We start from the raw sequence: 115,343 nt of genomic DNA, 5'->3' as shown, positions 1-115,343 counted from the left end.
CATATGGTGAAGTACCCGATAAGGGGCTCGGCATCGTTACCGAAAATGGTGAAATTACCCCAATGCAACAGTGAGCTATCACTTTTAAAAATTGCGGCAATGGCAGCAGAAACAAAAAAGCCGGTGTTATTTAAAACACCGGCTTTTTTTAATTTGTAGAACTTGTTTATAACCCTAGCCAGGCCGAAGCTTTAGCTAAGTTGAAGCTTATCCATTAACAACACCGCTTGCGTACGGGTGTTGATTTCAAGTTTACGTAGAATTGCGCTGATATGCGCCTTAATCGTCGCTTCTGTTACATTCATTTCGTGAGCAATTTGCTTGTTCATTAAGCCTGCACGTAGGAATGACAATACTTGAATTTGTTTAGGCGTAAGCTCTCTGAATCGTTGAAGCAACAACTTCAATTCATCGTCTACTTTCTCAAGCTCTTCTTCCATACCTTCAGGAAGCCATTTTTTACCCGCAATGATATCAACAATGGCTTGTGCCATTTCACGTGTTGCTGACACCTTAGGGATAAAGCCTTGAGCACCTAAGCTCATTACTTGTGCAACCACTTCCACCGTGTCACTACCAGACACTACGCCGATAGGAATATTAGGATATTGTTCACGCAAGGTAATGATGCCATTAAAGTATTCACCGCCTGGCATATTTAAATCAAGTAAGACCAACTCTATGCCATCGTATTCATTTAAAATGGCTAGCGCAGCATCAAGGCTTCCAGCTTCAAGAATCTGCGCGTTTTCAAAATAAGGGCCTAGCGCTCCGCTGAGTGCTTCACGAAACAATGGATGATCATCTGCTACAAGAATTCTTGTCATTAGCGTTGTTGCTTCCTTTAGTTCTTATATCTCTAGGTTAATACTTTCGATTTAATTCTAAAAGCCCTATTCGTTAAAAATCACCGCTTTATTTGATTTTTTTACTGTTTTCCATTGGCATTTCTGTTTGTGAGGGTAAAATTGCCGACCAAATTCCAGCTAGCTGAGTACATTTTGTGCAAAAACACGACAGACTTTATGCAAACCCTCTTAAAAAGGTAGCAGATTTTACCTTCGATGAGTCAGTAGTTGACGTTTTTCCCGATATGATCCAACGCTCGGTGCCAGGTTATGAAACTATTGTTCATACTATTGGCGAATTGGCCAAAACAAAAGTACAACCAAATACGAGGGTGTATGACCTTGGTTGTTCACTGGGTGCAGCAAGTTTTTCAATTGCACGGGCCACTCAAGATTTGCCGTGTGAAATAATTGGTATAGACAGTTCGGATGCCATGGTTGACCGTTGTAGAAGAATGGTTCAAGCCTTCAATCTACCAAACCCAATTACCATTGTTCAGCAAAATGCCCAAGATACCCAAATAGAAAACGCTTCTATGGTCGTCATGAATTTCACATTACAATTTATTCCGCCTGCCGATAGAGAAGCACTATTAAAACAAATTTACGATGGTTTGAACGAAGGTGGCGTGTTAATTCTTTCAGAAAAAATTAAACACCCCACCATGGCTGGCAATGAACTATTGATAGACCTGCACCACCAATTTAAGCGTGACAATGGTTATAGTGAATTAGAAGTAAGCCAAAAACGGGCCGCCATTGAGAACGTAATGCTGACCGATACCTTCAGCGAACACGAAACCCGATTAAAATCCGTTGGCTTTAAAGATGTAGTGATGTGGTTTAAGTGCTTTAACTTTACGTCGCTAGTTGCAATAAAGTAGTTGGCAGTGCGGTTAAGAGGGTATTAATACCCTACGAACACTTATAATTAGCATCCCGTGATTTAGCATTAAGAACAGTGTGAGTCACATTTTAAAACACTGTGACTCACAATGAAGAACACCGAGAAGAATATGACGAAACCAGAATCAGCGTGGTTTAACGACTGCTACAAATCTATTTTAGATACGCCATTAGCCCATTGGCTACAAACACTGCCCGCGCAAATGGATGAATGGCAAAAAAGTCAAAAACACGGTGAATTCGACAAATGGTGTCGCCTACTTGCAAAAATCCCAACGACGACACCGTCGTCCACGACGCTTGTTGATGAAGTTCGAGTGGGTACAGCGGATGATATAGACCAATATACCCAAAAGAAAATCTTAGGCTTACTGCATCAGTTTATGCCGTGGCGCAAAGGCCCTTTTCATATACACGATATTCACGTTAATACCGAATGGCGTTCAGATTGGAAATGGGACAGGGTTGCCCCGCATATATCGCCGCTTAAAAACAGAACTGTACTTGATGTGGGCTGTGGTAGCGGCTACCACATGTGGCGCATGCTAGGGAATGATGCGTCTCGCGTGGTAGGTATTGACCCCACCCAGCTTTTTCTCATTCAATTTCAGGCTATCAAACACTTTATACCTGACAATCGCATTCACTTCTTACCACTAGGTATTGAGCAGATGCAGCCGTTGAACGCGTTTGATACCGTTTTTTCTATGGGCGTCCTGTATCATCGCAAAGATCCTATTCAGTTTCTTACCCAGCTGAAACATCAACTGCGAAAAGGTGGAGAGCTAGTATTAGAAACCTTGGTGGTAGATGGCGATGCGCAAACCGTATTAATGGCGGGCGAACGCTATGCACAAATGCGCAACGTGTGGTTTTTGCCCAGCACAGATGCATTAACAGTATGGCTAGAGCGACTTGGGTTTGAAAACATTCGCGTCGTTGATAAAAACTTCACCACCTTAGATGAACAACGTGCTACTGAATGGATTGAGGGGCAGTCATTGAAAGATTTTCTCGACCCTGAAGATATTACTCGCACCATTGAGGGGTATCCTGCACCACAACGAGCCGTGATTGTCGCGAATCGTAAATAAGTTCAGCCCTATGTAATGCAACCGTGATGTTGGCATAAATGTTGTAACCTATATTCCCCATGATGTACGTATTCTGCATTTAATAGGGTTGCAACATGGACATACATGGGTTTTTAAAGACACATCAGCTACCAAGTACGTATGCGGACACTGCACAAAAATGGTTCATTCCATTATGCGAACGGTTAGTTAAGCACCAAGAGAGTGCGGAGAATTCAAGCAAAGCCCCATTGGTGGTCGGAATTAACGGCTGCCAAGGTTCGGGAAAATCTACGCTTACTGATTTTATTAGTGCGTATTTAACCAGCATTTACGCCAAAAAAGTGGTTTGCCTTTCTATTGACGACTTTTATTTAGATAAGTCGCAGCGAAATGCGCTGTCGATAAAAGTTCACCCGCTTCTTGCAACCAGAGGTGTCCCAGGTACACACAATATGCCTTTAGCGCTTGATACGTTTAAGCAGCTTAAAGGCAGTGGTCAAGTTGCCCTTCCCCGTTTCAATAAAGCCATAGACGATCCCTTCCCTGTTAATCAGTGGCCCGTTATTTCTGCGCCACCAGATATCATTATTTTGGAAGGATGGTGTGTTGGTGTGACGCCACAAAACGCTACCGATTTGAAGCAACCCATAAATAGTTTAGAAGAAAACCAAGATCCACTTGGTATTTGGCGTTCGTTTGTTAATACTGAATTATCAAATGACTACCAAAGCTTGTTTGATCAAATCGATTATCGGGTTATGTTAAAAGCCCCCTCGTTTGAATGTGTTTATCGCTGGCGGTTAGAGCAAGAACATAAACTTGCTGCAGCAACCCAGGGTGCTTCTACAGGGGTAATGTCCGATGAACAAGTCGCGCAGTTTATTCAGAATTACCAACGACTCACCGAGCATGCACTTAAAACATTGCCAACAAATTGTGACACTGTGTATTCGCTAGATGAAACAAGAACTATAACAGGCGAGGAAGTAAAATAATGACAAGAACGCTCGTTTTCACCGATATGGACGGCACGCTGTTAGACCACCATACTTACTCCTTTGAGGCGGCGAAACCTGCTTTAACAGCGTTAGAGTCACGAGATATACCCGTTATTCCAACCACCAGTAAAACCTTTGCCGAGCTACAGCCTTTACGAGAAAAAATTGGTCTTACTGGACCATTTATCATTGAAAACGGTGCAGCGATATTTATTCCACATGGCTTTTTCAAAAAGAAACCTAGTGGGACCGTATGGGTAGATGGCTATTGGTGTAAATCTTTTATATCTAATAAAAACTACTGGATTAAACTGCTGGATAAAATCAAAGCGGATTTTGAAGGTGAGTTCAAACAGTTTTCGCAAATGAGTTTAGAAGAAATTCAAAGCAGTACTGGCTTAGATGAAGCGTCTGCCGCACTAGCAGCTAAACGTCAATTTGGCGAACCTGTACTTTGGACAGGTTCTGATGAAAACAAACAAAAATTTATCGCGGCAGTGAAAGAGCGTGGCGCTTATCCTCTAGAAGGCGGGCGATTTATCCATGTATCTGGCAATTGCGACAAAGGCCAAGCGCTTAAATGGCTAGCGGCTGAATACCAAAGACAACATGAATGTCATGTTAAAACCATCGCCCTTGGTGATGGAAAAAACGATATTGCTATGCTTGAAGCAGCACATATCGCAATACGAATTTTATCTCCGGTAAATCCTCCGCCTTCCGTTAAAAAAGACGAGGTTTATACCAGCACGTTGCATGGCCCAGAAGGCTGGAACGAAATGCTAACTCAATTGCTATCCCTATAATCAGGAGGACACATGGCTGATTTTTATCAAAATGGTGTGGTTACAACTTTACATAATCTTTCTCGTAGACCAACAGAGGAACTAGAAGCCGAATTACTCCGCTTTTCACAGAAACGTCCCATGGCACTTATCTTGCCATCTCTTTTTTCAGAACTAGAAGGTGATGCCTTACCTCATATTGTTGATGAATTAACAGGCGTACCCTATTTATCTGAAATCGTCATTGGCTTGGATAGAGCCGATATGGCGCAGTACAAACATGCGCTTAAGTTCTTCGACAAACTGCCTCAGCATCATCGCGTACTGTGGAACGACGGCCCTCGCTTGAAAGCCCTTGATGAAGAACTACAATCAAAAGGTCTTGCCCCTAAAGAATTAGGTAAAGGCCGTAATGTTTGGTATTGCATGGGCTATGTATTGGCATCAAACCGTGCTGAGTCTGTTGCTCTGCATGATTGCGATATTGTGACTTACAACAAAGACTTGTTGGCGAAGCTTATTTACCCAGTCGCGAACCCTAACTTTAACTATGAGTTCTGTAAGGGTTATTACGCCCGTGTAGCGAACGGTAAAATTAATGGCCGAGTATCTCGCTTATTAGTAACGCCATTATTACGTGCACTTAAGCGCATTATGGGTGATAACGAGTACCTTGAGTTTATGGACAGCTTCCGCTATCCATTAGCCGGTGAGTTTTCGTTCCGCCGCGACGTGCTAAACGATATTCGCATTCCAAGTGACTGGGGCCTAGAAATTGGCGTGTTGTCTGAAATGCATCGCAACTATTCACACAATCGTCTTTGCCAAGCCGACATTTGTGATATTTATGATCACAAACACCAAGATTTGTCGCTTAATGATGAACATGGTGGCTTATCTAAAATGTCTATCGACATTACTAAAGCCATCTTTAGAAAACTTGCTACTCAAGGTTATACCTTTAGTAACGAGATGTTCCGCTCTATCAAAGCGACCTATTTTAGAATTGCGCTAGACTTCATTGAGACCTATCACAACGATGCAGTAATGAACGGTCTTACTCTTGATATTCACAGTGAAGAAAAAGCAGTTGAAATGTTTGCCAGTAACATTATGAAAGCGGGTCAGAACTTCTTAGAAAACCCAATGGAAACCCCTTTCATTCCAAGTTGGAACCGAGTAACCAGCGCTGTGCCAGATATTCTCGAGCGCTTGCTGGAGGCCGTTGAAGCTGACACCGCAGAATTTATGGAGTAATAGACAATGACATGGCAAGTACTCCATGACAAAGTGAAGCACCATCTAGAATATATCTATGCGGACGTGCCCCTTGAGCATTCATTAGAAAGCTTAACCATGTCTCTAATGGAGACTATGGGCATTAAGCCTGATGAAGATGTTACGCTTCCTCAATCCCATTCTAATTATTGGGACGAGGAAGACATCATCATGATCACCTATGGCGATAGCGTTATTGATGGCGACGAGCGACCGCTCGTTACCCTTAATCGCTTTTTAAATCGTTATAGTAAGAACACCATCAATAATGTGCATATTCTGCCTTTTTTTCCATACAGTTCAGACGATGGCTTTTCGGTTATCGACTATTCAAGTGTGAATGAGGCCTTAGGCAGTTGGGACGATATTGAAGCCATTGCGAAAGACTACGGGTTAATGACTGACTTGGTCATTAATCACTGTTCTGCACGCAGTGTATGGTTCGATAATTTCATCAAAGGTGAAGGTCCAGGTTCAGATTTCTTCTTTACTGGGGATCCAGCGGACGATTTATCTATCGTTACCCGCCCTAGGGTTTCGCCGCTATTGCGTGAAACAGAAACCAAAGATGGCATTAAACATGTCTGGTGTACTTTCAGTCACGATCAAGTCGATTTTGATTTCAGGAACCCTAAGGTACTTCTTACGTTCATTGATATCATTCGTTTGTATATCGACAAGGGCGCAAAAATATTCCGCTTAGATGCCGTGGCGTTTTTGTGGAAACTTGTGGGCACCAACTGTATTAATCTTCCTCAAACTCATGAGGTTATTAGGTTAATTCGTACCCTGATTGAACATGTCGACCCGTCGATTATTATCATTACCGAAACCAATATTCCCAATAGGGAAAATTTGACCTATTTCGGTAATGCCAATGAAGCCCATGCTATTTATAACTTTTCATTACCGCCATTATTGGTAAACACCTTAGTGACCGGTAATTGTAAGTACTTAAAGAGCTGGATGATGAGCATGCCACCTGCGCAAAATGGTACGGCATACTTTAACTTCATTGCATCGCACGATGGGATTGGCCTTCGCCCTGCCGAAGGGTTGTTAGATGATGAAGAAATTTCAGAACTTGTACATACCATGCAAAACTTTGGTGGCAAAATTTCCTGGCGCGCGTCTGATCATGGGCAACAAAAGCCTTATGAAATAAACATTACGTTATTTGATGCGTTACAGGGAACGACAAAAGGCCCTGATAAATGGCAAATAGACAGATTCATCTGTGCACATGCTATTATGCTGGGAATGGAAGGTATTCCAGGTATTTATATTCATAGTTTATTGGGTACGTCTAACGACTATGAAAAAGTCGCAAATACAGGCCAAAATCGTTCGATTAACCGCAGACGTTGGGATTTCAAAGAGCTTGAAGCTTTGCTTGATTCGCCCTACTCTCAGCATCATAAAGTGTTGACGCGATTGTCTCAATTAATTCGAATTCGTAAAGCGCAGCCTGCATTCCACCCGAATGCCACACAGTTTACATTGCAGCTTAATGAAAGTATTTTCGGTTACTGGCGCCAAAGCTTAGACAGAAAGCAAAGTATCTTCTGTATTAGTAATGTGTCAGATGAAGAGCAAACTATTTTACTGTCAGATATCAACTTAATTGGTACTGATAACTGGATAGATCTTGTGACTCGCCAACAAATTGCTTTGTCGGATGCCTTTTTGCAATTGAAACCCTATCAAACGCTTTGGATAAGCAACCAAGACTTTGAGTAACCGAGTCTTTGAGTAACATTAGTTTCTTGAGCTTTCCATTCACCTCTTCCAAACGGCGCTTATAGCGCCGTTTTTTTATAATGTCCTTATCGTCATTGCCTAATACATTGGTTTATTGACTGATTTAGGTGATAATCCCCACCCTCAAATTAGGGAGTGGTTTTCATGTCTTCAAAATGGTTATCGTTAGAACACGCATTAGAAAAAGCGATTGATGCAACTAGCACCTTAGGTGAATTTGAAACCATTGCCTTGAGCCGCGCCCTAGGAAGAATTACTGCCTCTGAAGTACACGCTACACTCTCTGTGCCCCCGTGGGATAACTCAGCAATGGATGGCTTCGCTATCAATGCAGCTAGTAGTCAACCAGACACGCTTATGCCTATTCAGGGCACGATTACCGCTGGTATGGCCGCAGACGAACCATTAAAACCTGGTCACGCAATTAAGATAATGACGGGCGCGCCAGTACCTCCAGGTGCGGATGCTGTAGTCATGGTTGAAAATACGTCTACTGAAGGCAATCAAGTAAGTATTAATAAGCAACATGCTTGTGGTGAAAATATTCGCAACAAAGAAGCGGATATTAAAATTGGACAGTCACTGGTAAATCAAGGCGTTCGATTACAGCCACAGCACCTTATGCTGTTGTCTTCACAAGGCCTAACCACGGTAGAAGTAGTGAAACAAGTTAAGGTGGGCGTGGTCGCCACAGGCTCTGAACTGGCTCAACCCGGCGAACCTTGTTTACCCACTCAAATCTATGAATCGAACCGAATTGGTGTTAGCGCCTTGCTCTCAGAGTTAGGGGTAGAAATCATTGATTTCGGCATTGTAAAAGATGACGAACAATCACTCACCAGCCTGTTTAAAGAAGCAAGCGAGCGAGTAGATGTGATGGTAAGTAGTGGCGGTGTGTCTGTTGGCGATGCCGATTATGTGAAAGATGTGATAGACGCTTTGGGCAGCATCGATTTTTGGAAAGTTGCAATTAAACCGGGCAAACCTTTCGCTCTAGGTCATATTGGTAACACCTTATTTTGTGGTTTGCCTGGCAATCCTGTTTCTGCCTTTGTAACCGCTAAACTTCTTGTTACGCCGTTAATTAGAAAAATGCAGGGTGAACGCCACGTTCGTAAGCCGCTAACTGTTAATGCCACAGTAACTTGTGACATTAAACGTCGTGCTGGCCGACGAGATTTTCAGCGCGCTACTATGACCTACGATGAAAACTTCAATCTTCTCGTCACGCCGTTTCGCAAACAAAGCTCTGGTGTAATGACATCTATCACCGCAGCAAATTGTTTAATGATAATTCACGAAGACATCAGTCATGTTGAAAAAGGCACCACTTTGCCTGTTATCCCTTTTGATTTACTTTCACCTGAATCGGATTTGTAACCTTGAAGAACAAACGTTATCTACTTGAAGGTAGAGATATAATAAAGCTGGCTTGGCCATTACTAATTGCGCAAATCACCCAAATGCTGATGGGCGTAAGCGATACGATTATGGCGGGGCGTTATAGTGCCACTGATATGGCTGCAGTGGCTCTGGGTTTTAGTATTACCGTTCCCTTATTATGCTTTATACAAGGTATTGCACTTGCCTTACCACCGATTATTTCAAGGCTTCAAGGTACAAAAGACATAACCGGCATTGCCAATGCCAGTCAACAAGCAGGCTACTTAGTGTGTTTCGTTGGTTTAGCGGTGGCCGCCCTTATTCCCTTTGCCAGCAACATCGTATCGCTATTCCCTATGGCAGATGAGCTTCATACTATTACCGTAGATTATGTGATTTATGTACTGTGTGCCATGCCAGGTTTTGCACTTTATCAGTGGCTACGAAACTACTGTGAAGGGTTAGGTAAAACTAAGCCCACCATGTTAATTACCGTTATTGGTTTAATGGCTAATATTATAGGTAACTACCTGTTTATTTACGGCGTGGGCCCTATTCCCGCTTTTGGTGGCGCAGGTTGTGGTGTCGCAACAGCCATTGTGATTTATACCATGCTAATTGCTACTTTCATTTACGTACGATTTAGCCCAGCACTCAAAAAATACCAACTGTTTGATACGTACTACAAGCCGTCTGTAGTGGCCATAAAGCGTACCTTTAAGCTTGGCCTTCCTATCGCCATGACATTGCTGTTTGAAGTGACCTTGTTTGCGGTAGTGGCATTGTTGCTAGCGCCTTTCGGTTCAACCACCGTTGCCGCACACCAAGTAGCCCTTAATTTCTCAGCACTCATGTTTATGATACCCATGAGCATTGGCATGGCAGCGTCGATTCGAATTGGTTATCGCATTGGTCAAAACAATAGACGGCAAGCTAAAATTGCCGCTCAGTGTTCAATTTTAATTGGGTTTGTTACCGCTGCCTGTACTGCAACCTTCACGCTTAGTGCCAAAGCTTTCATCATTGGACTTTATACCAGCGACGATGCAGTTTACCAAATGGCGAATGCCCTACTTATTTATGCGGCTATTTTCCAACTTTCAGACGCTATACAAGTGATATCAGCCAATGCGTTGCGTGGTTACAAAGACACTACCGCTATGTTTATTATTACATTTGTGTCTTACTGGTTAATTGGACTGCCCACCGGCGTAATATTGGGTCGAACTAATTGGATAACGGCAGAGCCTATGTCTGCTGGCGGCTTTTGGATTGGATTTATTGTGGGGTTAAGTGCAGCTGCAATTATGCTAGGCGCAAGACTTTATTATATTCAGCGACCAAGCTACCGCTACGCCACCTAATCTAATAGATGCTATGCCTATCGGTTACACGTTTGTGTTCCGATAGGCTTCCCAATCACTAGGCGCATCAATATCAAATGCAGACTCGGGATGATTCACCCCAATGGCCTGCCCTTTATTTTTCCAATCTTCTATCACTTTCTTTGCGCCTTTATCACCGCTTAACGCAAGCATGTTATCGAATGCCGCTTTTGGAAAAATAGCAGGCACTGTTGCTTTTATTTCACCTCGACGATTCTGCCACTGACTGTAAATGATGTGATTGGGGTTTGATGGTATTTCGCTGAGCAATGCGTGCAGTGTGGCGGTGGTGACACTGGCTAAGTCTGCTAAGTGCACCAACACGTGGGTGTACTGGTTGTCGTTTGCTTGCATAGCATTGCTAACTCCACTGCGAATACTAGAAGCGATACCTTCATGCCATAACGGGTTGTAACATACGTTAGGCCGATTGCTATTTTCGCTAGCATCTAATGAGATTACATCGACAATATCGCTATGCCAACGGCCAGTAACCACATAAGTAGCGTCAAGGTGAAGTGCTTGTAACTGCCCTAATGAGTATTGGATTAACGGCAATCCATGATAATGCGGGGAAAGTAACTTGTTACTGCCGTAACGCTTACTTTCCCCACCCGCCAACAGTATGCTTGCAATCTTAATCATGCTTACTCATGTTAAATTAGGGGTTTTACGGTATTTGCCGTATTTGCCACATTCACTGTGTTAACTGTATTCATCAGTACTCGTTATACATGCTTTCGAAACGAAACATACTCTAACGTGAACGGCTAAGCGCTTTAATGGCTTGGGTTAGCCCTTCAAGGGTGAGCCCGTACATTCTGTCTTCAACAATCTCTTTAATAATTGAAATAGACGAATAATAAGGCCAATAGTTCTCAGCTTGTGGGTTTAACCATACCGCTTTATTAAAGTGGTTCAGTATACGGCCTAGCCACGCACTACCTGGCTCTTCGTTCCAATGTTCTACACTTCCACCAGGATAGGTAATCTCATAAGGCCCCATGGTGGCATCGCCAACAAAGATGACTTTATAGTCTTTACCGTAACGGTGAATAATATCGTGAACCGATACCCGCTCTTTTTCACGGCGCAGGTTATCTTTCCATACTTCTTCATACACGCAGTTATGAAAATAGAAGTACTCAAGGTATTTAAACTCACTCTGCACTGCGGAGAAGAGCTCTTGGGTAGTTTTGACGTGAGGATCCATAGAGCCGCCCACATCAAAAAACATTAACACCTTTACCGCGTTATGACGCTCGGGTGACATGTGAATATCTAACATGCCCCCTTTTTTGGCCGTTTCACCAATAGTGGTGGCCACATCAAGTTCTTCACTGGCACCGGTTCTGGCGAACTTACGTAATTTACGCAAAGCCACTTTAATATTTCTTGTGCCTAGCTCAACATCGGCAGATAAGTTTTTAAACTCGCGCTTATCCCATACCTTTACCGCAGAGTTACGACGGTTGCCTTTTTGACCAATACGAATACCTTCAGGGTTGTCGCCATACGCGCCAAAGGGAGACGTTCCCCCCGTACCAACCCACTTGTTGCCACCTTGATGTCGCTTTTCTTGCTCTTCAAGGCGCTTTTTAAGGGTATCCATTAAGGCTTCTAGACCGCCAGACTGTCGCAGTGCTTCACGCTCTTCTGCACTTAAGGTTTTCTCGATTTGCTTACGTAACCATTCTTCGGGGATTTCTTTACCGAATAAATCGATAGATTCCACCCCTTCAAAATAATCGGCAAATGCCCGGTCGAATTTATCGTATTGAGATTCGTCCTTCACCATAATGGTTCGAGACAAACTATAGAAGCCTTCTAAATCTGCATAAACAATATGCTTTTCCAAGGCGTGGAGTAAATCAAGTAGCTCTCGCAAGCTTACCTTTACTTGATATTTTCGCAGCGTGAAAAAGAATTGAATAAGCATTAGCGGCGCGCCATAAATACCAATTTTTCGAACAAGTGAATATCTTGCTCGTTTTTAAGTAATGCACCATAAAGTGGTGGAATTGCGGCTTTACCGTCTTTAGATTGCAAAGCTTCAGGTGGAATGTCTTCAGCCACCAGCAGTTTCAACCAGTCGATAAGTTCTGATGTAGACGGTTTTTTCTTAAGCCCAGGTACGTCTCTAATCTCAAAGAAAGCTTTTAATGCTTCATCAAGCAGCTTTTTCTTTAAGTCAGGGAAATGCACATCTACGATTTGCTGCATTTCTTCAGGGGTAGGAAATTTAATATAATGGAAGAAACAACGACGTAGGAAGGCGTCTGGCAGCTCTTTTTCATTATTTGATGTGATAATTACAATGGGGCGTACTTTGGCCACTACGCGCTCTTGAGTCTCATAAACAAAGAATTCCATCTTATCGAGCTCAAGCAATAAGTCGTTTGGAAACTCAATATCCGCTTTATCTATTTCATCAATTAATAGAATAGGACGATTGCCCGCCTCAAATGCCTGCCACAATTTTCCTTTAACAATATAATTGCCAATGTCGTGGACACGATCGTCGCCTAGCTGTGAATCACGAAGACGAGATACGGCATCGTATTCGTACAAGCCTTGTTGTGCTTTTGTAGTAGATTTGATGTGCCACTGAATTAATTCGGTACCAAGACTCTCTGCTAATTCCTCTGCCAACATGGTTTTACCGGTGCCCGGCTCACCTTTGATAAGCAGTGGACGCTCTAGCGTAATGGCAGCATTCACGGCAAGTTGCAAATCTTTTGTAGCGATATAATTCGACGTTCCACTAAAAGCCATTCTGGTTTTACCTCTTTCGTTCTGATTCGTCATGTAAAATAACAATAACATATAGCGAAAAAGCACTTTGCATTTTCACGTTTGGGACCAATGATATAGGGGTATGACGAAATCCCCTAATTCAGGCTATGAATTATTAACTATTATAAAGGTCGTACAGATCACGACTGCTGGGATTTCCTAACTAGGTAAGGATTAATAATGCAAGTATTTGACGACAACTCTCTTTCTATTGGCCGCACGCCTCTAGTTAAATTAAACCGCGTTACTTCTGGTAATGTTTACGCAAAGGTAGAGTCTCGTAACCCTAGCTTTAGCGTTAAATGTCGTATTGGCGCCAATATGATTTGGGACGCGGAAAAACGTGGCGTGCTTACCCAAGGTAAAGAAATTGTAGAGCCTACCAGTGGTAACACAGGTATTGCCCTTGCGTTTGTTGCAGCATCACGTGGTTACAAACTAACGCTTACCATGCCTAGCAGCATGAGCTTAGAGCGCAGAAAGCTATTAAAAGCCCTTGGTGCAAGCTTAGTATTAACGGAAGCGCCAAAAGGCATGAAGGGTGCGGTTGCCGCAGCACAAGAAATTGTGGCATCTGATCCTGAAAAGTACGTGTTACTTCAGCAGTTCGATAACCCAGCTAACCCTGCTATTCACGAAAAGACCACAGGTCCTGAAATTTGGAATGACACCGACGGTAAAGTAGATGCATTCGTAGCAGGCGTAGGTACAGGCGGAACCATTACTGGTGTTAGCCGTTACCTTAAAAACACCCAAGGTAAAGCTATTACCTCTATTGCGGTAGAGCCTACTGACTCGCCGGTTATTACCCAAGCGATGAATGGTGAAGAACTAACACCTGGGCCACACAAAATTCAAGGTATTGGTGCAGGCTTCATTCCAGGTAACTTGGACTTAAGCTTGATTGACGAAGTTGAGCAAGTAACCAACGATGAATGTATGGAGATGGCTCACCGCTTGATGACCGAAGAAGGTATTCTTGCCGGTATTTCTTCTGGTGCAGCAGTAGTGGCAGCAAAACGCTTTGCTGAGCGTCCAGAGAATAAAGACAAGATTGTAGTTGTACTACTAGCCAGTGGTACCGAGCGTTACCTAAGTAGCCCATTATTTGCGGGCGCATTTGGCGACCAAGAAGAAACACAATAATTAGCTTTACCACCCCGTTACGCGGGTACGAGTAAAATAACAAAACGAGGCTTCGGCCTCGTTTTTTGTTTTAAGATACCCTATAAAGGCATAGCGTTAATCATCGTTATACTTTTGTTTTTAGCAAAAAAGAACTCAAAACCTTTCATCTCAACTATCTTTATCTAAAGACTGTAATTTAAGAGATTCGTTAAAGAAATTAGTGAATGTTATTCGAAAGATTAAGACTTATTGGCTTGCGTCTCATCGGATGAGTCACGATAATATGCGCGATCATTTTCCTTTATCTTATTTTGGGGTTGTCATTAATGCGTTCTTTTCGTTTTGGTTTGTATGCCGTTTTGCTTAGCGTGCTTTGTTTAGCAGGATGTGAAGAAAAAGAAGAAGGAATGGGTCGCTACGGTATGCTAGCCGACAGTACACCAGAGTATTCGGCAGTGACATTTCTAAAAAGCGTTTATGAAGATGATAATCTTGATGTTGCAATTAGCCTGTCGTCCGATCGTTTGGCTAGAATTCTGACCAATTACCACAGCAACAGAAACGTACAGCGTCATCTATTAAATTTAAAATACGACACTGTGATTATTACCCCGCAAAGCGGTAACAGTGTTGGGCGCTCTGAGTTCTCAGAGAAGGCAACGGTTACCGTGTTTTTAAGTGGAATGTACGATGACGATAAAATTGAAGACTTGCGCAGTTTAGATCTCATTAAAGAAGATGGTATGTGGAAAGTATCTCAAATTCACCCAGACCATTTTATGTAATAAAAAAGGCTGTTCGAATGTATGATTCGAACAGCCTTTTAGTATTTAGCTACAGTGCTAATATAGTGCTAACGCGTAGCATGAATTTAGCAGCTTGAATTTAGCAGCTTAGACTAACTACCTTAACGCCCTACCGCAACGCCTTCACGTCTTGGATCGGCACCGCCAATAATCTTACCCGACTTAATTTGAATACCGTGTAAACCACTGTTTAGGTCGACAACCTTTACATTATGCCCTAACGCTTTTAACGGCGCTTCAAGCTCAGCAATAGGCGTTCCCTTTTCAAGGGCGGTGTAATCATTTCGGTTGGTGATTTTAGGCAAATTAATAGCCTGTTGTATGTCTAATCCAAAATCCAACACACCTACTAACGTTTGAGCCACGTAACTTACAATACGAGAGCCACCAGGAGAGCCTACTACCACTTCTAAGTCACCTTCCTTGTCGAATACCATTGTTGGGCTCATCGCGCTTCGAGGGCGCTTACCTGGCTCAACACGGTTAGGTACAGGGAAACGATTCTGTGTAGGTGAGAACGAGAAGTCGGTCAATTGGTTATTTAGCAAGAAACCTCCAACCATCAAGCCCGAACCAAACATAAATTCGATGCTTGTGGTCATCGACACCGCATTGCCCTCTTTATCGACAATAGAGAAGTGCGATGTATTTGGCTGCTCCATGTTGCTGCCAAGACTAATATTGGCATCGCCGTATGGGTTACCCGCACGCACACGTCGCCACTTCTTATCTGGTGCAATACCTTCAGCGCGGCGGTGTAAATAAGCAGTGTTAATCATGGCGGCAAACGGTAGGTTGGTAAAATCACTATCCGCTATGTATTTTTCTCTGTCAGCGTAAGCCAATGCACTTGATTGCGTGAAAACGTTGGCGAACTCTACAGAATCAGGCGTGAAGGAAGAAAAATCCTGCCCTTCTAACATTTTCAGAATTTGGTAAACGTTAATACCACCCGAACTTGGCGGTGCCATGCCACAAATCTGCTTTTCACGATACAAGCCACAAACCGGTTCACGTCGAATAGGTTCGTAGGCGGCCAAGTCTTCTGTCGTCATTTGACCTGGGTTGATTGAAGCAGAATTCACCGTTTTAACGATTTTTTCTGCCAGTTCGCCTTTATAAAGGTAATCAGTGCCGTTTGCGGCAAGACCCTTCAACGTTTTAGCCAATTGCTTGTTCTTACGTATTGCGCCTTCTTTTAACGGAAGCCCTGCAGGAAAGAAATACGTAGAACTGGTGGGAAACGTTTTTAAACCCGGGTGGTAGTCAAGGGCAATAAGCTTAGCCAGTCGTGGAGATACACGAAACCCTTCGGTCGCTGTTTTAATAGAATCGTCAAACAGTGAGTTCCACGGCAAGTTGCCGAATTCACTTTGTGCGGTTTCTAGCGCTTTAATAGCGCCAGGTACACCTACCGATTTTCCGCCTACTACAGCATCAAGCCAACGCATCGGCTTGTTACCCTCCATAAACCAATGAGCGTTTACGGCCGCAGGCGCGGTTTCTCTGCCATCAAAGGTGTGTAGCACTTTGTTTTTATTGTCCCAATACAATATAAACGCACCACCACCGATACCAGAGGACTGTGGTTCAACAAGCGATAACATTGATTGGACTGCAACGGCAGCATCAATGGCGCTTCCACCTTTTGCCAAAATGTTTTTGCCTGCCCATGAAGCGTATGGGTTAGCCGCTACCACCATGTAATCTTCAGCAGCAAACGCTTTTTTATCCACGTATCCTGTGGCCGCCTCTGGCTCCCCGACTTCTCTTACTTGTTGTGCATTAGCAGACACCAACAGGCAGCTTGAAACTGCAATGGCTAAAAACGATGAACTAAACCATGAACCACGTTTCAAAATATGACTTCCTCTTTATTTAAATTTCTCCGGATTGATCGGACGTTTTGACAAAAACGCATCAAACGCTTCACGCGCTGCCTCTGAATCCATAGCTTGACCAAACACATCGAATTCAATATCCATATAGTGATGGGTAGATTCCACATCATTCTTTAACAGTGATTTGGTTTGCATCAATGCAAATGAGGGCTTTGCCACCAGCTTTTTACATACCGATGCCACTTTCTCGGTTAACTCCTCGGCAGAATAGCTACCAGTAATTAACCCAAACTGACAGGCATCTTCTGTGCCAAATGGTTCGCCTAACATCAGCCACTCACTGGCTTTTACATGCCCAGCCAGTTTCGGAAGAAGATAACTTGAAGCAAATTCAGGAACAAGACCTAAGTTGATGAATGGTAGAACAAATCGGGTGTTTGTCTCAGCATAGATAAAATCACAATGTAAAAGCATAGTCGTGCCTATACCCACAGCCATACCATGCACTTGTGCCACCACCGGCACTTTGCAGTTTATTAGCCCGCGCATAAATGCCGCCGACTCATTAACGTCATCCCCTTCTTTGCGCCCGGCAAAATCACTAATGTCGTTACCTGAAGTGAAACAGTCCCCTTCGCCACGAAACAGCACTGTCTTAATGCTATCGTCATTTTCAATACTGAATAATGCGTCAGCCATGGCCTGATACATTTCTCGGGTTAAGGCATTTTTCTTCTCTGGGCGATTAATGGTGATCGTCAAGATCCCATTTTTCTTTTCACTTAAAATTAGAGACATCTGTCACCTCTTTACTTTTTTATGATTGTTATATAGGCGGAAGCCGATGAAAAAAGCAATTTTACCGATAACGCTTTCCACCCTACTGGCAATTTTATGTATCATACCCAGCACACACGGATTACTAAAATAAATAACAATGATGATGTCACTACCGGTCTCACCTAAGTATAGCGTAGGCCCACTTATTTTAGCGCTTTGCGCTATCGTCGCTTTTTTCTTAGAACCCCTCTCTGGTGAGTGGTTAGCTTACGATCGTTTCGCCATTCAAGGGCTTGAAACCTGGCGCTTATTGTCTGGCAATATTGTGCATACCAATGGGTATCACCTGTTGCTGAATTTATCAGGCCTTACCTTACTGTGGGCACTACACGGTGAACATTACCGAATAGGTCGGTTCTTAAAAGTATTTGTATGGTGCAGCTTAGGCACAAGTGCAGGCCTTTACCTGTTTTCTGAAGATCTTATTTGGTATGCGGGGCTATCTGGTGCGCTGCACGGTATTTTTGTATGGGGCGCGCTAATGGATATTATGAATAAGATGCGCTCTGGTTGGATTTTACTAGGCGGCGTTGCGCTAAAAGTGGTTTATGAACAAATATCGGGCAGTAGTGCGCAGGTGGCTGCACTGATTGACGCCAAAGTCGCCATTGATTCGCACTTATTCGGTGCGGCAAGTGGATTGATCATCTTTACACTTATGTGGTTAACCGCTAAGAAACGATGAATATTCAGTTGCTCGTGTTTATTCCTGGTTAAAACAAAAACGCCCCTGTATAGGGGCGTTTTTTTATCTTAATAACCAGCCTTAACTAACTACAAGTTCTCTTCGAATAATTTATAGATTCGGCGGTATTCGTCTAACCAAGAACTTGGTTGCACAAAGCCATGTGGCTCTACTGGGTAAATAGCCGTTTCAAAGTTCTCTTTTTCTAGCTCAATTAAGCGCTGAACTAATCGAACCGTATCATGGAAGAACACATTGTCATCAACCATGGGGGCGTTAATTAACAGTGGCTTCTCTAGCCCTTCTGCAAAATAGATAGGTGAACTGCGCTCATAAGCAATAGGATCAACATCTGGGGTGTTCAGGATGTTAGACGTATACCCAATGTTATAATGCGCCCAATCCGTTACTGGGCGAAGCGCTGCACCAGCCGCAAAAAGATCCGGTGCGTTAAACATAGACATGAAAGTTAAGAAGCCACCATAAGAGCCCCCGTATGTGCCTATTCGGTTACGATCCACATTGGCGTTTTCTACTAACCAATTAACCCCATCGCGTAAATCTTGTACTTCAGGCGTCCCCATGTTGCGGTAGATAGCGGTACGCCAGTCTCGCCCGTAACCAGCCGAGGCACGGTAGTCCATATCAAGTACCACATACCCTTGTTGCACTAGCATGCTATTGAACATGTATTCTCTGAAATACAAAGACCACCCTAAGTGGGCATTCTGCAAATAACCTGCACCGTGATTAAAGACTACGGCTTTTAGCGGCTTGTCTGCTTGATAATCTTTCGGTAAGTAAACACGGGCATAAATAGGCGCATCGGTGTGACTAGATGGAATGGCCACCACGTTAGGCACTGCCCAAGGCATAGCGGTAAACGCGTCGCTAACCGTATCGGTAATTTTAGTTGCTGCTTGCGTGCTATCTACCGCTTTAACATAAAGCTCAGGCGGGCGAGATACTTTACCGTGGCTTAACACTAATGTGGTGTTATCTGGGCTAAGTTCATACTCTGTTAAACCGTTGAGATTGGTTAGCGCTTCAACTTCGCCGCCGGTAGCCTTCACGCGATAAACTTCGAATATACCAGGGTGTTTACTGTTCGCGGTAAAGTACATCCACATGTCATCATTAGACAACGTAGGGCTATCGGTAATGAACGTCCCCTGTGTTAACGCTTTAGGGGCTTGACCCAACGCTTGCGTATAAAGGTGCGCATAGCCTGAGTGTTCGGACTGATAGTACAGGGTTTCGCTGTTATTAAACCAACCAAAGCTGTTAAAGCGATAGTTTACCCATGCATCATCATGTAAGCGATGTTGGTTCACTAAACGTTGGTTATCGAGGTCTACCGTGGCAATCCAGCGATCCTTGTTGTCCCACGCTTCTACCATTACCGCAACTTGCTCACCGTCTTTGTGCCAGCTTATAGATGGCTTTTGCCAGTTCCAGCTAGACAGCAAAGTAATAGGTCTTGGTAAGCGGTTCACATCATAACGCTCACCTTTAGCTTCTGCATTTTCAGCCTTCACTTCGGCTAATACATCGTCGTTATAGCCGGGTAAGCTAAAGTAATTTAATAGAGACTTTTCACCGCTTGCTAAGTCTAAAAGCCAAAGCTGATGATTTATGGGTTCTGCGTCAGCTACCTTTCTACGTACAGGCTTACTGGCGATACGGCTATCTTCCTGAATATAGTGCGGCATAATGTCACTATCATCTCGGGAAGGCGTATCTGGCGTAGTCGCCACAATCGCGAAATTCCCTTTCGGAGAGACACTCACGCCCACCAGCTTATGGGTTTTATCAAAATAAAATGCATCAGGTGCAATGCTAGTGTTATTTGCCGCTAGGGTGTCTTGTGCTTTCGCCTTGGCTTCACGATTTTTACGCTTTTTAGCAATGTATTGAATTAATGATTGCTGCTGCTCGGCAATATAATCTTTTGGCGCAGCTACGGGTTCTGGTGCATCACTGAATGACCAACTCACCAATTCTTCCCTGCTACCGTTAGTCAGGTTTATGGCAATGGCGCTATTGCCACTTAACGCCATTAAACGCCCGTCAGTCATAAAAGATAGTGACGAGAGAAAACTGCCACCACGGGTAAGTTGTACCACTTCATCGTTGGCAAATTGCACATATACGCTGTCTTTAAATCGATAAGCAATGACACCGTCTTCACGCTCTACCCGCTCATCGTATTTATATTGATGTAATTGAGATAAAGGTGCTTTTACACTTTTATCTGCCGCATCAAGACTCGCGATATAAACATCTTTTAGCTGGCTGTTAGGTTGTTCTCTTTCGTAAACAATGTGGCTACCATCAATTGACCACCCCATATTAGTCGGCGCTCTGCCTAACCATTGTGGGTCGGCCATAATTTGTTTTAAGGTAATCTCACCGTTTTCTGAATACTGTACAGGGCCCTGCTCAATGTCGGGAGTGTAGGAAGCAATTGGCTCATTACGGATACTTTTAGGTGCCCTAGATGAAAGGGTGTCACTTTGGGCGGCGCTTCTTTTAGCGTTTAATTCAGTAGTTGAATCTGTATTGGCGCATCCGCTAAGCAGGAGCGTAATACTAGAAGCTAAAACAAGTGAGGAAAATTTCTGCATAATAACGACTTTATTTTTTAGTTATGCCCGCATTATACCCAGAGAATCGAGTGATTGACTATTAGGCTGTAAACCCTAGGTGAAAATTACTCAATTCGACAAATCTCTGATTTAAACACCACTAATAAAAATCTCTGAATAAAAACCGCGCATAAAAAAGCCCCGCATAATATGCGGGGCAATCAAGCACACTCAACTTGGAACACACTTTAGCTGAAACGCACTCATTGCGTTTTGCTAACTGCATAGATTTAGTCAGCGTTTTTTTGGGTTAGTTCAATTATTTTAGCCTTCGCATTAGCGATACTTTCATTAGCACTGTCTTCACCCATGCTAAGTCCTTCTGCATAAACAAATTTCACATCAGTAATACCGATGAAATTTAAAAAATGAGTTAAGTATGGTGTTTGTGTATCGTAGTCGCCGCCTTCGTAAACGCCGCCTCGACTAGCAAACACCTTCGCCTGCTTGCCTTCAAGCAAGCCTACCGGCCCAGTTTCCGTGTATTTAAAGGTAATACCCGCTCGTGCAATACGGTCGAAATAGGCTTTAAGTGATGAAGGAATACCAAAGTTGTACATAGGAACGGCCAGTACAATTTCGTCTGCCGCTTGAAGTTGTGCTACAAGATCATCGGAAATCGCGGCTAAACTCTTTTGTGATGAAGTGCGCTCGCTAGCGTCTGTCATCCACGCTTGCATTTCTTCACCCGTTAAATGTGCCAACGCAAGTTCTGCTACATCAACTTTTGTTACCGATGTTTCGTCGCCCTCAAGTGACTGAAGGTAATAGTCAGCAAGCTCGGTTGATTTACTGTTTTCGCCATTAAGGCTTGAATACACAACAAGAATAGACGTCATTACATTTCTCCTATTAATTTAGTGTGTAAATAATAAGAGACTTTAAATCGAATATATATTAGGAAAATACCCGCTTATCGTTCGAATTTGATTGATGAATGGCCCGTATTATAGAATTTACTAACGTAAAAGCTCAAACGTAAAAATCACTAGCAAGAATTCAAAACGGTAAATTAAACAGAGCACGACTGGCAGAATTTAAAGGGAAAGAAGGGGCAAGAAGCTGATCCTCTCACTGCTAACCCAGAATCAATCGAGTTTGCCACAACACAACTAAGAGAATTAATGCGATGAAAAGGACCAAGCTACTTCTTGCAAAATTGATAGTAACACCACTTTTTGTTCGTTACTGCTCCGATGACGAACAAAAAGTGAAATTAACGTTAAATCAATGAAACCGACAATTTATTCTGCTGCGTATTTGCGGTCAAAGGCATTCGTGAAATCATTAATAAGATCGTCGGTATCTTCAATACCTACCGATATTCTTATCATGGTATCTGAAACGCCCATGGCTTCACGCTCTTCTGCTGTATTTTCAAAGTAAATCGTTGGAGCAACAGGCAATGCCAGCGTACGGTTATCACCTAAGTGCGTAGCGCAAATTACCAACTCTAGGGCATTTAAGAATTGAACTGGGTCAATATCATCAATAAGGGTAAAGCTAAGAATAGCCCCATAGCCTCTTTTTAACTGCTCTCGCGCCATAAAGTGCTGCGGGTGACTTGCCAGCCCAGGGTAAAATACGTGTTTTACTTTGGGGTGGTTGTCTAAAAACATCGCAAGTTTTTGTGAATTCTCACACGCTCTACTAAGGCGCAAACTTAACGTTTCCATACCTAACGCGATAGCGGTTGCAGACTGAGGGGCCAGTGTGGCGCCTAAATCTCGTAACCCTTTTTTCTTAATTTGGGTTAAACCCCATTGGGCTTCATCGGCAACTTGGTAAGCGCTTTTAATGTTTCCAAAGCCTTTCCAATTGAACAGACCGGTATCAATAACAGCACCGCCCAACACATTACCGTGACCAGAAATGTATTTAGTCAGTGAGCAAAATATTAGCGAGGCTTTTAATTCTTTAGCATAAAAAAGCGGTGGCGGTGTCATGGTGTTATCTACCATAAACAAGATATTACGCTCTTCGCAATACTGACCGATAGCACGTAGGTCGGCAACTTGGGTGACCGGGTTGGCTACCGTTTCAGTATAGACCCCTTTCGTATTCGGCAAATACGCTTCTTTAACGTTTTGGATATCCGTTACATCAGCAAAGGTAATCTGTACGCCATAATCGGCAAGTGTATCGAAGAAGCTTCGCGTATTCCCAAACAGATATTGGCTAACGATAATATGATCGCCCGCTTTTAAAAGCGAAAACAAGGTACTGCTAATGGCAGACATACCTGTTGAGAAGCACAACGCCCCTAAGCCGCCCTCAAGGTCGTTAAGCATATTTTGCAATGCGGCAACCGACGGAGATGATGAGCGCGAATAGACGTGAGCTGCACGTTTGCCCTGAAAAGCATCAATGATACCTTGGGCATCAGAAAATTCGAAAAGTACAGAATTAGAAGTGCTGGTATGCACGCCGCCATGCTCTGGAGTATTGAGCAAACGATCTGCGTGAACCTGCCGGGTTGTAAATCCCTGTTTTGACACGGGTGAACGCTCCGTTACGTTAGCTGGTTATACAGTTTTTTGGATAATGGGCGCAAACGTTAGCATAAAACGCATAAATAGTTTGCATTTGTTCTTCAATATCGTCGATTTGGTCAATAATTGGGCCAAGTACAACGGTTTTCGTGGCGTAATCAAGCCCTAGCAGCTGAATGGGAATATTGGCCTCTTTAGCAATGTACATAAAACCGGTTTTCCAAGGGAATACGGCTTTTCGTGTTCCTTCGGGAGCCAAGGCCAATACCACTTCTTCGCTTTGTTGTATCTGACGTACGATATTATTCACTACCCCATGTGCTTTACTCCGCTCAATGGGTATGCCGCCAAGCTTCCTAACGATATAACCTAAAGGGGGCGTGAAAATAGTGTGCTTGCCAAAAAAGTTAATGTTAATGCGAAGTGCAAATACCACCAGTATGCCAATAAAAAAATCCCAGTTTGAGGTGTGTGGCGCTACCGCTAATATCACTTTTCTATCGTTAATAAGTTCGCCTTCTACTCGCCAGCCACGTTTAGTTAAAATAAAACTGCCGCAGGCGCTTAGCCAATGCGGCCATTTGCGTGGTAACTTATTGCCCACTAACTGATGATGAATCGTTTTTTTCATTCTTGTTATTCTCTTACTACTTACTACGTTTTAGCGGGTAAGCATAAAAAAGTTAGCGGCAATCCACCACCTTTACGTGAGATTGAATGCGGTTACAGTGTTCATTATTCACAACAGTCAGCGAGTAAATGTGTATATGTGCATATTGTTTATTGCAGTAGACCAAAGTCAGAAATTCCCTTTAGTTATTGCAGCAAATAGAGATGAATTTCACGCTAGACCCACTGCTGCGTCTGGGTTTTGGGAAAATTACTCACATGTGCTTGCAGGCCGTGATTTGCAAGCAAGTGGCACATGGATGGGCGTTACGCGTAACGGAAAAGTGGCCGCGTTAACCAATATAAGAGCCCCAGAAACGATTAAAACTGATGCTATTTCTCGCGGCGGGTTAGTAGCAGATTGGCTTGTCGATGAGGCAATGAACCAGCCCACCTACCTTAAAGCATTACGTGCAAATCGAGACCAATATAATGGCTACAATCTGGTTTATGGCGATGTAAAATCACTCGCGGTATACAACAACTTCGAAGACACCCACGCTAGGTTAACCCAGGGTGTTTATGGATTATCCAATGCGAACTTAACGACACCTTGGCCAAAAGTCACCAAGGGAATAGCGTCGTTAACCGATTACGTGAGCCAAAATAATCAGCTTGATACTGAGGCACTTTTCGCGATTTTAAAAGACGAAGATAAAGCATCTGATCATGCACTGCCCAATACAGGCATTGGGTATGAATGGGAAAAACGTTTGTCGTCTATTTTTATCCAATCACCAGAATATGGTACTCGTACTTCTACCCTGCTTCTTGTCGATAGCCAGCAGCAAATACATTGGTATGAACGTACCTTTAATGCGCGCGGTGACGTGGTAGGTAACCAACATTTTACCATTGGTTAGGTAGTATTCTGCCCGCCACTACACACTTGGGTGCAAGTGAAAGCGCGTATGAAGCGTATTAACTGACACGGATTTTTGTGATGTGTATTTCGTTTTACACCTCAAATACCGATTTAATGACATATTTTCTACTATAAAGGGTCGTTTTTTCTACCATCGGTGGCATAATGCGTGCCTGCTATTTTTTGCATTGCAACGAGGAAATATCGTGTTTGAAGTATTACCCCATCTCGCCCCAGACCCAATACTTGGTTTGTCAGCTGCTTATCGTGAAGATTTAAATTCTCATAAAATCGACCTAGGTGTCGGTGTTTATAAAGATGAGCAAGGTAATACCCCTATTCTTACTAGCGTAGCGAAAGCGCAACAACTGTTGTTAGAACGTGAAACCAGCAAAACCTATATTACGCCGCAAGGTAATCAGGGTTACATCGACAACATGCTTACTTTGCTTTTAGGCAAGAGCAGCCCTGTATTGCTTGCTGACCGCGTTGCCGCGGTTCAAGCGCCAGGTGGTTGCGGTGCACTTCGCATTCTTTCAGAATTACTGGTTCGTTGTAACGAGAACGCTAAAGTATGGGTAAGCGACCCAACATGGGCTAACCACATTCCATTAATTGGATCGGCTGGTCTTAAAATTGAAACCTACCCGTACTTCGATAAAGCGTCAGCTAGCATTCGCTTCGATGCCATGATGGATACCCTTCGCGGTGTTGAAAAAGGCGATATCGTGTTACTTCACGGTTGCTGCCACAACCCAACGGGTGCAGATTTAACGAATGCACAGTGGGACGAAGTACTCGCGGTTGCTAAAGAGCGTGAGTTCCTACCTTTCATTGACGTTGCTTACTTAGGTTTCGGTGAAGGCTTAGATGAAGATGCATATGGCCTTCGTCTATTGGTAGAAAACCTACCAGAAGTAATTGTTGCGGCATCGTGCTCTAAAAACTTCGGTTTATACCGTGAGCGTGTTGGTCTTGCTGCCATCATTACTGCTGATACTAACACTCGCAAGATTGCTCAAGGCCAAATTCAATCTATTGCTCGTGGTATTTATTCTATGCCACCTAGCTACGGCGGTGCCTTGGTTGATATTATCTTGTCTGACGAATCGCTTAACCAAGAATGGGTAAATGAAGTAGACGAAATGCGTAACCGCATGAAGTCTCTACGTGCCATGCTGGTTAAGAATCTACACGACAATGGTTCGCCCAAAGATTTCAGCTTCGTAAACGATCAGAAAGGCATGTTCTCGTTCTTATGTATTACTCCAGAGCAAGTACGTGAAGTGCGTGAAAAGCACAGTGTTTACTTCGTTGACTCTAGCCGCGTGAACATTGCGGGTATTAACTCAGAGAACGTTGAAACACTAGCGAAAGCCTTAGTTTCAGTATTATAAGAACTCGGTATTATAAGAGTCAGTACTGTAAGCTTTACCTCATAAATGCAAAAGGGCTGCGTGAAAACGCAGCCCTTTTTGTTTCAAAGTACTTATTAACGCTATGCCTAACTTATCGTTAGCGCGTGCCTGCGGTAATCATTCTATCTAACGCATTGGCGAAGTTCTGTTTATCACGCTGAGAGAACGCTTTAGGCCCCCCCGTATGCTCACCGCTTGAACGCATGGTATCCATAAAATCTCGCATGGTAAGCGCGGCGCGGATGGACGACTTGTCGTACTCATCGCCTCGGGTATTCATAGCTTTGGCATTCTTAGCCAAAATATCGGCCGCCAAAGGAATATCTCCAGTTATCACTAGATCACCGGCTTCTATCTTTTCAACAATATAATCATCTGCGGCATCAAAGCCAGACGGCACGATCGTAAGGGTAATGTGTTTATCTGGTGGAACAGACATAGAATGATTGGCAACTAAAGACAAAGGCAGGCCGGTACGTCGGGCTGCCTTAAATAGAATGTCTTTAATCACACTGGGACACGCATCTGCGTCAACCCATATATGCATGGTAAAATCTCGTTAGCGTTTTTACGCTAGCATACCACCATCAACCACCACTGTCGTGCCTGTGGTGTAGCTAGATGCGTCAGACACTAAGTACAATACCGTACCTGCCATTTCGTCAGGATCGGCAACACGGCCTAGTGGGATCACTTTAAGCGCATGTTTCAAAATTTGATCGTTTGAAGTCAGTGCAGAAGCAAACTTGGTATCAGTCAAGCCCGGTAGTAACGCGTTAACGCGAATATTCAAACTACCGCACTCTTTTGCGAACGATTTCGTCATGCTAATAACCGCGGCTTTCGTAATAGAGTAGATACCCTGCATGTCGCCAGGTGTTACTCCATTTACTGATGCCGTATTAAGAATGACACCGCCGCCCTGCTCTTTCATCATTTTGCCCGCTTCAATAGACATAAAGAAGTAACCACGAATGTTCACATCTACAGTCTTATCGTAAGCGCCTAAATCGGTATCTAGGATATGGCCAAAGTACGGGTTAGCTGCGGCATTGTTTACTAAAATATCTAGCTTACCGAAGTCGCTTTTAATCGCAGCAAATGCGTTCGTAATTTGCTCCATATCGCCAACATGGCATGCAAGTGCTGTTGCTTTACCACCTGCATCGCGAATTGACGAGGCAACCGCTTCACAGCCATCAATTTTACGACTAGAAACGATAACGTGTGCGCCATATTGCGCCAACAAGCGAGCGATTGATTCACCAATACCGCGGCTAGCACCTGTTACTAACGCAACCTTGCCAGTTAAATCGAATAAGTTTTTCATAATAGTTTTCCCTTTTTAAATCTGTCACGCTTTTTTTCAAACGCAATAATTTTATCCAACGAAAGAAATTGAGTGATTAGGCCAGCATGCCGCCATCAAGTACTACCGATTGCCCTGTCATGAATGAAGACTCGTCACTACACAACCATGCTATCGCATTCGCTATTTCTTCAGGTTTACCTAGACGCTTCATGGGGTTTGCACCCACCATAGCTTTTTGGCCGCGCTCGTCTAATTTAGACAACACGCCCTGCACCATCGGCGTATCAACAAAGCTTGGGCATACCGCATTAATGCGAATATTCGCACGGGCATATTCCACCGCTGCCGATTTAGTTAGGCCAATAACACCGTGTTTAGATGCACTATAAGCACTGATCATAGGCGCTGAGCGCAAGCCCGCCACCGACCCAATGTTGATGATATGACCACCACCATTGACCGTCATATGTTTAAGCGCATTTTTCATGCAATACCACACGCCCGCAAGATTCACCTGAATGTTCTTCATGAACATGGCATCGTCTACTTCAGTAAGGGGGGCTGGAAAATGGTCTATACCTGCGTTATTGATGATTACATCGAGCTTAGCTTGCTGTGAAAACGCCGCTTCAAACATGGCATTCACTTCTGCAGGCTCGGTCACATCCACCTTTACTGCATAGGCATTACCGCCCGTTTCTTTGAGCTCATGCACTAAAGCTTCAGCAGCATCTATATTCAAATCGGCAACACCGACCAATGCCCCGCGCTCACACAAGGTTTTGGCCGAAGCCGCGCCAATACCTGAACCGCCACCGGTAATAAGGATATGTTTCCCTTCTACGTTTGATGCCACCATTGCTATTGCCCTACCTTAATGTTTGATGCTATTTGCCGTTGTTGATTTGTCATTGTTATGTCCTTTAAGCCGTTATTAGAAATAACTGGCTTTCACATTTTCACAGGTTGGTTCTTGTGACGTAATGACTTCTATATCGCGTTTTACTAACGGTAATTCCCAATTAAGGAAGTATTCAGCGGCTGCCATTTTTCCTTCATAGAAATCGCTGTCTTGACCACTTGCGCCGTTAACCAATGCTTGCTCGGCAACATTCGCCTGGCGTAACCATATCCAACTCACTACGCAAGCAGAGAATATATTCAAAAAGCAGCTTGCGTTGGTCAGTAACACGGCTTGTTTGTCTGAGCGTAAGTCACCAGCCGCTTGCTGAATGAGCCCGCCAAGTTGGTCAAGATAAGGTTTAAGTTTCGCCGCTAACTGTTGAGCTCGCGGTGTGGTAGCCGCTTTCATGTCGTGAGAAACACGGGCCAGTAATACTTGAAGCCCTTTTCCTTCGCTTTGCCATAATTTACGGCCTAGCAAATCCAACGCTTGAATACCGTTTGTTCCTTCATGAATAGGGTTCAAACGGTTATCACGCCAGCACTGTTCTACGGGGTATTCACGGGTATAGCCTGCGCCACCTAGAATTTGAATGGCTAAGTCGTTAGCTTTAGGGCCAAATTCAGAAGGCCACGCTTTAAATACTGGGGTAAGTAGCTCGAGTAACTGGGAAATTTCGGTACGTTTCGCGGTGTCTTCTTCCGTTTCTAACGCATCAATTAAGGTACTGCCGTATAAACATAGTGCCATGCCGCCTTCACAGTACGACTTTTGCGCTAGCAACATGCGACGCACGTCACCATGGTTAATAATTGGCGTAGCCTCATCTTCTGGGGCTAATTTGGGCGCTGCACGGCCTTGGGTTCTGTCTTTTGCATACTCAAGAGAATAGCGATAGCCGCGATAACCAATCATAGCAGCACCGTAACCGACACCAATACGCGCCTCGTTCATCATCATAAACATATAACGCAAGCCTTGGTGCGGCTCACCCACTAGGTAACCATGACAATCACCGTTCTCACCAAACGTAAGCGCGGTAGAAGTGGTTCCGCGATAACCCATTTTATGTATTAGGCCAGCTAGCGTAACGTCGTTACGTGGGCCTGGGTTACCGTTTTCATCTAAACGGTATTTAGGAACAACAAATAACGAAATACCTTTTACGCCCGCAGGGCCGCCAGGTATTTTCGCTAATACCAAATGAACAATGTTGTCTGATAATTCATGTTCGCCGGCAGAAATATAAAGCTTACTGCCCTTCACGCGATACGTACCATCTTCATTAAGGGTCGCCGAAGTGCGAATATCTGCTAGTCCAGAACCGGCATGAGGCTCCGTTAATGCCATAGTGCCGGTAAAGTCACCTGTGAGCATTTTAGGCAAAAAGGCTTGCTTGGTTTCTTCGTTGGCAAAATGCTTCACCACATTTGCGGCGGCAGCAGTAAGAAAAGGATACGCAGTGGTGGAAGGGTTCGCGGCTAAGAAATAACCCGCACATGCATTCATAATGGTAACGGGTAACTGCATTCCGCCATCTTCGTAATCGAAGTGACCTGCAATAAAGCCCGACTCACGATAAGTATCAAAGGCTTTTTTAACCTCACCTATCATGGTGACTTTTTTGCCATCGAAAGTTGGCTCATCTTTATCGGCGATAGCGTTATGAGGTAGAAACAACTCTTCAGCCATTTTCTCTGCCATATCAATAACGGCATTAAACGTTTCAACGTTATGTTCCTCAAAACGGGCCTTTTCACACAAAGACTGTGTATATAATACTTCGTAAAGTTGGAATTGCATTTCCCGACGGGGAATAAGTTGATCAGCCATAATAAAGTCCATGAGCAAATTGTTAATGCATTGTGTCATATTCGTTATCATGCCATTATTGTCATTTATGACACAATCATGGTCATTTACGCCAACAATCACTGTTAGTTATCGTATCTAATAAACTGTATTATTTTTATGAATAAACCACCTTTTGTCGTTACCGTTTTAGGGTTTGATCAAGCGCTGGCTTCTGCCATCACGGGTGCACTTGATGTATTCGCGTTTGCAGGCATCAGTTGGCAGCGCATTCATAACCAGCCCACCACCCCTAAATTCAAAGTTCAGCTGGCGAGTTTTCATGGCAAACCTTTTCACTGTACTAACCAGTTACTACTCACCCCTAACATTGCCATTGAAGATGTCACCGAAACTCACATCTTACTGATCCCCACTATTGGCGGCGATATTGATACGGTTTTACAAGAAAACGCGAATCAACTTGTGCATATTAAGCGGCTGCAAAAACAGGGAGCAGACATTGCGGGTAACTGCACAGGGACTTTTTTATTAGCAGAGTCAGGATTACTCGATAACAAAGTTGCCACCACCCATTGGGGCTATGCCGATAAATTTCGATCGCGATACCCTAGTGTAAATTTGCAATCTGAAAAGATGGTAACTGAACAAGATGCTATTTTTTGTGCAGGTGGCGGCATGGCGTGGATAGATTTGGCCATTTTGCTCATAGAACGGTATTGCGGTCATCAAGTGGCGAGCGATACTGCTAAGTCACATGTGCTCGACTTTTCCAGGCCTAACCAAACGGTGTATGCAAGCAGTCGTCAGCATAAATTTCACCAAGATAAAGATGTGTTAGCCGTGCAAAATTACTTGGAAGTACATTTTACAAAACGTCTCACGCTGAAACTTGTTGCCCACGAACATAATATGACTGAGCGCACATTAATAAGGCGTTTCAAGCAAGCCTGTGCAATAACGCCTATCCAATATTTACAAGGTTTACGGTTAGAACAAGCACGAAAAATTTTAGAAACGTCTATGTCTCCTCTTGAATCAATTGTGAATAGTGTGGGTTACGAAGACCTCAGTTCTTTCACTCGGCTTTTCAAAAAAAATACGGGTTTATCACCTTCACAATACCGCGCCAAGTTCATAAGAAAATAATTATTTACAACAAAGATAAGTTTTTGTTACCTAGTTTGTGTAAAATGCCACGCCGCGTACAGACCGCTTTTTCTGTACCAAAAAACACTATAAAAGTATAATTTAAAACTCTTGGTGGACACATGAGAACACATAAACTTGCCTCACTGGCGCTTGCAGTTAGTGCAGCGTTCAGTACTTCTATCGTTGCTCAAGAAGCAGAAACAATACAAAAGAAAGAAACTGCGCTTGAACAAATTACCGTAACCGCTCAAAAACGCACCCAGTCAATACAGGAAGTGCCTATTTCTGTAGCGACCCTAAGTGGTGAGAAATTTGAAAGCTTGTTTTCAGGTGGTGAAGATATTCTAGCATTGGCCGTTCGCGTGCCTGGTCTTTATGCTGAATCGTCAAATGGTCGCGTAGCACCCCGTTTTTATATTCGTGGCCTAGGTAACACTGACTTTGACTTGGCTGCCTCACAACCTGTTTCTATTATCATGGATGAAGTGGTAATGGAAAATGTGGTACTGAAAAGCTTCCCACTTTTTGATGTTCAACAAGTTGAAGTATTACGTGGCCCACAAGGAACCTTGTTTGGACGTAACACGACAGCCGGTATCATTAAGTTCGATACAGTAAAACCTACACAAGATTTAGAAGGTTACGCTAAGGCCGGTTTTGGTTCTTACGGCACCATGAACTTTGAAGGTGCTATTAGTGGCGGTTTAACTGATGAGCTATCAGCCCGTTTATCATTGTTATCGCAAGAGCGTGATGATTACATCGACAATGCTTTTACCGGTGAAAACGATGCAATTGGCGGCTTTGATGAGAAAGCATACCGTTTACAGCTTCTTTGGGAGCCGTCAGATGATTTCTCAGCTTTATTAAATGTTCACGGCAGAGAATTAGATGGCACAGCTTCAATTTTCCGCGCTAACGTTTTTGATGTTGGTAGCAATAACTTAAACGCAAATTACGACCGCGATACCATTTATTATGATGGAGATATCGACGGTAACGGTGCAGACAATAACCCTCAAGAATATGACGGTTTCGGCGCTTCACTAAAACTTGAATACGACATGGATGATGTCACTTTCACATCAATCTCAGCAATGGAAACCGCTGACGGTTCAAGTCTTGGTGACATTGATGGTGGTTTCAACAATGCTGATGGCACATCAGGCCCTGGATTCATTCCATTCTCTGCCGTTACTCAAGACAATCTAGACGACCTTGAGCAATATACGCAGGAATTCCGTTTATCAAGCAACACCACTGACGCAATGAACTGGCAGTTAGGCACATTCTATTATGATGCGTCTTTCAACGTAACGAGTGTAGACGGTTTTTACGGTGCAACCACCGTTTTCCATGAAAACAGAACATGGGCAGTATTTGGCCAGACTTCTTACCAAGTTAACGAGAAGCTAAATATTACCGGTGGTCTTCGTTATACCCATGACGAAAAATCATTGATTGTTGGCGATCAAAACGTAGATGGCTTCGCCGTAGTTATTGGCGCAGCTAGCGTGCAAGACTACGAACCAATTAACGTTGACGATGGACAAACCAGTTTTGAACTTAGCGCTAATTACCGTATCACAGACGATATGTCTGCATACGCTCGCTACTCAAATGGTTTCCGTGCTCAAACTATTCAAGGTCGCGATGTAGCGTTTGAAAGCTCACCATCTGTGGCTGACGCTGAAACTATTAACTCTTATGAAGTTGGTTTTAAATCTGATTTGCTAGATGGAACACTTCGCCTTAACGGTGCAGCGTTCTACTACACAGTTGACGATATGCAATTGTCAGCCATTGGCGGTGGTAACAACTTTACTGCATTGGTTAATGCCGATGAAGGCGAAGCCTATGGTTTTGAAATTGACTCTCAATGGTTAGCAACAGATGAACTAACGTTCACAGCTGGCTACAGCTACAACCATACAGAAATTAAAGATGACACATTGACGATTGGCGGTTGTGGTTCGTGTACCATTACTGATCCCGTAGCAGATGATGGTAACTACATTGTTGACGGTAACCCGTTCCCACAAGCACCAGAGTCAATCTTTAACTTTACCGCACGCTACACTATGCCAATGGGCGATAACGGCGAGTTCTTCGTATTTACCGATTGGGCATTCCAAGGTGAAACTAACATCTTCTTATATGAGTCTGTAGAGTTCCAAACAGACGACAACTTTGAAGGTGGCTTGCGTATAGGTTACGAAAACTTTGAGCATAACTACACAGTAGCCTTGTTCGGCCGTAACATTACCGATGAAGATAACGTTAAAGGCGCTATCGACTTTAACAACCTAACCGGTATCGTTAACGAGCCACGTATTCTTGGTGTTGAAGTGAAGTACTCTTTCTACTAAGCACTACCTTGATTTAGGTTGAAAGTGCAGATCAGGTCTGCACTTTTATTTTTAGCCTTATCAAGTACTGCATTTAAGAATGATAAACATAAAAAGGCGAAGGTGTCGTTTTAACGACCCTTCGCTTTTTTGTTTTCTATTTTTAGCTTATGCCTTAGGCTTTTCTCTATTAACTTTTACCTTTAGTTTTGGCTTTCGCTTTATCTTTTATTTCGGCAGTTAGCACGTTTGGCGGTTACTAGTGACTTAGTGACACTTGCCTTAAGTCATTGATGCCTTAGCTCTACACTTTAGCTACACAAGTGATTAGGCCGCAAATTGCGCGCTCTGCGCCCATTCTCTGTCTTTTTGTTGCCTGTCCTGCTGTAGCATTCCTTGGGATGCCTTTTCATGCACGCCCTTTTCTTCCAAAAGAAGACGCTGCAACTTGCGGCAAACATTCACCATACGAGACATCTTGGTAAAATAAACCTGCTCTATTAATTCGCCTTTTTCATTAAACATGAAACTGGCTAATTTGCAGTTTTTGTAGGGCAGATAAAAGTGGTGAATTGTGAATCGACGAGATACAGGCGCGCCCATCACTTTTTGATACATACAAAAAGGCAACGAGTCAGCTCGTTTATCACCACCAAATAAATGCGTTAATCGCTGGAACTTATCTTGCCCTGGCGAAGATAATATTCCGAACTTTTCAATAAGTTGATCAACTGCTTTAACACCTGTAGTCATCGCGTTCACCTATATACTGTTTATTTATACAGTATATAGGTGATCGTACAAAATGCAAACAAAAACCCCGCATTGGCGAACCAATGCGGTGTTTTTATAATCCGTTTAACGAACTAGACGGGAGTTTTTCTATTTATTAGCCAGTGTTACTGCTGCTCTATCGATGCAGAACCCACTGATTCAGTATGCTTTCTACCTTTGAATACATTTTTAATGTCGTTCAATATTAGGTACAAGGCTGGTACTAGTAGCAAGGTAATAACCGTTGCAAACAAAATGCCGAAAGCCAATGAAATGGCCATAGGAATAACAATTTGGGCCTGTAGGCTTCGCTCGAATACTATTGGCATTAACCCCATAAAGGTAGTTAACGATGTTAATATAATCGCGCGGAAACGTTGCGTACCTGCACTAATGGCTGCGCGCATTAATGAATGCCCTTCTTGGCGGGCACGGTTAACAAAGTCCACCATAATCAAGCTGTCATTAACCACTACACCTGATAACGCAATAATGCCGCAAATCGACAGCACACTTACCGCCATGCCTAATACTAAGTGCCCGATAATGGCACCCACCACACCGAAAGGTATGACTGACATGATGATAAACGGTTGGCTGTAAGATTTAAGAGGGATCGCCAACAGCGCATAAATCGCAAATAAGGCAAACAATAAGCCTTGCGCCAAACTGATCATTGCATCAGCTTGTTCTTTTGCGTTGCCTTGTAACTGGAAATCAACTTTAGGGTAACGTGCTAACAAATCAGGCATGACAGAGTCGATAACCTCACCTGTAATTTCAGACGGATCCATTAATGCCTTGTCTACCACAGCAGTTACCGTAACAGAACGGCTGCCATCTACACGAATGATAGAATCAAAGCCTTCGCCCACGGTAAAGCTAGCCACTTGCTGGAAAGGTATCTCTTGGCCGTTTGGCGCACGAATACGCATATTTTCTAAATGCTCAACTGAACTACGCTCTGCTCTTGGGTAACGCACCATGACTTTGATTTCTTCATCGTCACGTTGAATACGCTGTACTTCCGCACCGTAAAAGCCAAAACGTACTTGCTGCCCAAGTTGTTGTAGCGTAATACCTAATGCATCGGCTTGAGGTTTCAATGCTAATTGAATCTCTTCACTACCACCTGAGAAGGTATCGTTAATGTCAGTTACGCCATCGTAACCGGACAAGATACTTTTTAGTTCATCGCTTACAGCTCTTAACGACCCAATATCACCAGAACTAAATTCGAAGCTAAGATCAGCACCACCACCTGGGCCACCAGGGGCGCCAATACTGAACGTCTTAACACCTGGTATTTCAGACATTTCGTCACGCCACAGCTGATGAATTTCATAATCGGCCATGGTACGAGTTTCACCTTTGGTCAGTTCGGCAAACACCTCCCCACCCAAGTCACCGTTATCAAACGCCATAGAGTGTTTGATTACACCTTCTCCGGTATCGTCACGCACCTTTTCATCCATTCGCATCATGCCTTCACGTAAAGCCGTAAGCACTTCGTCTCGTTGTTTTAACGAAGAGCCGGGCTCTAGCTCAAAACTTGCAAACATGAAGTCGCTAGGAATACTGGGGAAGAAAACAAATCGAACAATGCCGCCGCCAAATAAACCAATAGTAAGAATTAGCATGGCCAAGAAAACGGATACCGTGGTGTAGCGATTGCGTATTGTCTTTTCTAGAAATGGGGCGTAAACATTGTGTATAAAACGCTTAATACCTTCACTGAAAAAATCTCTGAACTTTTGCAGCTTGTTGGCCTTTGCAGGGTCGTAAGGCTTTAGTTTCATGTGCACTAAATGTGCAGGCAAAATAAGCTTCGACTCGATGAGTGAAAACACCAAACAAATGATCACCACTAGCCCAATGGTTTTCCAAATGACACCAAAGGGACCAGATACCATTAGCATAGGAGAGAATGCCGCTATGGTAGTAAGCACCCCAAAGGTGGCTGGCATAGCCACTTTCTTAACACCTGCAATGACATTTTCGGTGCTGTGCCCTTTTTGATCAATTTCGGAATAGGCCGATTCCCCCATTATGATGGCATCGTCCACCACTATTCCAAGTACCAGAATAAAGGCAAATAAGCTCAGCATGTTGATAGACACACCAAGCATATCGATAGGCATAACCAATAACGTACCCAAAAAGCAAACAGGCAAGCCAACAATAACCCAGAACGCCAGCTTTATTCTTAAAAACAACGACAGTACTAAGAACACCAATAAACCACCAAAGAACATATTTTCTAGCATCATGTTTAATCTATCCGCTAGATAAAACGAACTATCTCCCCATGTGTCGGCGGAAATATGGGCTGGAAAGTCATTCTTTTTCTCGTCAATGTAGCCGTTTACTTGTTCTGATATCTCTAATGCATTTTGATCACCCACCGCTTGCACACGAAGGCTAACCGCTGGCTTTCCATCGAATAATGCATATTGGTTGTTCTCAATAAAACCATCATTTATATAAGCAACATCGCCTAACGTTACCCGTGTACCATCAGCATTGGTAACCAACACTATTTGAGAGAAATCCCAACCCGTGTAAGCCTGCCCTTTGGTTCTAAGCAGAATATCGCCATTTTCTGTTCGAATAGAACCACCAGGTAAATCGATACTCGACTGACTTAAACGACTTACGGCGTCGGCAAAGGTCAGGTTGTATTTTTGTAAGTCGACCTCAGACAGTTCAACCGAAATTTCGTAATCCCTGGCACCAACAACTTGCACGCTCGAAATACCAGGAAGGTTTGCAACATCATCGCGAATGTCTTTTGCAAACTCTTTCAGTTCACGTTCACTGGCATCGCCAAACACAGATATCCAAATAACATCTTGCTGAATCTTTTGGCGATAGATAACTGGCTTTTCTGTATCGGCTGGAAAAAGAGGTATGGCATCAACTTGCACCTTCACTTCATCAAGTAAAGATTGGATATCGTAATCTTCTTCAACTTGAATGCTCACCGTACCCATCCCCTCTACCGCAGTAGAAGTGACTTGTTTAATGCCTTCTAAGTTCTTAATCGACTCTTCTATCTTGAGAATTACGCCCTCTTCTACTTCTTGAGGCGCAGCACCCAAGTACGGTACGCGAACGTTAATGATGTCTATTTCAAAACTAGGGAAAACTTGCTTTTGAATACTAAAGGCACCAAATAGCCCGCCAACAATTAACAACCACATCAACAGGTTTGCGGCAACATTGTTGCGCGCAAACCAAGCGATTAACCCTTTTTGCGTATCAATTTGACTCATTACTTACCCCCAGAAGAAGCAGGGCTGGTTTCAGTAGCATCGTCTTTAACGCCTACTGTTTCAGTGTCTGACTCTTTATCGTTCTCTGCTTCTGGTGGCATGGCAGGCTCATCACCTGGAAGTCTTACTTTCATGCCATTGTAAGGATTCGGAACCGCACTGGTTACTACTAACGCGCCACTGTTTAAGCCACTACCAATGAAGGCTTCTTCTGCCGTGGTACGCACTACGTCTACCGGTACAATTTCAATTTCACGATTGTCATTTACAGTGAGCACTGTGTTATCGAGGCGTAATATCGAGCGCGGCAATACGGTTAAGTCTTGCTTTTGATGAGAAACGATTTTGGCTTGAACAAATTGGCCAAAGCGAAGTGGCGCATTGTCGCCACCATTAAATTGATAAGGGTCTTTAACTTCAACCACGGCGTAAAGCACGCGGCTGCCTGAATCCAAAATGCCTTCAGAACGAACTAACTTACCAGTCCAAGTTCTATTTTTACCGCCTACCGTGGCGTTTAGTGTCACATCAGATTGATTGCTTGATTGGTTACCAATATCAACAAACATCAAGTCTTTATCGGTGATAGGTAAACGTACCTCAGCGGTGTCAGTTGAATAAACGGTGCTTACTGTGGCTCCTGCTGATACAAATTGACCTAAGTCGATGTTTCGCTCAACCACGATGCCATTGTACGGCGCTTTAATTTGGGTACGATCAAGATTACGTTTAGCACGCTCTAGTTTTGCCTCTGAGGCTTTAACATTGGCCTGCTCTTTTGCTAATTGAGGTTTACGCAAGCCAAGCTCTGGCGGCACTACACTGCTGACTGAACGCCATTCTTGCTCGGCTACTTTGCCTCTTGCTAGTTCTTCTTGAAGAGCAGCATGTGCTTGCGCTAGTTCGGCTTCGGCCAGCTTTACTTCAGTGCGGTAGTCATCTTGTTCAAGGGTGATTAACACATCCCCTTTTTGGAACATGCCCCCAACAATAAATTTATCGGACAAACTCACTACGCGGCCACTTACTTGTGCGCTAAGTGATGTTTTGTTGCGCGGCACTACATTGCCCTGCGAGTCAACCACAAAGCTAACAGGTTGGTATTCCATTGGTTTGGCATCAACAAGGAAGGCTTGCGTTTCAACGGGAATTTGCTCTGGCGGCTTACGTGAAGAAATCATAATTGCCGCAATAACAAACGCGACCAGAATGATGATAAGAGGTATACCGCTTTTGAGCCAAATGGAGTTTTTCATTATTTTCCCTGTAAAACGTAATACTAATACTTAACCATTGAATCGAGACTCACCTATTTGCATAAGTGAAATGTGTCTGGCGAACAATGGGTTAAAGCTATACGTGATTTATTATTTTTTTATTGTTTCTAGTGTAATGTGTTTCGACGTGAAGCGCTTGTCTTCGTTTGTTAAAAATTGTGAATTATTCAACTAATTATTGCGCTACTTAACGTAATATAAAAAAAACTGCATCGAATTAAAATGTAAGATTGCTAAATGAGTAATAATCGTTGATTATTTAAACACCTGCACACTCGCAGGAAAAGTTGCACTTATCGATGCAACAACGAATTTGTTACGCTAAAAGGGATGACCTGTCATGAGCCTAAAAAAGCAATACCTGAAATCTAAACCCGTTTGTAAAGTAACATTCCGCCTTTCCGCTGAAGAAGCAAAAAATGCCGATGAGGCTAGCTTAGTGGGTGACTTTACCGAATGGGACAAGCAACCTCTCTCGATGAAAAAACTAAAGAGTGGCGATTTTACGCTAACGATCAATTTAGAAACCGATCACGAGTACCAATTTCGCTATTTACTCGATGGTGATATGTGGGAAAACGATTGGGCCGCCGATGCTTATCTCCCCTCTACCATTGGAAGCGAAGATAATTCTGTGGTTCGTGTTTAACACTACCCTCGTCTGCGGTTTCTAACCGTTAATACGAGCATTAAAAAAGGCTGCGTTTAAAGGCAGCCTTTTTTGATATTTATAAAAGCATTGTATTTATAGTGTGTTTTCTAGTTCAGGCAACACATCAAATAAATCGCCAACAAGTCCGTAATCCGCTACCTGGAAAATAGGCGCTTCTTCGTCTTTGTTAATAGCAACAATGACTTTAGAGTCTTTCATACCGGCAAGATGCTGAATAGCACCCGAAATACCTACGGCAATATACAGCTGCGGCGCAACGATTTTACCCGTTTGGCCAACCTGCATGTCATTCGGTACGAAGCCCGCATCAACTGCGGCACGAGATGCACCAATAGCAGCACCAAGCTTGTCAGCAATACCTTCAAGTAACTTGAAGTTTTCGCCGTTTTGCATACCACGACCACCAGAGATAACCACTTCAGCGGCGGTCAACTCAGGGCGCTCAGACTCGGTAAGCTCTTCAGACACAAAGCTAGACTTTTCGCTTTCTTTAACCACATCGAGTGTCGTTACTTCAGCGCTTCCGCCTGTTGTAGCAGCATCAAAAGAAGCGGCACGTACAGTGATCACCTTTTTGCTATCAGACGATTGTACTGTCGCAATAGCGTTACCAGCGTAAATAGGTCTAATAAAGGTATCTTCGCTTTCAACACCAATGATGTCAGAAATTTGAGCAACATCTAAAAGTGCAGCAACACGAGGCATGAAGTTCTTGCCTGTTGTAGTAGCTGCGGCTAATAAATGGCTGTAATCATCAGCAAGTGATAACACAAGATCAGCGACGTTTTCGGCAAGCTGGTATTTGTAGACTGCGTTGTCGATAAGCAATACTTTGCTTACACCGTCAATTTGCGCAGCACTGTCAGCAACGGCCTGACAACCTTCACCTGCGACTAGCACGTGAATATCGCCATCCATTTTCGCTGCAGCATGAACCATTTTTGCAGTTTCTGACTTCAAGCTAGCATTGTCGTGCTCGGCATATACAAGAACTGTCATGAGATCACCTTTGCTTCATTCTTAAGTTTTTCGACCAACTCAGCAACATCCGCAACTTTCACTCCACCTTCACGTTGAGGTGGCGGCGTTACTTTGAGAACTTTAACGTTAGATTCAAGTGCCACACCGAAGTCGGCAGCTGATTTAACATCTAGCGGCTTACGTTTCGCTTTCATAATGTTTGGCAGCGAAGCATAGCGAGGTTCGTTCAGACGTAAATCGGTAGTCACAACAGCTGGCAACGTTAAGGCAACGGTTTGTAAACCGCCATCAACTTCACGGGTAACGTTAACGCTTGTTCCGTCTACCGCTACTTCTGATGCAAAGGTGCCTTGAGGCATACCGGTTAATGCAGCAAGCATTTGTCCGGTTTGGTTATTGTCTGAATCGATACTTTGTTTACCCAATACCACCAACTGAGGCTGTTCTTCTTCAACAACTTTAGCAAGCAACTTAGCCACTTGAAGAGAATCTAGGTTTTGGTCTGTATCAATTTGAATACCGCGGTCGGCGCCTAGTGCTAACGCAGTACGAATTTGTTCTTGGCAGCTTTTATCGCCAATAGAAACCACAACGATTTCTGTCGCTATCCCTTTCTCTTTTAGTCTTACTGCTTCTTCAACAGCAATTTCACAAAAAGGGTTAATGGCCATTTTAGCGTTAGTAAGGTCAACGCCAGAGTTATCGGCCTTCACTCTTACTTTAACGTTATAATCGATCGCGCGTTTGACCGGGACGAGTATTTTCATATTTACCTCAATTGTTGAGTTCGTCGGTGTATGTTGCTATTCCATGCTAATAAGCGGTTAAGGAAACAGCGTTACTTCACCACGCATTCTGAAACTTTAACAATGTGCTTTACGCTAACTTTGCGTTGCGGCGAAGACATTTTCAAAAGGCTAGACCCAAAATATCATTAACACCACGTTTACTTGCACAGTATTTGCGCTGCTAGTTAACGTTAACGTAAACTCCCTGCAATGTACTTACTGTTGACGTAAACGTCAACCTAGATTACCTTTCAGGGCGACAATTAATTTACATGTTTTTGACACATCGCATTATTTGTTTCATCAATAGTGCACTATAAAAAACCGAACATAAGGAGCCACCCGTGGAACGAGAATCGATGGAGTTTGACGTAGTCATCGTCGGTGCCGGCCCAGCTGGACTATCAACCGCCTGCAAGCTTATGCAGCTTGCCAATGAAAACAACCAAGAACTCATGGTTTGTGTTGTCGAAAAAGGCTCTGAAGTGGGTGCACATATTCTCTCAGGTGCGGTATTTGAGCCTAGAGCAATGAACGAACTTTTTCCAGATTGGAAGGAAAAAGGCGCACCTTTGAACACCCCAGTGACCGAAGATCATATTTATTTATTGAATAGTGAATCATCATCAAAACGCCTACCAAACGCAATTACCCCTAAAACCATGCATAACGATGGTAACTATATTGTGTCGATGGGTAATGTCTGTCGCTGGTTAGCTGAACAAGCAGAGCAACTAGGTGTGGAAGTCTTTCCAGGCTTTGCGGCTTCAGAGGTCATTTATAATGACGACGGCAGTGTTGGTGGCGTACTAACAGGCGACATGGGTGTTGGCGCAGATGGACAACCAAAAGATGGCTATATGCCGGGCATGGAACTTCGTGCGAAATACACGGTATTTGCAGAAGGTTGCCGTGGGCATTTAGGTAAAGACCTTATCGAGCACTTTTCGCTTGATAAAGACGCCTCGCCTCAACATTACGCCATCGGCTTTAAAGAAATTTGGGATATTGACCCTGCTAAGCATCAACCTGGATTAGTAGTACACAGTGCTGGTTGGCCGCTAAACGACGCGACTGGCGGTAGCTACCTGTACCACGCAGAAGATAATCAGGTATTTGTAGGTCTTATTGTTGATTTGAACTACAGCAACCCATACTTGAGCCCGTTTGATGAATTCCAACAATTAAAGCACCACCCTGTGTTTAAACAATATTTGGAAGGCGGGAAGCGTGTTTCTTACGGAGCCCGTGCTATTGCAAAAGGTGGCTTTAATTCTTTGCCCAAAATGACATTCCCGGGTGGCATATTAGTAGGTTGTGAAGCAGGGACACTTAACTTTGCTAAAATTAAAGGCAACCATACAGCCATGAAATCAGGCATGTTGGCTGCTGAATCTATTATTGAAGCATTAGCGAAAGATGCCGAGGCACCTGAAAGTGAATTAACTAGCTATACCGATAAATTTAAAAATTCGTGGGTATATGATGAATTATTCCGTTCACGTAATTTCGGACCGGCTATTCATAAATTAGGTAATTTCTGGGGTGGCGCATTTAATACCCTAGAGCAGAACTTCTTTAATGGTAATTTGTTTTTCACCATGAAAGACGAACATAAAGATTATGCTCAACTTGATTTGGCTGCTGATGCAAAAGAAATTGCCTATCCTAAACCGGATGGCGTTTTAAGTTTTGATAAACTTTCTTCGGTATTTTTATCAAATACCAATCATGAAGAAGAACAACCTTGTCATTTACAATTAAAAGATGCCTCTATTCCTTTAGAAGTGAACTTCCCTAAATACGCAGAACCTGCGCAGCGCTATTGCCCTGCCGGCGTTTACGAAATAATTGAAGAGGAAGGGTCTAAACGTTTTCAAATTAATGCGCAAAACTGCGTGCATTGTAAAACCTGCGATATTAAAGATCCTTCACAAAATATTCGTTGGGTTGTGCCTGAAGGAGCCGGTGGTCCAAATTACCCGAACATGTAATTTAAAGCCATTTATCTTAAAAAATTAAAAAGCGGACTCTCTCCGCTTTTTTTTTGTGCTAAATTTAATTATGATTCGCCCGAAAAATCCACTACGAAACGCTAAGGTTATTAAATGAACGAATTTTTAGATATTTTAACCCATGGAAGACGTTTACAAGGTGCTGTAAAGGAATTAAGCATTCAAGAGCTAGAAACTGTGCAAGAAAAACTTGCAAACATTATTGATAAAAGAAAAGAAAAAGCGCTTGAAGAAGAAAAAGTCGGTCAAGAAAAACGCGCGAAGCTTGAAGAAATTAAAAAACAAATGGAAGAAGCGGGTTTAAATTTTGAAGACTTACAATCATTAAATGAAGACACCCCTAAAAAGGTAGGTAAAAAGCGTCCAGTTAAATACAAATTAACGGATAGCGAAGGTGTTACCCACCCTTGGACAGGTATTGGTCGTATGCCTCGCGTATACAAAGAAGCACTTGAAAGCGGAAAGTCGTTGGAAGACTATTCAGTAAACGCGTAGTGCTAGTGCTATAAAGTGGGTTAGCAGTGAATTAGTTTACTGCTAACCACCCTATCTCTTGTCATTTTTAAATTTCCCCCCACTACTAGTCGTAATTACTATTTTTAATAGGGTATAAAGTGTCTTTGCATTTCAAATTATCTGAAGCCGAGAAAAATTCACCATGGCTAGTGTTAGTTCATGGTTTGTTTGGTAGTGCTGACAATTTAGCAGGTGTTAAACGCCATTTTGAAAGCACTTATAATATTATTAGTATAGATTTACCTGATCATGGGCAATCCCCTTGGACTGACGGGTTTTCGTTGGAAGCCGCAGTAACGGGAATTGTTGAAATACTCGATAACAACCAGGTTGATAAAGCTGCCTTTTTAGGGCATTCCTTAGGCGGTAAAGTGGTAATGCAATTTGCGTTATTAAACCCAGACCGTGTTAGCCATTTAATAGTGGCAGATATTGCCCCCGTCAAATATTCACATAGTCATCAAGCGGTGTTCGATGGCCTTAAAAATGTTCCTCTAGACGCAATAAGTGATAGAAAAGAGGCACAAACCGCCCTTTCTGAATACGTTAAAGAACCTGGTGTACAGCAGTTCTTGCTTAAAAGCCTATACCAAACTGATAACGATGAGTGGCAATGGCGTTTTAATGTTGATGGATTAATTGAAAGTTATTCACGAATACTTGATTGGCCTCAAAGTAATTTGACCTTTGAAGGGATAACCTTGTTTATTAAAGGAGCCGAGTCGGATTACATTAATAATTCTTATAGGAAGGAAATTGCAAAATACTTTCCTGGTGCCAAGGCACACATTATTGAGGGTACAGGGCACTGGCTACATGCTGAGAAACCAAGTGTTTTCAATGCAATTGTGGCTCGCACATTAGAAAAGACACCAAGTTAGCGCCATCTAAGATGCGAATGACTATTATTACTTTTTTTTGACCCTTTTTGACTCTGCTAGGCGTATATACTGTGATATAGTTGCGCCAGATTTTTTCCAATAAAGACACTATGCTTGCAGAAAACTTTGAGCTAATTGAAACCATCATGCTGTACGGCGGTTTATTTATACTATTTGTATTGATGAGCTTTGCGGTACACGATGTCCTATCAAAAAATAATGTGCCGTTAATTGGGCGTGTTGTGACCTATGGGGTATTAGGCTTAGGGGCCATTGGTTTCCTAGCAAAGGGAATCATTGAATGGTTCTGGCTAAGCACAGGTGTATAGTAACTAGTAACGAATAATAGAGGTTTGATATGGCAAGCGTTGGCCTGTTTTTCGGAAGTGACACCGGTAATACCGAACATGTTGCGAAAATGATCCAGAAGGAACTGGGTAAACAGCTAATTGATGTAAAAGACATTGCCAAGAGCAGCAAAGAAGATATAGCAGAGTTTGATTTGCTTATTTTCGGGATCCCTACTTGGTACTATGGTGAAGCGCAGTGTGACTGGGATGATTTCTTCCCAGAACTAGAAGACATTGATTTTACCGACAAGCTCGTGGCTATTTTTGGCTGTGGCGATCAGGAAGACTATGCAGAATACTTCCTTGATGCTATGGGTATGGTTCGCGATATCGTTGAAGGCCGTGGCGCCATCTTAGTAGGACAATGGCCTACCGAGAGTTACGATTTCGAAGCATCTAAAGGTATGGCAGACGACAACCACTTTGTGGGCTTAGGCATTGATGAAGACCGTCAGCCAGAGCTTACCGAGTCGCGTGTTAAGTCATGGTGTAAGCAAATTCACGACGAACTGTGTTTGTCTGAGTTAGCCTAGCTTTAATAGTTTTTTCAGCTTCATGCTGATGAGTAATAAAAACGCCGCTTATTTTAGCGGCGTTTTTGTTAGCGTTTTTAAATAACTCTTTAATACTTCGCAGGACTAAAGCTGAAAACGTTCTACCGCTCTTCTAAGGCTGTCAGTTTGAGCATCTAGCATCATAGTCGACTCATTGGCTTGACGAGTACTTTGGGCACTAGAATCAGCCAATGTAACAATGGTATTCAAGCTTGACGCAACATCTGCAAGCAATACATCTTGCTGCTGGGTATCTGAAACAATATGCTCATTTATTTGACTTAAACGAGCAATAATTTCTCGAATACTTTCAACCTGCTGCGACACCTGTTGGGTAATTTCTACCCCTTCCTGGGCTTGTTCTCTGCCCGCATTAATTGCTTTTACCGCTTTCTCGGCATCTTTTTGAAGATTGCCAATCATAGACTCAATTTCTTCTGTCGAGTTATGCGTACGGTTTGCCAAGGTGCGCACTTCATCGGCTACCACAGCGAAGCCTCTGCCTTGCTCTCCTGCCCTAGCAGCTTCAATTGCGGCGTTAAGTGCTAATAAGTTGGTTTGCTCTGCAATGGTTTTAATAACATCCAGAATGCTGCCTATGCTGCGTGAATGCCCATCTAAACGATTGATGATGTCAGCGGATGCTTCAGCCTGTCGGGCTTGACTGTCTACCTGACTGCGGTTTTGCGCCACTAACTCACTAATTTCTTCACTTTGCGCGGTGACCGTATGCAGCGCTTCCATGGCGTCATTGATTTGGCTTAAATTGCTACGGCTTGTATTCTGAACATCTTGGGTATTGGTGGAAATCACCGTTACCTGTTTACGTTGTTCATCCACACCTTGTAAGCTCTTTTCACCTAATGCGACACTTTCTTTAGTAATAGTAATTAAGCGCTTTTCTTGCTCTAAAATATTCCCGACTAACTCTCGCAAGCTATTAGTTAAGCTATTCACTTTGACAGAAAGCGCCGTAAACTCATCATTCCCTATTTCAGGCAGCGTGTGGCTTAAATCCCCTTTACTTAACTGGGTTAGGCCTTCATTGATTCTTCCGAGGGGCGTAGAGATACTGCGGGTTGCCAGCACACCTAACGTGATAGCTGCAATCAGGCCAATAACTGCCACAACAAAGTTTTTAACTAAGTTGGTTTGCACCGATTCAAGAATAGCATTTTGTCCTTGGATAGATTCAGACTGCACACTATCAAATAAGGTATTAATGCTGCTTAACGCTAATTGCAACGACGCTAACGCTTCGTCTTTTTTTGTTTGTGCTAAGGCTATTTCAGTTAACTTCTGTTGTTGCAATGCCACCAAACCGTTGGCGCCATTGACGTTATCAATAACTAAGGCAAATTGTTCATTAAAAGCAGCTACCGTGCCTCCATCATCAATATCAAGTGCAAGGCGATTTATGTAATCTTTATCTACCGTAATATTACTAATTTGATATTTTATATCGTCAATAATATTAGCGGTGTTTTGTGCGTCTACACTGGCGGCAAGTTCGTTAAAAGAATCAGTGGTGGTAAGCAGCTTATTATCAATATTGGTGCCCGCACCAATTAATGTATCTAAGCTTGGGCTGTCTGACTCTAAATAGGATAAATCTAACATTAAAGCACTTGCTTCATCTGCCGCGCTCAACACCTGATTTAATTTGTCGCCTAACGCGCTTTCCAACGCCATTCGCTTCGCTAACGCGGCATACATATCATGACTGTTTGCTACGTAAGCTAAGCTTGCCTCTACTGCTTCTACCGCAATGCTATTGCCCGGCAGAATAATGGTTAGGTTATCAAGATCATTAACAAACTCATTCGACAAAGATTCGAACTCTTGTTGATTTTCAGACAAAGCGCTAGGCGTATTTTCGTGAAAACCATTTGCGGTAACCACAGATAACGCCAGAATCTCGGTTTTCACTTTAAGCATGCTGGTTTGGGCTGGCATTTTGCGTTCAACCACGTCTTCTGCTGAACGCCTAATGTCGTTTAAACCGAAATAAGAAAGAATACTTGTGAGAAGTAACAAACAACCAAAAAGGCCAAAACCGATTTTTATTTTATTTATAACTGTTAATTGCATTGGCATAATTCAAAATACGCGATGGAATCTACGTACCAACCTCGTTTTACCATTATTGCAACAAGTTTAACAGAATGTTAAAAATATGCACTTGCAGTTTGGATAGATGCTATTAATCATTAGTAATAACTGAGACTTACAAACTGGTCTGTCCTCAGAAAATAGTTTAGTTACCGACAAGCCACTTTTATAAGAATTGCTAATTCGTTCGAATTTCCATCGTACCGAACAAGAAACAGCAGTTTTACTTTTAAATCCTGACGAGTTACCTATAATAGCTCCATTGATAAACATCTCGTTCTCAGTAGGTTGTAATGGATCAGAATAAAGAACTTAAAAAAGCAGGTTTAAAAGTAACCCTGCCACGTCTCAAGATTTTGCAAATTTTGCAAGAACCACAAAATCAACACATCAGTGCCGAGGACGTGTATAAGATTCTGATCGAACAAGAGGAAGAGATTGGTCTTGCAACAGTATATCGCGTGCTAAACCAATTCGATGATGCGGGCATATTGAATCGCCATCACTTTGAAGGTGGCAAATCAGTTTTTGAAATAAGCCACAAAGAACATCACGATCACTTGGTATGCCTTAAATGCGGCAAGGTAATAGAGTTTGAAGACGATATTATTGAGCAGCGCCAAGATATGATTGCCAAGAAGCATAATATTAAGCTTACTCACCATAGCCTGTATCTATATGGTGAATGTACAGATGGCAATTGCGAAGGTAACGACTAGTTACCGCAACGCATTACGAAATAAAGAAGGCCCTTCAATGTAAATTGAAGGGCCTTTTTGTTTTTCTTTCAAAACCACGAACAAGATATTTGGCATAACGCGCGAGCTCGCGTGGCCGAAATAATGGATACCGGTTTCCTAATTTCTCCTAACCTCTCAAGATCACCCTAAGTAAACATCAATAAAAAGTATCTGCATGTGTATGTGTATTTATCCTAGACAAACAAGGCTAAAAGGAGTGTTAGCATCAGTCCGACAACGCCAATGATAGTTGCCATGCAGGTCCAGGAAATTAAGGTGTTTTTTACTGAGATATCGAAATATCGGTTAATGATCCAAAATCCCGTATCGTTTACGTGAGACATAGCGGTTGCTCCAGCAGCGATAGAGATGGTCATTAGCGCTAATAAAGATGGTGATAACGACAGTGCATTTACCACAGGTGCCATCAGACCTGCAGCCGTTAACATGGCAACAGTTGCCGAGCCTTGAATGATCCTTACGGAAATGGCAATAAGAAACCCAGCCATAAGCGGTGGTAAGGGTGAAAGTGCCACCACATCAGCAAAAGCTTGTCCTGCCCCCGAATCGATTAATACTTGTTTGAACATACCACCCGCACCTGTCACTAATATCACGAGTGCAACTGGTTCTAACCCTTTCGATGCCACATTTCTCACTTGATCTGCACTTAAACCTTGGTTTTTACCCAGCCACTTAAAACATGCCAAGGTCGCGATGGTGAGTGCGATGAATGGATGTCCAACAAAAATAAATACCTGTTTTACTATGCCATCGGCTAGCACAAATTTCGCAATTGACCCGATGAGGATCACTACAAGAGGAAAGAATAACAAAGCGGCCACTAATGAAAATGAGGGCAATGCTTCTACTGGTCTAGCTTCGATATTTCTAATATGTTCCGGCACTGGCACATGGATTTTTTTGGCGATATACGATGCGTAAATTGGGCCAGCAATACAGGCACATGGCACACCAACAATAAAACCAAATAAAATCACTAGGCCTATATCAGCATTCAAAATAGACGCCACGGCAACTGGCCCAGGCGTGGGGGGAATAAAGGCATGGGTAACCGCAAGCCCTGCAGCTAAAGGAATGCCATAATAAATTAACGACTTACCGGTTTTTTGCGCCATTGAATAAATCAACGGCATTAATATAATAAGTCCTACCTCAAAAAACACAGGTATCGCCACAAGGAAACCGGTTATTACTAGTGCCCATTGGCTATTTTTTTCACCGAACTTCTGTTTGATGGTTAGCGCCAGTCTATCCACACCACCCGACTCTTCTAAGAATTGCCCGAACATTGCGCCTAGCCCCACTATAGTGGCAACAAATCCAAGGGTATTTCCCATTCCGCTTTGCATTGAATTGAGCACTTCTGTGGCGTCCATTCCCGTGCCTAATCCTACAAAAGCTGCTGCAATAATAATGGCAATAAATGCATGTACTTTTTTAGCAATAACCAAATAGGCCAGCAGCACAATGCTGATGATGGCGAAAAAAAGAAGTGAAAAAGTATCTGACATGTTTCTTCCCTATAACCTGCACTTAAGTCTGTACTTGAACCTGCAATTAGCGGCACGTAAAAATCTGAGGTACACGATGAAAATTTTTATTATTTAGTAGACAGAGAACACCTCAGGCAACCCGTTGTTACCCCATGCAACACAACGTTAACAAATTATGTATTCGCCGTAACACTATTATAAAGAAACCTTGAACGCAACCGGTTTCCGAATTATGCTTATTTTAAATTAATTAACGTAGTGTCGGGCTCATTGCTTAGCATTGAATCAAAAAGGTAGTTGAATGACTGCAAATACCGTTTTCTTTATTACTGGGGTTTCAGGCACAGGGAAATCTACCATCGGCGAGCGTGTGGCTTCTGAACTGGGATTCGTTTTTGAGGAAGGTGATAATTATCACCCTACCGCTAGCGTAGAAAAAATGTCTGCTGGTATTCCGTTAGAAGATGCCGATAGATGGGACTGGCTAACGCACTTGAATAAAATAGCCAAAGAGCATTTGGCAAATGATCAAAGCGCTATTATTTCTTGTTCAGCGCTTAAAGCATCCTATCGAGCAATATTATGTGAAGGGCTAACAGGTAGGCAAGCTGAAGAGCTAACTGAAGAGAAAACAAATCCATTAGCTAAAGGCGTTCAATCAAATGTAAGGTTCATCTACTTACATGGCTCTACCGATACCATTGGCCAGAGGCTTAAACAAAGACAGCATTTTTTTGTGGGCGATGATATGCTCAAAAGTCAGTTTTCTACCCTTGAAGTACCCACTAAAGATGAGGCTTTCTTTGTAGACGTGACACAAAGTGTCGATGAGGTAGTGGCTACCTGCAAAACGTTTATCAGCTCAGTGACAAGGGCGACATTACCCCTGGATTAAGGCCCTTTTAATACAGCCCTATAGCGCTCTCCTCGCGGCTTAATATGTAAACTGCGCACTAATAATAAAAATTGAATATACCCTATGAAAAATATAAAGAAACGTACCACCATTTCAGATATCGCAGCACATTTAGGTATTCACAAAACTACGGTTTCTCGCGCACTTAAAGATTCAAGTAGCATTTCTAAAGCGTTATCGCTGAAAATAAAGAACGCGGCTAAGGACTTAAATTACATCCCCAACCGCGCCGCACAAAGTTTATCTATTCAAAACAATAAAACGATTGCATTGCTACTGCCTTCATTTGGGAACAATGTCTTTAACGATGTAGTTTCAGGTGCAAAAACTATTGCTGATGAACTTGGCTATGCATTAATGATTGGTGACGCTACCTATTCAGAATTGGGAGAGGAACGAATTGTTGAATCTTATATTCAGCAAGCGGTTTCAGGTTTCATTCTCACGTCTAGCCGCCATACCGATGAAACCATAAGAATGTTAAAAAATACAAATGCGCCGGTTGCTGAAATAATGGATATGTCGGACTCTACTTTCGACGTTAATTATGGTGTAGATCATTTCAATGCGGGAAAAGAAATGACGGACTATTTAGTAAACGTGAAGGGCAGAAAGAAAATTGCTTTTTGTTCATTGCTGCTTGATTGGCGTGCTGTACTTAGAAAACGAGGCTGGGAGCAGGCCCTTCATAATGCACAGTTGCAAGATGATATGTGCCTTCAGTCACGTGCTGATGCCTCATTTCAAGCGGGCGCTGAATTGCTTGTGGAATCGCTTCACAAATGGCCAGACTTAGATGCCATATTTTTTGTTAGTGATGAACTTGCAGCCGGAGCTGTAATGGAATGTAATCGCCGGGGGATCAAGCCGGGAAAAGACATTGATATATGTGGTTTCAACGATTTGAGCTTTGCGAAAGCTATTTACCCTTCCCTTACCACGGTATCCACACCAAGAAGGGAGATGGCTGAATTAGCCACCCGCTCATTGATATCTATTATCGAAGGTAAAAGTGTAAGCGAAACAAGTAAAGTGTTCCCCTATCACATTAAATTAAGGGAAACCGCCTAGGCATTTTGCCTGCTTGCGCTTCCCTACCCTTCATTTTACAGCAGTATTAACAGACTTAGGTTCAGGCTTAAAACATCAAGCGTTTCGTTTTAAGCCCCAAGTTTGAGCTTTTAGCGTAAGTTTTTTAACTCTATGCCCTAAGCCTCAAACTTATAATTGTGATAAGCCTTTATGGCTTTCTCCCACATCGCCCCTACTTCACCAGTACCAATGGTTTTACCATCAACTTCAATTACAGGGGCAATTTCTTTGCTTGAAGATGTTAACCATACTTCGTCTGCGTTAAATAAATCTTCTGTGGTGAACCACTTTTCTTCTACTACCAAGCCCGCTCGTTTAAATGCTTCTAACGCTATTTGGCGGGTGATCCCAGGTAAAAGCTGGTTATCTAATGGTGGAGTGAAAATAGCGTTATCTTTTACCATGAAAACGTTGCATGAACTCGCCTCAGTAATAATGCCGTCACTATTGTGCAAAATAGTTTCTTGAACGCCACTCTCTACACCCGCCTGAAAGTGCATGACATTACCTAACAATGACGTTGATTTGATATGACATCGCTGCCATCGTTTATCTTCTTCAAGCGCTACTTTGAACGGTTTAACTTTATCCGCTTCTAGGGGTTGAGCGGGCGCAATTTCAAATGCAAAACCAAATACGGTGGGCGTAATATTTTGCGGGTAGGCATGATAACGCTTAGTGTCCGTGCCTCGACTAATATGAAAATACACGCCAATGTTTCCGCTTGGAAAATGGCTAGCATTGGCGTCAATAAGCCCATCTAGGTTTTGCTGCCATTGCTGTGCACTATAAGGGTTAGTGATAGAAATTGCGGCTAATCCATCACGCATTCTGCTTAAGTGGCCTTTCATACCCACTGCCTTCCCGTGATAAGTGGGTATAACTTCATAAATCCCATCACCGAACAAAAAGCCTCGGTCCATGGGGGATATTTTAGCTTCTGATAACGGCATAAATTCGCCGTTTAAAAATGCAATAGTCACTCTTATTCTCCTGTAAGGCGAAGTCGTTTTTGCCAATTCAATAAAAATGCGGCGCGAGCATCGTCGTAGTGCTGACTTATGAAAGTAACAGTCTCCCCCGGCACGGCTTGTGCTAAACGATTAACATCAAGCAAACTTACGCTGCCAAGCTTAGGGTAGCCTCCTAAGGTTTGTCTATCTCGCATCATCACAATAGGTTGCCCATCGGGCGGAATTTGCATCGCGCCAATGTGTATTGCTTCAGAGCGCATTTTACTAATGTGGCTATGAATGGGGGCACCAGACAATCGATAGCCCATACGATTAATATTCGTTGTTACCGAGTACGCGTTTAAAAACAACCGCCCTTTTTCAGAAGCATTAAATTTGTCTTCTTGGTAGCCAAGTATTAACGCTAAGGGTTGGTTCAAGTCGTATCGCGGCCAGTGCTTCTGTGCCAGCGCCCTGTGAGCACTGCGTAATGTTGGGGTTTCAATGTCGATGGAATCGCCAACCCCTAACGGTGCACCTTTGTTTTCAAGGCCGCCTATCCCCTCACGCAAAACCGTGCACGCACTGCCTAAAGGTGATGGCACTTGCCACCGCCCTTGTATAGCTAGATAGGCTTTGCTGCCCATGTGTTCACTGTCAATGGATACCCTATCACCCGCTTTAACAAAGATGGTTTCAAATGGGCAAGCCGATTGACCATTGACCAGGCAAACCACATTGCGACCGGTAGCCGCCACCTGCCCGTTGGTATCAAATACAAATTCTGCGCACCCTATAATTTCAATACACGGCGTATTTTCTTGGTTACCAGCGAGATAATTCGCCCACCAATATGCTTCTTCATCCATAGGGCCTGACTGACAAAAGCCTTGATGCTGTTTACCTTGCCGCCCACCGTCGATAATTAGGCTCAGCAAACCATTTTGTTCAACACTAACCTTCATGCAAGTCTCTGAATTCCTGTTCTGAAATAGGCGCGAACTTTACATTATCACCTACTTTTAAAAGCGCGTTATGGCTAGTATCCACTAAGTTTAGTGGGCATAAACCCAACAAATGCCAGCCACCAGGCGATGACGAAGGGTAAATAGCGGTTTGGGCATCGGCAATGGCAACCGCCCCTTTTGGTACCTGCTTTCGTGGCGTTTCTAATCTAGCGCAGTGCAAGGTGTCGGGCACGTTCCCCATATAAGCAAAACCTGGCGCGAATCCAACAGCGTAAACTTTGTAAGTCATGCTGATATGAGCATCAATAATATCCTGCTCGCTTAAGCCCGTTTTCTGGCTAACCAACGCTAAGTCGTTAGCTGGTTCTGCGCCGTACCACACGGGTATTTCATGAGTTTTCACGCTAATACCTTCAGTAGCATTTATCCTTATCTTTGGATCTTGCGCTGCCACTGAGCGAAGCATCTGATAAACATAATGGCTATCCACTTTGTGAGCATCAAAAACCAATAGCAATGAATCGTATGCCGGCACACATTCTTTTAGCCACGGAAACGCCAAGTTCGTAATGGCATGCAACCAATGCTGACATCGCGCATTGGCAATATCTACCGTGTCGCCCGCGAAATACAAAAGTATGGCATCTAAACCAGCAGGTACAATCTGCTTAATATCCCCAAAGGGATGCATAGTAATATCCTTAATAAAAAGGGTGAAATTGTGGCGACGTTAAGGCATTTATGTGATTTATTAAGTAAAAAGTGAATGCGCTTGTGCCTTCATACCGTCTATTTCATGCATTCACGAATTTGTTGCGCAATGTCAACTGCACCGGCGGTATCGCCATGCACGCACAGTGTGTCAGCCTGTAATGGCAATCTTTGCCCGCTAACGGTAATGACTTCCCCATCTTCAATCAAAAGCTTTGCTTGCGTTAACGCTTCTGCGGCAGTTAACACTGCGCCTTCTTGTGAGCGGGGCTGCAAAAAACCTTCATCGGTATATCGTCGATCTGAAAACGCTTCGAATATTAGCGACAATCCATATTCTTGCGCTTCGAGCACCAGCGCTTCATTGTGGGCGTGAGATTGCACCATCAACCCCAATCGACCTTTGTTAATACTACCCACAGCTTGCATAACAGCAGTGCGCACTTGAGGGTCAAGCATCATATCGTTGTATAACGCACCATGGGGTTTCACATAACTCACTGGCACGCCAACGATACTGGCCATACCCATCAATGCACTGACTTGATATTGAACACAGGCTATCAGTTCTTTTATTGGCATAGCGAGACTTCGACGTCCAAACCCTTGTAAATCGGGATAAGAAGGATGCGCGCCTATTTCAACATTACTGTTTTTAGCCAAATACAAAGCTTGTTTCATCACCACGGGATCACCGGCATGAAAGCCGCACGCAATGTTAGCTTGGTCGATAAATTTCATAATATCGGCGTCTACAGGCATTTGCCATGCACCGAAACTTTCACCTAAATCGCAATTTAACTTCATAAGTGTTTAGCTCTTAACCTCAATCCGATATCATGTTACCTGTTCTTTTTTAAAAGTCAGTGTTAATGATAAATATTGGAAAAATTAATACATTAAAAGTGGTAGCGGAATATCCGTTCGGCTATGAATTAGCGCCACTTACCGATAATGTAGATTCAACCGACTACAGTAGCGATGATATGCCTACTGTAACCTTACCTCACGACGAAGTAACCACGCCGTTGGAAGCGGAACAAACCCTAGATGTGTTTGTGGCTACCGATCAGCGCGGCGATTTGTTTGCTACCTTGAAGCCACCGCGCATACAAGTAGGTGAAACCAAGGTACTTAAAGCGATCTCTGCTACACACTTTGGTGCTTTCTTCGACTGGGGCTTAGAGAACGACTTACTCATACCCGCCGATTATCAAGAATCGCCTATTGACCCCGGTATGTATTACGTTGTTCACGCTTTCTTTGATGAAAAAACAAATCGAATTTTAGGTGCAACCCGCTTGCACTACTTCCTTAAAGAAGGCAGCGCCTATCTTAGCGAAGGTGAAAATGTAAGTTGCTTGGTTTATGCCAAGTCTGACTTAGGCTTCAAAGTGGTATTGAACGAGAGAGCCCTAGGCCTAATATTTCATAGTGATGCATTTAAACCGCTAAAAGTAGGGCAATCTACTGATGGCGTAGTTAAAACCATCCGTGAAGATGGCAAGATTGACGTGGTGTTACAGCGTCATGATAAGGAAACTCGTAATGCCTTGCAGCAAGCCATCTTAGATGATTTGGAAGCCCACGGTGGTATTTCAACACTCACGGACAAAAGTCCGCCCGATGCTATTTACCAGCATTTTAATGTAAGTAAAGCCGCGTATAAAAAAGCATTAGGCGCGTTGTACAAACAAAAGAAAATCACCATTGGCGCAGACGCTGTTCGTCTCACCCAATCGTAAGCAGGAAGTAATAGGTAGGAAGTACAATGAAAGCTCAAGTTTCATGGGATAAAGACCTCACTTTCACCGGTACAACCGACAGTGGGTATAAAACCGTCATGGACGGTAGTGGAAATGCAGTATCACCAATGGAATCAGTATTGTTAGCCGTTGGCGCCTGCTCCAGTATTGATGTGGTAGACATCCTTAAAAAGGGTCGTCACGAAATTAAAAGCTGTGAATGTGAATTAGAAGCCGATCGTGCTGATGACGCCCCACGGGTATTCACAAAAATTCATGCTCACTACACAGTGGTAGCAAGCAGCGTGACCGAGAAAGCATTAGCACGTGCAGTACAACTTTCTACTGAAAAGTATTGCTCAGTAATGTTAATGCTTACCGGCAATGTGGAGATCACCACCAGCTATACCTTAGTTGAATCCACACACAATTAGGCTAATACGCCACCTATTAGTGTAAAGGGCTATCAGTGATTGATGGCCCTTTTTTATTCTCCCACCAAAAACAATCTAACCAACTGATTATTAACATATAAATATCTTCTTACACTTACTGGCATGGTTGCTGCTTTTAGTTGGTAATAAACTAATAATTAACGACAACAATCAGGTATTTGACCATGGACGCTTCGTTTAACACTCTTCGCACACTGTCCCTTACTGGCGGCATACTTTCTTTATCTTTGCTACTAGGTGCGTGTACCGACGCCGATGCGATAAACCCTACAGAAGAAATTTCTGAAGCGGTGATAGCCATACCGGTAGAAGCCGCTGAAGTAACCAATGGTTCAATTAGCTCTACTTATACAACCACCGCCATTCTGGAAGCGAGAGAAGAAGCCTTTGTGGTTGCAAGAGCGTCAGGCATTATTGAACAGATAGTGGTAGAAGAAGGTGATTACGTTGAAAAAGGCCAAGTGCTTGCGCAACTAGATAAACGCAGATACGAACTTAATCTTGCGAAGGCAAAGGCAGATTTAACCGGTCTTGAGCGTGAGTTAGATAAAGTAAACAAAGTGTATTCTAAAAACCTAATCAGTGTAGATACCTACGACAAACTGACCGCTCAATATGAGTCAGCTAAAGCATCGGTTCATCTTGCTGAACTAGATTTAAAAGAAACCACCATTACTGCCCCTATCAGTGGTTTTATTGCTTCTCGTAATGCCAAAGTAGGTAACCTGACTGAGTCTTTCCAGCGAGAGCGCATGTTCCATATTGTGCAACAGCAGAATTTACAAGGTGTAGTGTATTTACCTGAAAACGAATTACAAAATGTGGCGGTAGGTCAACCCGCAACTCTTATTGTTGCTGCACTAGGTAATAAGTCGTTAACTGCATCTGTCGAGCGAATTAGCCCTGTTATTGATGCTGCCACTGGCACATTTAAAGTTACCCTTGCAGTGCCGAATGAAAAACACGTATTAAAAGCGGGCATGTTTACCGACGTGGCTCTCGAATATGCACTCCACAATAGCGCTACGCTACTTCCACGTCGTGCCCTTATCACGATGGACAATCAACATAGCGTCTTTGTTGTTAAAGACAACATAGCCACAAAAGTCGACATTGTTACTGGCTTTGAACAAGACGAAATGATTGAAGTGTTAAGCGGCTTACAAGGTGATGAGAAAGTCGTTACCGCTGGCCACCAAAACTTAAAAGACCAAGCCCCTGTAGATGTAGTCAACGGCTAAGCCCGCTATAAGAAGGAAAATACCATGCGTATTGTTGATATAGCGGTTAAACGCCCGGTTGCCGTGTCTATGTTTACTTTTGCTGTGCTGTTGTTTGGTATGGTCTCACTTGGTCGATTGTCAGTTAATTTACTGCCCGATCTCTCCTACCCCACGTTAACTATTCGAACCGATTACACCGGAGCTGCCCCAGGCGAAGTGGAACAACTTGTTTCTAAGCCTATTGAAGAAGCTATTGGCGTTGTAAAAGGGGTTAGAAAAGTCACCTCTACTTCACGAGCCGGTCAATCAGACGTGGTAATGGCGTTTAAATGGGGTACCGACATGGATTTCGCGAGCTTAGAAGTACGGGAAAAACTTGATGTACTTCAACTTCCTCTGGATATTGAGAAACCTCGTCTGTTGCGCTTTAACCCAAGTTTAGATCCGGTTATCAAGCTAGGGCTTACTGAAGATGTGCTCTCGGGGCAACTGTCTACCGCCCAAATGAAAAGGCTACGGTTATACGGCGAGCAGCAAGTGAAACGGGCCCTCGAATCTGTTGAAGGTGTTGCTGCTGTACGTGTTGGCGGTGGTCTTGAAAACGAAGTACACATTCTTATCGACCAACGTAAAGCCAGCCAGTTATCTATTCCTATTACCGGTATTATCGATCGTATTAAAGCCGAAAATGTAAACGCTGCGGGTGGTCGTATTGAAGGCGATGCTCAAGCATTCTTAGTGCGCACCCTGAATCAATTTGAAAACCTGATCGAAATTGAAAACCTTTTTATTGGCCGTTTCGAAGGTAGAAATATTCAATTAAAAGATGTGGCTAGTGTAGAAAGTGCTTATAAAGATCGTAGTGTGGTAACTCGCTTCAATGGTAATGAAGGGGTTGAGATTGCGATATACAAAGAAGGAGATGCAAATGCGGTAGATGTAGCCAAGAAAATAGCCTCTCGTCTTAGTGAAATTGAAAATGACATACCTGCGAATTACACACTGACGCAAATATACGATCAGAGTGTGTTTATAAAGCAAGCCATTGATAATGTTAAATCTGCAGCAATAATGGGCGGTCTGCTTGCCATGTTAGTGCTATACCTATTCCTTAAAGATTTTTGGACTACGGTCATCATCTCTGTGTCAATTCCAGTATCGGTTATTGCCACCTTTAACCTAATGTACGCCAATGATATCAGCCTAAATATGATGAGTTTAGGGGGGATTGCACTGGCCGTGGGTTTGCTTGTCGACAACAGTATTGTGGTGTTAGAAAACATCGATCGCCATAAAAAGCGTAAGCAAGCCAAGTTGGTAAACGATGCTGTTGCTGATGATCCCGCTGCATCGGGCACTAAGGAAGTCTCTGGCGCCATCGTTGCTTCTACATTAACCACCATGGCCGTTTTCGTACCGCTTATTTTTGTAGAAGGCATAGCGGGCCAGCTGTTTAAAGATCAAGCACTCACCGTAAGCTTCGCACTTGCCGCCTCGTTGGTTGTAGCACTTACCCTTATTCCTGCAATGGCCCGAAAAAAGCAAAAAGCAAAGCTTGCCCACGAAGATACGTTTTCATCGCCCGCCAAAGCCCGACCCACTACTTTGCTTGGGAAAATTGTCTATTTTGTAAAATGGCCTTTTTCAATGGTACTTCGTTTTGTGTTTGTGTATTTGCCTGCTGCGCTAATTACCTTAGTAATCGGTACATGGCATATTCTTGCAAAGGGCTTGTCGCTATTATTTACGCCATTGGTATGGGCATTCAACAAGGGCTTTAATGCTATAGAGAAAGCATATCACGGTGCCCTAATTGCTAGTTTGAAGGCCAGAACGCTTGTGGTCGTCGTAGCTTTAGTGTCAGCAGGTGGTGCGCTGCTTCTTGTCCCTAAATTAGGTATGGAGCTTATTCCCACAATGTCGCAAGGTGAATTCTCGGTAGATATTACTCTCCCCGCCGGCACACCACTGAGCACGACAGATGCAACATTATCGAACTTATCGGCAATAGCCGCGGCAGATTCAAACGTAGCAAGAACTTATGCTATGTCGGGTACAGGAAGTTTGATTAGTGCCGCGCCTAGTCAAGGTGGCGATCACTGGGGAAGACTCAATATTGTAATGAACCCTAATGCCGATACCAGCGCGGGCGAAAACACAAACGCGAGTAGCAATATGGATAAGGTAAAGGCGGCTCTACGCGATGCCCTTAACCGTTACCCTAATGTTCAAGCTACCTTTACTGAGCCAGAACTGTTTACTTTTGCCTCGCCTATTCAAGTTGAAGTCAGTGGATATGATTTACGCCAACTTCAAACCTATAGCGATAAAATTGCCCACGAGCTAGGTACACACGACAACTTCACCGATATTGCTACCAGTATTCGTGAAGGTAATCCAGAACTAAAAATCGAGTTTCATCATGCCAAGCTCTCTCGTTTAGGTCTTGATGCTGCCACGGTGTCGTCTTTAATTGCCGCTAAAATTGGTGGCCGTGTTGCCACGCAATATAGCCTTGAAGATAGAAAAGTTGATGTACTGGTAAGAACCAAAGACAGCCAGCGCGACAACATAAACGATGTACGCGCCATTGTCGTAAACCCTGATGCATCACAACCTATTCCCCTTGGTGCCGTTGCCGATGTTTACATGAGCGTTGGCCCCAGTGAAATTACGCGCATTGGCCAACAGCGTGTGGCATTAATTTCAGCCAATTTAGCAAAAGGGAAGCTGGATGAAGCCGTTTCCTTGGTCAATAAGGTGTTGGACAACACGCAACTTCCCTTATCGATGGATGCAACGGTAACTGGGCAAAGTGAAGATATGCAAGATAGCTTTAGGTCGCTGCAATTTGCCTTAGCACTGGCTATTTTTATGGTGTACTTGGTGATGGCGTCGCAATTTGAATCACTACTGCATCCATTGCTTATATTGTTTGCGGTTCCCCTTGCTGGTGCCGGTTCAGTTTATGGCTTATGGCTTACCAATACGCCATTAAATGTGGTGGTGTTTATTGGGCTTATTATGTTGTGCGGTATAGTGGTTAACAACGCCATTGTGTTGGTTGATCGCATTAACCAATTGCGTGCTAACGGCATGGAAAAGACCGCAGCCATCATCGATGCAGGAAAAACCCGTTTACGCCCCATTGTGATGACAACCCTTACCACTATTTTAGGCTTGATGCCCATGGCATTCGGATTAGGTGAAGGCGCTGAAATACGCACACCTATGGCCATTACCGTCATTTTTGGATTGCTATTTTCTAGCTTGCTTACCTTAATACTGCTGCCGGTGCTTTACAGTCTTTTCGATAAAAAGGCATCAAACGTGGTTGTTAAAAACCAAGACTCAGCGGTTTCGGGAGGCACGTATGAAAACGCCTAATGAAAGTACGATAAAGGGTATTGGCGCATCATTAGCACGTTTTGCGTTAAACCGCCCGGTGACCATAGGCATGGTGTTTATCTCCATGCTGCTGTTCGGCGCAGTCTCTGGGAAGTTACTGCCACTAGAAAAATTCCCTGGTATCGATATTCCTGAAATGGTGGTTGAGGTGCCCTACCCCGATGCCACGCCGGTAGAAATTGAAACCATGATCACTCGTCCGGTGGAAGAAGCCATCGCCACCATGTCGGGAATTAAACGTTTGCGCGCAAGGTCGTATGAAAATAAAGCGGAAATAATCGTTGAGTTTGATTGGGATGAGAACCTTAAAGCCAAAAGTGTAGAAGCCAGAGAAAAAATTGATGCTATCCGTCACCTGCTTCCTGCAGATGTAGAGCGTGTCATGGTGTACAAGTTCAACACCAATGATATGCCTATTTTCCAACTACGGGTATCGAGCGACCGTGATTTATCTCTTGCGTATGACTTACTAGAGCGCAACTTAAAGCGCCCTATTGAGCGTGTTGCCGGTGTGTCTAAGGTGGAACTTTACGGCACACTTAAAAGGCAAATTACCATTCGGTTAGATCCGAAATTAATGACCGCCTATCAAGTTGATGTCACTGCTTTAGGGCAAAAGCTGCAAGACGCCAACTTTTCTTTAACCGCGGGCTACATGTACGACAACGGCGAGAAAATACTGGTTAATCCCGTTGGCGAATTTACCGACATAGAAGATTTCGAAAACATGTGGGTTTCACCCAATGTGCGACTGTCCGACATTGCTACCATCAATTTCGAATTGCCGGAGCAAAGCGAAGGTCGTCACCTAGATAGAACCTTTGCGGTAGGCTTTAATATTTTCAGAGAGTCTGGCAGTAACTTAGTTGAAGTGTCGTCTGCCGTGATGGAAGTGATTGAGGAAGCCAAGTCTGACCCTGCGTTTACCGGTATTAACCTGTTTGTCATGGACGATGTGGCAAAAAGTGTAACCTCGTCACTGTCTGACTTGCTAAGTGCTGGGTTATTAGGCGCATTACTTTCTATCGTGGTGCTGTATTTGTTTTTACGCCAACTGACTACGACATTAATTGTGGTGCTTTCGGTCCCCTTCTCCATTTGTATCACCTTAGGGGTAATGTACTTATTGGGCTACACCCTAAATATTTTATCCTTAATGGGGTTAATGTTAGCGGTGGGAATGTTGGTTGATAATGCGGTGGTTATTACCGAAAGTATCTTTCAAGAACGACAACAAGATAACAACATTAGCCGCGCCACTCAGCGTGGGGTTAACAATGTCAGCTTAGCGGTTATTGCAGGAACCGCGACTACGGCCATTGTATTTCTACCTAATATTGTTGGAGTGAAAATTGATGTCACAATATTTTTAGAGCACGTCGCCATAGCCATTTGTATCTCACTATTCGCCTCGTTGTTTATCGCTAAAACCTTGATCCCTTTGCTAACTACAAAAATAGCGATTCCCGAAGCGAAGGAAAACAGTACGCCAGGCTATATTTCGAGGTATGGTCGAATTCTGTCATGGGTAATGGTAAATCAAGGAAAAACATCACTGATTGCTTTGGGTATTCTACTCTCTACTATCATTCCTATGCAGGTCGTCACCTCTGACGATGAAGGTAACGATAACCAAGAACGTATATGGCTTAATTATCACGTTACTCAAAACTATACGCTTGATGAAGTAGAAAAAACGGTGGATAAAATGGAGGCGTTTTTATATGAAAACCAAGAACGCTTCCATATCAAGCAGGTTTATACCTACTTTACGCCAGGACATGCGGTAAGTGGAATAACCCTAAACGACGACCTTCCTGTCAGTGTGGGGGCTATTAAAGAAGATATTCGGGAAAACATGCCAGCCTTTGTAAGAGCTCGCCCCTCATTTCAATGGGACAGTGGCAATGGCGGCGGTGTTCGCATTACTTTGTTGGGTGAATCTTCAGATACCTTGCTAGAAATATCAGAGCGCCTTATTCCTATCCTCGCTAATATTGATGGCCTCACCGACGTGAAAGCCGATACGGGTTCTAAACGTGACGAACTTCAAATTCGAATAGATAGAGAAAAGGCAAACCGATTAGGCATTCAAGTGAGTGACGTAGCTCAGCTTGTAGCTACAGCATTAAGAGGCGCTAATTTACGCACATTTCGGTATGGAGATGCGGGTGAAGTTAATGTTCAACTTCGCTATGGCAGCGATGTTCAAAAATCACTTGATGCACTTAAGCATATTAATATTGGTTTTAATCAAGACCGAGCAATCACCCTGGCAATGGTGGCGGATTTCTCGGTAGTGCAGCAACTTTCGCAAATTAATCGAAGTTACCGGCAAACGGCGTTAGCTATTGGTGCCAACTTACAAGACGACGCCACCATAGAAGACGCGAAAGTACGCATTCAACAAGCTCTAGCGCACATCGAATTACCTACGGGTTACCAATGGACGCTTGATGGCAGTTTTTCACGTCAAGATGAGGCCAACGGCGTGATGCAAATGAATATGCTGCTCGCTTTGTGCATGATTTATGTGGTGATGGCTGCGCTATTTGAATCGCTAGTGTTGCCTACCTCGGTGATTACGTCGTTACTCTTTTCATTCACTGGCGTTTTTTGGGCGTTTATGGTCACTGGTACTCCCATGTCAATAATGGGCATGATAGGTATGCTAATACTTATGGGAATAGTGGTGAACAACGGGATTGTGTTAGTAGATAGAATTAACCAACTAGTTAATGAGGGAATAACCCTGTATGACGCAGTTGTGCTGGGGGCACAATCTCGTATTAGACCTATTTTGATGACAGTTGCAACAACCGTACTCGGTCTAGTACCGCTAGCAATGGGTGCAACAAGAATAGGTGGCGACGGACCGCCTTACTCGCCAATGGCAATTGCCATTATTGGTGGGCTAGTGTTCTCCACCATGACCAGTTTATTTTTGGTGCCGCTTGCTTATGTGTTACTTCTAAAGCTGCGTTTTAATACTCAGCGAATGATAGTTAACGGGCAAGCTAGAATAGCTAAACTTATTAAAGTGTAATAGCGTAGTTGCAAAGACTAAGCTGTAAATAGTGTAAAGACATTACTTACGTAGCGGGTGTTTCTGCTGATAAAACGTAACAGCGCAGCCACCCGCTAACTTAGTAAACGCACAATTAACTACGTGACGTTAGGTATTCGTGAACTGAGTTGGCATCGCGCTCAACAGAGAACTTAATTAAGTTAACACCATTACATGTTAAACCGTCTTCTGCAGTAACCATGCGTAATACTTCACGTTGGCTAGCGCCAATACGACCTACGTTACGGGCAAGGTTTGAACGCAATACTTTAATATCATCAAGTACAACCGCTTTACAGAAGCCAGAAAATTGTGTTTCGCCTACAAAGCGAACGTCTTTTTCTGGGGCAGCGTTAGCGTTAACAGCAAAAGCTAGTGCAGCAGTAGCCGCTAAAGTTTTAAGTAGTTTCATCATTAGATCCTCAAAGGTTTTGGCAAACTCGTAAAAGCAGTTCAAGGAAGGTATTCCCTGAGTGCCCTTTATTTATGACCTAAAATGGAAATTAATGCTGTTTAAAGATTGTATAAGGTGAGTAAACTAACGGTAAATCAGAATGTTACTAAGTCTTTAACAAACTATACGCCTGATTTATATAGAATTATTAGTTTGAATTATAACGGTTCGTTATAGGAGAGGGATTATTACTATTAAAAAGGTCTAAAACTTTTGTCTATTACTGTACAAAAAAAAGCCCTCTGTATGAAATTTTCACAAAAAAAGACGAGTTAACTTGATGCAATCAGGTAAACCCGCCTCATTTTGTTGTAATAAAACTACATTTTAATCATATTTTCTTGCGCGTTTTGTAGAAATGGCGTCAATGTAAGCATGCCATGATGCATACCCGATAAGTGGCATTAATATGATAAAGCCAACGAACCCGGTCACAAAACCAATGGCGACCGCCGTAAATATAATGGCGCCCCATATAAGCATGGGAACTTTGTTTACCCATACTGCGTTAACACTAGTCAGTAACGCCGTGGCCAAATCGACTTTTCGTTCCATTAATATAGGTTGAGTGAACGCAGTCACAAATAACATGGCTAAGGTGAAACCCGCACCGACTATTGAACCCAGTACCAGAAATGGCATCAAACTCTCAAGGGTGGTTTCAATGTTCGAAGGATACAATGCGTGAATAAGTGATGCTACACGAAGCCAAAAAATCATCATTACCATTAGCAAGATGCCAAACCCCCACTCATTTACAGCGTTTCTTCGCATCGCTCGCAATGAATGCATAAAGGTAGGCTTGTGCCCTTTTTCTAATTCCCAGCTTACATCATATAAACCTGCAGCTAAGAAAGGGCCAATCAACATGAAACACACAATGGCAGGCATTATCACTAGATGCCAACCTGTCATTTCTACCAAGTACATTATGAACCAAGGGATTACGGCAAACATAACGCCATACACCGCGGTTAAAATAGGTGTACGCATTGCGTCACGTAAACCAAGTGAGAGCCATTTTATAGGATCGCCTATATCGAGTTCCTTACAAGGGATCACCCTTGCAATACCGCTTTGAGTTATCGCATTTTCTGGGGTTTCTTTAAAATGGTGCGACATAATGAGAACTACCTCTGCTATTACACGTAAAAGGTGTTGGCGCGCCCATCCTAATGCGCCGTACTTATACGATAGGCCGATTCACTCAATTTTACAATTAATTAACAAGATTTTAGCCTTTTTGATAAGTTTTTATTTCTAATTGGCTGTTAATTGGTGACTTTAATTTATGAAGTTTTTTTTAATATTGTGTTTAACAATCAATTTTTAGGTGTTTTCAGTCAGTTTTATGATGTAAACCACAATTAGCCGTACACTTTTCAACCAAATCGAAATATTTTTCACGTTTAGCGCTAAATTAGGCTTCGCAAGGGTATGTGGTTTACGTTAACCTCAAGGTCTGTAAATTAACCAGATAGACCATGAAAACTGTATCTCGCTCACACAAATTAGATAACGTTTGTTATGACATTCGCGGCCCCATTGCGGCACAAGCTAAAAAAATGGAAGATGAAGGCCACCGTATTTTAAAACTAAATATTGGTAACCCTGCCCCATTTGGCTTTGAAGCCCCCGACGATATTCTTAAAGACGTTATTCATAACCTGCCCACTTCTCAAGGATATTCAGATTCAACGGGAATTTACGCAGCACGTGTGGCCGTTATGCAGTACTACCAACAGCGTAATATTCAGCATATTCGCGTAGACGATGTTTACATTGGTAACGGCGTTAGCGAATTGATAATGATGGCCATGCAAGCGCTACTTAATCATGGCGACGAAGTACTGATCCCAAGCCCTGATTATCCACTGTGGACCGCCGCGGTAAGTTTGTCATCAGGCTCTCCGGTACATTATCGTTGTGATGAACAAGCGGGCTGGTTCCCTGACTTAGACGACATCAAAAGCAAAATCACCAGCAAAACTCGGGCTATTGTATTAATTAACCCAAATAACCCTACTGGCGCTGTTTACGATAAAGCCTTGTTGCAAGACGTAGTCAATTTGGCAAGAGAACATGGCTTGGTTGTTTTCAGTGATGAAATTTACGATAAAATTTTATACGACGATGCCGAACATACCTGTATTGCCTCTCTTGCTGACGATGTATTTTTCGTTACCTTTGGTGGCCTGTCTAAAAACTACCGCGTAGCAGGTTTTCGCTCTGGTTGGTTAGTGGTCAGCGGCAACAAACGCTTAGCAAAAGACTATATTGAAGGCTTAAATATTCTTTCTTCAATGCGAATGTGTGCAAACGTGCCTTGCCAAAGTGCGATTCAAACGGCGTTAGGTGGGTATCAGAGCATCAATGACCTAGTGAAAGACACGGGTCGTCTGCGTATTCAGCGTGATGTGGCGGTAGACATGCTTAACAGCATCGATGGCATACACTGCGTTAAACCCAAAGGCGCGATGTACTGTTTTGCCCGAGTTGATGAGAAAAAATTCAACATAAACAATGATGAGCAGATGATTTTAGATTTGCTGCGCGCTGAGAAGATTCTATTGGTACACGGTAAAGCGTTTAATCTGACTGACGGCGTTTATTTCCGTTTAGTGTTTTTACCGCATAGTGATGTGCTAGTTCCGGCGCTTCACCGTATAGGTAACTTCTTTCAACACTATCAACAAGGCGCTTAACGTGTCAGATAAAAGTCATTTTTTTGCTCACCTTGCCCGATTAAAGCTTATTAATCGCTGGCCACTTATGCACAATGTACGTACTGAAAATGTTCAGGAGCACAGCTTACAAGTGGCCATGGTGGCGCATGCCCTCGCTTTAATAAAGAACAAGTTTTTTGGCGGAACAATAAATGCAGAACGCATTGCGACTATCGCGATGTTTCACGATGTGTCTGAGGTATTAACGGGCGATTTACCAACACCGGTAAAATACTATAATCCAGACATCAAGCACGAATATAAAAAAATTGAAAAGATAGCTGAACATATTTTAATCGATATGGCACCAGACGCATTCAAAGAAGATTACGCTTCACTCATTGATGCTAATTTTCACACTGAAGAAGAAGCTTTTATTGTTAAAGCTGCCGATGTGCTATGTGCCTACTTGAAAACCTTAGAAGAACTTTCAGCGGGAAACCAAGAATTCAAACTGGCTAAAAAGCGGTTAGATAAGATTTTGAAAGAGTATCACTCAGATGAAGTCGATTATTTCTTAACTCGCTATGTGCCGAGCTTTTCGCTTAGTTTAGACGAAATAACCCAGGAAGAAATTTAGAAAAGGAACACATTGTGACAGTACACAAGTGGGAACAAGATTTACACGCACGCAGACTGCCGCGCAGTGTTTCTCGCGATGGCGATCATCGTAATCCCTACCAGCGAGATAAAGCTCGCGTACTGCACAGTGCCGCTTTTCGACGTTTACAAGCCAAGACCCAAGTATTAGGTGTTGGCCTTAGTGACTTTTATCGCACTCGCCTTACTCACTCTTTAGAAGCCGCGCAAATAGGCACTGGCATTACCGCCCAATTAAGCGGTAAGTTTCCAGATATCGCCAGCAAATTAGCCCTTGATGCCACGCTTATTGAAACCTTGTGCTTAGCCCATGATATAGGCCATCCGCCATTTGGTCATGGTGGTGAAATTGCCCTTCATTATATGATGCACGAACATGGCGGCTTTGAAGGAAACGGACAAACGTTTCGTATAATTACTCAGTTAGAGCCCTACACTGCCGAGCATGGCATGAACTTATGCCGCCGAAGTGTATTGGGTCTTGTGAAATACCCCAATTTTATTGATACCCTAACAGCCCCTAAGGTTAACGGTGAACGCCCCGCTTCATTACGCCAAGTAAAAGCCAGCGAATGGCATCCGCCTAAAGGCTTATTTCGCTGTGACGAACCTTTATTCGATTGGTTACTAGCGCCGTTTAGCGACTCTGACAAAGACAGGTTAATGTCTTTTAATCAATTTGATACCAAGCACAGTAAAACCCGTTTTAAGTCTTTTGATTGCTCAATTATGGAGCTTGCGGATGATATCGCCTACGGCATCCACGATTTAGAAGACGCGATTGTAATGGACATGGTGAACCGACAAGACTTTGTTAGCGATGTCACCCTTCCGCTAAAAGCACTAGAGATAAAATGGTTATCAGATAACATTGATGAACTTACCGAGAAGCTTTTCAGCAAAGCCCATCACGAGCGCAAAAACGCCATTGGCGCTCTGGTAAATAGTTTTATTACGGCCATAGAAATCGCCGATGTAGAAGGCTTTGAGCATCCACTGCTTGCCTATAATGCTAAAATGCCTAACGATTTCGAAAGTGGTTTAGAGCTATTTAAGCGGTTTGTGTATAAAAAAGTTATTCGACGCCCTGATGTACAGCAGCTTGAATATAAAGGCCAAATGGTAGTGATGGAGTTCTTAGAAGCCTTTAGTTCTGATCCTGAACGCCTATTGCCTGAAAACACCCAAGAGCGCTGGCTAAAAGCCTGCGAACAACATAACGGCATGCGAGTGCTTGCTGATTATATTTCCGGTATGACCGATGAGTTTGCCTCACGGTTATATGGAACACTCTTTTCCCCTCGACAAGGTGGCATTCAAGACAGCTTCCATATCTAGCGTTAAGTGTGGAATAAGGTTATTTAGCTATGTTACGCAAGACTAATCCTTAACCGCATCAGCAACAGTTTTTGCCGTTACAACTTGGTTCACGCTCCCTTGAATAACTACGGTGGCCGATATTTTATCCTGAATGGCCTGTCTGTTTGGATCCCAGTAAACCTGTAAAAAGCCTAATAGCCCCGTCGCAAAACCGGCTCCGTAGCCGCCGTACCGGCCAAAGCAATCAAGCATGCCAAGTGGCTCTCCGCTTAGCGAAACCACGCGAATATTACATACTTTTTTACCTGGAGTTTGCCCGCGCCAAAGTAACGAGAACAAGGTAAAGTAAACAGCAGCCCAACCAAAACCAAGACCTAGGTCTTGAATAATGCCTTTGCCCCACTGCACAATACTGGTTACAGGTGTTGTGTTGTTTTCGCTTGTATTTTCGTTTGTATCTTGGCCCGTAATACTCTCTGGCGCTAAATCTAAATTTTCAATATCATCTGCGGCAATAGGTTCATCGTCGGCTATGGCCATTAAGTGCAATAGCGATCGAGTAACTTGACTATTTCCAACGTTTTCAATTTCAGCAAGCTCAGGCAATTGAGCAAACAATTTAGCGCTAGCAGCACTTTGGCAAATATCATCGCAGTTTTTATCGTCGCCAGTTTGCGCTAAATATGTGAGTATTATTGATTTATCATGCTCACTTAACTCATCATTCTGTTCAGGTGTGTTTATTTGTGTTCCATGTAGAGTGCTATCGCCTTCAAAGAAGTCTATTGCTAATGAGAGTACCGTTAGCGAGCTTACAAATAAAAAGCTGGCTGCAAAAAGCTTTAGGGTTCTGCGCCAAAACGAAGACATTTTAGGAAGGTATTGTTGTGCTGTGCCTTTATAAAAAGCCATAGCAGCAACAAAGGCAATTAACGTTGCGCTAAGCTTTGCAGCCATAAATATTAAACTGACATCAATGATAATTGCAATTGCGCGTCTAATAGGCGGAGCCAAAGGAATGCCTAATAGCGCTTGGTCAACTTTAAAGGCATACGGGGTGATCACATCTCTGGTTTCAGAATCTGACAGCGCTAATTGCTCTATTTCGTTGGCTTTCATTTTTATACTTGTTATTACAATACCTAAACCATTTAAGTTACGCGCTTTTCATTTTTAGCTCAAGCTAAAGCTATTGATTACTATGTATAAAAAAGCATAATGCGTTTAATTAGCATCATTTATTACCACAGCGTTTCGTTGAGTTCTTTTTAATTCATGAAATTTTATTCTTATTAAATGGGTCTTCATTTATACGCGTTAAATCTGTAGTTACTTTTTATAAAATTCGCGTGTGTATTACATGGTGCAATCTTAAAACCCTGCCTTCACGTAAGTAATGTAATCTCGGTGCCTTCGCGCGAAGTCGACGTTACCTGCTTTTGCGTTTTTAATGTCTAAGCGCGCTCAATAATTATGGTGTAAGTATGTCTAAACCTTTTAAGCCTTCAGTAAAGCTAACCGACAATCATGTTACCGATGAAAATGTTTATCTTAATCGTCGTAAGTTATTAAAGTCTCTTGGCTTTTTAGGTGCGTCCGCGTTGCTTTCAAACTCTGCAAATGCAGCTGGGTGGTTTTGGGAAGACGATGAGGAACAAGCAAAGGCATTCAAAACCCAAGCGCTTAAATTTAGTCAGCCTGAAAAGTACCAAATTAGCGAAACCCAAACGCCAGAATCCAAAGCGACTTCTTATAATAACTTTTATGAGTTTGGCACTGCCAAAGATGAGCCGGTTAAAAACGCGCAAGAATTCGATACATCTGAATGGACATTAAAAGTCGATGGGCTGGTGAACAAACCACTCACACTGAATCTTGATGATTTAACAAAGCGTTTTCCTCTTGAAGAGCGAATCTATCGCCTTCGTTGTGTAGAAGCTTGGTCTATGGTTATTCCTTGGATTGGTTATGAGTTAGGCGCGTTATTAAAAGCTGCAGAGCCCTTGTCGTCAGCTAAATATGTGGCCTTTGAAACCTTATACGATCCAAAACAAATGCCAGGGCAGCGTAATCGTTTCCTTGGTGGGGGTATTGAATACCCTTATGTTGAAGGTCTGTGTTTAGATGAAGCTATGCACCCTCTCACGCTGATGTCGGTAGGCCTTTATGGTAAAACCCTACCGCCGCAAAATGGCGCTCCTGTTCGTTTAGTGGTGCCATGGAAATACGGTTTTAAAAGTATTAAGTCGATTGTGCGCATTCGGTTGACCGATAAGCAGCCCCCCACTACGTGGAATCGTTTAGCGTCTAACGAATACGGCTTTTACGCTAATGTGAACCCAGATGTATCACACCCTCGTTGGAGTCAAGCTAGCGAACGCCGTATTACCACCGGTGGCTTGCTATCACGCAATAGAATACCTACCGAAATGTACAATGGTTACAGTGAAGTAGCGCCGCTTTATGCAAACATGGACTTAACGCGTAACTTCTAATGAAATTATTTAAAAAACCAGTTCGTGTTTCAAATTTAGCTCGCAGGGGCTTAAAAGGTGTTATTCACTTATTAGCACTCGGGTATCTCGTTGGGTTATTTTATGCGGGGATAACCGATAATTTAGGCCCTGATCCTGTTGATACCTTGTTGAATGAAACCGGTATATGGGCAATACACCTTTTGCTTATTACCCTGATGTTAAGCCCATTAGCAAAAATACTGCCTAGCCCAGAGCCAATTAAATTTAGGCGAATGCTGGGGATATATAGCTTTGTCTATGCGTTGTCACATTTTGCGACTTACATTCTTTTTGCACTGCAACTGGACATGAGTTTGATTGCTACCGAGCTGGTTAAACGCCCCTATATTGTCGTAGGGCTAACCGCCTTGCTTTTACTCTTCGTATTAACGATAACGTCTTTTCAAAAAATACGTCGAAGCATGGGCAAACGTTGGCAGATTTTACACAACAGTATTTATTTAATAGTCCCTTTGACGTTACTTCACTTTTCGTGGTCACAAAAAACCATATGGCAAGAACCCATATGGTATTGGCTGTTTGCCTTTGTATTGTTATTTAACCGAATTAAAGGCTTGGTGACTACAGCACTTAAAAAGCATGCTCGCAGTAAAAATCGGAAACACGCTACTCAGACTTAACACGTACTAGGGTGAAATCAGCGAGTGATAAAAAACAACAGCGCGGCATATCGCGCTGTTTTGCTAATTCCTACTATTAATAAGAAAAACCAAAAGCGCGTACGCAAGGTGCCCGCTAACAGAGTTAATGGGTCGCCAATAATTGGCACCCAGGCTAATAGTAATGACCATTTCCCCCATTTTTTATACATGACTTCAGCCCGCATAAAGGTAGTGTGAGAAACGCGCAGCCATTTTGTTGCTACCAATTGGCCGTAGCGAAAGCCCAATACATAATTGACGATTGAACCCAACACGTTACCAAAAGAAGCAACAATCAGTAACAAAAGCGCAGATGAGCCATTTAGCGCCAAAGTGGTTAATACAAGCTCAGAGCTTAACGGTAATATTGTGGCAGCAAGAAATGCTGAAACAAACATACCTATATACCCTAGTGCTATTAAACTGCTCACTGAAAATTACGCCTTATTTTTTGCTGCTAGGTTCACCCCGACGTGTTTAACCTAGTGAAATTCTGTGCGGATGTAGTTTACCTAAGTCGCCAATTTAGTCATTAAGTTTGCTTACCTATTGATGGCAGTACTCTCGAACTCTAGCAGCTGTGCGCTGAAGACATTGATATTGCAGTATAAATCGGCAAATAACTCTCCCCCGTCGAATCGCTACTTTAATTAAAAAGTATTTAAGGAATATGCATTGTGTGAAAAAAACACAATTTAATGCTTGCAATCCTTTTAACTTAAAACTACTGTATACACATACACACTGTATAGATAACCAGCCAAAAGATAACTTACGAAAAGGTAACGCTATGAACACTTCACCAATTGCACGTCTACAGGCATTACGTACCTCAGTGACCAATAAGTCTGTTTCAAGCACCGCTATTTCTAACGTTGTACAACTCCCCTTACCTTTCGAAGGTTATCCAGGCGAAGGGAAAGGTGGCACAAGTAAAGGTTGGAATTATCTATTAGCCGATTCAGTGTCATTTTCAAAAGAAGTCAACCACGCCATTCGTATTCAAAAACCTGAAAAGGAAAAAATGCCAGAGTGGATAAGCAAGCTGATAACCGGCGGTCAGTGTAAAACACTGTATGTTGAAAATATTGATTTAGATTTACAGCCTACCGACAGCGATATGATTAGAAAGCTTTGCGAACTTTATTCAGTATGTTTGGTAAATGTAAGAGTAGATTCAGCGTTAAATGAAGGCAACCTTGCAGTAGGACCATGGTAATTCGCTTAATTTACCGTTAGCATTGCGCCCGCGTATATATTCAATAGCGCACTGCTAACTTGGTTGTAAAAAATTATGCGATGTTATTGCTGTTCAAATTTACCATTTTCTTCATGTTGTGAACCTTTTTTAAAAGGGCAAGCCACACCTCAAACTGCTGCTCAGTTAATGCGTTCTCGTTTTTCTGCCTATGCCAGTAAGCAATTCGATTATGTACTGGCTACCTACACAAAGGTGCGTCAACCTGAATTAAGTGTTGATGAATTAACTGCTAATGCAGCTAATGCCACGTGGTTTGCACTGGAAGTGGGTGAAACTGAAAATGTCTCGCTTATTGTCCAAGCTGAAGGGGTAGCTGAGGCCGCAACACAAAATAATGAAGGGGCGACAGATACGGTAGATTTCATCGCTTATTATTTTGAAAACAAAAATCTTTATCAGTTACATGAAACTTCGAACTTTATTGTTGAAGATGGCCAGTGGCGCTACCACGACGGTATACTTCACGATGATTGCGGCAAAGTAAAATACGGTCGTAACTTACCCTGCCTTTGCGGTAGCGGGAAAAAGTTTAAGCAATGTTGTGCAACGAAATCACGGTAGTGCCTATTTGACCACGGTAGTGGCTGCTTAAGCACCGGAGTGGTCACTTAAGCCGCGTTGCAGCCCCCCATCCTGTGTTAATACAAAACGCTTTTAAAGCTGTTTAACAGCACCTCATTTTATTTAAGATGTCCAAAACCCAAAGTAATTTAGCCTGTTAGCTCGGGCCTTTGGACCGTTTAATTCCATTCTTTTTATTCATAGTTTTCATCTTTCACATCGCTTCATATAAGCAGATTGCTTCTAAGTCAGAGCAATTACCTAATAATTTTATATTTTAAAATCGAAGACTATGAGCAGAACTCATCATTTTATGAAATTAAATCATTTTTATTCATCAATAAATCTGCGTATAAAACCCTCTCTGCTCGACACAACTAACGTATTGCATTCGTTTTTAATTCGCCGCTACAGGCTTAATTGGAAAATACAGAACAGTTGTACTGAGCAAAAAAAATTGGGTTTATGTTCACAAATGGAATGTCAGATCACCATGAATAACACTTTTACTTTTTCGCTTAATCGCGTTTGTTTTGATGAGAATTATCGTCCATCTGACAACACACGTATCACCACCAACTTTGCTAACTTGGCGAGGGGCAATCGACGTCAGGATAATCTTCGAAACGCATTACAGATGATAGACAATCGTTTCAATGCCCTTGCGTATTGGGACAATGTCAACGGCGATCGTTATTCGGCAAAGCTTGAAATTATATCGGTTGATATTGATGTTGAAGGTAACGGTTCTACCTTTCCTACTATTGAAATACTAAAAACAAATATTCTTGATCGCAAAACTAATACAACTATTGAAGGAATTGTGGGGAACAATTTCTCGTCTTATGTTCGAGACTACGATTTTAGCGTGATCTTATCTGAGCACAATAAAAACCAAACCCAATTTAGTATTCCCAATGATTTTGGTGATTTACATGGGAAGTTGTTTAAAGCATTCGTAAATTCAGACGTTTACAAAGAAAGTTTCAGTAAATCGCCTGTTATTTGCCTAAGTGTTTCTGAAAACAAAACTTACCAAAGAACTGAAAATCAGCACCCTGTATTAGGTTTTGAATATCTACCTGATGGCTCATCGTTAACTGAGCAGTATTTCCAAAAAATGGGCCTGCAGGTTCGCTATTTCATGCCGCCTAATAGCGTTGCACCTTTGGCATTTTATCATTTTGGCGATCTACTAAACGATTACACCAATCTTGAGCTGATAAGCACCATTAGCACCATGGAAACATTCCAAAAGATTTATCGCCCTGAGATTTACAACGCTAACGCGGTTGCCGGAAGAGTGTATCAACCTAATTTAAAACACCAAGATCATTCACTTACACAAATAGAATATGACCGAGAAGAACGTAATCACTTAGCGGCTCAGCAAGGTAAGTTTGTTGAAGAGAATTTCATTAAGCCTTACCACAATATTCTTCAGCAATGGTCTGCAAACTGCGCCCTTTAACTCATTCAAACGTGTAGTACATATTATGAAAAAATTATTACCTACTTCAATTGCCGGCAGTCTGCCTAAACCGTCTTGGCTTGCACAACCTGAAACACTTTGGTCACCTTGGAAATTAGACGGTGATGAACTGACTCAGGGCAAGCAAGACGCGTTACGTCTTTCGTTACTTAATCAGCGACAATCTGGTGTTGATATCATTAGTGATGGTGAACAAACTCGCCAACACTTCGTTACCACTTTTATTGAACATTTAAACGGTGTTGATTTTCAGCAGCGTAAAACGGTAAAAATCCGCGATAGATATGATGCCAGTGTACCTATGGTGGTTGGTGAAGTGACTCGCCAAAAAGCGGTGTTTGTTGATGATGCTAAATTTCTTCGTCAACAAACTGATCAGCCCATCAAATGGGCACTTCCTGGCCCCATGACTATGGTAGATACCCTTTACGACAGTCATTACAAAAGTCGCGAAAAGCTTGCCTGGGAATTTGCGAAAATATTAAACCAAGAAGCCAAAGAGTTGGAAGCTGCAGGCGTTGATATTATTCAGTTTGATGAACCTGCATTTAATGTCTTTTTCGATGAAGTGAATGATTGGGGAATAGCGGCACTTGAACGTGCTGCTGAAGGGCTAAAGTGTGAAACTGCCGTTCATATTTGCTATGGCTATGGCATTAAAGCCAACACCGACTGGAAAAAATCATTGGGCGCAGAGTGGAGACAATACGAAGAGATTTTTCCAAAATTGCAATCGTCTTCTATCGACCTCATTTCACTAGAATGTCAGAATTCTCGAGTTCCCATGGAGTTAATCGAGTTGCTTCGTGGCAAAAAAGTCATGGTTGGTGCCATTGATGTAGCCACCAATGCTATTGAAACACCAGAAGAAGTCGCTAACACGCTTAGAAAGGCCCTACAGTTTGTGGATGCCGACAAACTACTCCCTTGTACAAACTGTGGCATGGTGCCGTTGTCACAACATGTAACACGCGGAAAACTCAACGCGTTGAGTGCAGGAGCTGAAATTATTAGGCAAGAACTGACGCGTTAATGTTAACGTACTAATTACTATTACAGAGCTGACACTGAGTTTGCATTTGCGCTTACTCAACTTTGTTGGTCAGCTCTGCTTAGCCCGCTAGCCAATGAATAATATTAAGTAAAAATCGTTCGTTTTGTTCAGCCCCCACCGACCTCATACCATGCTTCTTACCTGTTCGAGTATCGATTTGAGAAGAAAACATCATGCCTTCAGAAAACACCGCAACTCGCCCCTTGCCCAATTCCAACAAGGCCCCCTGACTCCAGCCTTCGATAGCTCTTCGAGGCGTGCTTGACGTTATTTCAAAAGGAACTTCTGGCTCAATAGATACCGCACGTGGCCCAAAAGTTAACAATGAAATAGCCGCTTCTGGTGGTAAAAAAGCAGCGCCGCCAAATGTTTTAACTTGAATCACTTCTTTTGTGTGCAACTGACTGTTTAATAATGATGTAAATGCGCCATGTGGACTTTCTTGCATAAAAACCGGAACTTCGACATGGTTTGGGCGTTTAGCTTCAGGATTGTCTTCAGAATTAGCATTAGCACTAGAATTATCATCTTGCGTAGCATCTTCATGTGCATAGGTTACTGCGTGGCTAATTAGAGTACCCGTTGCTTTGTTAAACAATGTTGCCTTAACGTGGCCATTGGTAAACGTGAAGCCCAGTGCTGTTGCTAGGCTTTCAATCACTTTAGGAAAAGGGGCGTGATCAGCAATAAGAAAAAGAGAACCGCCGTTACGTACCCACTCAACCACATCAGTCACTTCCTCATTAGTTAGCGCTTGGTCAAACGGGGGTTGCCAGTTGCTTCGTTTTTTATCAAGGGCGTTGGCGATAACAAGAATATCCACATTTTTAAGGGCCTGTTGGCTGAAACTTACCTTGTTTGATTCAACCGTGACGCCGTCGCTGAGCAACACCTGAGCGAAGGGCTTAAAACGATTATTAATGGTAAGAAAATTGTAGTGAGCTTCATCAACCATTACCACTGGGCTGACATTTGCGGTGTAAGTCGCTGTGCGTTTGTAGGGTTCAAATGTCGCGTCTGCTTGCTGAGGGCTGTCAGCGCACGAAGCCACTAAAAGCATATTGAAAAGAATAGCCATTCTCGCCATATTTTTCATTAACACGTCCTTATGGATAACTTCTAAAGTAAAAAAATAAAAAATAAAGCTAAATATTTCATAGCATTAAACACATATTCGACTGTCATTAGATTATTTTCTAATCATTTTGTAATTTTTATTTTTTATCCGTGACTATAGCTTTGAAGGTTAATTAATAATCACCAACGCATACACAGGGATTCACAATGACGGCACAAACTTCAGTAAATCAAAATGAGTTAGCATTAAAAACCAACAAAACTTTCGAGAATAATAAAACTCGCGTTGAAGATAATGCGTGGTTCACACAAGGTTGGCAGCTATTTAAACAGGCGCCTTTTTCGTTATTTGTTCTTATGCTGAGCCCGTTAATTATTGAAGGCCTGCTGCAGCTATTAGCTGGCCCCGTAGCGCTAGTTCTATCAAAATGGATGATGGTGCCCGTTATTGGCGCTACGTGGCTCTGCATTCATCACTTGGCAACAAAAGGAAAAGTATGGTCATTCTCTGCAATAAGCAATGCATCATGGGGAAAATTTTTACTTATTAGCCCTCTCCTTTTGCTCCCCTTTTTAAGTCAGCTTATGTTTTCTTGGTTACTACTTGGAAGTAGCGGTGTAGATTTACTTTTATTCCAACAGTTTATTGATATAAGCGCACATACGTTAGGCTTAATATTTTCATCGGCAGTCCCACTCATAATGCTATTACTTTTTGTTGCGCCACTAATGCTAATAGCTAAGCGCTCATTCAAACAAAGCATGACAACAACCTTTTCGATTGTTTCTGCACAGCCTACATCTTTCGCTATATTGTTCGCGCTAAACACCTTGGTTATTTACTTTGCGCCTCACACTCTTGGCCTGTCTGTGTTACTTGCAAGCCCAGTACTTGTATGTATCCACTATGGTGCTATTAAGTCTTATTTAAATGATAAATAACCTTTAAAATAAACCAAGAAAAAGGCCGCTGATGTCAGCGGTCTTTTTTCAACGTTTATCACTTACAATGTATTACTCATCCCACTTTTCGTAAATACACCCTATAAATTATCGCTATCACTAGACATACGCCAGCCGGCGCAATAAGCGAGAAAAACTGATATAGACCAAACAGAATAGCGCCCGCTGTACCACCAAAAATGAAACCGGTAATAATGAGTAAGAATAGCTTGGCTTTTCTGGTATCTAGCTTTTCTCCTCGGCACAAGGCGCCAAGCATAATACCTAAATCGGTGAAAATACCGGTAACGTGAGTGGTTCGAATAATAGCGCCGCTATAGGTTGTAGCTAACGCATTTTGAAGCCCGCAGGCCGCTGAGGCAAAAAAATGGCCAATAAACTGTTCGTTATACAAAAACGCCAGTGCAACAAGCAATAAAAGCGCTTCTATCACAAGGGCAGTGTCGTAATGTCGCCCCAGTTTTAATGTAAACCCATGCAGTAAGAAGCCTGCAATGGAAGCGCCAGCAAGGAAGGAAAGCAAGACGCCTACAAGATGAAATGCATTTTGCAAAGAGCCTTGATAAACACCAGTACCTAGTAAAGTGGCAGTACCTGATAGGTGCGATACAGATTGATGGTCAAAACCAAGCAGCCCAATCGCGTTCACATAACCCGCCACCAGCGCTAAAATAAACGCGCCGAATTCTACCCACTTAGGTAGCTGTGAAATCATGATACCTCGCCTATTTCGTATTCAGATAAGACAAGCATACTCGTAACAACACAGAATCAATCTGACCAATATCAATAAAAGCCGAGATAATAGACGCTTATGTGTCTATCAGCAGCACTGACATAGTTTAAATATCATAGCTTTAATACATGACATAAATACATAGATTAGCGCAGTAATAGCTCGCCTTGTACAGGAACGTATTTACTCGCGGCCTTTATAAGAGAAACCGAAGTGAGTTCTTGAACGCCATACACTTCTACCTCTTTACCTTTGTCTACTAGCTTACTGGCCAGCAAATCAAAGTCGCCATCCCCTGTGGCAAATACAATGGTGTCAGCTAATTCAGCGTACTCCATAGCATCAATGGTAATGCCTACATCCCAATCGCCTTTCGCTGAACCATCGGCACGCTGAATGAATGGTTTTAACTTCACTTCAAAGCCAATACCACGCAGGATATTTTGAAACTCTCGCTGCTTTGTATCGCCGCGCTCAATAGCATACGCCACCGCTTTCACCACGTTCCGACCTTCGGTAGCTGTGCGCCAAAACTGATTGTAGTCAAAATTGCACTTGTGAATTTGTCGGGTGGTGTAGTAAATATTCTGAACGTCGACGAAAAGCGCAACGTTATCCATGGTTATTCCTTATGAGAGCGAGAAGGCTCAGCTTTTTTGGGGTTAATGACTAGCTTGCCTTTAGCGCGAGTAGATTAGCTAAATGTACGAATATATAACGCTTCAACTTTGTCTCTCGCCCACTGAGTTTTGCGCAAAAACTTCAGTGAAGATTTAACAGAAGGGTCGTTGTTGAAACAGTTCACCCTAATTTCTGCGTACAAGCCTTCCCATTGATAATGTTCAACGAGTCGAACAAGGATTTTTTCAAGGGTAAGCCCGTGAAGAGGGTTGTTTGGCTGCTGTTGGTTCATAATGCTAATTCCGAATAGAAACAAATACGTATCGCGATTAATAAGCTCGCTAGTACGTTGATTTTGTTATTTTAACAGAGTATGTTGGCATTCCCTTCGAAAAATTCGAAGTAACTGCCGTCAGAGCAAATAAACATAATTAAATATTGATAAACAAGGAAGTTGTATGAGTGATAATATGAATAATAACCAAGACATCAGCAAAGCAAATGAAAATATTCAAGAGTATTGGGGGATGCCCCTCAACACCTATTGCATGCTGATTCACCTTAGTCAGTTGACCAGTATTATCGTGCCTGGTTTAGGCTTAATTTTGCCTATCGTTATGTGGGCTGTGAATAAAGATAAACACCAAGATATTGATATGCATGGAAAGGTAACCGTGAATTGGTTAATTAGCTTATTTATTTACTCGCTTATTTGTGGCGTGCTCACGTTAATTATTATTGGTATGTTTGGCTTAGTAATACTCGCCATACTGAACTTCATTTTTGCTATTGTTGCAGCAATAAAAGCCAATAAGGGCGAATTATGGGTGTACCCCCTGAGTATTACGTTTCTAAAGTAACGCTTAAACAACCACTCAAATTGGTCAAATAACCTTAAATATGAAAATTAACCATGACGACCTTAGCAGCGGCGATGTTATCGCCCTGCTAGAAGAGCACTTAAAAGATATGTACGCCACTTCTCCCTCAGAAAGCGTGCATGCCTTAGATGTTACAGCGTTAAAGTCACCCGACATTACGTTTTTTAGCGCATGGCAAGGCGACGTTTTAGCTGGCTGTGTCGCGATAAGAAAATTAAGCAACACTGAAGCTGAATTGAAATCTATGCGAACTGTTGCCGCTTTTCGTAATAAAGGCGTAGCAACACAGTTGCTAACCTTTGTGATTGAATTCGCTATAGCAAACGGTTACCGCACGTTAAGCTTGGAGACTGGCACACAAGACTATTTCAAAGCCGCTCGGCAGTTGTATGCCAAAAACGGTTTTGAAGACTGCGAGCCTTTTGGCAGTTATCAGCTTGATCCCAATAGCCATTTTATGACCAAACCGTTAGTTAACATTGACATATCCCCGTCATCCCCGCCAAAATGCTCTAATACTGGCTAACTGAAACGTCTGCATTTTGACCACGCTATCGCTACACAAGTATCAAGTAAAACTAGAAAACAACTTCACCACTCCTGCATTTACTTTTACCGTTAATCAAGGTGAGCATGTACTCATTGCTGGGCGAAACCGTGCAGGGAAATCCTTGCTTATGGCGGCACTTGCCGGTCGTGGTAAGCCGCTAGCAGGTTCACGCATATGTAAAGTGTCAGTTGCTGAAGTGAGCGTAGCCGTTCAACAAGCACTCATTTTAGAAGAAAAACAGAAAGACAGTGCCGACCTGCTTGATATTGTGGCCGAGCCTACACTAGTACACGAGCTTTTAAGTCAAGCGAATCCTGACTATATAGAACACAGCGCATACGAAGCTTTATCTATAGCGCTGCAGGTTGAGCATTTACTCAATACCGCCTTTCTTTCACTGTCTACGGGTGAAACACGTAAAGTACTTTTGTTGCTTGCATGGGTGAGCAATGCTGACGTTATTTTAATTGATGAGCCTTTTGAAGGGCTAGATAAAGAAGCACGGGCGCGTTTTAACACCTTCTTGAGCCAACAAACTCAGTCCTCCTTAGTGATAACGGCAAACACAGTGCGTGATGTGCCGAATGTGGCTTGTAAGTTAGTCTTAGTTGATGCGCTAACTATTGTATCGTCTAGCGACGACAACATGGCACCTGAAGTCTTGGTTAATCATTTATCCTCTTGGTTTAGCTTAAGCACGGCTAACCCCACATTGCCGCCTAGCACTGAAACCTCTAAAGTTTTTCCCAAAGATGAGCCGCTTATTGCACTTCGAAATGGGTTTGTTAAGTACGATGACAATACCGTATTTAAAGATTTAGATTTTGTGGTCTACCCAGGCCAGCATTGGCAAATATCTGGGCCCAATGGCTCGGGCAAAACATGCCTACTGACTATGATCACAGGCGATAACCCTCACTGCTATACCAATGATTTAACCTTGTTTGGAATAAAGCGAGGCACTGGGGAAAGTATATGGGATATCAAGCAACACATTGGCATAATGTCGAACGCACTGCACATGCAGTACCGGGTAAATTGCAGCGCTCACCATGTGGTGCTTTCTGGTTTTTACGACAGCATCGGCCTTTATACCACGCCAACCAATGCTGAAAACACGATTGCCAATGCATGGCTTGATGTTATTGGTTTTACCGATAACAAACACACTCCTTTTAATAACTTCTCGTTTGGTGAACAGCGCTTGTTACTTATTGTGCGCGCCATGGTGAAGCACCCGGCGGTATTAATACTTGATGAACCCTGCAATGGGCTAGATGATATTAATCGCACCAATGTGCTGGCGCTAATTAAGCTACTAGCTGGCTCTACCCATACCACCCTGCTTTATGTAACTCACATAGCAGATGAGGCAATTGAGGGCATTGATAACTTGCTTGATATGCGAGATTACCAAGGCTAATTTGCTTTTGTTAATGTAGCTTTTGCTAATGTGGCTTTTTTGATATGACTTCCGAGTACAAAACATCATTGAAGCGGCTTGCCCACTTATAAAAGAAAACCCAGCTTTTGCTGGGTTTATTATTTATTTCTTTTGACGTGCTGCTAGTTTTTCTAGCTGTTCATCACTGGCCGGTAATTGGTGGTTTTCTTTCCACTCGGAATACGGCATTTTGTACACGACTTCGCGTGCGGCATCATAATCGATGTCTTCACCCTGCTCTGCAGCGGCAGATGAATACCACTTAGCAAGACAGTTACGACAAAAATCGGCCAGAATCATCAGGTCGATATTTTGTGCATCTTTGTTCGCGTCTAAATGATCAACCAAACGGCGAAACACGGCGGCTTCTATTTCAGTTTGCGTTTGCTTTTCCATGTTGCTCCTTTCTTTAAAAACAAAAAAGGGAGCTAAGCTCCCTTTTCTAATTTTCTATATCTGTTTTAAATCTGCTTTTTGCTAAGGTGCTTTGGCTAAAGCCTAAGCCACAGCAAGGGAGCAAATAAAAATCTTACTCTGCGTCGTCAGACTTAGGAGCAGGCTTTTCAAGTAACTCTTTAATGCTTAGACGTACGCGGTTTTGACGGTCAATTTCCATCACTTTCACGTCAATCATCGCACCTTCAGTAAGGTAGTCAGTTACTTTGTTAACACGCTCGTGAGCGATTTGAGAAATATGTACTAGGCCTTCTTTGCCTGGTAATACTTCAACAAACGCACCGAAATCTACGATACGGGTAATCTTACCGTGGTAAGTTTTGCCCACTTCGATTTCAGCGGTAACTTGCTCAATCTTGCTGATAGCAATATCGGCTTTAGCACGCTCAGTTGCGAAGATTTTGATAGTACCATCGTCTTCAATTTCGATGTTGGTATCAGATTCTTCAGTAATTGAACGAATCATCGCGCCGCCTTTACCGATAACATCGCGGATCTTATCCTGATCGATTTTAACCGTGTAAATGCGTGGAGCGAATTCGCTAAGCTCTTCGCGGTGACCGCCAATAGCTTCGTCCATTACGTTAAGAATATGCAAACGTGCTTCTTTTGCCTGTTTAAGGGCAATTTGCATGATTTCTTTAGTGATACCTTCAATTTTGATATCCATCTGCAATGCAGTGATACCGCCAGTAGTACCAGCAACTTTAAAGTCCATGTCACCAAGGTGATCTTCGTCACCAAGGATGTCTGAAAGTACAACGAAGTTTTCGTCGCTTTTCACTAGACCCATTGCAATACCAGCAACTGAAGCTTTAATTGGTACACCTGCATCCATAAGCGCAAGTGAAGTACCACATACAGAAGCCATTGAAGATGAACCGTTTGATTCTGTAATTTCAGAAACAATACGTACTACGTACGGGAATTCTTCTTCGCTTGGCATTACAGCTTGAATACCACGCTTCGCCAAACGACCGTGACCAATTTCACGACGCTTAGGAGAACCAATCATACCGGTTTCACCAACACAGTATGGAGGGAAGTTATAATGAAGCATGAAGCGGCTGTCACGACGGCCTTGAAGCTCGTCAATCATCTGCGCATCACGTTCTGTACCTAAAGTAGCAGCTACGATTGCTTGCGTTTCACCACGAGTGAAAACAGCAGAACCGTGAGTACGTGGTAAAATGCCCGTTGCAACATCTAGTGCACGAATCATCTTAGGATCACGACCGTCGATGCGAGGCTCGCCAGCAAGGATGCGTGAACGAACTACGTCAGACTCAAGATCATGAAGAAGATTAGATACTTCTTTCTTATCTTGGGTTTCGTCTTCAGCAAGGATAGCATCACGCGCTTTTTCAGTTGCAGCAGTTACTGCATCTTTACGAGCAAGCTTGTCAGAGATTTGGTAAGCAGCAACCATTTCAGCTTCAGCTAGTGCTTTCACTTTATCTTTAAGGGTTGTATTTTCTGCTTCTGGTTTCCAGTCCCATTTGTCGATACTAACGTTAGCAGCAAATTCTTTAACTGCTGATACTACCGTTTGTAGTTGTTCGTGACCGAACATAACTGCACCAAGCATAACGTCTTCAGAAAGCACATCGGCTTCTGATTCAACCATCAATACCGCGCCTTCAGTACCAGCAACAACAAGATCTAGATCGCTGTCAGCTTGTTCTTCAACACGGGTATTTAGAATGTATTCGCCGTCAGTGTAACCAACGCGCGCTGCACCAATTGGACCATTAAATGGAATACCAGAAATGGCAAGTGCTGCTGAAGTACCAATCATAGAGATGATATCAGTTGGGATATCTGGGTTAGCAGACATTACCGTGATAACAACTTGTACTTCGTTTTTAAACCCTTCAGGGAATAATGGACGGATTGGACGGTCAATCAAACGAGCTGTAAGGGTTTCGCCTTCAGAAGGACGACCTTCACGCTTGAAGAAACCACCAGGGATTTTACCCGCAGCATATGTTTTTTCTTGATAGTTTACTGTTAATGGGAAGAAATCTTGATCTGCTTTCGCTTCTTTCTTACCCACAACCGTAACTAATACAGCGGTGTCATCCATACTTGCCATGACGGCTGCTGTGGCCTGACGAGCGATAACGCCCGTTTCTAGTGTTACAGTATGCTGTCCATACTGAAATGATTTAGTAATAGGAGTCACTATTTGTCCTTTAATTTCAATCTTATTTATCGCTTATAATCGCGGTGCATAGTATAGCGATGAACTTACGCTAATACCATTAACAAATTTTCTATTCGTAGAATTCGTTGCGGTTTGTGGCTATTTCGCACACATCACGTATTCACTGTGATTAACCCACTACTCAATGTAGTTCACATTGGCCAAATAAGCGCACAAATACTCACCGCTACGTAAATATCACCATATCCAGATGAAATTTGTATGAATACGCTCAAATTGTATGTATTTTCATCATAATGACATAAAACCTCGTATGCTATAACTAAACCTACACGGTGCGCTAAGGGGAATGTAATGCTAGTACTTAGACTAAATAAAGCTGGCATGCCACAGGAATGGATCCATGTTGAGCAAGCTGCAAAACTCTATTGTCAGGAAAAGGTATTATTCGAATTAGGCAGTGATGCTATTACGCTTAAAGGTGGCTGGGATCATGATGGCCATCAAAGTCAGTTAACCTTGTCGAGTATCATTGCTTGCGATGGCAAAGTAACGGATTTAAGTGGCAAGATAGCATTAACCAATCGGTATCTGTTTAGGCGTGATAATTATTTGTGCCTTTACTGCGGCCAACGCTTCTCACCAAGCCTGTTAACCCGTGATCATATTATTCCACGCTCACGGGGTGGCAAAGATAGTTGGACTAACGTGGCAACGTCTTGTCAGCGCTGTAACCATGCAAAAGCGGCCAAAACCCCAGAAGAAGCAGGAATGCCTTTGCTTGCTGTCCCCTTCAGGCCAAACGTTTATGAAAGATTCTATTTGGTTAACCGTCGAATACTGGCCGATCAAATGGAATTTTTAAAAGGCCACTTCACCGATAAACGAGATTGGCACTTAAACGGTTTCCCCTAGCGATTGAGAGCTAGACGAAGTATTCGGCGGGCAAGCAGATTTTTCTAATGCCTCAAACCACAGGCTTAACCAGTCTGAACACATTTTGTGTTCAAGTTCGTGTGCCTCAGCTGTCGGGCAAAATAAACTGACTTTTACCACGACTTTAGCCAGTTCATTAGTTTTGATTTCAACCTCAGGGTCAATTTGAATAAAGTCTTGTTCTAAGTGACGTTCAATAAGACCTTTGTAGCGCTCTGCTACATCACGAAAGTATTCACAGTGGGCATGGGCACTGGCTCTAAATGCCGGTAGTAGGCTGTAGGCATTTACGGTAGGTTCATTAACAATGTTAAACGAGTGCAATTTATAACGGCGTAAGAAGTTTAAATTACGTACCGTTTGAGTGACTAACTGACTGTTCGGTACGTAAACGTGTTTACCCGTGTAATTAAAGGTTTCAGGGTCAACCTCTAACAAGGCGGTTTTAGCCCAATCCATTTCCACCACTTCACCGATTACGTTATTCATTTGGATCCAATCCCCTACTCTAAATGGCCGTGCGCCTAGGTAGTAAATAAAGCCCATAAAACATTGAATGAATTCGCGGGTAGCTAACACAATGGCTACCATGAAAGCGGCAATTGAAATGGCAAGATTTTGAATTTCAGACGACCACACCATCATCAGCAATACAATAATAAATGCATTGCCTAACTGCTCCAAAATATTAATTTGGTTACGTCGGTCTTCCCCTTTGCGAGAACTACGGCGCTTAATTAATCTAAGGGTGCCCTTTTTAAAGAAGTGCAGTATCACGACTAAAAAAAGTGAAGCTAATAGTTTGTAATCCAATACAAATTCAACAAAGTTGTGCCACATTTGTAATGGGTCAATCACTATTTCCATGTAGGTGCTCCAGATAACCGTTTGATAGAAAATAAAAAAGCGCTGAAAATTCAGCGCCTTTATTATGAAGCATGCCAATGATGGGCACAATGCCGACCAGTGGGATTATTCCCATCCAATGACCGAAACTTAGCGCCCCTTGTAAGAATTTACTTCATATTAGTTCTCTAGTCGCTTATTCGCGAATCTGACCCACACCGTTCACAAGGTACTTTTCAGACGTTAGCGACTCTAACCCCATTGGCCCATAGGCATGAAGCTTAGTCGTCGCGATACCAATTTCAGCACCTAAACCAAGTTGGCTACCATCAGAGAAGCGTGAAGATGCATTCACCATCACTACACTGGCATCTACAGCACGCTGGAATTTCTTCGCGCTATCTTCGTTTTCTGTACAGATAACTTCAGTATGGTTACTACCAAAATCGGCAATATGAGAAATAGCACCAGCAAAGTCATCTACTACACGAATAGCAATTTCTAAACCTAAATACTCTTCGCCGTAAGCGTCTTCGCTAATAACATCTGCGTTGTTAAAGTACTGAGCGCCTTTTTCATTCACATGCACTGTTACCTTGTGTTGCTCAAACGCTTCTGCAACACGAGGTAGGAAGTCGCCCGCAACAGCTTGATGCACCACTAAGCCTTCAAGCGCATTACATACGCCGGTACGTTGGGTTTTACCATTAAGCAGAATAGCCAATGCTTTGTCTAAATCAGCATCTTTATCTACATATAAATGGCACACACCTTTAAAATGCTGAATAACAGGCACTTTAGAGTGTTCGGTCACGTAGTTAATCAGCCCTTCACCGCCACGTGGAATAATAACGTCAATGTAGTCACGTTGTTCCATAAGCTCTTGCATAAGGGCACGGTCTGGGTTTGGCACTACCGTAACAAGTGCTCTTGGCAAATTGTGCTTTTCAAGCACGTCTTGCATTAGCCCAGCGATGGCTAAACTGGTGTCTAGTGCTTCTTTACCGCCACGCAGAATAACACCGTTACCTGATTTGAAACATAGTGCGCCGGCATCAGCTGTTACGTTAGGGCGTGCTTCATAAATCATGCACACAACGCCCAATGGAATACGCATCTTTTTAATTTCGATACCGTTTGGACGGGTGCCAATCACGCGCTCACGACCAACAGGATCGTCAAGGCTAATAATAACCTCAATGCCTTCAGCCATAGATTCTATGCGGGCATCGTCTAGAATCAAACGGTCAATCATAGCGTCATCTAAGTTGTTTTCCTTAGCGCGCGCCACTTCTTTTTCGTTAACCGCTTTAATGGTGTCTTTATTTCCACGGATAGCTGCAGCCATGTCTTTCAACACCGCATTTTTCTCAGCTTCATTTATGATGGCAAGTGTTTGTGCTGCTTGTTTCGCTTGTTTTGCTAATTCCGTAATAATGCTCATTCTTTCTCCAAATTTGCTACATGCTGATCAGAAATAATAGGGCCAGTCTTATCTTCAAATTCACTGGCGAAGTCATCGTTTTCCTGATTCGCGATAAAATTCAGTAAACAGCTACTGTAGTTTGATTTCGCTTTCACGAGCTTAGTTCCGTCAGCTTTTCTTACCAAAATGGTATCGCCTACTGAGAACTCGCCTTTTACATCAACTATTTCGCTGCTAGTCAGTTGTTCACTGTCGTTTTCCAGTGAAGAATCAAAATCTCCCTCAACTATCACTTCGCCCTGCGCGTTCGAGGTGTGGCGCATCCAATGCACGTTTTCTAGCATTGGTTTGTCGTAAGGGCTAAAGTGCGTGCCTGGGTTTTTACCCGCAAGCAACATATTAAATGACAGCTCGGTAAAGCCGTTAATAATATATGTATCTATTCCATGCGAAACTGCTTTTTCAGCCGCTTCAATTTTTGTACGCATACCACCGGTGCCAACACCGCCTTCTGCTGCACCACCAGCCATGGCATAAATGCTGGCGTCTATGGTATCTACTCGTTTGAGCAACTCAGCATCATCATGATCATGAGGGTTTTTATTATATAAACCATCAATGTCCGAACAGATAATAAGTGCATCTGCGTCAGCGGCTGCTGCCACCATAGCGGATAAGTTATCGTTATCGCCTACTTTTAGCTTGTCGGTGGTTACCGTATCGTTTTCGTTAACGATAGGCAGCACATTATGTTCTAACAAACTAAAAATAGTTTCACGAATACTAACGTAGCGCTCTCTATCACGCAGGTCAGCATGGGTTAACAGCATTTGCGCTGATGGGAAGTCGAACAACCTATCCCAGGTCGCAATCATTTCTGTTTGCCCTGCTGCAGCCATTGCCTTTTTCACAGCAATGTTCGATTTTTCATGGTCAGGGAACAAGTGTGCCCCAGCGGCGACTGAACCTGAAGACACTAACACTACCTGTGTTCCATTTGCCCGACAACGCACGATGAACTGGGCAATACTTAGCAAGTAGTGGCTGCTGCACCCTTGCTTGTTCGGCGAGATTAGTGCACTGCCTACTTTAATGACCACGCGTTTCCAATTGGGATGACTCATAATATTTCATTCACCTTAAGATTGTTGATCTGCTAATTGCTGGTTAGTTGCTCTAAATAAGCGCTGAACATTTTCAGACGGCGCAGCTCCTGCGCGCGATACCAACCAAAGGGTTGCGGTACTTACCGCAAAACCAGGAATAATTTCATAAATAACACTGCTTAACGTTTTACCGTCAGCCAATACGGGTGCGTATATCCAAAACAGGACAGTTACTGCACCACTGATAATGCCGGCCAATGCCGCGTTTTGTGTTAAATCCTTTTTGTACAGGCTAAACAGTACCAATGGGCCAAATGCGGCACCAAAACCAGCCCACGCATTGCTCACTAACGAAAGAATGGAGTTCGATGAATCCATTGCCAATAGCAAGGCCACAACGGCTACGCCCGCTACGCCAACTCTCCCGATGGTCACTGTTTCTTTTTCGCTAATGTCTTTTTTCGCTACAACACGGTAAATGTCTTCGGTTAGCGAGCTAGCCGATACTAACAATTGAGACGAAATAGTACTCATGATGGCAGCTAAAATAGCAGCCACTAAAAAGCCACTAATGAGAGGATGAAATAGCAACTGAGAAAAAACGATGAAAATAGTCTCAGCGTCGTCTACTCTCAAATTGAATTGATTTGCATACGCTATTCCCACAAAACCTGTTGCTAATGCTCCAAGTATAGTAACTAGCATCCAAGACATACCAATATTTCGTGCCGTACTTACCGATTTAACATCTCGAATTGCCATAAAGCGCACAATGATGTGAGGCTGACCGAAATAGCCAAGTCCCCACCCAAGACTTGAAAGCAATCCCACGAGCGTGAGAGCGCCCCATGAATCAGAAAAATTCGGTACTGATTCATACGCGGCAGCCGTCATTTGGTTTACACCATCGAACTCGGTAAAGGCCACAACCGGCACAAGTACAAGGGCAATAAACATAATACAACCTTGCACGAAATCGGTAAGACTAACCGCTAAGAACCCACCCAATAAGGTATACGAAACAACAACGGCCAATGTGATAAAAAGCCCAAGCTGATAATCAACTGAGAACGCACTTTCAAAAAGCTTTCCGCCTGCCACGAGCCCTGCAGAAGTATATAAAGTAAAGAATAAGACAATGATGACAGCTGAAACGATGCGTACGTTTGCTTTAGGGTTGTCGAAGCGCTTTGCGAAGAACTCCGGCACGGTTAACGAATCATCGGCAACTTCGGTGTAAACACGAAGTTTGGGAGCAACCAATATATAGTTTGCTAATGCCCCTGCGACAAGACCAATAGCAATATAAACTGCGTCGAACCCGGTTAAGAACATTGCCCCTGGCAATCCCATTAACATCCAACCTGACATGTCAGAAGCGCCCGCTGAGAGTGCGGTAACTTGGGGACTAACCTTTCTACCACCTAGAATGTAACCTGAAATGTCACTAGTAGATTGACGATATGCAAAAAGACCTATACCTAACATCGCTAGAAAATAGATTGCCAGCGATATATAACTTTCAATTGGCATAATGTGAGATTGCTCTCCTATGTTAATTAAAATTACATCGTTCAGATGCTAGAAGGACAAAATATTCCCTCGAAGTGCTATACAAAATTAAAACCTAAATAACACGCATCATTTGTTTCCGACTTTAGCCTTATGCCAAACTCAGAATCAAACATTTAAATTGAACAATAATGATTAGAGCTCTAATTATATAAGTATCACCGCTGTGATTTCAAGTTTAAATAGTAGCCAATTTACTATGTAGTCTATTTGCTATGTGAATATAGCCTTAAAGGTTTCACACGCATTAACGAGCTTTAAAATCAACACATGATATTGATTACAATGCGATTTTATACAGATAGACCAGTTCGTGAAACGCAGCAATTTATGCCGCAACTCGCATAACTATTACACTATTAGTATCAATAGAAGCATTTATTATTAAAAGTTAATCTAGTTGTCACTCAGATGAAATAATCGACAACAAAAGCTTTTCAGTGCTTAAATCTCGCTCAACGGGGTCGCAAAGTTGCTCGTTGCCCTGCTGGAGTGTCTTCAACAAGTTTTCGAACGTATTTTTCTCGTCAAACACAGAATATAACTTCGGGTGAATGTAATACTGCCTACAAACAGAAGGCGTATTGCCTAGCATTTTTGACACGTGTGAACTCAACGAGTTTGGCCATTTACGGTTACGCCCTTCTCGCAAGTACCTATCTACGTCTGGGAAGCTTTGAAGTGCAAATCGACTGGCTGCCCAGGTTCGAAAATCTTTGCAGCTAAAATTGTCGCCTAAATGCTCGTGAATAAATGCATTTACATCTTCACTATGAATATCACACCACGAGCCATCGGCTAACTGATATCGAAATAAGCTGTAACCTTGAAGCTGAGTGCATTCACACACTAAGGAGGCTAATAAGGGATCGTCTATCGTAATAGTGCGTCGCTTACTGTGTTTACCAGAATATTCAAGAGACACCTTTTCTACCGTTGCTTCTTGAACATGTTTACGGCGAAGCGTGGTTAAGCCGTAGGTGTTATTTTCTTTACTGTACTGCGGGTTGCCTATTCTTACGCCGGTATAATCCAATAACAGGCATACCAAGGCTGATGCCCGCTCTATTGTCCACTGCTCGCCATTGACGAGTGTTCTGCAATATTCTCGAAACTCAGGTACTTTCTGACCGAACACCGTCAAACGTTTGAATTTTTCCGCCTGTTGCTGTTTATGCCAATCAGGATGATAAAGGTATTGTTTTCGCCCCTTAGTATCCAAGCCAATAGCTTGAATACTTGCTTTAGGGTCGCGACTAATGGTGACACTTTTCCAGTTAGGAGGAATGGCAAGTGATTTGATTCTGCGCAGCACACGCTGACCAGCTACCTTTCGACCGCTGGTATAACGATAATAAGCACCTTTGCCGCAAGGAATGCGCTTAATTGTGAGGTGTGGATGAGGCATACCCCCATCGACGACTTGCCCTATAGTCACGTGAACTCCTTTTTATAATATTCTTTATCGCAAACTTACTTCAAGGCTGCTTACTAGTGTGGCAACTTCTACTCGCCATTTTGAATGCCAAAGGAAGATGCAAGTTACGTGCATGTTAATGCCCCACCTAAAACCTATTTCCCTTTTCGAGGTAATCGGTTCGATTAAGAAAAAATTTTCATTATTTTCATATTATTAGCGGTGCGCTTTGATTTTAGAGATAACAACCGGCGGCGTTATTTTGATAAGTACCAAGGCTACCAATAAAAGATAGATTTACAGACTGAGACAAATTTTCATAGTGTGAGTAATTATGAAACATAGAGAAAATGCTATCTATAGACCTATGCTAATCATCAGTTAAATGAACTTAAGTTAACACTTCAGAAAACAGTAAATAAAGCATAATAATCATAATGTTACAGACGAAAGGAGCGTTTTAAATGTATGTAGACTAAAGTTTAACCCGTCAGCGGAACGCATTTTGAATGGTTATGAATGAATATTTGTAAATTCGCTTAATAGTTATGAATTTACCCGCCTTTAACACATTTCGTTAAAGGGTACCGCTTAGGTATACATTGACCGGGTTTATCGGAGAAGTTATGCAAACTGCTAATCATGAAAATCTTCGCGCATCTCTAGCGCCAAATGACCAAATTCAAGTTGCTGCCATATTTGAAGACAAATTGTCGGCAAAAAAAACCATACAACAACTGGCAAATTCCACTGATGTCAGTACTGATCAAGTGGCTTTCATCGACGCAAGCGATACTGCGATGAGTGAGAAGCTAGAACAAGAGAGTAAAAGTATAGGCAAAAACCTGTGGCACTCACACTTAATGCTCGGTGGAGTCGGTTTTCTTGTAGGTATGTTAGCGGCGTTTCTTTTAGTCTCGTTTGGCCCTGAATTAACGAAGCAAAATCCATTGTTTACCTACATCGCTTTAATAAGCCCAGGAATTTTTACTGGTTTGTTTGTAGCGGGCTTAGTTGGTCTTCGTCCAGACCGTTCAGAAATAGTACAAGCGGTAAGGCATGCCATTAGAAGAAATCACGTGGCGGTCGTTATTAACTTGAAAAAGAGTCAATCAGCGTCAGACATTGCATCGTTTTTGCATTCACGAAGTAAGAATGTGGTTGAAGCGGTACGCTAGTACGGTTCAAACCAATATTAGCAGCCTACTCCCTTTAACCGCATGTTAAGGGAGTTGCTCGATTTAGTTTCTTCATCTTTAACCTTTTTCTTTTGACCGTTCGTTTAGATTTGTGCTTGCTAGTCTGGGGCTATCAGGCTGAACTTTGGTCATCATCAGCCGTTAACTTTTTCGCGAGTGTAAAACACGCTGGAAATACTGCACCCCATACAATAGCTAATATAACCACAGTAATAAGTGGTGAATATCCAAAAGTCACCGCACCAAATTTCTGACCACCAAAATAACTTAACGGGGCGAACACAGCACCGCCTACCATGGCAAGTAATGGCTTATCAGCAAACGCACTCAAACTATGCTGTAATGATCCACCTAGTGCAGCCCACAGGCACACCAGCCAAATAGGTATTATCCAATGAGAAGCACCACCGCTAAACCAAGCTCCAGGCTCAAAACCAAATACCCCTGTTAACATCAACAGTGAGTCGACCGCGGTGCCCAGCAATAAAACTGCTATCATTATTTTACTGTCTGACTTTCGCAATGGTGAGTAAACAAGCCACGCGAGTAGTAAACCTACAACCAAGAAAGTGCTTTGGTATAAAACCACTAACCACCAAATGGTTTGAAACCATAGAAAGTTTACCAACTTGATAGTGAAACTGTTCGACATTGAATTCGCCTGTTTATGAATGTGCTTGCTGCGGTGAAAAATTTAATGGAACCACTACGCCACTATTTAACACTCAGTTCACTTATAAAGTTTTAACAAAACGTAATTTTTGGTGATTATTTTCATTCTACCTTCATAGATGCTTATTAGTAATAAACAAAAATAGCGTAACCACTGTATAAATAAATTGAATCTTTGAACAAAGGAAATGTGAACAGTATGAAGATGGTTAAATATTATGTACTCGGCGCAATTTTAGCACTAGTGCTAACATGGTTTAGCCCAACATTGTGGCTCTCTGTCATTTTTGCTTGGATCAGCTTTTCGCTGATTGCAGTGAGTAGCGCCTACTTGCTTAACTACCCTGCATTGTTCAGAAAACGAGAAGATGGGTCTATCCCTATTTATATACGTTGGGTCTTTGTTCCATTTTTATTGGGAAGCTGGTTATACAATGAGTATGCAAGGCGAACAGACAAGGTTCCTCCCTTTCAAAGAATTGATGACCAACTTTATCTAGGCTGTCGCATGTCTTCTCAGCATGTGGATATGCTTAAAAACAATAATATTAACGCTATCTTAGACGTTACCGCTGAATTCGATGGTTTAGATTGGACTGCCTATCAGCTAGATTTTGATTATTTAAATATTCCAGTCCTTGACCATACCAGCCCCACCCAAGAACAACTTACCCTTGCGATTAATTGGTTAGATCAACAACTTGTTGAAGGTAAAAATGTGGTTGTGCATTGCGCACTGGGTAGAGGTCGTTCTGTATTAGTGCTAGCCGCCTACCTACTGGCTAGGGATCCGTCGTTATCCATTTTAGATGCGATGGATAAAATTCAAGCAGTTCGTTCTACAGCAAGACTTAACAAACATCAGTTAGCAGCACTTGAAAAAATAAAGAATGGCGGAAGCTTGTCGTTGACTAAGCGTCTTACTCTTATTGCCAACCCTGTTGCTGGAGGGGGTAAATGGGATGTTGAAAAGGCGGATATTCTGTCAAGACTAAACGAAAAATTTAAAGTTACCGTTAAAGAAACAACCGCTGAAATAAACGGTGAAGTATTGGCTAAAGAAGCTTTAGTCGACGGGGCACAAATTATTGTTGCCTGTGGAGGCGACGGCACCATCACCGAAGTGGCCAATGCCCTTACCGATAAGAACGTCACTCTAGGGGTTATTCCACTTGGTACTGCCAATGCCCTTTGTCAGGTGCTCCATGGATATGCCAGTAAAATTGTTCCCATCAGTACAGCGTGTGACATCATCATTGACGGCAAAACTGCAGATATCGATACTGCCCAGTGTAATGGTCGAATGATGTTACTGGTTGCTGCGGTTGGGTTTGAAGAGCATATGATTTCTGCCGCGGATCGGGGCGAGAAAGACTCAGGTGGACAATTTGCCTACCTTAAGGGGCTATGGGAAGCCATAGGGAAAAATGACAACCTTAGTTTTCAAGTAAAGTTTGATGAAGATGAAGCCCAGCATCTACAAACACCAAGCTTAGTAATAGCTAATGCCGCGCCAATTACCACCGCACTTGCTCAAGGCGGAAATCTACCTGATGTAACCGACGGTAAATTAGATATCACATGGCTAACGCCGCAAGATTCTTCTGACCGACAACTACTCTCTTTGGCAGAGCTTGTTTTTGGGCCTGAAGAATATAAAACCAGTTCAGACAGCATCAGGCACAAACAAACCCCATCAATATCCCTTTATTTTGAGGAAGAAGTACCTTATGCGGTTGATGGTGAGATTTTCAGCGCTCGTGAAATCAATATCACCACACACCCTGCTAGTCTTAGGGTATTAACTGGTATAGACCATGCGCAAAATAACAGTCAATCCGCTTCACAATAGCTATAGGTAAAGATTACCGCAAACCCTATGTAAGAAATGCATTATTTAAGCGGTTACTTATGTATCGTAATAATAAGTAACCGCTAAAAGCTGAATTTACAATGACTTAGTGAGCTCGATATAGTGGAACGCTTCTCGCATTAACTAAACGTGTAATGTGTAAAGTGCTTTTTACGCCATATTTTTAGTTCAACTAGTTGAGGGATTACCGATGAAGATTTTCGAAGCGTTACGCCAAGATCATGAGAAACAAAGACTGTTACTTAAAATTCTCGCTGAGACCAGTGGAGACACGGCTGCACGCCGAGAGTATTACCAAGAGCTTAAAAACCAGCTTGAAAGTCATGCAATTGCAGAGGAGCGCCATTTTTATTCTCCTCTACTTAAAAAAGATGACGCTGTAGATTTAACCCGTCATGGTATTGCAGAGCATCATGAAATTGATGAGCTTATTGAAAAACTGGATGAGACCAAAATGGACTCACCAGGATGGCTACGTCATTTAAAATCTCTTCAGGAAAAAGTTGAGCATCACCTTGCTGATGAAGAGCAAGAGTTTTTCCAAGTTGCAGGCCGACTTCTTAACGATTCTCAAAAGAATAAACTTGCTGATTCTTACCAAGAAGAAATGGCAAAAGAACTCGCGCCTCACTAGGCGCGCGTTTTTCCTAAACCTTACGAATACAAAAAAGGCCAGTCATAGACTGGCCTTTCTTTTAATGTTTGGTTTTACTAAAAATTAGTAAAATGAACTATCGTTTAGCAATAATGTACACGGCGTGGATAACACCAGGGAAATAGCCAAACAATGTTAGAAGGATGTTTATCCAAAACTGAGCGCCAATACCAACTTGTAAGAATACACCTAGAGGGGGCAGTAAAATTGAAAGTATAATGCGAATAATGTCCATAATAATATCCTTGTTTTTGAAGTAATTTCACAGTTTACCCACTCTAACTGCAATAACTTACGCTTTTGAGCAGGCTTTGCTTTTATAATGCATATATTCTGCCAACAATAAGGGATTTACTGGTTCACGTCTATTCGCCTAAAGGTGAATTTTCTAACCACTCCTCTAGAGCATCCTTCGCTAAAGGTCGGCTAATGAAGAAACCTTGCGCAATATCACAGCCCCACTCTTTCAAAATATTTAACGATATCTCGTCTTCTACCCCTTCAGCGACCACTTTCAAATCGAATGCAGAAGCTAATCCCAGCACGGTGTGAACTATTTGTTTATCGTTGTCATCGGTGGCTAACGACAAAATAAAGCTCTTATCAATTTTGATGGTATCCACAGGCAGGTTCTTCAAATACGCAAGTGATGAGTAACCAGTACCAAAATCATCGATAGCAAAGTGAAACCCTCTGCTGGTCAATGAGTTCAAGTTTTCAATAGCAAGTGAGGCGTCGGCCACCAAATCACTTTCTGTTATTTCTAGCTCTAGCGCATCAGGTGAAAGTGCCGCATCGGTAAGCATCGAAACCAATTTATCGAGTAGCGGCTTATTTTGAATATCTTGAGTTGATAAATTCATCGCTACCGTAAAGCCATAGCCTTTCTGCCTGAAGTAGGACAAATCAGCAATGGTTTGCTGCATAACCCAAGTCGTGACTTGTTCAATCAAGGCAGCCTGTTCAGCAATGGTAATAAACTCATCGGGTGGTACGAAGCCAAGGGTGTCGTTATTCCACCTTATTAGCGCTTCCATACTGCATACTTTCATCGTGCTGAGATCAATTTTTGGTTGATACACCATCGAAAGCTCACTTTGATTGCTAGAAAGCGCTCGCTTAAGCTCGGTAGTAATAGTCAAACGCCTAACGTACTTAGCCTCAAGTTCTGGGCGATAGTGCACACACCATGCATTAGAATGAATAGCTTCGTCGGTAACAATATTAACTTTACGAAATAGCTCTTCTGAGTTGGTTGCATCCTGAGGACAAGACACCACGGCCATCGCCACCTTCACTGGGATTGAGATTAAGTTGCTTTCAACGGGCTGCTCTAAAATGTGTTTCAGTGTTTCTAATTGATTTTCGTCTAACGCCGTATCGGTAATATAGAGAATTTCTCCCCCCGCTAAACGTGCTGAAGTGCCAGGCCAGCGAAGCAAGCGCGTAGCGAGTGCCTTAAGCGTGTTGTCACCGTTGGAATAGCCATAAAGGTCGTTAGTGGTTCTAAAGCCAATAATGGTGATAGCAACAACTTGCAAGTTTACGTTTTCAGACATTTTTCCATCAAAATAGCCTTCAACGTAATTTCGATTAAACAAACCGGTTAGCACATCATGTTGCGCTTGATACCGAATGTGCTTTTCTCGGTGCTGAATGCTCTCTTGCATGCTATCCACTGCCGAGGCCAGCTCACTAATTTCTCGAAGTTTAGCGGGTTCATTTAGTGTAGCGCCATATTCTCCTCCAGCTACGCGGTTAACGGCTTCCACAAGATTAGAAACAGAACTGCTCACATTTCTAGCCAGTAGCATTGAGAACCCCAACGCCACCAGAACCGCAACTAGGGTTAACACGAGAATACTTAATTGGATGTCAGTAAACGCCTGAAAGGCATCTGATACATCAACGGCAATAGTAATGCGTACAGGAAGTTCCGACATCGACACTAGGCTAACTTCACGGCTAATGTAGGTGTTTTTTTGCTTGAATGTAACATCAACCCAAGAAGGCGTAGGATCACTTGTTAAAACTGATTCTACTTGCTCTGGCGAAAGTGTTGATGCAATGGGCATATTGTCAGTGATATTGGTGATAATAATTTCAGCATCAACAAGATTTTTTAATTCTTGTAGTAATGTTTCGTCAAACTCCACACCGATAATCATGTAATAGCGTAACGTGGGAATCTCTACTTTATATAGGTTTAATTGAATTAATGAGTCGTTAATAAGGAAAAAGCCACTTTCGTATCCTTTCGCAACCAAAGCGGTGCTAGCCTCTAAGGTTTCCCCTGGCTTAAACAGAGCACTATGAGATGCAACAATGGTGTGATCTAAATTCACTAATGCAATGACATTGGAATTAATGCGCGACGCATAACTTTCTAAAGCAGTTTGTATAGAAGGTAAATCTGCAGTTCCCACGGCTTGGCGAAAGTCGTAGGAGCGAAGTAGTACGTTAGATACATTTTTTATAATGGCTTGGCGATCTTCAATCAGCCTATGCAGTACCTTTTCAGTAACAGCGATATCTTGGCTAATATTTTGTTTTACTAAGTTGTTAGCTGACTTCCAAACCCCTGCAACAATGAGGAGTGAGGCTATAAAAATCCCGCCAAGAAGGGTTCTAAAAAGACTTTGTCGAAGTGATATTTGCAACCTACCGCTCCCAGCGCACCGTTCTAAACATAATACGTACATTCACTTTTTCTAATTGAGTTAGTAGCATAGCCCAAATACCGCAATACTAATAGTCGCTAGGTTGGTGTAATTCCTCATTTTGTAAAAAATTTACAGACACAAAAAAACCGACTAAAAGTCGGTTTTTAAAGTTGGTGCGGAAAGCGGGACTTGAACCCGCACGAGCTATGCTCACCACCCCCTCAAGATGGCGTGTCTACCAATTCCACCACTTCCGCAAAAATCTTAGTTAGGTACGTCTGAATCGTCAGCGTTAGCCTTAGGTACATCACCTTCAGTCTGAGGCGCATCACCCATTGGAATGTCATTCGTCGTTGCTGCATCTTCTGCAGGCGAATCCATAACAGGAACGTCCATATCAGCTGGCGCTTGAACCGGCGCTTCAACAGCCGCTGGTACTTCTAAATTATCCCACTCGTCTTCTGCACTTTCGCGGTTTGCTGTCATCGCACCTAATGTAAGGCTGATAAAGAAGAACAAGCCTGCAAGAATGGCTGTAGTACGAGTCATGAAGTTACCAGAACCACCTGAACCGAAAACCGTATTTGAGCCGCCGCTACCAAAAGAAGCGCCCATATCTGCACCTTTACCCTGTTGAATAAGAACAAAACCAATCAACAGCAATGCAACAATTAAATATGCTACCAGTAGCACTTCGTAAACCATAATTACCTCGTCAGTTTGCCGCTTGGCAAATTGAAATAAAATCTTCTGTCTTTAAGCTGGCGCCACCAATGAGGCCACCATCTACGTCTTGTTGTGCAAACAATGTTTTAGCGTTATCTGCTTTAACACTGCCGCCGTATAAAATTCTTAACCCTTGAGCAAGCTCAGCGTCTACTTTTGCAAAGTATCCACGAATAAATTCATGTACATCTTGCGCTTGTTCAGGAGAAGCTGTCTTTCCGGTACCTATAGCCCAAACAGGCTCGTAAGCCAGTACCGATTTAGAAAGCTCTTGAACGGTTAAACCGTCAACTAATGCATCAAGTTGTTCGCCAATAAAAGACTCAACCTGACCACTTTCTCTAATATCAAGTGACTCACCCACGCAAATAATTGGGGTTAGTCCGCTTGCAATTGATTTCTTTGCTTTCTCGGCCACTAAGCTATTGCTTTCACCGTGGTCGTCTCTTCTCTCTGAGTGCCCAACTATGGCGTACTTACAACCAAGTTCACTGAGCATGTCAGCAGAAAGGTCACCCGTGTGAGCGCCATTATCAAGATGACTTACATCTTGTCCACCCAGCGCAAAGGCTTGAGCAGAAAAGGCTGAAAGATATAAAGCAGGAGGACAAATAACTACATCAACATTATCAAGTGCATTATTCTCAAATGCATCGTTGAACGTAGTGACTAGAGAACGATTACCGTTCATTTTCCAATTGCCCGCTACCAGCGGCTTTCTTTTATTGTTATTCACAATGCAGACCTTAGCCCTGTCTTAAAGCGGGCGTGATATTAACGATTTCAGTAAAAATATACAAGTATAAAACGCAAAATTAGCAGTTCTACCAACTAATTGGCGACTTTACGAACAGTTTCAGCAATATGCTCTGCCCACTTGGAAGAATGCCCTTCATTATCAGACTCTACCATAACGCGAATAAGAGGTTCAGTTCCGCTTTTACGTAATAAAACGCGGCCTTTTTTACCTAATGCAGCCTCTGCTTCTTGTTTAGCGCCTTGCACATCAGCATGGGCTAGGTAATCTTGACTAGCATCTTGATAACGCACGTTCACTAAGCACTGAGGATACATATCAAAGCCATTGCTTAAATCGTGTAAATCTAAGTCTGAGCGTAACATTGCAGCGATAACTTGTAGGCCAGCAATAATGCCGTCGCCAGTTGAAGACGTGGCCAAATTAAGAATATGACCCGAGTTCTCGCCACCAATCGCCCAGCCTTTTTGCTGAAGCATTTCCATGACATAGCGATCCCCTACTTTACTTCGTGCAAAAGGAACGCCTAGCTTGCTAAAGGCAATTTCTAAACCAAGGTTGCTCATCAATGTGCCAACAACACCGCCTTGCATACGACCATTTTTAAGTGCATCGCGGGCAATCATATACACGATTTGGTCACCATCTATCACATTGCCTAAATGATCAACCATCATGATACGGTCGCCATCGCCATCTAAAGCGAAACCAAGATGTGCATTGGTTTCTTTTACTTTCTCAACGATTGCGTCCATCGAAGTGGCGCCAACGCCTTCATTAATATTTAAACCATTTGGCGCGGTACCAATTTCAACTACCGTAGCACCAAGCTCGCGCAATACGTTAGGCGCAATATGGTAAGTAGCTCCGTGGGCGCAATCTACTACTATTTTTAAACCGGTAAGAGATAAATCAGACGGGAAACTACCTTTACAAAATTCAATATAGCGGCCTGCAGCATCGTTGATTCTGGTTGCTTTTCCTAGCTTGTCAGAAGCAACACACGTCATTGGCTTATCAAGCATGTCTTCTATAGCCAGTTCAATATCATCGTCTAGCTTGAAACCGTCCGCTGAGAAAAACTTAATCCCATTGTCGTAATAAGGATTATGAGAAGCACTAATGACAATGCCGGCTTCTGAACGAAATGTTTTCGTTAGGTAAGCAATAGCCGGTGTAGGCATAGGACCTAGCAAACCACTATCAATACCTGCAGCCGATAAGCCTGCTTCTAAAGAAGACTCTAGCATGTAGCCAGATATACGGGTGTCTTTACCAATAAGTACTTTATTAGTGCCTCGTCCGGCAAGCACTTTCCCTGCTGCCCAACCAAGCTTAATAACAAATTCGGGATTAATATTACTTTCGCCCACTTTACCGCGTATGCCATCAGTGCCGAAATATTTACGCTGCCCCATGAAGGTTCCTTATTCTATTGTTGTTAGCATATTAACAATGTTAACTGCGTCCGCCGTTTCCTGTACATCGTGAACGCGGATAATATGCGCACCTTGCTGTGCTGCAATTGTAGCGAGGGTAATACTTCCCGCCAAGCGTTCATCCACATTTCTGTTTAACAAATTGCCAATCATTGATTTACGAGACATACCCACTAGCACCGGATAGCCCAGCGCCATTATGCTTTGGAGGTGTTTAACCAGTGCATAGTTATGTTCAAGGGTTTTACCAAAACCGTAACCAGGATCGAACAAAATTTGCTCTTTTTTAATGCCCGCCTCAATGCACTGCGATGCCCTTGCTAATAAAAATTGTTTAACGTCACCCACAACGTCTTTGTAATGGGGCTGTTGTTGCATATCTTTAGGCTGCCCTTGCATGTGCATTAAACACACAGGCACATTCGCATTTGCCGCTGCCGTTAGCGCACCGGGTTCTTGCAAGGCTCTTACATCATTAATTAGCCCTGCCCCAGCTTGCACAGCCTGGGTCATTACCTCAGCTTTACTGGTATCTACTGAAATAATGCAATCGGTATTGGCACGCAAAGCTTCAATTACGGGAATAACACGGTCTAGTTCTTCATCAAGTGACACTGCTGCGGCACCTGGTCGAGTCGACTCTCCGCCAACATCAATTAACGTAGCACCTTGAGATAACATCTTTTCAGCATGTTTTACCGCGTTTTCAAGGAGGGCATGTTTGCCTCCGTCAGAAAATGAGTCGGGTGTGACATTTAAGATGCCCATCACCTGCGGGCGGGATAAGTCTAATTTGTGGGAGGAGAACTGCATTTACTTACTCTTAAAATCAATCAGCCAGCACGGCCTGGTATCGGGTCATTTAAAATTATTACGGCACAAATAAAAAACGCCAGAAATACTGGCGTTTTATAAACTTTTTTAGCAACGTTTAGCTTGGTAAGTCACCTGGTTTACCAACAGACGGCTTATCAACACCATCGTTAGTAATTTCGCCTTCGCGAGTAGGCTTACCGCCACTTGGCTTGTCGCCATCAGAAGGACGACGATCATCCCAATCTGAAGGAGGACGAACTTCACGACGTTCCATCAAATCATCAACTTGCTTCGCGTCGATAGTCTCGTACTTCATTAACGCATCTTTCATGGCTTCCAAAATATCCGCGTTATCTTTTAGGATCTTTTCAGCTCGTGCGTAGTTGCGGTTGATGATGTCTTTAACTTCTTCATCAATTGCTAAAGCAGTTTGATTTGACATTCTGATTGAACCAGATGAAGAACGACCTAAGAACACCTCGCCTTCTTCTTCTGCGTATAGCAATGGTCCCATCTTGCTTGACAAGCCCCATTGTGTCACCATTTTTCGCGCAATATCGGATGCACGCTCAATATCGTTTGACGCGCCCGTAGTTACGCCTGCTTCGCCAAGGGTCATTTCTTCAGCAATACGACCACCATACAAACTAGAAATCATACTTTCTAAATGCTGTTTACTGTGGCTGTACTTGTCTTGTTCTGGAAGATACATAGTTACACCCAGCGCACGACCACGAGGAATAATAGAAACCTTGTAAACAGGATCGTGTTCTGGAACCAAGCGACCAACAATTGCATGCCCTGCTTCATGGTAAGCCGTGTTGGTCTTTTCTTCCTCAGTCATCACCATAGACTTACGCTCAGAGCCCATCATGATTTTATCTTTCGCTTTCTCGAACTCTTCCATCGCTACTAGACGTTTATTACCTCGTGCAGCGAATAAAGCAGCTTCGTTAACTAAGTTAGCTAAGTCGGCACCGGAGAAACCTGGTGTACCACGGGCAATAACGCTTGCTTCAACGTTATCGGCCACAGGCACTTTGCGCATATGCACTTTAAGAATCTGTTCACGACCACGGATGTCAGGTAAACCAACAACCACTTGACGGTCAAAACGACCTGGACGTAACAATGCAGGGTCTAATACGTCTGGACGGTTAGTCGCGGCAATAACAATAATGCCTTCATGACCTTCAAATCCATCCATTTCAACGAGCATCTGGTTAAGTGTTTGTTCACGTTCATCATGACCACCACCTAAACCTGCGCCACGTTGACGACCTACCGCATCGATTTCATCGATGAATATGATACAAGGCGCGGCTTTTTTCGCTTGTTCGAACATGTCACGAACACGCGATGCACCAACACCCACAAACATTTCTACGAAATCTGAACCTGAAATGGTAAAGAAAGGTACTTTTGCTTCACCAGCAATCGCTTTAGCAAGCAACGTTTTACCCGTTCCAGGAGGACCTACCATCAGTACGCCTTTAGGAATTTTACCGCCTAATTTTTGGAACTTAGATGGGTCACGTAAGAAATCTACCAATTCAGACACATCTTCTTTTGCTTCGTCACAACCTGCAACATCAGCGAATGTGGTTTTGATTTGGTCTTCACCTAATAGGCGAGCTTTGCTTTTGCCAAAAGACATTGCGCCGCGACCACCGCCACCTTGCATTTGACGCATGAAGAAAATCCATACACCAATAAGCAGAAGCATTGGGAACCAAGAAATGAAGATAGATGTGAGAAATGATTGTTCTTCTGGCGGCTCACCGTAAACGCGCACATCGTTTTTAACTAAGTCAGAAACTAACTTGTCGTCAAAATACGGTACGTACGTTTGGAATGTTTCGCCTGAACGTCGGGTACCACGAATTTCGCCGCTATTATTAATGCGAACTTCACGGATGTTACCCTGCTCAGCTTCTCTTAAAAAAGTTGTGTAATCGGTCTGTGTTTTCGACGATTCACCAGGTGAAAAGCTCTGAAAAACAGACATCAACACAACGGCGATAACCAACCATAAGATTAAATTTTTTGCCATATCGCTCAATGCTACTAACCTCTAAAAATCCGAAAGAATATACTTGTGAAAGATAAAACCACGAGAGTTTCACTAACACACATAAACTTTCGCAACGAAAATCGCTTACTCAAAGCGTACTACACTTTATACCCAAGAGCCACCAAATACACCTCACGAGACCGTGATCGTGATGAATCGGGCTTACGTGTTTTTATGGTTGTGAACGAGTCACGTAATGCGCGCAGAAAGGTATCAAAGCCTTCCCCTTGAAAAACCTTGATCATAAAACCTCCACCTGGTTTCAATACTTGATGACACATATCCAGTGCCAATTCACACAAGTACATCGACCCGGCTTGATCTACTGCTGCATTTCCAGACAGGTTCGGTGCCATATCAGACAACACTATATCTACGGTGTTCCCGCCAATTCTGTTCAATAACGCATTTAAAACAGCTTCATCTCTGAAGTCACCCTGCAAAAAATCAACGCCAACGATAGAATCCATCGGTAAAATATCGCATGCGATAACTTGCCCGTTGTCTCCTACCAGTTCAGAAGCGAGTTGTGACCAGCCTCCTGGCGCAGCCCCAAGGTCCACTACTGTGTTACCCGGACTGATAAGTTTGTCTTTTTGCTGAATTTCTTCCAATTTGAAGAAGGCACGCGATCGCTTACCCTGCTTCTGCGCTTTTTGCACATAATGGTCGTTAAAATGTTCTGTTAACCAGCGTTTACTGCTGGCAGAGTGCTTCTTTTTTGTCATTCCAATACATTGTCATTAGGATTGTAGAGAAGATGGCGTTAGAATACGTTAATTCAAGCTTAAATTTATAGATTAATTGTAAGAAAATTGACTACATGAAACTTTCAAATAAACAGAAACAATTTTTAAAAGGCCTAGCGCACCCGCTAAAGCCTATCGTACAGCTAGGTTCAAACGGCCTTACTGAAGGTGTTGTTGCGGAAATCGACAACGCATTAAATTTCCATGAACTGATTAAAGTTAAAGTTCCAACTGATGATCGTGAAGAAAAATCACTCATCATGGATGCGATTGTTCGCGAAACTAAGTCAGAAAAGCTACAAGTAATTGGACATACGCTAATTCTCTACCGTCCGAGTGAAGAGCGTAAAATTCAGTTGCCAAAATAAGTTATACCGTGGTGCCGGTTTTTGCCGGCACCATAGTTTTCGTACCGTATTACCGTTAATATTATGTTAATAGACATGATAATGTCGTTGTGGACATAAATTAACAAAAAAATAATACGGAACCTACGCGGAAACCCTATGACAGAAACAAAGCCTATCCCCGACTCGCTTCATACTACCTATTTACAGCAAAAGCCTCTTGAAAACCGAACCGCCATAGTCACGGGTGGATGCTCTGGTCTTGGTCATGCTACTGCCATTGCGCTTCGTGCGGCTGGTGCCAATGTGTGTTTACTCGATCTTAATGAAGAAATGGGTAAACAACGTGTTGAAGAACTCGATGCTGAACATACGCTGTTTGTTAAGGTTGATGTGAGAAGTGAAGATGACATTACCCATGCTATCGATAAGTGCATTGCTCGCTTTTCCTCGCTTTCCCTGTGCGTAAACTGCGCCGGCATTGCCCCGGCTAAACGTTTATTGGACCGCGACGGCAACCCAGCCCCCTTAGGTGACTTTCAAAACACGATTGATATTAATTTAGTGGGAAGTTTTAATGTGGCGCGCCTTGTGGCTGCAGCCATGGCGAAGCAAGCCCCATTGAATGAGGAAGGCGAGCGTGGCGTTATTATTAACACTGCCTCTGTGGCAGGCTATGAAGGGCAAATTGGCCAAACTGCGTATGCAGCCAGTAAAGGCGGGATTATTGCGCTTACGCTTCCTATGGCAAGAGATCTTGCTCCACTAGGCATTCGCGTTAACACTATTGCACCTGGGGTGATGGGAACCCCTATGCTGCTTTCCATGCCAGAAAAAGTTCAAGACGCCCTTTCTGCTAACGTTCAGTTTCCAAAACGCTTAGGCTTACCGGAAGAGTTCGGAAAATTAGTACTGCATATTGCCGAAAATAATTATTTAAATGGCGAGACCATTCGCTTAGACGGCGGCTTAAGAATGCCGCCAAAATAATTAGCTATATTGGCTATAACAAAAGAGAGCATCATTGTGATGCTCTCTTTTACGAATAGCCTTTATTCGCCGTCGCCACCATTTACCATGAGTGCAATATTATATAGACGATTCACTGCATGATAATTAATGGTGTTTTTAGGGTAACGACCTCGGCTACTTAATGTACCGGCGTCTTGCCCCATTAATACGGCTAAGGCGTCATCTACCGTTTCAACCGTATGAATGTGGAACAAGCCTTTTTTCACCGCATCAATGACCGTGGCATCTAATACCAAATTTATCGCATTCGATTTAGGAATAACCACACCTTGGGTACCGGTTAGACCGCGGTGCTGACATAAATCGAAGAAGCCTTCAATTTTTTCATTCACTCCACCCACCGCTTGCACTTCACCGTATTGGTTAATGGAACCTGTAATAGCGAGAGTTTGAACGCATGGAATTTCGGTTAGCGCAGAAATTAATGCCACCAATTCGCCCAATGACGCACTATCACCATCGATGTGCCCATAAGACTGTTCCAAGGCGATATTAGCCGATAAAGTTAGCGGGAAATGTTGGGCATATTTATAACCCAAATACCCTGTTAACAGCATTACGCCTTTGGAGTGAATGGGTTGCCCCAGCTCTACTTCACGTTCAATATCGACTACGCCACTAGCGCCTGCAAATACTGTTGAAGTAATGCGCGCGGGGGTACCAAAGGCGGTATCGCCAATATCTAGCACCGTAAGCCCATTCACTTTACCTATGGCTTTGCCGTCGGTAGCGATAAGCACATGCCCTTCTTTAATATCATTCAGCAAGGTTTGGCTTACTCGCCCTGTTCTGCGTTTTTTGGCACTCAGCGCGGTGCGTAAATGATCAAGCTCTAGGGTTTCGCCGCCTGACTTTACACAAAAATAATGGGCTTCGTTTACCAGCTCAATCACTTCGGCAAAATGCGCCGAGAGCTTTTCTTGGTGTTCAGCCATACGCAGTGAATATTCAACTAACCGGCACATGGCATTAGCGGTAATACCGGTTAAATTAAGCGCCAATATGTGTTTGCGCACCTTGCCCACAAAATCGAACAACGCTTGTCGGGTTACCTGAATTTCTAAATCGAAATCGACCAATACACGAAATAGCTCATCGAATTCATCATCGTAATCTTGTAAGGTGTAATATAAGTCTCGTGACCCCAGAAGCACAATCTTCACGTTCAAATCGATAGGTTGCGGGTTCAACGTGATGGCGTTCACCATGCCAACATCTTGCTGGGGTAAATCCATTTTCAAGCGACCAGATTTCGCTGCCAGCTTTAGGGTATCCCACACATAGGGCTGTTCTATTAACTGATCCACATCTAGCAGCAAATAACCGCCATTGGCACGATGTAATGCACCCGGGCGAATCATTCTGTAATTGGTATAAACACTGCCATGAATATTGGTGTATTCAATTTTTCCGAACAGGTTTTGATACGTTGGGTTTGGCTCATAAATTACCGGCGCCGAGTCATCTAAACGATTTGCCACCAGTACATTAGGCAAAAATTGCTCTTCTAAGAACAAGCGTTTATCAAACTCATCACTTTTTTCGTCTTTTTGCTCTTCAGCCAAAATAAGCAAAATAGCATTCACGAGCGCGGTTTTAAGCTGCTTTAGATATTTTAAAATACCTAAATCTGACGCGTATTTGTGCTCAAGCACTTTTAATAGCGGCTTAATGCCCTGTTCGGCAGTTTGCTTATCTAGCTCACGCAAGCGCTCTGAGTTTTCACGCTTCCACGAGGGTAAACTTAATAAACTTTCACTTAATCTATTTTCTAGCTCGTCTATCAAGTTATAAAAGAATTGGCGCTTTTCGTCGCTAGCGGTAGCAAATTCAGCATCGCTAATGGGTTTGCCATCAACAATAGGTGAAAACGTAATGGTGCCACCGTCTTCACTCATGGCCACATCATTAGCTTTTGCAAAACGTTCTACCGCATCAATAGCACTATCGTATTTTTGATCGAACTCGCGGGAAATGCTGGTTCTGCGGCGCTGGTAGCCAGGGTTGTCAAATGCCACTGGAAAGGTATCAAGCACATCATCAATTAAATGAGTGATGTCTTTTTGAAATGCTTTGCCGCCACCTGGGGGAAAACGAAGGGCTACGGGTTCGCGCTCTTCATCAAAATTATTGATATAACACCAATCATCAGGTGCAGGCAGTACGGCGACTTGGCGTTCAATGTAATCCTTTACCAATGTGAAGCGACCCGTGGCCGGTTCACCCATAACATAAAGGTTATAACCTTTCGCGTTAATGCCAAGACCGAAAGTTAACGCTTCTCGCGCGCGCTCCTGCCCTATAAAAGTGGCATTTAAGGCTTCATCGTCTTTTAAGGCAGCATTCACTGCTTTTCGATTAATGGTTGGAGTTAGGTCAATTGGATCTAGGGCCATAGTGGTGCTTTCGCCTGGCATAGTGTTCTATTTATTGTGCTTTAGGGTAAGTGAAACCCTATTTAACTAGTGTGTCAAACCCTTATGCTGTAAAGCACTGTTTCGAGCCTCTAATCGATGAATTAACGAACAATCCCAGCAATTCATTTTTATGTGCTAAACCACAATGAAGCGAAACCTTTGCCAATACGCTTACTTTTTCAACAAGTAGTCACAAAAAAGTCGTGCTAACCTAGCACTAGCTATTGAGGCTAAGTGTAGCGCTGGGTTATTCTATGCGGCTACATGCAAGTTAAACCTGCAATATTGTGATTCAGCCTAACGGCGACTCACTTCCCCATAATGAAATTTTCTAGGGAGCAGGTTTCATGAACGTTTTAACTTTAATAATGCGGAAGCCTAAGTTTCATGGCCGAAAATCAGTACAACCCGAAAGATATAGAACAACGTGTTCAGCAATACTGGGAAGAAAATAACTCATTTCAAGCAAATGACGATGTAGAAAAAGAGAAGTTCTACTGTCTCTCTATGTTCCCCTACCCAAGTGGTCGCTTGCATATGGGTCACGTGCGCAACTACACCATTGGTGATGTTATTAGCCGTTATCAGCGCATGCAGGGTAAAAACGTTCTCCAACCTATGGGTTGGGATGCTTTCGGTCTTCCAGCAGAAAACGCCGCTATTAATAATAATACCGCGCCTGCGAATTGGACCTACTCCAATATTGATTACATGAAAACACAGCTTCGCTCTTTGGGTTTCGGTTACGACTGGGACCGCGAAGTTACTACCTGTAAACCAGATTACTATCGCTGGGAACAATGGTTCTTCACTCGTCTTTATGAAAAAGGCTTGGTCTATAAAAAGAACTCAACGGTTAACTGGGATCCAGTAGACCAAACCGTTTTGGCTAACGAACAAGTTATTGATGGTCGAGGATGGCGCTCAGGTGCATTAGTGGAACAAAAAGAAATTCCACAGTGGTTCATCAAAATTACCGACTACGCCGAAGAGTTATTGGCCGACTTAGAACAGCTTGAAGAATGGCCAGATCAAGTACGTGCCATGCAGGCAAACTGGATTGGTCGCTCTGAAGGGGTAGACATTACCTTTAACTTAGGTAAAAACGGCAGCGACATAAACGATTTAACTGTTTACACCACACGCCCTGATACTTTCTACGGCGTAACTTACGTGGCAGTGGCTGCACAACATCCACTAGCTGAATTTGCAGCGAAAACAAACGCTGAACTTGCCACCTTTATTGACGAGTGTAAAAACACCAAAGTAGCCGAAGCAGAATTGGCGACTATGGAGAAAAAAGGCTGCGATACAGGCATTCAAGCGGTACACCCTTTAACGGGTGAATTACTTCCTGTTTGGGTGGCTAACTTTGTATTGATGGATTACGGTTCAGGTGCAGTAATGGCAGTACCTGGTCACGATCAGCGCGATTGGGAATTTGCGACTAAATATGGCTTAACTATTAAGCAAGTTATCGCGCCTAATGCCGATGCAAAAGAAGAATGTGATTTAACTGCTTCTGCGTATACCGAAAAAGGCACGTTAATAAATTCTGAAAAGTTCGATGGTCTAGCGTTTGACGAGGCGTTTAATGACATCGCCACCGAACTTGAAGAAAAAGGCTTTGGTAAGCGCAAAGTAAACTACCGTTTACGAGATTGGGGTGTAAGTCGTCAGCGTTACTGGGGCTCACCTATTCCAATGCTTAACTTGGAAAATGGCGAGTCGGTTCCTGTACCTGAAAGCGAATTGCCAGTTGTACTTCCAGAAGACGTAGAAATGAACGGTGTTACCTCACCGATTAAAGCCGATCCTGAGTGGGCAAAAACCACCTATAACGGTGAGCCTGCGCTTCGTGAAACTGATACCTTCGATACCTTTATGGAATCGTCGTGGTACTACGCTCGCTACGCCAGCGCCACAAATCACGATGCCATGCTAGACCCAACTTCATCAAACTACTGGCTACCTGTGGATCAGTACATTGGTGGAATCGAGCATGCCATCTTGCATTTATTGTACTCTCGCTTCTTCCACAAACTTTTACGTGACGAAGGCTTGGTAAATTCTGATGAGCCGTTTAAGCGTTTGTTATGCCAAGGTATGGTACTAGCAGATTCTTACTACCGTGAAGATAGCGCGGGTAAGAAAACCTGGTACTCACCTACCGAAGTGTCCACCGAGAAAGACGAAAAAGGCCGTATTGTAAAAGCATGGCTAACCGCAGACGGTGAAGCCGTTATTCACGGCGGCATGACTAAAATGTCGAAGTCGAAGAACAACGGTATTGACCCACAAGAAGTTATCGACCTATATGGTGCCGATACGGTGCGTTTATTTACCATGTTCGCTGCGCCGCCTGAGCAAACACTAGAGTGGGTAGATTCAGGTGTTGAAGGTGCTAACCGCTTCTTACGTCGTATTTGGAAGTTAGTTACCGAGCACGTTGAAAAAGGCGCTCCTGTTGCCCTTGATGCAAAAGCGTTGAATAAAAACCAGCAAGCATTACGCCGTGAAGTACACAAGACCATTGAAAAAGTGTCTGATGACTTAGGTCGTCGCCAAACCTTCAATACTGCTATCGCTGCGATTATGGAATTATTGAACCATCTTCAAAAAGCACCACAAGAAGATGCGCAAGATATTGCCATTATGCGTGAAGCCGCAGAGTCATTAGTGTTGCTACTTAACCCTATTACCCCGCACATTTCTCATGAATTGTGGAAAGTATTGGGTCAGACGAGCGATATCGACCATGCCCCTTGGCCTGAAGCCGATAAAGCGGCCTTGGTTGAAGACGAAAAGCTTATCATCGTGCAAGTTAACGGTAAGGTTCGCGCTAAAATGACCGTGGCTGCTGATGCCAGCAAAGACGCCATTGAAGAAGCGGCAAAAGCACAAGATAACGTGCAGCCGTTTATTGAAGGTAAAACAATACGTAAAGTTATTGTGGTACCCGGAAAACTTGTCAATATAGTGGCTAACTAATATGCGCCGTTTACTCCGTTACACAGTGGTATTGAGTGCACTTGTTGCACTCAGCGGTTGTGGTTTTCATTTAAGAAGTGCGCCTAGCCTTCCAGAAAATGTTAAATCAGTGCTTATTAACAGTGCTCGCGCTCATGCACCGCTTGCAAGAGCGCTTCATAACCGCCTTACCGTGTACGGGTTAAATGGCGTTTACCAACAAGATACTACGTCGTCTACTGACGGCGTATCTTTGTATTTACTGCCTGAAAAATTAGAGCGCAGACTGCTTTCGGTTTACGCTTCGGGTCAGGTTGCTGAATACGAACTGATTTATACCGTACGTTATCGGGTGCAATTCCCTGACGAGGAAGCCATTATGGCTACCTTCGATGTAATGCGTGATTATCAAGATGACCCTGATCAAGTATTGGCAAAATCAAGAGAACTTGAATTAGTACTTGATGAAATGCGTGCCGAGGCAGCGGACATTATTATCCGTAGGCTTTCAAGCCAAGCCTCTGCCGCTAAGCTGATTGATTAAGCATGCAACTCTACCCAAACCAATTTTCCAGTGAGATAGGTAAAGGATTAGCACCCTGTTACTTGGTATTTGGTGATGAGCCTCAGCAAAAATTTGAGGTGATAGAGCAAATCCGTACCACGGCAAAAGCCAATGGTTTTGATGAGCGCACAGTGCTTGTGGCCGACACAGGTTTTTCATGGAATCAGCTACTTGAAGCAACACAAAGCATGTCGTTGTTTTCAAACCAACAGTTTATTGAATTAGAACTTCCCACAGGCAAGCCCGGCGCTGAAGGCAGCAAAATGCTGCAAGAAGTCGCCAAAGGGTTAACCCGAGACACCTTGCTGTTAATTCACGGCCCCAAAATTGGCAAAGATGTTCAGCGTGGCAAGTGGTTTAAAGTACTCGATGAAATGGGCGTTTCTGTTCTGTGCTATCCCTTAGAAGGTAGACAACT

The 115,343-nt window shown here is 43.0% G+C and carries 102 protein-coding genes and 1 tRNA gene (2 of these 103 running past the window's edge); 52 read left to right on the top strand and 51 right to left on the bottom strand.

The window, feature by feature from the left end; translation table 11 throughout:
• Positions 1–74 carry the 3' portion of a CAP domain-containing protein gene (locus J8L84_RS11780; RefSeq protein WP_247670722.1) on the top strand. It extends 478 nt beyond the left edge of the window, so the window shows 74 of its 552 coding nt (coding positions 479–552); its start codon lies off the left edge, out of view; the stop codon is at positions 72–74.
• A gap of 117 nt (positions 75–191) precedes the next feature.
• Here J8L84_RS11780 and J8L84_RS11775 read toward each other — a convergent pair whose 3' ends face one another.
• Positions 192–827 carry a response regulator transcription factor gene (locus J8L84_RS11775; RefSeq protein ID WP_061997362.1) on the bottom strand — a complete coding sequence of 212 codons (636 nt, stop codon included), beginning with the start codon at positions 825–827 and terminating at the stop codon, positions 192–194.
• Between the two features lie 176 nt (positions 828–1,003).
• Between J8L84_RS11775 and cmoA the strand changes: the two genes are divergently transcribed.
• From cmoA to J8L84_RS11735, 8 genes are all read left to right on the top strand, one after another.
• The gene (gene cmoA / locus J8L84_RS11770) at positions 1,004–1,732 is read left to right on the top strand and encodes a carboxy-S-adenosyl-L-methionine synthase CmoA (RefSeq protein WP_211070854.1); all 729 of its coding nucleotides are present in this window, start codon (positions 1,004–1,006) and stop codon (positions 1,730–1,732) included.
• Between the two features lie 132 nt (positions 1,733–1,864).
• Positions 1,865–2,848, top strand: coding sequence for a tRNA 5-methoxyuridine(34)/uridine 5-oxyacetic acid(34) synthase CmoB (cmoB, locus tag J8L84_RS11765; protein ID WP_211070853.1), 984 nt, complete (start codon positions 1,865–1,867; stop codon positions 2,846–2,848).
• 95 nt (positions 2,849–2,943) lie between these two features.
• Positions 2,944–3,825, top strand: a complete 882-nt coding sequence (locus J8L84_RS11760; RefSeq protein WP_211070852.1) for a kinase — start codon at positions 2,944–2,946, stop codon at positions 3,823–3,825.
• Positions 3,825–4,634, top strand: a complete 810-nt coding sequence (locus tag J8L84_RS11755) for an HAD-IIB family hydrolase (protein WP_211070851.1) — start codon at positions 3,825–3,827, stop codon at positions 4,632–4,634. Before J8L84_RS11760 ends, J8L84_RS11755 begins: the two co-directional genes overlap by 1 nt.
• Positions 4,635–4,646: 12 nt before the next feature.
• Positions 4,647–5,870 carry a glycosyl transferase gene (locus J8L84_RS11750; protein ID WP_013784255.1) on the top strand — a complete coding sequence of 408 codons (1,224 nt, stop codon included), beginning with the start codon at positions 4,647–4,649 and terminating at the stop codon, positions 5,868–5,870.
• 6 nt (positions 5,871–5,876) lie between these two features.
• Positions 5,877–7,631, top strand: coding sequence for a sugar phosphorylase (locus J8L84_RS11745; protein WP_211070850.1), 1,755 nt, complete (start codon positions 5,877–5,879; stop codon positions 7,629–7,631).
• Between the two features lie 165 nt (positions 7,632–7,796).
• Positions 7,797–9,032 (top strand): gephyrin-like molybdotransferase Glp, encoded by a 1,236-nt coding sequence (gene glp, locus J8L84_RS11740; protein ID WP_211070849.1) that lies wholly within the window; start codon positions 7,797–7,799, stop codon positions 9,030–9,032.
• A 2-nt stretch (positions 9,033–9,034) separates the two neighbouring features.
• A complete protein-coding gene (locus J8L84_RS11735; protein ID WP_211070848.1) occupies positions 9,035–10,399 on the top strand; it encodes an MATE family efflux transporter in 1,365 nt (454 codons plus the stop codon).
• 24 nt (positions 10,400–10,423) lie between these two features.
• Here the strand turns inward: J8L84_RS11735 and J8L84_RS11730 are convergent, their stop codons facing one another.
• From J8L84_RS11730 to J8L84_RS11720, 3 genes are all read right to left on the bottom strand, one after another.
• Positions 10,424–11,065: a nucleotidyltransferase family protein gene (locus J8L84_RS11730; protein ID WP_211070847.1), complete on the bottom strand. Its 642-nt coding sequence runs from the start codon at positions 11,063–11,065 to the stop codon at positions 10,424–10,426.
• Between the two features lie 112 nt (positions 11,066–11,177).
• The gene (locus J8L84_RS11725; protein ID WP_211070846.1) at positions 11,178–12,359 is read right to left on the bottom strand and encodes a VWA domain-containing protein; all 1,182 of its coding nucleotides are present in this window, start codon (positions 12,357–12,359) and stop codon (positions 11,178–11,180) included.
• A complete protein-coding gene (locus tag J8L84_RS11720) occupies positions 12,359–13,195 on the bottom strand; it encodes a MoxR family ATPase (RefSeq protein WP_211070845.1) in 837 nt (278 codons plus the stop codon). Before J8L84_RS11720 ends, J8L84_RS11725 begins: the two co-directional genes overlap by 1 nt.
• A 201-nt stretch (positions 13,196–13,396) precedes the next feature.
• Here J8L84_RS11720 and cysK point away from each other — a divergent pair, with 201 nt between their 5' ends.
• Positions 13,397–14,362 carry a cysteine synthase A gene (gene cysK / locus J8L84_RS11715; RefSeq protein ID WP_013784262.1) on the top strand — a complete coding sequence of 322 codons (966 nt, stop codon included), beginning with the start codon at positions 13,397–13,399 and terminating at the stop codon, positions 14,360–14,362.
• A gap of 308 nt (positions 14,363–14,670) precedes the next feature.
• Positions 14,671–15,129, top strand: coding sequence for a hypothetical protein (locus J8L84_RS11710; RefSeq protein ID WP_211070844.1), 459 nt, complete (start codon positions 14,671–14,673; stop codon positions 15,127–15,129).
• Positions 15,130–15,251: 122 nt separating this feature from the next.
• Here J8L84_RS11710 and ggt read toward each other — a convergent pair whose 3' ends face one another.
• Together ggt and J8L84_RS11700 are read right to left on the bottom strand one after the other, a co-directional pair.
• Complete coding sequence (gene ggt, locus J8L84_RS11705) at positions 15,252–17,009, bottom strand: gamma-glutamyltransferase (RefSeq protein WP_211070843.1); 1,758 nt, start codon at positions 17,007–17,009, stop codon at positions 15,252–15,254.
• Positions 17,010–17,024: 15 nt separating this feature from the next.
• Positions 17,025–17,789: an enoyl-CoA hydratase gene (locus J8L84_RS11700; RefSeq protein ID WP_211070842.1), complete on the bottom strand. Its 765-nt coding sequence runs from the start codon at positions 17,787–17,789 to the stop codon at positions 17,025–17,027.
• 142 nt (positions 17,790–17,931) lie between these two features.
• Here J8L84_RS11700 and rrtA point away from each other — a divergent pair, with 142 nt between their 5' ends.
• Positions 17,932–18,516 (top strand): rhombosortase, encoded by a 585-nt coding sequence (gene rrtA / locus J8L84_RS11695; protein WP_211070894.1) that lies wholly within the window; start codon positions 17,932–17,934, stop codon positions 18,514–18,516.
• 89 nt (positions 18,517–18,605) lie between these two features.
• Here rrtA and J8L84_RS11690 read toward each other — a convergent pair whose 3' ends face one another.
• From J8L84_RS11690 to J8L84_RS11675, 4 genes are all read right to left on the bottom strand, one after another.
• Complete coding sequence (locus J8L84_RS11690; protein ID WP_211070841.1) at positions 18,606–21,143, bottom strand: prolyl oligopeptidase family serine peptidase; 2,538 nt, start codon at positions 21,141–21,143, stop codon at positions 18,606–18,608.
• A gap of 251 nt (positions 21,144–21,394) precedes the next feature.
• Complete coding sequence (locus J8L84_RS11685) at positions 21,395–22,003, bottom strand: NAD(P)H-dependent oxidoreductase (protein WP_211070840.1); 609 nt, start codon at positions 22,001–22,003, stop codon at positions 21,395–21,397.
• Positions 22,004–22,408: 405 nt separating this feature from the next.
• Complete coding sequence (locus tag J8L84_RS11680; RefSeq protein WP_211070839.1) at positions 22,409–23,662, bottom strand: cystathionine gamma-synthase family protein; 1,254 nt, start codon at positions 23,660–23,662, stop codon at positions 22,409–22,411.
• 19 nt (positions 23,663–23,681) lie between these two features.
• On the bottom strand, positions 23,682–24,287 hold the full coding sequence (locus tag J8L84_RS11675; RefSeq protein WP_211070838.1) for a 1-acyl-sn-glycerol-3-phosphate acyltransferase: 606 nt from the start codon (positions 24,285–24,287) through the stop codon (positions 23,682–23,684).
• Positions 24,288–24,423: 136 nt separating this feature from the next.
• On the opposite strand from J8L84_RS11675, the gene J8L84_RS11670 reads away from it, so the two are divergent.
• Both J8L84_RS11670 and J8L84_RS11665 read left to right on the top strand, forming a co-directional pair.
• On the top strand, positions 24,424–25,188 hold the full coding sequence (locus tag J8L84_RS11670) for an NRDE family protein (protein WP_211070893.1): 765 nt from the start codon (positions 24,424–24,426) through the stop codon (positions 25,186–25,188).
• 208 nt (positions 25,189–25,396) lie between these two features.
• Positions 25,397–26,587, top strand: a complete 1,191-nt coding sequence (locus J8L84_RS11665) for an amino acid aminotransferase (RefSeq protein ID WP_211070837.1) — start codon at positions 25,397–25,399, stop codon at positions 26,585–26,587.
• Between the two features lie 118 nt (positions 26,588–26,705).
• Here J8L84_RS11665 and J8L84_RS11660 read toward each other — a convergent pair whose 3' ends face one another.
• The 4 genes from J8L84_RS11660 to J8L84_RS11645 all read right to left on the bottom strand — a co-directional run bounded on the left by J8L84_RS11660 (position 26,706) and on the right by J8L84_RS11645 (position 30,657).
• The gene (locus tag J8L84_RS11660; protein WP_013784278.1) at positions 26,706–27,155 is read right to left on the bottom strand and encodes a YaiI/YqxD family protein; all 450 of its coding nucleotides are present in this window, start codon (positions 27,153–27,155) and stop codon (positions 26,706–26,708) included.
• 21 nt (positions 27,156–27,176) lie between these two features.
• Positions 27,177–27,938, bottom strand: coding sequence for an SDR family oxidoreductase (locus tag J8L84_RS11655; protein WP_057792096.1), 762 nt, complete (start codon positions 27,936–27,938; stop codon positions 27,177–27,179).
• A 76-nt stretch (positions 27,939–28,014) separates the two neighbouring features.
• A complete protein-coding gene (locus J8L84_RS11650; protein WP_211070836.1) occupies positions 28,015–28,779 on the bottom strand; it encodes an SDR family NAD(P)-dependent oxidoreductase in 765 nt (254 codons plus the stop codon).
• Positions 28,780–28,854: 75 nt separating this feature from the next.
• The gene (locus J8L84_RS11645) at positions 28,855–30,657 is read right to left on the bottom strand and encodes an acyl-CoA dehydrogenase (protein ID WP_211070835.1); all 1,803 of its coding nucleotides are present in this window, start codon (positions 30,655–30,657) and stop codon (positions 28,855–28,857) included.
• 138 nt (positions 30,658–30,795) lie between these two features.
• Here J8L84_RS11645 and J8L84_RS11640 point away from each other — a divergent pair, with 138 nt between their 5' ends.
• Both J8L84_RS11640 and J8L84_RS11635 read left to right on the top strand, forming a co-directional pair.
• Positions 30,796–31,785, top strand: coding sequence for a helix-turn-helix domain-containing protein (locus tag J8L84_RS11640; RefSeq protein WP_211070834.1), 990 nt, complete (start codon positions 30,796–30,798; stop codon positions 31,783–31,785).
• 122 nt (positions 31,786–31,907) lie between these two features.
• On the top strand, positions 31,908–34,157 hold the full coding sequence (locus J8L84_RS11635) for a TonB-dependent receptor (RefSeq protein WP_211070833.1): 2,250 nt from the start codon (positions 31,908–31,910) through the stop codon (positions 34,155–34,157).
• Positions 34,158–34,463: 306 nt separating this feature from the next.
• Here J8L84_RS11635 and J8L84_RS11630 read toward each other — a convergent pair whose 3' ends face one another.
• From J8L84_RS11630 to J8L84_RS11620, 3 genes are all read right to left on the bottom strand, one after another.
• Entirely contained in the window at positions 34,464–34,889 is a 426-nt protein-coding gene (locus J8L84_RS11630; protein WP_211070832.1) for a hypothetical protein, read from the bottom strand.
• A gap of 146 nt (positions 34,890–35,035) precedes the next feature.
• The gene (locus tag J8L84_RS11625; protein WP_211070831.1) at positions 35,036–38,185 is read right to left on the bottom strand and encodes an efflux RND transporter permease subunit; all 3,150 of its coding nucleotides are present in this window, start codon (positions 38,183–38,185) and stop codon (positions 35,036–35,038) included.
• Complete coding sequence (locus J8L84_RS11620) at positions 38,185–39,441, bottom strand: efflux RND transporter periplasmic adaptor subunit (protein WP_211070830.1); 1,257 nt, start codon at positions 39,439–39,441, stop codon at positions 38,185–38,187. The genes J8L84_RS11625 and J8L84_RS11620 overlap by 1 nt, the downstream gene beginning before the upstream one ends.
• A gap of 361 nt (positions 39,442–39,802) precedes the next feature.
• Here J8L84_RS11620 and J8L84_RS11615 point away from each other — a divergent pair, with 361 nt between their 5' ends.
• Complete coding sequence (locus J8L84_RS11615) at positions 39,803–40,111, top strand: isoamylase early set domain-containing protein (protein WP_211070829.1); 309 nt, start codon at positions 39,803–39,805, stop codon at positions 40,109–40,111.
• Positions 40,112–40,207: 96 nt separating this feature from the next.
• On the opposite strand, the gene J8L84_RS11610 is transcribed toward J8L84_RS11615, so the two are convergent.
• Entirely contained in the window at positions 40,208–41,134 is a 927-nt protein-coding gene (locus tag J8L84_RS11610; RefSeq protein WP_211070828.1) for an FAD-binding protein, read from the bottom strand.
• Positions 41,131–41,883 carry an electron transfer flavoprotein subunit beta/FixA family protein gene (locus J8L84_RS11605; protein ID WP_061997369.1) on the bottom strand — a complete coding sequence of 251 codons (753 nt, stop codon included), beginning with the start codon at positions 41,881–41,883 and terminating at the stop codon, positions 41,131–41,133. Before J8L84_RS11605 ends, J8L84_RS11610 begins: the two co-directional genes overlap by 4 nt.
• Before the next feature lie 365 nt (positions 41,884–42,248).
• Between J8L84_RS11605 and J8L84_RS11600 the strand changes: the two genes are divergently transcribed.
• The 5 genes from J8L84_RS11600 (at position 42,249) to fldA (ending at position 46,199) form a co-directional block, all read left to right on the top strand.
• The gene (locus J8L84_RS11600; RefSeq protein ID WP_211070827.1) at positions 42,249–43,898 is read left to right on the top strand and encodes an electron transfer flavoprotein-ubiquinone oxidoreductase; all 1,650 of its coding nucleotides are present in this window, start codon (positions 42,249–42,251) and stop codon (positions 43,896–43,898) included.
• Between the two features lie 114 nt (positions 43,899–44,012).
• Positions 44,013–44,414, top strand: coding sequence for an H-NS family nucleoid-associated regulatory protein (locus tag J8L84_RS11595; protein ID WP_062086422.1), 402 nt, complete (start codon positions 44,013–44,015; stop codon positions 44,412–44,414).
• Positions 44,415–44,533: 119 nt separating this feature from the next.
• Entirely contained in the window at positions 44,534–45,316 is a 783-nt protein-coding gene (locus tag J8L84_RS11590) for an alpha/beta fold hydrolase (protein ID WP_211070826.1), read from the top strand.
• 110 nt (positions 45,317–45,426) lie between these two features.
• Positions 45,427–45,645 (top strand): DUF2788 domain-containing protein, encoded by a 219-nt coding sequence (locus J8L84_RS11585; protein WP_057792124.1) that lies wholly within the window; start codon positions 45,427–45,429, stop codon positions 45,643–45,645.
• Between the two features lie 29 nt (positions 45,646–45,674).
• Positions 45,675–46,199 carry a flavodoxin FldA gene (gene fldA / locus J8L84_RS11580; RefSeq protein ID WP_013784294.1) on the top strand — a complete coding sequence of 175 codons (525 nt, stop codon included), beginning with the start codon at positions 45,675–45,677 and terminating at the stop codon, positions 46,197–46,199.
• Between the two features lie 105 nt (positions 46,200–46,304).
• Here fldA and J8L84_RS11575 read toward each other — a convergent pair whose 3' ends face one another.
• Positions 46,305–48,311 carry a methyl-accepting chemotaxis protein gene (locus tag J8L84_RS11575; RefSeq protein WP_211070825.1) on the bottom strand — a complete coding sequence of 669 codons (2,007 nt, stop codon included), beginning with the start codon at positions 48,309–48,311 and terminating at the stop codon, positions 46,305–46,307.
• A 314-nt stretch (positions 48,312–48,625) separates the two neighbouring features.
• Here J8L84_RS11575 and fur point away from each other — a divergent pair, with 314 nt between their 5' ends.
• The gene (fur, locus tag J8L84_RS11570) at positions 48,626–49,051 is read left to right on the top strand and encodes a ferric iron uptake transcriptional regulator (RefSeq protein ID WP_057792126.1); all 426 of its coding nucleotides are present in this window, start codon (positions 48,626–48,628) and stop codon (positions 49,049–49,051) included.
• Positions 49,052–49,266: 215 nt separating this feature from the next.
• Here the strand turns inward: fur and J8L84_RS11565 are convergent, their stop codons facing one another.
• Complete coding sequence (locus J8L84_RS11565) at positions 49,267–50,607, bottom strand: gluconate:H+ symporter (protein WP_211070824.1); 1,341 nt, start codon at positions 50,605–50,607, stop codon at positions 49,267–49,269.
• Between the two features lie 283 nt (positions 50,608–50,890).
• Between J8L84_RS11565 and J8L84_RS11560 the strand changes: the two genes are divergently transcribed.
• Positions 50,891–51,484: a gluconokinase gene (locus tag J8L84_RS11560; RefSeq protein WP_211070823.1), complete on the top strand. Its 594-nt coding sequence runs from the start codon at positions 50,891–50,893 to the stop codon at positions 51,482–51,484.
• A gap of 84 nt (positions 51,485–51,568) precedes the next feature.
• Positions 51,569–52,576, top strand: coding sequence for a LacI family DNA-binding transcriptional regulator (locus J8L84_RS11555; protein WP_211070822.1), 1,008 nt, complete (start codon positions 51,569–51,571; stop codon positions 52,574–52,576).
• Positions 52,577–52,713: 137 nt separating this feature from the next.
• On the opposite strand, the gene J8L84_RS11550 is transcribed toward J8L84_RS11555, so the two are convergent.
• The 4 genes from J8L84_RS11550 to J8L84_RS11535 all read right to left on the bottom strand — a co-directional run bounded on the left by J8L84_RS11550 (position 52,714) and on the right by J8L84_RS11535 (position 56,036).
• Entirely contained in the window at positions 52,714–53,580 is an 867-nt protein-coding gene (locus tag J8L84_RS11550) for a D-amino acid aminotransferase (protein ID WP_211070821.1), read from the bottom strand.
• 2 nt (positions 53,581–53,582) lie between these two features.
• Positions 53,583–54,515, bottom strand: a complete 933-nt coding sequence (locus tag J8L84_RS11545; RefSeq protein ID WP_211070820.1) for a biotin-dependent carboxyltransferase family protein — start codon at positions 54,513–54,515, stop codon at positions 53,583–53,585.
• A complete protein-coding gene (locus J8L84_RS11540) occupies positions 54,505–55,209 on the bottom strand; it encodes a carboxyltransferase domain-containing protein (protein WP_211070819.1) in 705 nt (234 codons plus the stop codon). Before J8L84_RS11540 ends, J8L84_RS11545 begins: the two co-directional genes overlap by 11 nt.
• Positions 55,210–55,307: 98 nt before the next feature.
• Entirely contained in the window at positions 55,308–56,036 is a 729-nt protein-coding gene (locus tag J8L84_RS11535) for a 5-oxoprolinase subunit PxpA (RefSeq protein ID WP_211070818.1), read from the bottom strand.
• A 65-nt stretch (positions 56,037–56,101) separates the two neighbouring features.
• Here J8L84_RS11535 and J8L84_RS11530 point away from each other — a divergent pair, with 65 nt between their 5' ends.
• The 5 genes from J8L84_RS11530 (at position 56,102) to J8L84_RS11510 (ending at position 65,106) form a co-directional block, all read left to right on the top strand.
• On the top strand, positions 56,102–56,974 hold the full coding sequence (locus tag J8L84_RS11530) for a S1-like domain-containing RNA-binding protein (RefSeq protein WP_211070817.1): 873 nt from the start codon (positions 56,102–56,104) through the stop codon (positions 56,972–56,974).
• A gap of 26 nt (positions 56,975–57,000) precedes the next feature.
• Complete coding sequence (locus tag J8L84_RS11525; RefSeq protein ID WP_211070816.1) at positions 57,001–57,408, top strand: OsmC family protein; 408 nt, start codon at positions 57,001–57,003, stop codon at positions 57,406–57,408.
• Positions 57,409–57,593: 185 nt separating this feature from the next.
• Positions 57,594–58,670: an efflux RND transporter periplasmic adaptor subunit gene (locus J8L84_RS11520; protein ID WP_211070815.1), complete on the top strand. Its 1,077-nt coding sequence runs from the start codon at positions 57,594–57,596 to the stop codon at positions 58,668–58,670.
• A gap of 24 nt (positions 58,671–58,694) precedes the next feature.
• Positions 58,695–62,039 carry an efflux RND transporter permease subunit gene (locus J8L84_RS11515; RefSeq protein WP_211070814.1) on the top strand — a complete coding sequence of 1,115 codons (3,345 nt, stop codon included), beginning with the start codon at positions 58,695–58,697 and terminating at the stop codon, positions 62,037–62,039.
• On the top strand, positions 62,026–65,106 hold the full coding sequence (locus J8L84_RS11510; protein ID WP_211070813.1) for an efflux RND transporter permease subunit: 3,081 nt from the start codon (positions 62,026–62,028) through the stop codon (positions 65,104–65,106). Before J8L84_RS11515 ends, J8L84_RS11510 begins: the two co-directional genes overlap by 14 nt.
• Positions 65,107–65,221: 115 nt before the next feature.
• Here J8L84_RS11510 and J8L84_RS11505 read toward each other — a convergent pair whose 3' ends face one another.
• A complete protein-coding gene (locus tag J8L84_RS11505; protein ID WP_057792150.1) occupies positions 65,222–65,539 on the bottom strand; it encodes a DUF3718 domain-containing protein in 318 nt (105 codons plus the stop codon).
• A gap of 369 nt (positions 65,540–65,908) precedes the next feature.
• Positions 65,909–66,703: a DUF2189 domain-containing protein gene (locus tag J8L84_RS11500; protein WP_057792152.1), complete on the bottom strand. Its 795-nt coding sequence runs from the start codon at positions 66,701–66,703 to the stop codon at positions 65,909–65,911.
• A gap of 362 nt (positions 66,704–67,065) precedes the next feature.
• Between J8L84_RS11500 and J8L84_RS11495 the strand changes: the two genes are divergently transcribed.
• Genes J8L84_RS11495 through J8L84_RS11485 form a run of 3 tightly spaced genes read left to right on the top strand, consistent with a single transcriptional unit; the run spans position 67,066 to position 70,245 of the window.
• Entirely contained in the window at positions 67,066–68,286 is a 1,221-nt protein-coding gene (locus tag J8L84_RS11495; RefSeq protein ID WP_057792153.1) for a pyridoxal phosphate-dependent aminotransferase, read from the top strand.
• Position 68,287: 1 nt separating this feature from the next.
• On the top strand, positions 68,288–68,887 hold the full coding sequence (gene yfbR, locus J8L84_RS11490) for a 5'-deoxynucleotidase (RefSeq protein WP_211070812.1): 600 nt from the start codon (positions 68,288–68,290) through the stop codon (positions 68,885–68,887).
• Between the two features lie 14 nt (positions 68,888–68,901).
• The gene (locus J8L84_RS11485) at positions 68,902–70,245 is read left to right on the top strand and encodes an anti-phage deoxyguanosine triphosphatase (protein WP_211070811.1); all 1,344 of its coding nucleotides are present in this window, start codon (positions 68,902–68,904) and stop codon (positions 70,243–70,245) included.
• Positions 70,246–70,287: 42 nt separating this feature from the next.
• On the opposite strand, the gene J8L84_RS11480 is transcribed toward J8L84_RS11485, so the two are convergent.
• Positions 70,288–71,346, bottom strand: coding sequence for an RDD family protein (locus J8L84_RS11480; protein ID WP_211070810.1), 1,059 nt, complete (start codon positions 71,344–71,346; stop codon positions 70,288–70,290).
• Between the two features lie 365 nt (positions 71,347–71,711).
• On the opposite strand from J8L84_RS11480, the gene msrP reads away from it, so the two are divergent.
• Together msrP and J8L84_RS11470 are read left to right on the top strand one after the other, a co-directional pair.
• On the top strand, positions 71,712–72,722 hold the full coding sequence (gene msrP, locus J8L84_RS11475) for a protein-methionine-sulfoxide reductase catalytic subunit MsrP (RefSeq protein WP_211070809.1): 1,011 nt from the start codon (positions 71,712–71,714) through the stop codon (positions 72,720–72,722).
• On the top strand, positions 72,722–73,384 hold the full coding sequence (locus J8L84_RS11470) for a protein-methionine-sulfoxide reductase heme-binding subunit MsrQ (RefSeq protein WP_211070808.1): 663 nt from the start codon (positions 72,722–72,724) through the stop codon (positions 73,382–73,384). Before msrP ends, J8L84_RS11470 begins: the two co-directional genes overlap by 1 nt.
• Before the next feature lie 17 nt (positions 73,385–73,401).
• Here the strand turns inward: J8L84_RS11470 and J8L84_RS11465 are convergent, their stop codons facing one another.
• Positions 73,402–73,803, bottom strand: a complete 402-nt coding sequence (locus J8L84_RS11465; RefSeq protein WP_211070892.1) for a YqaA family protein — start codon at positions 73,801–73,803, stop codon at positions 73,402–73,404.
• Positions 73,804–74,195: 392 nt separating this feature from the next.
• On the opposite strand from J8L84_RS11465, the gene J8L84_RS11460 reads away from it, so the two are divergent.
• From J8L84_RS11460 to J8L84_RS11445, 4 genes are all read left to right on the top strand, one after another.
• Positions 74,196–74,624: a deoxyguanosinetriphosphate triphosphohydrolase gene (locus J8L84_RS11460; protein WP_211070807.1), complete on the top strand. Its 429-nt coding sequence runs from the start codon at positions 74,196–74,198 to the stop codon at positions 74,622–74,624.
• Positions 74,625–74,699: 75 nt separating this feature from the next.
• Positions 74,700–75,227, top strand: coding sequence for a YchJ family metal-binding protein (locus J8L84_RS11455; protein ID WP_211070806.1), 528 nt, complete (start codon positions 74,700–74,702; stop codon positions 75,225–75,227).
• Between the two features lie 493 nt (positions 75,228–75,720).
• Positions 75,721–76,698, top strand: a complete 978-nt coding sequence (locus J8L84_RS11450) for a DUF1852 domain-containing protein (RefSeq protein ID WP_211070805.1) — start codon at positions 75,721–75,723, stop codon at positions 76,696–76,698.
• A gap of 25 nt (positions 76,699–76,723) precedes the next feature.
• Positions 76,724–77,752, top strand: a complete 1,029-nt coding sequence (locus J8L84_RS11445) for a methionine synthase (protein ID WP_211070804.1) — start codon at positions 76,724–76,726, stop codon at positions 77,750–77,752.
• Positions 77,753–77,831: 79 nt separating this feature from the next.
• Here the strand turns inward: J8L84_RS11445 and J8L84_RS11440 are convergent, their stop codons facing one another.
• Complete coding sequence (locus tag J8L84_RS11440) at positions 77,832–78,869, bottom strand: DUF4350 domain-containing protein (protein WP_211070803.1); 1,038 nt, start codon at positions 78,867–78,869, stop codon at positions 77,832–77,834.
• A gap of 188 nt (positions 78,870–79,057) precedes the next feature.
• On the opposite strand from J8L84_RS11440, the gene J8L84_RS11435 reads away from it, so the two are divergent.
• Positions 79,058–79,792, top strand: a complete 735-nt coding sequence (locus J8L84_RS11435; protein WP_211070802.1) for a hypothetical protein — start codon at positions 79,058–79,060, stop codon at positions 79,790–79,792.
• Positions 79,793–79,868: 76 nt separating this feature from the next.
• Here the strand turns inward: J8L84_RS11435 and J8L84_RS11430 are convergent, their stop codons facing one another.
• The 3 genes from J8L84_RS11430 to J8L84_RS11420 form a co-directional block, all read right to left on the bottom strand.
• Entirely contained in the window at positions 79,869–80,528 is a 660-nt protein-coding gene (locus J8L84_RS11430) for a YoaK family protein (protein WP_211070801.1), read from the bottom strand.
• 167 nt (positions 80,529–80,695) lie between these two features.
• A complete protein-coding gene (locus J8L84_RS11425) occupies positions 80,696–81,169 on the bottom strand; it encodes an NYN domain-containing protein (protein WP_211070800.1) in 474 nt (157 codons plus the stop codon).
• Positions 81,170–81,243: 74 nt separating this feature from the next.
• On the bottom strand, positions 81,244–81,462 hold the full coding sequence (locus tag J8L84_RS11420; protein WP_057792179.1) for a VF530 family protein: 219 nt from the start codon (positions 81,460–81,462) through the stop codon (positions 81,244–81,246).
• Between the two features lie 166 nt (positions 81,463–81,628).
• On the opposite strand from J8L84_RS11420, the gene J8L84_RS11415 reads away from it, so the two are divergent.
• The 3 genes from J8L84_RS11415 to J8L84_RS11405 are packed head-to-tail and all read left to right on the top strand — an operon-like array spanning position 81,629 to position 84,024.
• Positions 81,629–82,030 carry a DUF4870 domain-containing protein gene (locus J8L84_RS11415; RefSeq protein WP_247670721.1) on the top strand — a complete coding sequence of 134 codons (402 nt, stop codon included), beginning with the start codon at positions 81,629–81,631 and terminating at the stop codon, positions 82,028–82,030.
• A gap of 40 nt (positions 82,031–82,070) precedes the next feature.
• Positions 82,071–82,577, top strand: coding sequence for a GNAT family N-acetyltransferase (locus J8L84_RS11410; RefSeq protein WP_211070799.1), 507 nt, complete (start codon positions 82,071–82,073; stop codon positions 82,575–82,577).
• Between the two features lie 16 nt (positions 82,578–82,593).
• The gene (locus tag J8L84_RS11405; protein WP_211070798.1) at positions 82,594–84,024 is read left to right on the top strand and encodes an ATP-binding cassette domain-containing protein; all 1,431 of its coding nucleotides are present in this window, start codon (positions 82,594–82,596) and stop codon (positions 84,022–84,024) included.
• A gap of 123 nt (positions 84,025–84,147) precedes the next feature.
• Here the strand turns inward: J8L84_RS11405 and J8L84_RS11400 are convergent, their stop codons facing one another.
• Together J8L84_RS11400 and pnp are read right to left on the bottom strand one after the other, a co-directional pair.
• Positions 84,148–84,441: a DUF1244 domain-containing protein gene (locus J8L84_RS11400; RefSeq protein WP_057792185.1), complete on the bottom strand. Its 294-nt coding sequence runs from the start codon at positions 84,439–84,441 to the stop codon at positions 84,148–84,150.
• A gap of 133 nt (positions 84,442–84,574) precedes the next feature.
• Positions 84,575–86,686, bottom strand: a complete 2,112-nt coding sequence (gene pnp / locus J8L84_RS11395; RefSeq protein ID WP_208805601.1) for a polyribonucleotide nucleotidyltransferase — start codon at positions 86,684–86,686, stop codon at positions 84,575–84,577.
• A 336-nt stretch (positions 86,687–87,022) separates the two neighbouring features.
• Here pnp and J8L84_RS11390 point away from each other — a divergent pair, with 336 nt between their 5' ends.
• Positions 87,023–87,583, top strand: coding sequence for an HNH endonuclease (locus J8L84_RS11390; RefSeq protein WP_063457109.1), 561 nt, complete (start codon positions 87,023–87,025; stop codon positions 87,581–87,583).
• Here the strand turns inward: J8L84_RS11390 and J8L84_RS11385 are convergent.
• The 5 genes from J8L84_RS11385 to J8L84_RS11365 all read right to left on the bottom strand — a co-directional run bounded on the left by J8L84_RS11385 (position 87,566) and on the right by J8L84_RS11365 (position 93,992).
• Positions 87,566–88,471, bottom strand: coding sequence for a mechanosensitive ion channel family protein (locus J8L84_RS11385; protein ID WP_208805600.1), 906 nt, complete (start codon positions 88,469–88,471; stop codon positions 87,566–87,568). The genes J8L84_RS11390 and J8L84_RS11385 overlap by 18 nt on opposite strands.
• Before the next feature lie 175 nt (positions 88,472–88,646).
• On the bottom strand, positions 88,647–89,894 hold the full coding sequence (locus tag J8L84_RS11380) for a glutamate-5-semialdehyde dehydrogenase (RefSeq protein ID WP_211070797.1): 1,248 nt from the start codon (positions 89,892–89,894) through the stop codon (positions 88,647–88,649).
• A complete protein-coding gene (gene proB / locus J8L84_RS11375) occupies positions 89,891–91,000 on the bottom strand; it encodes a glutamate 5-kinase (protein WP_211070796.1) in 1,110 nt (369 codons plus the stop codon). Before proB ends, J8L84_RS11380 begins: the two co-directional genes overlap by 4 nt.
• Before the next feature lie 15 nt (positions 91,001–91,015).
• Complete coding sequence (gene putP / locus J8L84_RS11370; RefSeq protein ID WP_211070795.1) at positions 91,016–92,515, bottom strand: sodium/proline symporter PutP; 1,500 nt, start codon at positions 92,513–92,515, stop codon at positions 91,016–91,018.
• 442 nt (positions 92,516–92,957) lie between these two features.
• On the bottom strand, positions 92,958–93,992 hold the full coding sequence (locus J8L84_RS11365) for a DNA topoisomerase IB (protein WP_211070794.1): 1,035 nt from the start codon (positions 93,990–93,992) through the stop codon (positions 92,958–92,960).
• Between the two features lie 605 nt (positions 93,993–94,597).
• Here J8L84_RS11365 and J8L84_RS11360 point away from each other — a divergent pair.
• A complete protein-coding gene (locus tag J8L84_RS11360; RefSeq protein WP_211070793.1) occupies positions 94,598–95,149 on the top strand; it encodes a hypothetical protein in 552 nt (183 codons plus the stop codon).
• Between the two features lie 133 nt (positions 95,150–95,282).
• On the opposite strand, the gene J8L84_RS11355 is transcribed toward J8L84_RS11360, so the two are convergent.
• On the bottom strand, positions 95,283–95,822 hold the full coding sequence (locus J8L84_RS11355) for a DUF2878 domain-containing protein (protein WP_211070792.1): 540 nt from the start codon (positions 95,820–95,822) through the stop codon (positions 95,283–95,285).
• Positions 95,823–96,041: 219 nt separating this feature from the next.
• Between J8L84_RS11355 and J8L84_RS11350 the strand changes: the two genes are divergently transcribed.
• Positions 96,042–97,694, top strand: a complete 1,653-nt coding sequence (locus J8L84_RS11350; RefSeq protein WP_211070791.1) for a diacylglycerol kinase family protein — start codon at positions 96,042–96,044, stop codon at positions 97,692–97,694.
• A 211-nt stretch (positions 97,695–97,905) separates the two neighbouring features.
• Positions 97,906–98,349 (top strand): hemerythrin domain-containing protein, encoded by a 444-nt coding sequence (locus J8L84_RS11345; protein ID WP_211070790.1) that lies wholly within the window; start codon positions 97,906–97,908, stop codon positions 98,347–98,349.
• Positions 98,350–98,446: 97 nt separating this feature from the next.
• On the opposite strand, the gene J8L84_RS11340 is transcribed toward J8L84_RS11345, so the two are convergent.
• The 9 genes from J8L84_RS11340 to rlmE form a co-directional block, all read right to left on the bottom strand.
• Positions 98,447–98,605, bottom strand: coding sequence for a YqaE/Pmp3 family membrane protein (locus J8L84_RS11340; protein ID WP_013784353.1), 159 nt, complete (start codon positions 98,603–98,605; stop codon positions 98,447–98,449).
• 130 nt (positions 98,606–98,735) lie between these two features.
• On the bottom strand, positions 98,736–101,030 hold the full coding sequence (locus J8L84_RS11335) for a GGDEF domain-containing protein (protein ID WP_211070789.1): 2,295 nt from the start codon (positions 101,028–101,030) through the stop codon (positions 98,736–98,738).
• Between the two features lie 174 nt (positions 101,031–101,204).
• Positions 101,205–101,290 (bottom strand) — tRNA-Leu (locus tag J8L84_RS11330).
• A gap of 7 nt (positions 101,291–101,297) precedes the next feature.
• Complete coding sequence (secG, locus tag J8L84_RS11325) at positions 101,298–101,738, bottom strand: preprotein translocase subunit SecG (RefSeq protein WP_211070788.1); 441 nt, start codon at positions 101,736–101,738, stop codon at positions 101,298–101,300.
• 10 nt (positions 101,739–101,748) lie between these two features.
• On the bottom strand, positions 101,749–102,495 hold the full coding sequence (gene tpiA / locus J8L84_RS11320; RefSeq protein WP_211070787.1) for a triose-phosphate isomerase: 747 nt from the start codon (positions 102,493–102,495) through the stop codon (positions 101,749–101,751).
• Positions 102,496–102,590: 95 nt separating this feature from the next.
• Positions 102,591–103,934, bottom strand: coding sequence for a phosphoglucosamine mutase (gene glmM, locus J8L84_RS11315; RefSeq protein ID WP_211070786.1), 1,344 nt, complete (start codon positions 103,932–103,934; stop codon positions 102,591–102,593).
• A gap of 9 nt (positions 103,935–103,943) precedes the next feature.
• Entirely contained in the window at positions 103,944–104,768 is an 825-nt protein-coding gene (gene folP, locus J8L84_RS11310; RefSeq protein WP_211070785.1) for a dihydropteroate synthase, read from the bottom strand.
• Between the two features lie 118 nt (positions 104,769–104,886).
• Positions 104,887–106,833 (bottom strand): ATP-dependent zinc metalloprotease FtsH, encoded by a 1,947-nt coding sequence (gene ftsH, locus J8L84_RS11305; RefSeq protein WP_211070784.1) that lies wholly within the window; start codon positions 106,831–106,833, stop codon positions 104,887–104,889.
• Positions 106,834–106,943: 110 nt separating this feature from the next.
• Entirely contained in the window at positions 106,944–107,573 is a 630-nt protein-coding gene (gene rlmE, locus J8L84_RS11300) for a 23S rRNA (uridine(2552)-2'-O)-methyltransferase RlmE (RefSeq protein WP_211070783.1), read from the bottom strand.
• Between the two features lie 95 nt (positions 107,574–107,668).
• Between rlmE and yhbY the strand changes: the two genes are divergently transcribed.
• Together yhbY and J8L84_RS11290 are read left to right on the top strand one after the other, a co-directional pair.
• Positions 107,669–107,962, top strand: a complete 294-nt coding sequence (gene yhbY / locus J8L84_RS11295; RefSeq protein ID WP_013784361.1) for a ribosome assembly RNA-binding protein YhbY — start codon at positions 107,669–107,671, stop codon at positions 107,960–107,962.
• Positions 107,963–108,100: 138 nt separating this feature from the next.
• Positions 108,101–108,931 carry a 3-hydroxyacyl-CoA dehydrogenase gene (locus J8L84_RS11290; protein ID WP_247670720.1) on the top strand — a complete coding sequence of 277 codons (831 nt, stop codon included), beginning with the start codon at positions 108,101–108,103 and terminating at the stop codon, positions 108,929–108,931.
• Positions 108,932–108,993: 62 nt separating this feature from the next.
• Here the strand turns inward: J8L84_RS11290 and J8L84_RS11285 are convergent, their stop codons facing one another.
• Positions 108,994–111,369, bottom strand: coding sequence for an ATP-binding protein (locus tag J8L84_RS11285; RefSeq protein ID WP_247670719.1), 2,376 nt, complete (start codon positions 111,367–111,369; stop codon positions 108,994–108,996).
• Positions 111,370–111,777: 408 nt separating this feature from the next.
• Here J8L84_RS11285 and leuS point away from each other — a divergent pair, with 408 nt between their 5' ends.
• The 3 genes in view from leuS to holA are tightly spaced (at most 2 nt apart) and all read left to right on the top strand, a layout consistent with a single transcriptional unit that may run on beyond the window.
• Complete coding sequence (leuS, locus tag J8L84_RS11280) at positions 111,778–114,381, top strand: leucine--tRNA ligase (protein ID WP_211070781.1); 2,604 nt, start codon at positions 111,778–111,780, stop codon at positions 114,379–114,381.
• A gap of 1 nt (position 114,382) precedes the next feature.
• Complete coding sequence (gene lptE / locus J8L84_RS11275) at positions 114,383–114,904, top strand: LPS assembly lipoprotein LptE (protein ID WP_211070780.1); 522 nt, start codon at positions 114,383–114,385, stop codon at positions 114,902–114,904.
• Positions 114,905–114,906: 2 nt separating this feature from the next.
• Positions 114,907–115,343: the 5' portion of a DNA polymerase III subunit delta gene (holA, locus tag J8L84_RS11270; RefSeq protein WP_211070779.1), read on the top strand. The gene runs 592 nt beyond the window's last position; the window shows 437 of its 1,029 coding nt (coding positions 1–437); its start codon is at positions 114,907–114,909; the stop codon falls past the right edge of the window.

The organism is Alteromonas sp. MMG017 (assembly GCF_018100795.1).
GTDB lineage: Bacteria > Pseudomonadota > Gammaproteobacteria > Enterobacterales > Alteromonadaceae > Alteromonas.
This window is presented reverse-complemented; position numbering and strand designations above follow the sequence as displayed.

Bases quoted from the DNA above. Each gene is read 5' to 3' on its own strand.
- J8L84_RS11775 (WP_061997362.1), bottom strand. From the start codon at position 827: ATGACAAGAATTCTTGTAGCAGATGATCATCCATTGTTTCGTGAAGCA.
- cmoB (WP_211070853.1), top strand. From the start codon at position 1,865: ATGACGAAACCAGAATCAGCGTGGTTTAACGACTGCTACAAATCTATT.
- J8L84_RS11760 (WP_211070852.1), top strand. From the start codon at position 2,944: ATGGACATACATGGGTTTTTAAAGACACATCAGCTACCAAGTACGTAT.
- J8L84_RS11755 (WP_211070851.1), top strand. From the start codon at position 3,825: ATGACAAGAACGCTCGTTTTCACCGATATGGACGGCACGCTGTTAGAC.
- J8L84_RS11750 (WP_013784255.1), top strand. From the start codon at position 4,647: ATGGCTGATTTTTATCAAAATGGTGTGGTTACAACTTTACATAATCTT.
- J8L84_RS11745 (WP_211070850.1), top strand. From the start codon at position 5,877: ATGACATGGCAAGTACTCCATGACAAAGTGAAGCACCATCTAGAATAT.
- glp (WP_211070849.1), top strand. From the start codon at position 7,797: ATGTCTTCAAAATGGTTATCGTTAGAACACGCATTAGAAAAAGCGATT.
- J8L84_RS11730 (WP_211070847.1), bottom strand. From the start codon at position 11,065: ATGATTAAGATTGCAAGCATACTGTTGGCGGGTGGGGAAAGTAAGCGT.
- J8L84_RS11725 (WP_211070846.1), bottom strand. From the start codon at position 12,359: ATGCTTATTCAATTCTTTTTCACGCTGCGAAAATATCAAGTAAAGGTA.
- J8L84_RS11720 (WP_211070845.1), bottom strand. From the start codon at position 13,195: ATGGCTTTTAGTGGAACGTCGAATTATATCGCTACAAAAGATTTGCAA.
- cysK (WP_013784262.1), top strand. From the start codon at position 13,397: ATGCAAGTATTTGACGACAACTCTCTTTCTATTGGCCGCACGCCTCTA.
- J8L84_RS11710 (WP_211070844.1), top strand. From the start codon at position 14,671: ATGCGTTCTTTTCGTTTTGGTTTGTATGCCGTTTTGCTTAGCGTGCTT.
- J8L84_RS11700 (WP_211070842.1), bottom strand. From the start codon at position 17,789: ATGTCTCTAATTTTAAGTGAAAAGAAAAATGGGATCTTGACGATCACC.
- rrtA (WP_211070894.1), top strand. From the start codon at position 17,932: ATGATGTCACTACCGGTCTCACCTAAGTATAGCGTAGGCCCACTTATT.
- J8L84_RS11690 (WP_211070841.1), bottom strand. From the start codon at position 21,143: ATGCAGAAATTTTCCTCACTTGTTTTAGCTTCTAGTATTACGCTCCTG.
- J8L84_RS11685 (WP_211070840.1), bottom strand. From the start codon at position 22,003: ATGACGTCTATTCTTGTTGTGTATTCAAGCCTTAATGGCGAAAACAGT.
- J8L84_RS11675 (WP_211070838.1), bottom strand. From the start codon at position 24,287: ATGAAAAAAACGATTCATCATCAGTTAGTGGGCAATAAGTTACCACGC.
- J8L84_RS11670 (WP_211070893.1), top strand. From the start codon at position 24,424: ATGTGCATATTGTTTATTGCAGTAGACCAAAGTCAGAAATTCCCTTTA.
- J8L84_RS11660 (WP_013784278.1), bottom strand. From the start codon at position 27,155: ATGCATATATGGGTTGACGCAGATGCGTGTCCCAGTGTGATTAAAGAC.
- J8L84_RS11655 (WP_057792096.1), bottom strand. From the start codon at position 27,938: ATGAAAAACTTATTCGATTTAACTGGCAAGGTTGCGTTAGTAACAGGT.
- J8L84_RS11650 (WP_211070836.1), bottom strand. From the start codon at position 28,779: ATGGTGGCATCAAACGTAGAAGGGAAACATATCCTTATTACCGGTGGC.
- J8L84_RS11645 (WP_211070835.1), bottom strand. From the start codon at position 30,657: ATGGCTGATCAACTTATTCCCCGTCGGGAAATGCAATTCCAACTTTAC.
- J8L84_RS11640 (WP_211070834.1), top strand. From the start codon at position 30,796: ATGAATAAACCACCTTTTGTCGTTACCGTTTTAGGGTTTGATCAAGCG.
- J8L84_RS11635 (WP_211070833.1), top strand. From the start codon at position 31,908: ATGAGAACACATAAACTTGCCTCACTGGCGCTTGCAGTTAGTGCAGCG.
- J8L84_RS11630 (WP_211070832.1), bottom strand. From the start codon at position 34,889: ATGACTACAGGTGTTAAAGCAGTTGATCAACTTATTGAAAAGTTCGGA.
- J8L84_RS11625 (WP_211070831.1), bottom strand. From the start codon at position 38,185: ATGAGTCAAATTGATACGCAAAAAGGGTTAATCGCTTGGTTTGCGCGC.
- J8L84_RS11620 (WP_211070830.1), bottom strand. From the start codon at position 39,441: ATGAAAAACTCCATTTGGCTCAAAAGCGGTATACCTCTTATCATCATT.
- J8L84_RS11615 (WP_211070829.1), top strand. From the start codon at position 39,803: ATGAGCCTAAAAAAGCAATACCTGAAATCTAAACCCGTTTGTAAAGTA.
- J8L84_RS11610 (WP_211070828.1), bottom strand. From the start codon at position 41,134: ATGACAGTTCTTGTATATGCCGAGCACGACAATGCTAGCTTGAAGTCA.
- J8L84_RS11605 (WP_061997369.1), bottom strand. From the start codon at position 41,883: ATGAAAATACTCGTCCCGGTCAAACGCGCGATCGATTATAACGTTAAA.
- J8L84_RS11595 (WP_062086422.1), top strand. From the start codon at position 44,013: ATGAACGAATTTTTAGATATTTTAACCCATGGAAGACGTTTACAAGGT.
- J8L84_RS11585 (WP_057792124.1), top strand. From the start codon at position 45,427: ATGCTTGCAGAAAACTTTGAGCTAATTGAAACCATCATGCTGTACGGC.
- fldA (WP_013784294.1), top strand. From the start codon at position 45,675: ATGGCAAGCGTTGGCCTGTTTTTCGGAAGTGACACCGGTAATACCGAA.
- J8L84_RS11575 (WP_211070825.1), bottom strand. From the start codon at position 48,311: ATGCAATTAACAGTTATAAATAAAATAAAAATCGGTTTTGGCCTTTTT.
- fur (WP_057792126.1), top strand. From the start codon at position 48,626: ATGGATCAGAATAAAGAACTTAAAAAAGCAGGTTTAAAAGTAACCCTG.
- J8L84_RS11565 (WP_211070824.1), bottom strand. From the start codon at position 50,607: ATGTCAGATACTTTTTCACTTCTTTTTTTCGCCATCATCAGCATTGTG.
- J8L84_RS11560 (WP_211070823.1), top strand. From the start codon at position 50,891: ATGACTGCAAATACCGTTTTCTTTATTACTGGGGTTTCAGGCACAGGG.
- J8L84_RS11555 (WP_211070822.1), top strand. From the start codon at position 51,569: ATGAAAAATATAAAGAAACGTACCACCATTTCAGATATCGCAGCACAT.
- J8L84_RS11545 (WP_211070820.1), bottom strand. From the start codon at position 54,515: ATGAAGGTTAGTGTTGAACAAAATGGTTTGCTGAGCCTAATTATCGAC.
- J8L84_RS11540 (WP_211070819.1), bottom strand. From the start codon at position 55,209: ATGCATCCCTTTGGGGATATTAAGCAGATTGTACCTGCTGGTTTAGAT.
- J8L84_RS11535 (WP_211070818.1), bottom strand. From the start codon at position 56,036: ATGAAGTTAAATTGCGATTTAGGTGAAAGTTTCGGTGCATGGCAAATG.
- J8L84_RS11530 (WP_211070817.1), top strand. From the start codon at position 56,102: ATGATAAATATTGGAAAAATTAATACATTAAAAGTGGTAGCGGAATAT.
- J8L84_RS11525 (WP_211070816.1), top strand. From the start codon at position 57,001: ATGAAAGCTCAAGTTTCATGGGATAAAGACCTCACTTTCACCGGTACA.
- J8L84_RS11520 (WP_211070815.1), top strand. From the start codon at position 57,594: ATGGACGCTTCGTTTAACACTCTTCGCACACTGTCCCTTACTGGCGGC.
- J8L84_RS11515 (WP_211070814.1), top strand. From the start codon at position 58,695: ATGCGTATTGTTGATATAGCGGTTAAACGCCCGGTTGCCGTGTCTATG.
- J8L84_RS11510 (WP_211070813.1), top strand. From the start codon at position 62,026: ATGAAAACGCCTAATGAAAGTACGATAAAGGGTATTGGCGCATCATTA.
- J8L84_RS11505 (WP_057792150.1), bottom strand. From the start codon at position 65,539: ATGAAACTACTTAAAACTTTAGCGGCTACTGCTGCACTAGCTTTTGCT.
- J8L84_RS11500 (WP_057792152.1), bottom strand. From the start codon at position 66,703: ATGTCGCACCATTTTAAAGAAACCCCAGAAAATGCGATAACTCAAAGC.
- J8L84_RS11495 (WP_057792153.1), top strand. From the start codon at position 67,066: ATGAAAACTGTATCTCGCTCACACAAATTAGATAACGTTTGTTATGAC.
- J8L84_RS11480 (WP_211070810.1), bottom strand. From the start codon at position 71,346: ATGAAAGCCAACGAAATAGAGCAATTAGCGCTGTCAGATTCTGAAACC.
- msrP (WP_211070809.1), top strand. From the start codon at position 71,712: ATGTCTAAACCTTTTAAGCCTTCAGTAAAGCTAACCGACAATCATGTT.
- J8L84_RS11470 (WP_211070808.1), top strand. From the start codon at position 72,722: ATGAAATTATTTAAAAAACCAGTTCGTGTTTCAAATTTAGCTCGCAGG.
- J8L84_RS11465 (WP_211070892.1), bottom strand. From the start codon at position 73,803: ATGTTTGTTTCAGCATTTCTTGCTGCCACAATATTACCGTTAAGCTCT.
- J8L84_RS11460 (WP_211070807.1), top strand. From the start codon at position 74,196: ATGAACACTTCACCAATTGCACGTCTACAGGCATTACGTACCTCAGTG.
- J8L84_RS11455 (WP_211070806.1), top strand. From the start codon at position 74,700: ATGCGATGTTATTGCTGTTCAAATTTACCATTTTCTTCATGTTGTGAA.
- J8L84_RS11450 (WP_211070805.1), top strand. From the start codon at position 75,721: ATGAATAACACTTTTACTTTTTCGCTTAATCGCGTTTGTTTTGATGAG.
- J8L84_RS11445 (WP_211070804.1), top strand. From the start codon at position 76,724: ATGAAAAAATTATTACCTACTTCAATTGCCGGCAGTCTGCCTAAACCG.
- J8L84_RS11440 (WP_211070803.1), bottom strand. From the start codon at position 78,869: ATGAAAAATATGGCGAGAATGGCTATTCTTTTCAATATGCTTTTAGTG.
- J8L84_RS11435 (WP_211070802.1), top strand. From the start codon at position 79,058: ATGACGGCACAAACTTCAGTAAATCAAAATGAGTTAGCATTAAAAACC.
- J8L84_RS11430 (WP_211070801.1), bottom strand. From the start codon at position 80,528: ATGATTTCACAGCTACCTAAGTGGGTAGAATTCGGCGCGTTTATTTTA.
- J8L84_RS11425 (WP_211070800.1), bottom strand. From the start codon at position 81,169: ATGGATAACGTTGCGCTTTTCGTCGACGTTCAGAATATTTACTACACC.
- J8L84_RS11420 (WP_057792179.1), bottom strand. From the start codon at position 81,462: ATGAACCAACAGCAGCCAAACAACCCTCTTCACGGGCTTACCCTTGAA.
- J8L84_RS11415 (WP_247670721.1), top strand. From the start codon at position 81,629: ATGAGTGATAATATGAATAATAACCAAGACATCAGCAAAGCAAATGAA.
- J8L84_RS11410 (WP_211070799.1), top strand. From the start codon at position 82,071: ATGAAAATTAACCATGACGACCTTAGCAGCGGCGATGTTATCGCCCTG.
- J8L84_RS11400 (WP_057792185.1), bottom strand. From the start codon at position 84,441: ATGGAAAAGCAAACGCAAACTGAAATAGAAGCCGCCGTGTTTCGCCGT.
- J8L84_RS11390 (WP_063457109.1), top strand. From the start codon at position 87,023: ATGCTAGTACTTAGACTAAATAAAGCTGGCATGCCACAGGAATGGATC.
- J8L84_RS11385 (WP_208805600.1), bottom strand. From the start codon at position 88,471: ATGGAAATAGTGATTGACCCATTACAAATGTGGCACAACTTTGTTGAA.
- J8L84_RS11380 (WP_211070797.1), bottom strand. From the start codon at position 89,894: ATGAGCATTATTACGGAATTAGCAAAACAAGCGAAACAAGCAGCACAA.
- proB (WP_211070796.1), bottom strand. From the start codon at position 91,000: ATGAGTCATCCCAATTGGAAACGCGTGGTCATTAAAGTAGGCAGTGCA.
- putP (WP_211070795.1), bottom strand. From the start codon at position 92,515: ATGCCAATTGAAAGTTATATATCGCTGGCAATCTATTTTCTAGCGATG.
- J8L84_RS11360 (WP_211070793.1), top strand. From the start codon at position 94,598: ATGCAAACTGCTAATCATGAAAATCTTCGCGCATCTCTAGCGCCAAAT.
- J8L84_RS11355 (WP_211070792.1), bottom strand. From the start codon at position 95,822: ATGTCGAACAGTTTCACTATCAAGTTGGTAAACTTTCTATGGTTTCAA.
- J8L84_RS11350 (WP_211070791.1), top strand. From the start codon at position 96,042: ATGAAGATGGTTAAATATTATGTACTCGGCGCAATTTTAGCACTAGTG.
- J8L84_RS11345 (WP_211070790.1), top strand. From the start codon at position 97,906: ATGAAGATTTTCGAAGCGTTACGCCAAGATCATGAGAAACAAAGACTG.
- J8L84_RS11340 (WP_013784353.1), bottom strand. From the start codon at position 98,605: ATGGACATTATTCGCATTATACTTTCAATTTTACTGCCCCCTCTAGGT.
- secG (WP_211070788.1), bottom strand. From the start codon at position 101,738: ATGGTTTACGAAGTGCTACTGGTAGCATATTTAATTGTTGCATTGCTG.
- glmM (WP_211070786.1), bottom strand. From the start codon at position 103,934: ATGGGGCAGCGTAAATATTTCGGCACTGATGGCATACGCGGTAAAGTG.
- folP (WP_211070785.1), bottom strand. From the start codon at position 104,768: ATGCAGTTCTCCTCCCACAAATTAGACTTATCCCGCCCGCAGGTGATG.
- rlmE (WP_211070783.1), bottom strand. From the start codon at position 107,573: ATGACAAAAAAGAAGCACTCTGCCAGCAGTAAACGCTGGTTAACAGAA.
- yhbY (WP_013784361.1), top strand. From the start codon at position 107,669: ATGAAACTTTCAAATAAACAGAAACAATTTTTAAAAGGCCTAGCGCAC.
- J8L84_RS11290 (WP_247670720.1), top strand. From the start codon at position 108,101: ATGACAGAAACAAAGCCTATCCCCGACTCGCTTCATACTACCTATTTA.
- J8L84_RS11285 (WP_247670719.1), bottom strand. From the start codon at position 111,369: ATGGCCCTAGATCCAATTGACCTAACTCCAACCATTAATCGAAAAGCA.
- leuS (WP_211070781.1), top strand. From the start codon at position 111,778: ATGGCCGAAAATCAGTACAACCCGAAAGATATAGAACAACGTGTTCAG.
- lptE (WP_211070780.1), top strand. From the start codon at position 114,383: ATGCGCCGTTTACTCCGTTACACAGTGGTATTGAGTGCACTTGTTGCA.